This window comes from Mesorhizobium sp. P3_A2 (assembly GCF_056403115.1).
This window is the reverse complement of sequence record NZ_JBFUGC010000014.1, coordinates 57,672-170,122: the sequence shown is the minus strand read 5'-3', so window position 1 is coordinate 170,122 and position 112,451 is coordinate 57,672. Positions and strand designations below refer to the sequence as shown.

Sequence of the window (112,451 nt, the reverse complement as noted above, 5' to 3'; positions counted from 1 at the left end):
CCGTGGCTGCTCTGCGCAACTCTGTTGACTGCGGTGCGCGTTAGAACCGGTGCTGATGTGTATGTGGCGTAATCGGAAATGAAATCGGCGATCTGCCCGGCGCTCATGTAGCCGTCAGGATCGTCGCCCTGGTATGGGTAGTCGGGGAGTCGCGCCATCCAGTTGGGCGTGAGCAAGCGCAGCGAATCCCAGCGTTCCGTGCGCCAGCTATTCGCGACCTCGCCTCGCTCGAGAACCACATGCCTGAGCGAGTGCTGGCCCAGCAGATAGCTCATCGCCAGGCCTGAGTGACCGGCGCCGATGACGACGACGTCAACGGCGCCGGCGATCCCGCGCGAAGCGCTTTTGCTCATCAGGACTTGCTCGAGGTGACCGTTACATCGGTCGGGTTGGTGATCACGTCAAAGACGGCCGAGCGCTTCTGCGACTGCGCGACGAGAGCGGCGATGTCTTCCGCGCTGGCGTCCGCGTCAATATCGTAGTGCACCTTGATGCCGTCGAAGCCGTTGCGCACGTCCGGATCGATGCCGAGGATGCCCTGGATATTCATGCCGGCTTCGAGCGTTGCCTTGACCGAGTGGAGCTGGATGTTGCGGTTTTGCGCGACAGCCGCGATGCCCGCGGTGAGGCAGCCGGCCAGTCCGACCAGCACAAATTCAACGGGGGTCGCACCCTTGTCCTCGGACGCAAAGATTTCCGGGTGATCGGACTCGAACTTGTAGGTCTGGCGATGCTGCTGTTCTGCGCCCAGGCCGAAGAATCCGTCGACTGTGGCTCGGTTGTGGGTTCCCTTGACCCATTCACTCGTTGCGCGCCACTTGAAGCGGGCGGCCTCGGGGGCATCCTTCAGCGCCTCGCGGGCGCCGAGCAGGGCGGCTACGTTGACACCATTTGTGGCGGTTTCCGTGTGTTTGGTCATATGTCGTACTCCTGTTGACAGGTGAGGGTCCGACTTTTCAGCGGACGGAATGTCTTCCCACGGACGTGTTGTACGCAGCATGGGAGTGGGCGTGGAATCGCCTGGCGAAGCGCTGTGCTGGCGTAACTCCTGCAGCCGAACTCCAGCGAATCGCCGAGGTTGGGGTGGCGCCTCGTTCAGAGGATCCTGCCCCAGCTGTTTGATGAGAGCCTTTTCTGGCGCGGCGTAACCGGCCAGCCAATATCCTTTTGAATTTCCAATGGCAGGCTGTTCAGAACGCGTTCGGATTTTCGTGCTTCACGGGCGTTTTTGATGGCCGCCCCGTAGCGCGCGACCGTTTCAAACATTGACATCTTCTTCTCCTGTAGAGCTTTGGGCGCCTCGGGATATACCCAAGGAGCCGCTCAACAGTCTGTTAAATGCTCCACATTTGTATCTGCAAGGTTGCACCAAAACTGTTGTTTGGTAACAGAGGTAGCACATCTCGAAGACATTTATGCTGTCAGAGGTTCGATCGCTGGTGTCGATCGATGCGGTAGTCTCGCAGCCCGCCAACGCCAAAAGAGCGAGGGCCGGGTCGAAGATTGAACCTATTGTTCAATATCCTCGTAGGTCATCCGTGAACGCGTTCCGCATAGGTTAGGGCGAAGGTTTCCATCTCGAAGGCTCCATCTCAAATGATCGGGTTAGCTCTCGGTCGTCTTCGACCACACGGATGATCCATTCGTCGCAGGCTTCAATCACTTCCACGCGAGGGTGGACTTTGCCATTTCACGCCATCACGTCAATCAGCGTCTCCAGCTATTGGATGGTTCTAGGGCCAGGCCCGGCGGCTCTGTGCCGAGTGCAGTTCTCGCCTTTCCCGCATCCTTGATCATAGTGCCTCCCGTGAATGTCGAGGCAGATGCGGTGATGGCGGAGGATGGGGGTGTCTTACCATGAAAACAGGCAAGTAGTTGTGCACCAGCCACCGGACTGGAATTCATCTGACAAAGTGCGCAGCCGACCTTGCCACCGGTGCCGTGCCAGTTCCAATAGGCGCTAGGTTGCCACGGACGTGCCTAGCGAGATTGTTGACAGACACCGATGCCGATTTTTTCAGTCAAGCACACGACCGCCTATCGCTATCGCCAGCCCGTGAGCTTTGGCGAGCATCGGGTGATGTGTCGGCCGCGCGATAGTTTCGATCAGCGGCTGCTGGACCATGCTTTGTCCGTGGACCCCGAACCGAAGGCGGTTGGCTGGATCCATGACGTTTTTGGCAATTGCGTTGCCGTGATCGATTTCGAGGGTTCGGCCAAGGAACTCCGTTTCGCGACAGACATTCGGCTCGATCACGCGCCGCAGCATGCGCCTGATTTCCGTATTGATGATGCTGCGCTGAATTATCCATTCTCTTACGATCCCGATGAGGCAGCCGACCTCGCCCAAACCATGGAGCGACATCATGCCGATGACAGCGACGAGATCGGCAAATGGGCACGGCAGTTCGTGAGTGCCGCAGGGCAAACCGAGACCGGCAAATTGCTGATGACGCTCTGCTACGCCATCCACGAGAGCTTCGTGTATTCCCGACGGGTCGAAACCGGGACACAGCCGCCGCTGATGACCTTGCATCTGCGCAAAGGCACATCCCGGGACTTCGCGCTTTTCATGATGGAGGCGGTTCGCTCGCTGGGCCTCGCTGCCCGCTTCGTGACCGGCTACGTCTATGTGCCGAGCCGCGACAGTGCGGATTTGCGCGGCGGAGGATTGCCAGGTCTATTTGCCAGGTGCCGGTTGGGTCGAGTTCGATCCCACCAATGGCATTGTCGGCAACCGGGATTTGATCAGGGTTGCTGTGGCCAGGCATCCCCAGCAAGCCATACCTCTTTCGGGAAGCTACTCCGGCAGCGCCTCAAGTTTTCTTGGCATGAGTGTTGAGGTGAAAGTGGTGAAGGAAAATTAGATCGGTCTGATGTTCTCCGGAACTGTTTGGGCAATTTGGAGTTAGCCCCGTTCCTGAATCAAGGCATTGGGACATCGATGCGGATCCGCGCAGGTTTCAACCTCACCTACGAATGTCCGCAGCAGACACCAATGTTGCTCGTCCTCGAGATTCATCCGTCACGCCGCGTCGATCTGTTGACAGAACAGGTCATAGGCTTTGATCGACCGATCGAAGCCCGGGGTTACATTGATGCTTTTGGCAACGCGTGCACAAGAATAGAAGCGCCTGCAGGGCTGACCACGATATCTACGAGTTTCGAGATTTACGATACCGGAAAGTCCGATGTCGTCATGCCAGAAGCCATCCAGCACGACATCAAGGAGCTGCCCGATGAGGTGCTCAGGTTTCTCCTGGGCAGCCGCTATTGCGACACCGATAGGCTCGGCGACTTCGCTTGGGCAAATTTTGGCGATATTCCATCCGGCTGGGCGCGGGTGCAGGCGATCTGCAATTTCGTGCACAATCACATCGCTTTCAGCTACCAAGCCGCGGACCCGCTTCGGACTGCCCACGGCGCTCTTTCCGATCGAACCGGCGTCTGTCGCGACTTTGCGCATCTGGCCATCTCGCTATGCCGCTGCATGAACATCCCGGCGCGCTATTGCACCGGCTATCTCGGCGACATTGGCGTGCCTCCGGTGCCGGATCCCATGGATTTCAGCGCGTGGTTCGAAGCATATCTAAGCGGTCACTGGTTCACATTTGATGCTCGGCATAACCGCCCTCGAATAGGTAGGATCCTGATGGCGACGGGTTGCGACGCGACTGATGTTGCACTCTCAACCAGTTTCGGGTCATCGAGACTTGCTGGCTTCGAGGTTGTCACGGAAGAAGTCTCAGCGAGCACTTGTTGGCGACCCCTATGACCGCGCAAGGCGATGTCGGGACGTGGACGTGACCGCCGGGCAGCGCTAGCCGAACAAGGCGCGAGAATCAGCGGGCGCTTCGGAACGCCCCTTCAGGCTGTAAACCCAGAGGACATTGGGGGCCCGTATACGATAATCGCGCAGTATGCCGTCTCGCCCCTTAGCCATAATCAAGCGATGCTTTTCAAGATTGCGCCAGTGTGCCAGCGCAACTCCGTCGCGCCAGAGTGAAAAAGAAGGTCTTGTTCATGGACGTGGAAGCCATCAAGCGGAAAGAACTTGGGCCTGATGAGCGCCGCGAAAGGCGTCGGCTGCGCAGGGAGAAGCAGCGAATCGAAAACATAGGGCGTGCCGAAAAAATGCATATGGCCCGCTTGGCCGGGGCAAGTGCACAGCGCGGGCATACCGTGTCGGACTTGGAGGCATCCATCTATGTGGGCTGCTCGGGATGGTTTTACTGGAAATGGCGGGGACAGTTTTACCCGAAGGACTTGCCCACAAGCGATTGGTTCGATCACTACGCGAACCGGTTCGACACTGTCGAAATCAATGCATCGTTTTATACGTGGCCAACCGTCACAAATATCAAAAGCTGGGTTCGGCAAGCGGGGGACCGCAGGTTCGTCTATACGGTAAAGGTCTGCGAGCTGATCACTCACATCAAGAGGTTCAAGGGCACCAAAACCCTCGTGACGGATTTTGGGATGATTGCCGATATTTTGGGTGAGCGAATGGGCTGCTTTCTTTTCCAGCTCCCGCCCAGCTACCATTTTACAGAGGCGAGACTGAACAGCATTCTCGGCCAACTCGAACCCGCCCGGCGCAATGTGGTGGAGTTTCGTCACGGCAGCTGGTGGAACGAAACTGTCTACTCTGCCTTTCGAGCGACCGGCACAATCTTTTGCTCATGCAGCGGCCCTCGCCTTCCGAATGTCCTGGTACGGACCGCCGATGACGTCTACGTGCGGCTCCACGGTCCAGAGCGTTGGTACCGACATGATTACACCGCAGATGAGCTAACCAAATGGGCCGAGAACATCCGAGCCAGTGGCGCAAAGAGAGCCTGGGTTTATTTCAATAACGACTATGACGGCTTTGCGCCAAAGAATGCCGTGGCGATGCGACGCTTGCTGGAGGACCAACCCTTGGACCTTCGATCACATACCGGCGCCGATTCGGCAGATGCATAACGAGATGGCAACTTCGTTTTGAGCGCTCATTCCTTCTGAAAGGTCAATCGACTCGCCTCTATTCGAAGCCTGTGTCTTCACCTTGATCTGGTGATGTGAAGGTAAGGATCGATAATGGCCACGGTCCCTTCCTGATCCCGCGCGGGACCTCAGCTCCGACCGCTACACTTTATCCCTATGCGGTGGGCGCCCGTTACTCCAATTCGCTCTCAGAACTGTGTGCGCACCGGGCTGCACCAAAGCTTGAAAAGCCAGCCTCTGCTCCCGCAAGCGCCGGGTCTTAGCCTCTCTCCAGATGCGCTCAGCATTCAGGACTTTCCGGGACTCGCGATCGGCCCGGTGAAACTTCTCCTTGTCGATACGTCTCGCCTTCAACTTCGAGCTCGAGCGGATAAGGCAAGCGATCATTTCTGGGTCGATCTGACCCGAGCCAGTCATGGCCACGATCAAATACTCAATCTCAGCTGCCCTCGTCACCAGGGATCGAAACGTTTCCTGGATTATAGAAAACTCGAAGGCGGATATTTTTCCGACGGTTTTCTGAGCCAGCCCTTACCGCGTCGCGAGACCCCTTGTCAGTTAGCGCTGGCGACTGGGGCCACCAGCGGCGTGATGCGGCGAATTGCGACACGACGGTTCTGTCGTTCTGGCCGTGTCGTGTTCACCTTAAGATATCGCTCGCCGTAGCCTTGGGTCGTCAGGTTCTCTGGCGCGATGCCAAAGGCGTTGGTGAGGGCCTCGGCCACTGCCTCGGCTCGCTGGTCGGACAAGGCCAGGTTTGCATTCTCGCCACCGACGGCATCGGTGTGGCCTTCGATCAAGAATGTTTCCGCCGGGTTCTTCTTCAGCAGCCGCGCCATTGCGTCCGCAACTCCTTGCAGCTTTTTGACTTCGCTGTCCGAGATCGCCGCCGAACCGGACTCGAAATTCAACGTGTCGAGATCCACGCGCCGGGCGATGTCGCGCACACGCGCCGAGCGCTTGACCTCGTCGACCGAATAGAGGCGCTGAACCTTTTCCACCGGCGGCTGTTCGAGGAAAATGTAGTAGTCGCTGGGATCCTCTACCGCGTCCGACTCCAAGATGTATCGCTTCCGCGGTATATTGAGCCGCATCGGTGGCAAATCATCTCCAGGATCGCGCCAATCCTGCACGTCCTGGTAATACCTCTCGTCGACATAGCTCAGCACATATTCGCGGCCGTCCGGCGTGATGCGGGAGCGCTGGATGACGTCGCCATAGCGGTTGCGGATGGTGACGATTTGGTTGCCGTTGTCGCGAACGATCGTCTCGCGTGTGCGGCCACCCGGCAGATCCTCGGAATACACATCCTTGGCACCACGGTCTATTCGCGGCGCTTCGTTGCTCTCGACTATCGTCTGGTTGTTGAACTGGATGATTACCCGGCCGCCAATTTCCGTGAGGACATCGGCGCCTTTTGGGCGTTTCGGCGACTGGCTATCTGGCGCCTTGTCACGGCGAGTACCCTTCTCCTCCGTCACCGGAACGATCTTCTCAGGCTTGATCTCCTGCTGCGCGGCCTTGTCGTCCGCAGGCGGTGGTCCGGCGTCTACAGCGGCAGCCGCAGGCGCCGCGGCCTGACCGCCATCGCTCTGCTGAGCAGGCGCTTTGCCGTCCTTGCCCGGACGTTTTGCATCTTTTTCGCTGTCGAGGACGGGTGCGGCGTTCGGGTCTGCCGGCGCGTCGCCCTGGACTGGCTTTTCGTTTTGGGCGGGCGCCGCCAGCTCACCATTGGCTGGCTTTTCGGAGGTTGCAGGCTGCTGATCGGTTGAAGGTTGTTCTCCAGTCACGGGTTGCTTTGGTGCAGGCTGCTCGGCGGAAGGTGTCTCTTCTGACTTGCTCGTCGGTTCCGGCGGCTGTTCGCCCTGGGCAGGCGCAGGCTCAGCGGTCGCAGCAGGCGCCTGGGTAGGCGGGGTGGGAGAAGGCGCCTGATCTGCTGGTGGCTGGACTTGCTTGACTGGAGCCGATTTGTTGGAGGCCGGCTGGTCGGTGGGGGCTGGCGCAGCCTCGGACGCTGGCGCGGGCGCGGCCGGTTGAGCAGGTTGTTGCTTCGCGGACGGTTCAGCCGGTGGAGTTGAGTCCGGAACGGGAGCTGCCCCAGACGCCGGAGCTGCCTCTTTTGGCTGCTCCTGCGGTTTTGGTGAAGGCTGTGGTTCGGTCGCTGGAAGGGGAGCGGGGCTTTCGGACGGAGCCTGTTGCCTCAGCGCGCAGGCTTCGGCGGACTCGCCCTCCTTACATTTCAACTTGATGAAAATAGGTCGTGCCGATGCGACGAACGGTTCGGCACCGAAGGCTGCGATGAGCGGTGCCCCGAACGGCGCTGAGGCGATCAGCAAACCGAGTGCGGTGCTGGCCAAAATCTTTGGTCGGCGTGTCATTTGAATTCTCCGTGTGTGTCCCGTCGCTATCCAAACTGGGCACTGCCACATTCGTTCCCGCTCAATTTCCCAAGGAGACGCTCCCCAACGGAAACGACGGACGATTACTTTAGGAGGCGCGGCAAGTTGCCGGGCTTGGACGGAGATACAGTCCGTCGGAGGACGGCCGCCTGTTCCGGGGCCAATCTGCGGTCTGTTATAAGAAAAAGCCCGCTGGCCGGGAGCCAGCCGGGTGACGGGCCTTCCGGCCCGTTCGACCGATTAGAGGGACCCGCGGGCAAATGGATTCGGCGCCGCGATCCTCACCGCTTCTAGTCCGTGCCGACGCATTAACCCAGGCGATCTCAATCAGACGTGCTTTCGCCATCGGCACAGGATCTGGTATCTGCGGGATCCCGTCCGACCGCCAGCCGCAACGACGGAGCTGCCGCACTCTGAGCCCGCCATTCGCGCCAGTGAGTCGGAATATCGATCCGTTCGCATGCCAATCCCGAGCCAACTTTGCGCTATGCGAACAGACTGCTACCTGCGGTCACCAGCAGACGCATCGGACCGCAGCTTGTTTCTTGAAGCCAACGGCGCTATTTCTTCCCTATGCCCGAAAGAGCCACCTATCCCTCAGACCTGACTGCGGTACTCGCCTTCATCTTTGGCGCTATCGTGATGGTGGCCAGTATCGGCTCGCTGTTGCTGAGCCTTTTGGCGATCGCTGGCATTCACCCGGTCTGATCGGTTCGTTCGTACAACCTTCTAGCCATCAGCCAGACGCCATACTCGCAGATTCGACGCGGGACGTTGCAAGCGCTCTCATCGACGCCGCACAGCCTCGGGGGTCGATTCCCACCTTCGCCTAGACAAGGAGAGCTTCACACACAGCCTGCGAGACGTGGTTTGGCGAACCAAGCGAAAGCCCTTCTTGAAAATGCGGGCTTGAACTGCAATCCTGCCGAAAAGGCGGGTTGAATCGATTATCGCTCTGTCCGGGAGGCATTCGACTTGGTCACGCAGTTAACCTCAAGCGAACGCCAATACGCGGCAGTGATACTTCTTCTGGTCGGACTGTTGGGCTTGACGATGGCCGCGCTCGGCAAGTCCGACCCGATTGGCGTGCACGGCGTTATCGTTATGGTGTTCAGCGGCGCGCTGCTATTTCTGGTGCTGTCGGCCTACTACGCGCCCGAGCCACAGATCGACCGGCAGGCGAATTACTACGATGATCCAATCAAGGTCGGTATCGTATTGTCGATGGCCTGGGCTGTTTTCGGCATGTTCATGGGCGTGTGGGTCGCCGCCCAGCTCGCCTGGCCAAATCTTGCCTTCGATGCAGCGTGGTCGACCTTCGGGCGGATGCGGCCAACCCATACCACGGGCGTGATCTTCGGCTTCGGCGGCAACGCGCTGATCGCCACTTCCTTCCATGTCGTCCAGCGGACTTCGCGAGCTCGGCTGGCCGGCCAGATCAGTCCGTGGTTCGTCCTCTTCGGATACAACCTGTTCTGCGTGCTTGCCGTCACCGGTTACTTCATGGGCGTGACGCAATCAAAGGAATATGCCGAGCCGGAGTGGTACGCCGACCTATGGCTGGTCATCGTCTGGGTGACCTATTTTCTCCTCTTCGTCCGCACGCTCGCGCGACGCAAGGAGCCGCACATCTACGTCGCCAACTGGTATTATTTGGCCTTCATCGTGGTCGTAGCGGTCCTGCACATCGTCAACAACCTCGCCGTCCCCATCTCGCTCGGACACGCCAAAAGCTACACGATATGGTCAGGCGTGCAGGATGCGATGGTCCAGTGGTGGTACGGCCACAATGCCGTTGCCTTCTTTCTCACGGCTGGCTTCCTGGGTATGCTGTATTACTATCTGCCGAAGCGCGCAGAACGACCGATCTTCTCCTACAGGCTGTCGATTCTCAGCTTCTGGGGCATCACATTCTTCTACATGTGGGCGGGCTCCCATCACCTCCACTATACGGCCCTGCCGCATTGGGTGCAGAACCTCGGAATGACGTTTTCCGTCATGCTTCTGGTTCCCTCCTGGGCTTCGGCTGGAAACGCGCTGCTTACCCTGAACGGGGCCTGGCACAAGGTCCGCGACGACGCGACGCTGCGCTTCATGATGGTGGCCGCCGTCTTCTACGGCCTTTCGACCTTCGAGGGGTCTTTCCTGGCAATCCGTCCGGTCAATTCGTTGTCGCACTATACCGATTGGACCGTTGGGCATGTGCATGCTGGAGCGCTCGGCTGGGTGGCGCTGATTACCTTTGGTTCGCTCTACACCCTCGTGCCGGCGCTGTGGAAACGAGAACGGATGTACTCTGCCGCGCTCGTTGAAGTTCATTTCTGGCTCGCTCTGGCGGGCACGCTCATCTACGTCTTCGCGATGTGGAACTCCGGTATCATCCAGGGCCTGATGTGGCGCACATATACAGCGGATGGCTCGCTAGCCTATTCGTTCGTCGATTCGCTGGTGGCGATGTATCCGTACTACATCGCGCGGGCCTTCGGCGGTCTCCTGTTCCTGCTTGGCGCGATGGTAGGCTGTTACAACATGTGGATGACCGCTACGGCAGCACCCTTCATGACAGAACGACAAGCCGATCTCCCCGATCCTGGCGCTGCCCCCGGCATTACCCCGAGTCCGGCGGAGTGACCCGATATGCCTGAACTCTTCCACCGAAAGATTGAGCGAACGGCCGTCGGATTCCTTCTGGCCATCGTCGCCGCGGCCAGCGTCGGCGGCATAGTCGAAATCGCGCCACTGTTCACGATTCACGAAACGATTGAAGACGCACCGGACATGCGTCTCTATACGCCGCTCGAGGTCGCTGGCCGCGATATTTACGTCCGCGAAGGCTGCTATGCCTGTCACAGCCAGATGATCAGGACGCTGAGCGACGAGGTTGACCGCTACGGGCCGTATTCGCTGGCGGTGGAATCGAAATACGACCACCCCATGTTATGGGGATCCAAGCGTACAGGTCCGGACTTAGCGCGCATCGGTGGCAAATATTCCGATATCTGGCACGTGACACATCTCTCCAATCCGCGTCAGGTCGTCCCAGAATCCAATATGCCGGCTTACGCATTCCTGGCGCGCACGCCACTCGAGATGGACGAGCTGAACCTGCATCTGGCCGCTCTGAGGGAAGTCGGCGTGCCGTACACGGACGACATGATCAACAACGCCGCGAGAGATGCGTTCGGACAGGCAACTCCTGACAGCGATTTTGGGGCGGGTGTGACCAGGCGCTACGGCGAGAAAACCCAGGTAAGTGCCTTCGATGGCGTAACGACCGAGGTCACCGAGATGGACGCGCTGGTTGCCTATCTGCAAGTGCTGGGACGCCTGACGGACGCCGCCTACAAGCAAACCGCTGCGCCCGAAAAGGCACCCGATTCCTAACAGCGACTGGACCGAAGGGAGGACCGCATCATGGAGCTGGACCACGACACCCTCGTCGCCTTCTCGAAGAGCTGGGGGCTGTTTTATCTGATCGCGTTCGCCGTCGGCGTTTGCATCTACACGTTCTGGCCGTCGAACCGACAGCGGTTTCGTGAAGCCAAAAAGAACATTCTCGACCGGGATGACATGCCATGGCGGTAGAGGAACTGGATCCCGTAAGCGGTCGCGCGACGACGGGACATGAATGGAACGGCATCAAGGAACTTGACACTCCAGTCCCGAGGGGGGTTTTGATGTTCTTGATCGTCACTCACCTCTTCGCGGTGATCTGGTGGTTCGTGATGCCGACATGGCCTCTTGGGACGACCTACACCAAGGGCCTGCTGGACACCGACCAGCGCAAGATTGTCGAGGCGAAGCTCGTCTCAGAAAACGCGGCCAGAGCGCCATGGATCGACGCGATCGAAAAGTCGAGCTTCGACGAGATCCTGGCCAATCCGCACCTCATGGAGGTCGTTAAAGAAACCGGTCATCGGCTTTTCGGGGACAACTGCGCCGCCTGCCACGGCCGCGACGGCAAGGGTGGCAACAACTATCCCGACCTGACAGACCACGACTGGATCTGGGGTGGAGGGCCCGACACGATCGCCGAGACGATGCGTATCGGGGTCAATTCCAGCAACCCGGAAACCCGGGTATCGCAGATGCCCTCGTTTGGACGCGACCAAATGCTGGAGCCCGTACAGGTCAGGGACGTGGCTCTGTATGTCCATTCACTGAGCAATCCGTCCGATGCCACCCCTGACAATGTCAACACAATCGAAGCGGGGCGACAGGTCTTCCTCACAACCTGCGCCGCCTGCCACGGCCAGGATGCCAAGGGCAACAAGGACATGGGGGCTCCCAATCTGACCGATCAATACTGGATTTATGGCGGCGACCTGCAGACAATCGTCACGAGTGTCCATGGCGGCCGCCAGGGGCATATGCCGACGTGGGACAAGCGGCTGACACCAGCCGATATCAAGATCCTCGCGCTCTATGTCTACAAGCTGGGCGTCGAGAACCCGTGATGGGATCAACCTGATGGCACCAACTGAACAGAAGCGTTCGCGTGCACCGCTGCTGGTGTGGCTCCTGGTTCCGGCGGCCGTGCTGCTTTTTTGTGGGGCGAACGCTCATCTGATCTACGTGGCATTCTCGTCCCAGCCGGGATGCGTAAGCCATCTGAAGGCACCAGACCCTGGAACAGGCTTATACAGGGCGGCGGGTTCCGATTGCTGAACAGCAATCAACGCAATCGCGAGGTAGACAAATGAGCAACGCCAACAAGCCCTACGGATTGCTGAACCAACTGTCAGGCATCGAGGAAACCCGCAATACCGAGCGTGAGCGTCACTTGCCGGCGAGCGCGGCATTTGCCTGGCTCGCAGCAGGCTGGCGCGACCTGATGATCGCACCCGGACTGAGCCTCGCCTATGGCGTGGTGGTCTTCGTCGTTTCCGTAGTTTTCGTCTGGACGATGTTCGCTTTTGGCTGGGACTACATTCTATTCCCGGCTCTCGCCGGCTTCATGATCGTGGCGCCAGCTATTGCGGTTGGGCTGTACGCGAAGAGCCGCGCCATCGAAGAGGACGAAGTGCCGACGCTGGGGGGGATGCTCCGCGTCAAGTCCCGTGCAGGCGCCCAGATCTTCTTCACTGGGGTTCTCCTTTGCCTGCTCATGCTTTTGTGGATGCGCGCGGCAGTCTTGCTCTATGCGCTGTTCTTCGGTGTGCGGGCGTTTCCTGGGTTGGACCATATCGTCGGAATGCTTTTCACGACTCCGGTAGGTATCGCCATGCTTGTCGTTGGAACGCTGGTCGGTGGGTTGTTCGCCGCTTTCGGCTTCGCAATCAGCGTCTTTTCGCTTCCGATGCTGCTCGACCAGCGCACCGATGCGCTGACGGCGATGGCAACCAGCATGGCCATCGTTTGGAACAATCTCCAACCTATGATCATGTGGGGGGCCGTCGTGCTAGCCCTGTTCGCAGTGGGTGTGGCAACGGCTCTGGTCGGGCTGATTGTGATCTTCCCGCTGCTTGGCCATGCCACCTGGCATGCCTACAAGGCAATGCGGTGAGGATGACCTGAGCGATGTCTTGCTGCTCGCCCGCCGGCGCCAGGTTGGAAATCGAAGTCGCACGCTCGGTCGCGTCGGAGGAACTCCTCCTCGCCAGCCGCGATCTCGGCGACGGGATGCGTCAGACGGACCTTTCGGTTCCCGGCATGCACTGCGGGGCCTGCATTGCTGCCGTCGAGAAGATACTGTCGGCGCTCGAAGGCGTTGCGAATGCGCGCGTTAATCTGTCCACGAGGCGGGTCGCAGTCCGATGGCGCACGGTCGATGGTGTTGCTCCGGACCTGATTGGCACGCTGGAAAGGATCGGTTACCAAGCGCACCTTTATTCTTTAGAGTCAGATGCAAATGACCCGCAGCTGTCGCACCTGCTCAAGGCGCTGGCCGTAGCTGGCTTCTGCGCCATGAACATCATGCTGTTGTCGGTGTCCGTCTGGTCCGGTGCCACCGGGCAAACACGGCAGGCGTTCCATCTCCTCTCAGCCGCTCTAGCGCTCCCGGCCATCCTCTACTCCGGCCGTATCTTCTATTTCTCGGCGTGGTCGGCGCTACGAAACCTCCGGACGAACATGGACGTGCCGATCTCAGTCGGCGTAACTCTCGCTTTCGCCCTTAGCCTCTACGATACCGTTCACGGCGCCCCGCACGCCTATTTCGATGCAGCAACGACCCTCCTTTTCTTCCTGCTGGCTGGACGCACCTTGGATCATGTGATGCGCGAGAAGGCGCGATCCGCGGTGGCCGGACTGGCGCGGCTTGCGCCAGTCGGCGCCACGGTCATCGAGGCCGACGGCACGAAGCGCTATGTACCGGCGGCCACGATCGAGCCGGGTACCACTGTGTTCATTGCAGCCGGCGACCGCGTTCCGGTCGATGGGGTGGTGGAAACCGGAAACTCCGATCTCGATTGCTCTCTGGTTTCCGGCGAAAGCGCGCCTCTTGCAGCGTCGCCGAGGACAAGGGTCCAGGCGGGACTGATGAACCTCACTGGGCCACTGACGATGAAAGCCACCGCGCGCGCGGAAGATTCCTTGCTGGCTGAAATGGTCCGGATGATGGAAGCTGCGGAAGGCGGGCGGGCGCGTTACCGCCGGCTGGCTGACCGTGCCGCTGCACACTATTCGCCTGTGGTCCACACGATCGCTCTGCTATCTTTAGCCGCTTGGCTTTTCGCCACCGGCGACTGGCATCATTCCATAACTGTTGCCATCTCTGTCCTCATTATAACCTGCCCTTGTGCCCTCGGTCTTGCCGTTCCAATCGTCCAGGTCGTGGCGGCGCGGCGTCTCTTCGAACGGGGTATCATGGTGAAGGACGGTTCCGCACTCGAGCGCCTTGCCGAGGCTGACACTGTCTTGTTCGACAAGACCGGCGTGCTCACTCTTGGCGAGCCCGTCCTGGCGAACGCAGCAAAGATCGCGCCGGCTGCTCTTGGCATTGCAGCCGCCATCGGGGCCGGGTCCCGACACCCGTCTGCTTTGGCGATCGCGGCTGCGGGGGTGGGCCTGCCGCAGACGCCCTTTGCCTTCGATCACTTAAAGGAATTTTCGGGCCTTGGCCTGGAAGCCCGCGCGCAAGGCGTCGTCTACCGTCTTGGTCGCCATGATTGGGCGACTGACAGCGGCGTGCAACACGAACAAAACTCAGCGACCTCGGTTGCCGTGCTGACGAAAGATAGGGAGTGGCTTGCCACTTTCGCGATCGAGGACGGTGTTCGCCCTGGTGCAGAGCAGGCAGTCGGCGATCTCAAAAGGGCCGGACTGCAAGTCGAAATCGTTTCTGGCGACCGGCGGCAGCCGGTAAAGATGCTGGCGATGCGGCTGGGCATCGATCAGGTCGAAGCCGAGTTGCTTCCGGCCGGAAAGCTCGGCCGGATCAAGGAACTTGCCGGCTGCGGAAGCAAGGTTCTTATGGTCGGAGACGGGCTGAACGACGGACCAGCGCTGGCCGCCGCCCACGTTTCGATGGCGCCAAGCACGGCCGTGGATATTGGCCGAAATGCTGCAGACCTCGTCTTCCTTGGCGAGGATCTTTCCGCTGTACCGCAGGCTCTCGACATATCAAGGAGGGCGCAGAATTTGATCCGGCAGAACTTTGCGCTTGCCGTTGCCTATAACGCCCTGGCCGTACCCATAGCGGTGGCGGGCTACGTGACCCCGCTCTTGGCGGCTCTTGCGATGTCGCTGTCCTCGCTGCTCGTGGTCGCCAACGCCATGCGGCTGCGGCCCAATGTTCCGGTCGAGCCTGTGAGGCGCGCTCGTCCCTCGGGTTCAGAGCACGTCGTTGCTGGCATGCCTCGATGAATTACCTGGTCGTCCTCGTCCCGGTCGCGATCCTGCTGGGCCTAGCAGGGCTTGTGGCCTTCCTCTGGTCCCTGCGCGCTGGCCAGTACGATGATCTGGACGGCGCGGCTGAGCGAATCCTCCATGACGATGAGGACAGGCCATAGGTTTCTGGAGGCTCCACATCTAGACCGCCCTCGAACTCAATAGTCTTGGGCATGCCGGGCAGGCGCAAGCCCCCACCGGGCCGAAGCGGTGCTTTGAGTTCGTTGGAACTCGACGGGCCGCTTCAGGCGTTACTTACGAGAATTTCGGAGTTACCATCGAGATCGAGCCATATGACGGTAAGCGCCAATGGATGAACAACGTCTTGTTAGAAGGCAAGGATGTTGCGGAGGCCACGGTATGTGCATGGGCCCCTCGCGCCAAAGAGGCCTTGGATATCGACGCAGACGTGAACGGACGTGTTGCTGAGGGGGGCGTGAACAAGACTGCGAGCTGCCATCACCAACTCCTTGGCCCGTAATTGTCATGTCGCCTCAAAGTGGCGTGTTGTCCTTGGCCTGCCGGGCGGCTTCAGCCTTGGCAACGTCGATCGCGCAAAGCTTTGCCCCGGCCTGGCTTTCTTCTACGTCTAACAGCGACGGTCAGGTTCTCGACGAAGACGGCCAACTGTTCGAGTCGCGCGATAGCGATCGAGCATAGGCCTTGCGCATCCTGCAGGATGTTGCGCGCGATGAAATGCCTGAGCGCGAGCTGGCAAAAATCACGGTTAGGTAGGAGGGACAACGGAGCCCAGTGTCTGAAGCGTCGCTCATCTTAGCGACCGGCTGGAGCGCATCGCCGTTCATCGAGCCAAAATAGGAAAACAGTGGGGCCGGCGACAAATGCCGCATCGCACCACGGAGTGTGGGCCGGCCGTTCGCCCCTCTCCCGAACCTGCGCGATCTGCCTTCAGAATATGCGAGGCACGGTCTTCGTTTTGCCTCGGCGGGGAACCATTGAAAATGCCATCCGTTAGGCTGTTCACGAAATGTATTAGCGAGGCACCGTGGACCACGACGACGCTTCACCTATACCCTCCGGCGTTGAGGGCCTCGACTACATCTTGCGGGGTGGGTTCGCTAAATTCCGCTCCCATCTGATTGAAGGTAGGCCTGGGTCAGGTAAGACAACCCTCGGTCTCCAGTTTCTGATCAAAGGCGCTGAGAGCGGTGAGAAATGCCTCTACATAACGCTTTCCGAAAGTAAGCGAGAACTGCGGTCAGTTGCGGAACGGCACGGGTTTCCGCTTGAGGGCATTGAAATCCTCGAGCTGGTTCCGCCAGAGCTCAGCCTTGATCCGTCGCAACTTCAGACTTTGGTGCACTCGTCCGATCTGGAGCTGGGCGAAACCGTGCAGTCCGCTCTGGCGGAGATCGAGCGCATCAAACCAAATCGCGTGGTGTTCGATTCGCTCTCGGAAATTCGATTGCTGTCCCAAGGGTCGTTGCGCTACCGGCGGCAGGTGTTGGCATTGAAGAGCTTCTTCCTCCTGAGCAACGCTACCGTGCTTCTGCTGGACGACCTCACTGCTGAACATGACGATCTCAACTTGCATTCGATCAGCCACGGCGTCATCCGCATGGAGCAGCTTTCGCCGATTTATGGCGGCGAGCGCCGACGGCTTCGCGTGATCAAAATGCGCGGGGTTCAAATTCGCGGCGGTTTCCACGATTTCGTCATTCGACATGGCGGCGTTACCGTCTTTCCCCGTCTGGTTGCTGCAGAACATGAAATGGCAGAGCACGGCTCGCCGGCCATCTGCAACAGTTCTGTCGATACTCTGCTGGGCGGCGGCTTGGAACGCGGGACCAGCACACTTTTGATAGGCCCATCCGGCGTAGGCAAATCGACGATTGCCTGTACTTATTGCCATGCCGCGCTAAGGCGCGGGGAACCCGTACTGGTCCTGTTGTTCGACGAAACCAAGCGCATCTTTCTGACGCGCGCTTCAGGCCTCGGCATGGAGCTGCAGACCTTTACAAACGACGGGAGCCTGTTGCTGGAACAGGTAGATCCGGCGGAGTTATCGCCGGGCGAGCTGTCGTCACGCATCCAGTCGGCTGTCGAGCGCGCTGGCGCTAGGATCGTGGTGATCGATAGCCTGACTGGCTATCTCAACGCCATGTCGGAAGAGCAGCATCTTGTACTTCAGATGCACGAGATCCTCACCTATCTTAACCAGAAAGGTGTTGTGACGATCCTACTCCTGGCCAATCATGGACTGATCGGCCAAATGGCCTCATCTGTCGACATGACCTATCTCTGTGATTCCGTCATGCTGCTTCGCTTCTTCGAGAGCGGCGGCCGGTTGAGACGGGCTGTTTCGGTCGTCAAGAAACGCGTTGGCCCGCATGAAGACACCATCCGCGAATTCAAGATCAGCCCGGCGGGCTTGGCCGTCGGCGAGCCCTTGGAAGAGTTCCGAGGCATTTTGACTGGTGTACCGTCTTATGAGGGCAAGAAGGGCGACCTCCTCAAAGACAAGGCGTCATGATGCCGTCTCGCGGTGTGCTCGTACTCGCGCCAGTGGGGCGTGACGCAAAGATCGCGGCCTCGATTCTCGCCACGAATGACATCCGGTCGCACATCTGCGCAACCCTAGATGAAACCCTTCCCCATCTGGACCAGGCCCAATGTCTCGTCGTTGCTGCGGAAGCCCTGATCAGCTCTAATCGAACTCAGTTCGCAGCCTGGCTGGATAACCAGCCAACGTGGTCGGATTTTCCGATCGTGCTCTTGACCATGCGTGGCACAGAAATCGACAAGCGGTTGTCGTTTCTGGACGGCTATTTGGTTGTCCTGGAAAGGCCGTTCCTACCCTCCAGCCTCACAAATTCCGTTCGCTCGGCACTGCGCGCCCGTGCCCGCCAGCTTGAGGTAAAGTCCTATATCGAACAGAAGCAAGAAGTTGCTGATCGGCAGAAGCTGCTTATCCGAGAGCTACACCACCGTGTCAAAAATACGCTGGCCAATGTCCGTGCAATGATGGGTGCGACCGCGAAGTCCAGTGGCAGCGTGGAGGACTTCATGCGCGATTTCTCTGCCAGAATTGTCTCTCTGGCTGACACTCACTCGATTCTGACTGACGATTATTGGCAAATGGCTTCCTTGCATAAACTGCTCGAGTCGGAGTTGCGACATTACGATACCAACGACAAGTCCCGTGTATTGCTCGAAGGCCCGGACGTAGCGCTTGTCGCCGACATCGCAATACCGGTCGGCATGGCGTTCCATGAGCTTGCATCCAACTCGTCGAAGTATGGTGCGTTGTCTCGACCTCAAGGCCGCCTGGAAGTCCGGTGGTCAGTCGACAGCTCAGGCGGCAGTAAAATTGTCACTCTCGATTGGCAGGAACGGGGCGGGCCTGTGGTAGAGCAGCCTGCAAAGCGCGGGTTTGGTACGACACTGCTGGAGAAAGTTGTACCTGTGCAGTGCGATGCCAAGGTCGAATTGAGCTACCACCGCGACGGTCTGCGCTTCGCCATGGCGTTGCCCCTGCGCGACACCAGGCTGGTGCCAGGCTATTAGTGGCAGCGTACGGGATCGCTGCCAGTTCGGCCGTAGCGGATGAAAGCACTGGCTGATAATGATGTGATACACTCTATCACAGGTGCACAGATGACATCGGATTCAGATAAGGCCGAAGCGGTCGAGCAGTTGCTCGACACGCCTGACCTTGCCACAGCCCTGGAAAGCGAACAATTCAAGAAGTTCCTTGACCAGCTTCCGATCGCGATTGCTGTTTCCGAGCTGAACGCGAATGAGCGCGTCGTGTATGTCAACCCGGAGTTTGAGAAGCTCTCGGGCTTGAGAGCCGCCCAATTGGCACGCAGGAACTGGGCAGCGCTTTCCGGAGTAGGTCTCCATGAGCGGCAGGACAGTGCGCTGGCTGACAGCATTGTAACAGATACCGATTTCGTGGGAACTTTTCGCCTGGAGCGCGGCGACGAACCGACCGTGGTTGATGCATACTCAAATGTGATCGTAGACGACAACGGCAAGGCTTGCTTTCGACTTGTTGCCCTTGTGGACGTAACGATCCATGGTGGAGCAGCGCCCACGGTTGATGAGCTTGTCCGCGAAAAGGATACTCTGCTGCGCGAGCTCCAACACAGGGTAAAAAATAATCTCCAGATGATTACCGCACTCATCCGGCTGGAAACCCGCAACGCAGCAGAGCCTGATCAGAAACGTTTCGAGCGGCTGGCGGGGCGCGTTGATGCTCTAGCCATCCTCTATCAAACGCTCTCGGCTGACGAGCAGAAGGACGACGTCGATCTCGGCATCTATTTGAGCCAAATAGCCTCAGCAGTCATGGCCTCGCATGCCGTTGAGGGCATACGCCTTGACATGAAGGTGGATACCTATCCAGTGTCGATCAACGTTGCAATGCCGACCGGCCTGGTTGTGAACGAACTGCTGACCAACGCACTCAAACACGGCTTTAAGGGACGCGAAGGCGGAACGATAACACTTCACAGCGTTGTCGACGGTGACGGTTGCCGGATCATCGTCGCGGATGACGGGATTGGTTTACCCGATGGAGAGACCTGGCCCAAGCCGGGCAAACTCGGGGCGCTAATCGCGCGTTCACTAACTGAGAACGCCAAGGCCTCGTTTGACGTGGTCTCAAGTTCAGCTGAAGGCACGAAAGTTACCATTATGTTCAAACGATCGACAGCCACGGGCTAAAAACTTTTTGCCTAAAAGGGAAGCCCAGGTATTTCGCCAGAAAGCGAATGCTTCGGTCTCCATCAGATCCCGATAGGGTTGTTCCGGAAGCAAGGCTGAATCCAACGCCGAGACCGCGACCGGCCCGGCTCTTGAGCATGATGATGAAATTGATGGATATAGGCCGCGGTCGGGCGCTCTCAAAAGGCCTAAGGGCGCAGAGCTGGGCGGCGGGGCGAATGGCATGCACCGAGTCGGGGTTGGTCACGGAATCAGCCTTTACCGACGAGCCAAAAGGACGGCTCTCCACCCTCAGGTCCGGAATGTCCCACAGAGCCAGTTCCTCGGCTTGCGTTTTTGCAGCTCTCGCTCCCCTGCTTGACCTATTCACAATCGCTGCAAGCAACGTACTATCGGTGATGACCACCGGGCTAAGTCTCCGCGTTTTGCCTCAACTTCATTAGCTGTGCCGCGTTCCAGGCTGACGGCTTTATCGAGGCTCTCCGTAGCTGGATCACGGTAACCCATGAGACGAACCCACGGTGCAAGCTCGGATGCTCAGAATACGTCGTCGAGACGCATTTAAGTCAAATCGACTATTCCTGACTTGGTGGGACGAATTCGCCCATGCCGGCGACTTGGGAGCCAGGCCGGCTGAACAAATTGCATATATTACCAGTTGCGCGACAAAGCCCCTATCGACTTTTCCCAGCTGAGGGTCGCACCAGCACGGGGAACATATGAGCCATGCTGAATGTTTGATTGCTTATGGACAGCCGCAACCTACTCTCAGCAGAGCAAGTAAGAGCAGCACGATCCCTACTGAACTGGTCGCGAGTCCGACTTGCCGCAAAGGCCAATCTTAGCGAAATGACGATCAGCGATTTTGAGAACAGCGTTAGGAAACCGCGTCCTCATAACATCGCAGCCATGCGCAATGCGTTTGAGGACGCCGGAATTGTCTTCAGCGTCGGAGGCACTCCATCGCTCGCCCGCCCTGAAGATGATAGTGGTCTCGCCACCAACAATAGAATGTGGCGCCGCCGGCAACGAAACGCATAGAGGGGAAAGCCAACCAACCTCTTTTTCGGACGCTTTGATAAGCTTAGCCTCGGCCGTCTGTCAGAGGAAGTGGCCCGCGCGTTCGGTTAAGGTCAGCGCGATGATGCGGGGGGCACCCTGGCCGCCGACTCGGACCGCTGAAGGAACGCGCTGGGGACAGCCTAACACTCTCAATGGAAAGGAGTTCCGGCTCAATGCAAAACCCCGCCACCGTCAGGCGGCAGCGGGCAAATCTTTTTTCCGTTAGTCGGGCAATTTTATTCAGGCCTCCGCGTTAAGGGTGCGCGCGCACGGCGGGGATTGAAGTGAAGGCTTCGATAGAGTTGAAGCGTTACTGGATGCGTGCGATCCGCACGCCGCGCTGGAAGTGGCGCGAGCTTCGATCCTTCAAGTCGAGGGGCGGTCAAACGTTGTCTCGCCCGCGATCGACGATTTTTTGATCGACTTGATGACCCTTGCATTCGTCACCGAAGCCTTTGGCAATCACCTGGCAGAGGCGGCTGGCAGACTTGCGCGGCGAAGGCTCTCAAAAGTCAGGCTGCTGACTATGACACGATAAGGCGGATTCAATGGCTAGGCTCCTTGAGTCGACGGTGTCGTCACCATCAGCGGCGACTAATGTTTCCGTCAATACACCCGGCGCGGTTTTTGTCAGGCTCGGGTTGTTGGGTGGGCACTAGGAGGCAGTCGTAACGGTCTCTCAACGGCTGACAAAAGGCGCAACCAGCCGTTTCAGCTGTTCAGTACGAGAACGTTAAGCAACCGGAGGCCAGCGTGGATGAAGTCCCGAGGCCTTGGTAGCCGATCGCCCGCGACGTCGAACCTGAAGTGCAAGGATTGACGATCTCCGGCCCTTGTTTCTTATCCCTGGCCGGCGCGACGGGGTCTGAAGTGGCAGCACTCTTCACCTCAACAGCGCCCAGGACCAATACGCACCAATCACCATTTGCACGGCGAACGCAGTGAACCTGAGACTGACCGCGATCTGGGTCGTGGAGACGAGGTGAATTGTCGACTGCACTATCCGCGCGCCTAACAGTGTAGAGGCCAGTGGATCAGTGACATCTGTCTTTGAAATAATGATCGCGACTCCGAGCAGGCCTCCGAAGATTGGAAGCCCTTCAATGCAATTGGCGTGGGCACGGGCTAACCTCTGCATAAAGGGGGAAAGAGCTGCGTTGTCTGGCGTAAAGCCGTTTGCTGCGACCTGTCCAGAAATCACCAGATACGTCCGGATCACCTCCATCACGATCAGCAGCCCCAGTGCCCAGGTGATGAACCCAGTCAATGCAAAAGCAGTCGCCGACATGTCCCGTCCCCGTTGCTAGCAGTCTCGGTCGTCGTAGCCCGATCAACTAGTCTAACGCTATGCGTTGGTGGAGGCCAACGGCACACTAGAGGCGCATCTGACCGACAGATTTTGGCCGGCTTCGGCAGGTTCGGCTGATCGCGTCCGAAATAGGTAGCGGACGTTGGGCACGGTGTGACCAAAGTGGAAAGCTAACACAACGGTCACCGCAATGGCCGACAGGAGGCGCACGCGGCCATTCGAACGCCGGCAATCACCGTTTGGTTCAATCAGACTACGACCAAACAGGCCTCGCTCCGCTGGCTTTCCCACTCGACCGGAAAGCCCCGAACCCAGCTGCTGCAATTGCATCGTGACACCCGTCGAGGATTGCCTCGATTAGTTCCGGGGCCATGAGCGTTAGCTGGAAGACGTGGGATATTAACGATCGATCGAGTTTCCTGGCCCCCGGCAAGTTGGGAAATCGTAGCGAACTGCCCTGTTTCCAGTTGGAAGCGGGCGTAAGGTTCCAGCCGAGCCTCGACAGCGCGCTCCAAGCCCAAAACTTAGCAACCTTCCGCTTTCAGGGACCGCACCATCCGAACCACAACTGGGTCATAACGGACTTTTTCCGATCTGCTGTAATTTATGGTGAAGAGTGCGGCACGGTCGTTGCAGATCGCGATAGCGCGGACATATCGAATCTGGCCATTCTTAATGCCGGAGTAACTGGCCCACCTCGGGGTGACACGCCGATAGGTCAGCTTCCAACCAACCTTTTCGTCCTCAATGATGCGGTGCTCGATCTCGGCGGGGAAACGGGCGTTCTCGAGTCTGGCACCCCAGACAGCAAGGAAGGCATCATTTTCGCCTTGAAAAGCCGCGCCTTGGTCCGAACGCTTTGTCAGGACAAAACCCGGCGGAACATTAAAGGTGAAGCCGAACTGTCTGATACCGAACTGTTGCCACGCCTCAGCTTGAAGAAGCGTGCTGCAAAATAGGACCGGAACGAGGCTCAGGAGAAAACGTACCATGGCGGGAAAAGGGTAGCCCCGCGATTCCGTTCCATCAGCAACAAATGATATATCCAAGGCCGATCGGGAAGGCGCTATTAGCGCCCAGGCGCTGCATAAGGCGCGGTGACAAACCAGCGGGAACGGGCAAGGGGACGTCTAGAATGAGTTCTTCCCGTCGACAGGCGCATTGTCGATTGCGCCCTCAAGAGGCGGGCTTCCTCTCATTGCTGCGGGCTGGCATGCCTCAATCGCACTTCGGCCTGGTTGAACGTGTGGATTAGAGCATCCTGTGCTTCGTTCAATACGCTCTGGCTATATGCGTCTACAGGCCCGAATGCATGGAAGTCGCCAAGCAAAGCGGTCTTCAGCGCTAGGAGGTGGCTGACAGGATCTTTTTGGCTCATCGATACAGCCACAAGTTCGGACCGCATTGAAAAGTTCAAGGGCAATAATTCTGCCCTGCAAATGCTCGTCCATTGTTGGCACTCCTCTTAACCCGCGATCTAAATCATTCTTGGGGCAGGCGGGAAAATCACCATTGGAACATGTTGTTCCGACCAGAGTGGCTTGCCGATAGGCAGGGATACGATTGCCGGCAGGCAGATCATGGAACCGGCTGCGAACAGCTATGACCTACCAGTTCGCATGCACTGTCCATCAATGATCACCCCGCGCCAAGTCAGAACAGCTTGCCGTCCAGCGCCAGGGCACGGGCCTCGGCAGCGTCTTCCGCCGTCAGGGTAATCTGCTCTGAGACGGATTTTCCGTCCTCAACCAGAAACTCGGTTGGGGCGATTTCGGACATGAGGCTGTGGGCTCGCACGGTCGGGCTTTTCGTCTGATTGGCACCTAATCCTCCTCCTCTAGAAAATCCTGGAGCGAAGCATGGCGCAAGTCTGCCTCGCCGCGCAGATGCTTCACACGGCCGATCAGGCCCGGCTTGACCCACTGCGTCGCCGGCCGCTTCATGCCCTTCGGCGCCGGGCCAGCGTGCTCCTGGACGCGCTTCCAGAGCCGATCGCGGATTTCCCGGCTCGAGTTGATGAAGGCAGAGCCGATATAGCGTCCGGTGCCGCGCTCGGCCATCAGGGCAAAGGCCGGTTGGCCGGGCCCGCGCTCGACGCCGAGCAGGTCGTATTCGCCGATGGTGTAACACTTCGCTTTCAACCAATTGGTCGATTGCCCGCTCCGGTAAACGCTGTCCCTGCGCTTCGAAACCATTCCTTCAAGCCCGGCCTGATCGACAAGATGGAAGATTGCTGCGGCATCGCCCGGCAGAGCCTGGCTGAACTGGATGCGTCGCCCCTCTGGGATCATCGCGGCCAGTATCTCGCGCCGGTCCTCCAGCGGCATGTCCCGCAAATCGTGGCAGTTGAGGTGCAGAAGGTCGAAGGCGACGAAATACAGATCATGTTGCCGCTGTGTAATCGCCTTACGCAGCGCTGCGAAGTCGGACAGCCCCGCATCGTTTAGAACGATGATCTCTCCGTCGATGATGGCACTTTGCACCTCATCGAGTTCGCCGGCGGCGCTGGCTATGTCGCGGTATTTCGCTGTCCAGTCGAGGCCACGGCGTGTGAAGACGCGGACCCCACCGGCATCCTTGACAATCTGGGATCGATAGCCGTCGAACTTGACTTCGTGAATCCAGTCGCCGCCTTCGGGAGGCTTCTCGACAAGGGTCGGCAACAAAGGATCGATAAACTTCAAACGCATGAACCACCACCCGCAACCCGGCGATTCAATAAGCTTAAGCTAAAATGGTTCCCAAATCAGGAAACCAAAAGGCTCTCGAAACGTTTAGGCGCTCAAACAATCGGAGGTGTAATGGGCAACCTTTTGCCACTTTCCTTGAAGCTCGTGGACGGGGCAAAAATGTGGGTGTCGTCCATCTGTGAAGCCGAGGTGGCGCTGCAAGGACAGTGGCGAAATAAACAAGCGGCGCCATACAAGGATGCTTGCCGACTCATCGCTGCAGCCAGGGCGGGAACCTGCACTCCGGCCATCGCGTTTGCGGCTTTCAAGGCCGCCGCTATCGATCAGCGCCTATTGCTGCCCGCCGAAAAGAGTGCCGCGCTAAAGATGCTGGATGAAGTGAGCGAGGACATACAGAAATGACGAAGCTGTCGGATCTAGGTCCGCCGGTCATATAGGCAAACGAGCCGAGCCCACCGATGAGGGAGACTGTTTCTACAACTGCCCGCACTGCGGCCAGTTGGTCGATCAACGCGACGCCCGGCAAGTGTTTTATCACGAAGGTCCGGGGCACGACCCGCTAGAGCCGGAGGACAGTGCGACGATTTTGCAGTTTAGACGGAAAGCGAACACACGCAGCTAGGGAGCCAACGAAGATGGCAGACGACAAGACGATTTCCGAGACCGTAACCGCGTATCGGCTGATGAGGATTATGAGGTTCAGTACTTCGCGGACAAGAACGGCATTGCGCCAGCGCAGGTCCGCGAACTGATCGCCAAGCACGGCAATGACCGTGAGACACTGGAGCGAGCCGTGAAGGCTGGCCTTGCTAAACGATAGCGGTAGAGCAGTCGAATGGAATGCCCGCGCTCGCCTCGTGCGAAGGCGGCGCGGGCCTGACCATGATGTTTGGGCATCTTTTGGTCCCAGCACGGACCGCTGAAGAACGGGCTGGGTACGGCATAACAGTCTCACTGGAAGGAAGTTCCGGCCATCAGCAAAAAGCCCGCCGGCCGGGCCGCGAGCAGAAAGCTCACATGGGGCAACTAGTCCGTACGCCATGTCGCCCAGCTTGGAGCGGGCCTAAGCCTAGCGCGCGACCTTTGCGGTTTCCTTTCGCCGCTGGCGGTGCTGTTCAAAAAAGGCGAGCTTGTCCTGATACCCGATCCGAACAGTCTCGGCACATCCCGCGCATTTGTAATTGGAAATCACTTTAAACCAGGACCCTTTGTGGACGACTGGAAGAAAGCAATAAGGGCATTCGAACCTGAGATCCAAGTCACGCATTTCATCTGGGATGGGCATTTGGGTTTCCTTTGTCGCCTAACCCAGCCGACAAGGGTTTGTTGCTCCTTTGGGTCCAATGCGTGTGCGAGTCAGACCTTTGCGCTGCGTAGCGGCGCGCCACCTCTCCCAGCTCCCAGCGCGCAGGCCAATCCGCGGGCCCGCGACTAAGGCAGGACGCGGGCCCGGCCAAGTCTTGCGGACCTTGGCCAGCAGCAGTGCTGCCGCCTACACAACCCACGGCCTAATATGCCGTTCAGCTAATTTCTCTTTTTCTTCTTGAGCAAAGGGATAAGCAGCATGGTCCGCATTGCCTCATGCTCCCGGCTATCAATCTCGACAGTCCAGTCGTCGCCGCGCTTGTGCCACGAAAAATCCGACCCGCGCAAAGCCTCGCGAAACGTCTCCGGGTGAATGCCCGCAGCGTTCGCCATTTTTGCGGCGTTAGTCAGTTCGGCCATGCCAATCCCAGTGCTCGGAAGGGCACAACGCAACTTGCCGCCACGAGTTCCTGGGGCGGAATGACTCACTGTCGGAGGCGGAATGACCGGTGCGGACCGGTGCTTGGGGGTGGAGGCCGCACCGGTCACTGCTGGATTGTTCGGATCTCCTCTCCGCGCCGCCCAAGCACCACGTCAGGTCGTGACATGACCCGTTGCCGAAGCATGCAATCGGGCGACGCGATCAAGTGTAGCCTTGTGGTTTCCACGGTCGGACCAGAAGGGGATTCTAGTCTGAAATTTGGGTAAATCGCCCGCAGTCAAGCTCCACTGGCTGTCCGTGAGGAGTCTGCAAATATGCTCGCCGCCACTCGTTCCGACGTCGTGCCAGCTCCGCGCACGACACGTTCCCTCTAGCATCCAGAATATGCTCGAGCGCTGACAGCACGGCTCTGTAATACGTGCCTGCGTCGTCGGCGCTCCCAGCAAGACTTGCCAAGCGGACTTCCTCGCCCAGGGTTTCCGTCCATGTTGATTGCGGGATCGTCCCCGATCCAATCAATAGATCGGCGATTGCCACTGCTTGGGCGTGCCATGGTTCAGCGAAGATTGGCTCGTCGTCTCGTCTCCTCAACGGCCCGTAGCCGGGATCAGGCACGCTCAAGGTAGCTCTCCCAAAGATCAACAAAAACGCGATCCGGCCGGTCCTTCGCCTCTGGCCATAGTTCCGATGCGGCGAAGCTGACCGTATAAAGGTGCTCCGCCTTATGTTCGCCCCGTGCAGACGCATCCGGGAAGACATGCGCACCATGACGAGCGAAGATGCTTCCTTTTCTGCCGCGCACATAACCGGGAAGACGAGTGTGTCCCGAGTGCCCCGACATCTTTCCGCGCACGGTCGCGCCTAGGGCAAACGATGGCCGAGCATCGATTTCACCCGCGTAGCTGCGTGGATTTTTCGCGTAAGCCCTCGCCTCCTCCGCAGTCTCAGGCGGATATCCTGGCTGCGGCGTGAATGTCGATGCCCCTGATTTGAGCTCCGCCAAAGTGATATAGCCCACGTCGATCATTTCAGCTGCAAGGGTGAGCAGCCAATGATCGAAATAGGATCGAGTCAGGTAGTCCGCCGGAACGATCAACTCGCGGCAGTGCCGGAACCAGTCTATCGACCAGTCGCCAGCGGCGGCCTGCGCCAATCCGAAAGCGCGTATTTCCCACTGTTCATGGAAAGGTCGACCATCGCCCGGGCCTTGAATCGAGCCAAAGCCTTCTCGTCCACCGAGATCATGAACGCCATCCATCAGCGGCCACTCAGCGACGGCGAGAGATCCCTTTCCGTTCCGATCATCGAGTTGCGCGTCACCAGTCGCGAAAGAGAGGCCTCGTCCAGGCTCTCAGTGCCCGCCGGCTGTTGCGGCAGCACGAGGTATCGTCTTTCTGACGTCGAGTCCCAGACGCGCACTTCAATGGTGTCTTCGAGTTCGACGCCAAATTCTTTCAGGACTCCCCGAGGATCGCGTACGGCGCGCGCTCTGTACTCGTTGGACTTGTACCATGCGGGCGACATGCCCAGAATGGAAAACGGATAGCAGGAACAAAGCGTGCAGACGACGAGGTTATGAACGTCCGGGGTATTCGCGACAGCGTCTAAATGACCCGTCGCGTGGCCCGCAAAGCCCAACTCGTCGATCGCCGACGTAGCGTTTGCGAGCAGGCGCGCTTTGAAGGCGGGATCTTTCCACGCTCGCGCCACAACTCTCGCGCCGCGCTTGGGTCCGATCTCCTCCCTATACATCTCGATCCACGCGTCCATCGCTTCCGGATCGACCAATCGCTTTTCGACCAGGAGACTCTCGAGAGCCTTCGCTCTCAGAGCCGGCTCGGACGGTAAGTCGTGGTGCAAGTCGTGATGAATCTTCGAAATCTTTTGAGAATTGAAACTCGTCATCGACGTCCCTCGATTTGAGGCCCAATCGGCGGAATTTATCACGAGCACAAGAAGGTTGCAAAAAGGACCGGGCCGATACCGCCCGGTAAGATCAGACCTTTGCAATGTTGAGAAGTACTACTTGAGAATGTTACATCCTGCGCCCCCTGCTCGCCGCCACCGGCGCGCCCTAGCAGGGCAAGATGGTGATCGACACCGTCAAGGGCGACATTCTCGACATAGGCAAGAACCTCGTCGGCATAAGCAGCATCTGCCCGACACCATCGGCATTTCGGCCCTTTTGACCACGACCATGCCTACATGAAGGTCATCACCGACACGATGAAGGAAAAGGGCATTCGCGATGACTACGTCGTGCTGGTCGGCGAAGCGCCGCTCGACGAGGCAAGGCCGTCGACGCCGATGCCTATTGCCGCGAGGCGCCGGTGGCGCACGGCTTGACCCACCACTTACCATCCGCTCGGCATTATGGGACTATTGTCCTCGTTGCGGGGAACCCTTCAACGGAGATCGCCAATGGCCAGAACCAAACCTTCCAAGCAGTAGCAGGACGAAATCGAGCGCTTTCTGATTGCGGCAGAGGCACCGCACAAGAGCATCTTTGGTCCCATCTGGCGTACCACCGCGAGCACCACCAAGCGCTTCGTGACGTCCACGCACCGCTGGCCATCATCGGCAAGGGGGCTTTCATGCAGTGGAATTTGACCGGCCCCGGCGCAGTCTGTCGCTGTCCTTTGCGGTTCTCAAGGGGGTGAGAGAGCCGCAAAGGACAGCGACAGCACCAGAGCAACGATGACGAGCGTCGCCAGAACCCCTGTAGCGATCCAGAACCTTTTCGACTTCGGCACGGTCATCCGCCCTCGCCGCCGGCACGATTCTGCATCGCATCGAAGATGACGTCGAACACGCTGCCGACTTCTTCGGTGATCTCTTCCAGGCTGATGCCCTCTTGTTCGGCCGCCTTAATAGCCTGATCGGCAAGGTCGGTAATTGCCGCCGGATCGTCGGTGAAGGCGTTCGGCAGATGCTCCGCCATCCATTTTTCTAGGAAATCGATTCCGCGCTTGCTCATTGAAGGACCCAAAAAGCGACCAGAACGAAGGAGACAAGAAACAGTGCGGCGGCCGCTACCAATCCCCCCTTGCTCACCTCCCGCCTTGGCTGAGGATCGGGTATAAGTTTCGTACGGTTCGGCTGTTCGCTCATGTGGAATTAAGTTGCGGCAGCAAATTAGGTTCCGCTAACCCTTTTGCCGGCTCGGCCCCTCCGGAGCCAATCTCCTCAGGCTTCCGCGATCACACCATAGGCTAACGCGATCCCGCCAGGTCACAATACATCTACAAGCGGTCGATTCCTTAGGGATGTAGCCGCTCCCATCAGAGGTCCGTCGCGTGGGGGCACGCGGCGGACTGCTGGTGGCTCGTCCGGCCGACCAGCGCGGGGCCTCGAGCATCGCCAGCCGATGGTGGGTATGTTTAACTGACGTAAGGAACGTCGTCCTGCACGGTTCAGGAACGGAAGGAGCCCATTCTACAACACGTTGTATCGGCGTATGATGCCTCGCCAGCCGGCACCCTCACGCCGGTTAGGCCCGGTGGTCAAAACCCAAGCCCCCCGCCCTTGACCGCTGGGCCGCCAGTAGCCTCGCCAGCGCGCATTTATGCCAAGCGCTGTCTGTTATCCGTGCTCCTAGCGCAACCCCTACATGATGGCTTCGAAGAATCGGACCAATTTCTTCATCCATCTCCTGACCCGGAATGCCTTGGGTTTACGCTCCGTTTCGCGTCTACTGCCATATCGGTGACCTATCGCGCGGATTGCCAACCCATCCCCTGCTGCATCCATCACCTCCAGCGGAATCTGTCGCGCGCCCTTCGACATTTTACAGGGGGTTGCGCCACCAGATGGACAAGTTAAGTCCCGCAGCGAAACTCACCCACGCTAGGTAGGGAAGAAGCAGCACGGCAGCAGCGGCATTCACGGGGTCAAACATTATAATCGTCGTCACGATCGCAGCCCAAAGCACTATGATCTCCACCAACGCAAGCCCGGGTCGGTGAAGTCCAAAAAAGATCGGCGTCCACGCAGCATTCAGCAGAAGTTGGACCGCATAGACGCTGAGAGGTAGTGCTGCGCCCGCAATGCCTGCCTCTCGCCATACGAGCCAGCCCGACAGTCCGATCGATGCATAGAGAACCGTCCAGACCGGGGCGAACAGCCAATCGGGCGGGCGCCATCTTGGCTTGTCGAGCTGCTTGTACCAGTCGCCTGGCCTAAAGATTACGCCGGTAGCCGCCGCAGCGAAGCTCGCGACCTCGAAGGCGACCAGCACGAGAAGGGAGTGCATGTCCATCAGCCAAAGACCTTTGTCATCGCCGTCACGGACCCCGAGCGGACAGTCGTGTATACGGTATAGCTGGCGCAAAGGCGAAGCTCAGCGCCGCAATGGGCTTTCCACTTGAGCCCTGATTTCCGTGCTCGATGGGATTTGCTCCGATTTCTCCCGCCTCTCCACGGCGACATGAGTGACCGGCTGGTGCGGCGGATGCGGGCGCTCGTGCGGGCGCATCCCTTTTGCCCAGAGAAGCAAGGCCTCCCAGTGAATGCCGACTATGACCTTCAGCGTCAGAAGAGGGTAAGCCAAGAAGGTAGCCGCCAGCCTCGCGTCGCTGAGCGGTTGCCGCTTGCCCGAGAAACTGGCGACGATCAGCGGTCCCTGACCGTCGCTGCCGGTTATGTGAAGCGAGACGGCCTCATCGGGCAGACCGATCCGGAAGCGATATTGCATGCCCATGCCAATGAAAGGCGAGACATAGAGGCGCTTGACACAATGCTGCTCGACCACGCCTTGGCGTTCGCAATCCTCGACAGGGATGAGATAGGTGTGTCGCTGCCCAAACGTATTGTTCACCTCATAGAGGATGGCGGCGAGATCGCCCTGCCGGCGGTAGCAGAAATAGACGCTGAGCGGATTAAAGGCATAGCCCAGCATCCGCGGCATCGACAGAAGCCGCACAGCACCGCCGTCGATCTCGATTCCGGCCATGTTCAGTTGGCGCTCGACATAGGCCTTGAGCGCGCCGCCGGAACCGTCGCCGTGGTCCCGGTCGGCAAAGCTCAAAAAATTGAACCGGTTGCGCGAGAAGAGCCATAGCCTTGCAGCTAGACTGTCGATCTCATCAAGGTCAAGCAGCAGAAAGAACATACGGTAGGACAGCCTGTGCCGGCGCGGTTTCAGGCGCTGGTGCATGACCCTGCCGGTATAAAGGGCTGATTGAACATCTGGCATCAGGCGGCTGCCAGATCAGGCCGCTCAACGGCTGCCGAAAGGTGGATCCTGCCCGATTCGTCGACCACATCCCAAGGGCGCCGCATGCCACCCAGCGCCTCGGCCACGGCAAGGCCGGACTGCAGTCCGTCCTCGTGAAAACCGGCACCGAAATAGGCGCCGCAGAACCAGGTGTTGCGGACCCCTTGGAGCGACCAAAGTTTCTTCTGGGCGCGCATCGCGGAGGTGTCGAATGCCGGGTGCTCGTAGATCACGCTATGTTTTACCGCGCGAGCCTCGGGTTCCATAGCGGGGTTGAGGGTGACAAACAGCGGCAGTTGGTCAGGCAGGGACTGCAGCCTGTTCATCCAATATGTGACCGAGAGCTGGCGGGTTTCACCGCGTGTTTCGGCAAGGTAATTCCAGCTCGACCAGGCCCGCTTCCTGCGCGGCATGAGGCGGGGATCCGAGTGCAGCACGGCCTCGTTTCGACTGTAGCCAAAGCTACCCAGCAACTGCTTCTCCTCATGGCTCGCGTCGGGAAGCATGGCCAGCGCCTGATTGGCATGGGTCGCTACCACCACCTGGTCGAAGCGTTGCTCGACGCCGTCAATATCGGTGAGCCATACCGCTCCCGAGTTCCGCGCAATGCAACGCACGCGACGCCCCAGGAATATCCGGCCGGTAAATCGACCAGCCAAATTCTCGACGTAATTGCGACTGCCGCCATCAACCGTCCGCCACATCGGCCGGCCGGCAAACTTCAGCAAGCCGTGATTGTCGCAGAACCGGATAAAGGCGGCGGCCGGGTAGTTCCCGACTTCAGCCGCCGGCGTCGACCAGATCGCGGCTGCCATCGGGTACAGGTGGTCCTCGCGAAATGCTGCACCATAGCCTTTGGCATCCAGATACTCGGCAAGGCTGCTCTCGCCGATCCGTGAAATGTCGTAGGGCGCTTCGCGATAGAATCGAAGCAACTCCCTGAGCATCTGCCAGAACCGTAGGCGTGTGACGTTGCCGGGATGTGCAAGAAGACCGCCCAACCCGGTCCCGGAATATTCCAGGCGGCCGCCGTCCAGCGAAACCGCAAAGGACATCTCGGATGGCTTGGTGCGCACACCCATATGGGCAAAAAGAGCCGTCAGATTGGGATAGGTTACCTCATTGTAGACGATGAATCCGGTGTCCACCTGGGTTCCGCCGGCATTGACAGTGTTGCTGTGGCCGCCAAGCCGAGTATCTGCCTCGAACAACGATACGTTGTGGTTCTGCGAGAGCAGCCACGCCGCCGACAGACCGGAAATGCCACTGCCGATGACCGCTATGTCCATCGGCCCATCCGTGACCCGGCGTTTGCCTGCTAACGTCATACGCACGCTCCAGTTTCCAGTGGAAGGCGTTGCCCTCCTGTCCTAACTTCAACTTCAACTTCTACGCGGCTGCAGGCGGCATGGATCACAGTTGCGCGGAAAGCCGCGGAGGTTTGTGATCCGAACGCGGCCAGCGCGCGTATCAGGGCGCATGGATGCATCGAGATACGAGTTCATTGCCGGCACGGTTTCGCGTAGTTTCGATCTCACGAGGATTGAAATGGCGATGACCATGCGCGCTGAGACGGGGGCGCTATCGGCTGAGGAAGCCAGGCGTCTGCTCGCCGCCGTAGCGGAAGGACGCGATCGCGCAGCCTTTGCCATACTCTTTGGTTTCTACGCGCCCCGAGTGAAAGCCTTTATGATGCGCTCCGGCATGGCGGTTTCCACCGCCGAGGACATCGCTCAGGAAACCATGCTGCTGGTCTGGAAGAAGGCCTCGTACTTCGATCCAGCGCGTGCCGGGGTCTCGACGTGGATATTCACGATCGGCCGCAACGTTCGGATCGATCGGCTGCGCCGGGAAAGCCGGCCTGCGGCCGTTGTCAGCGCCTTCGATCCCTCGGACGAGCCCGATAGCCCGGTTTCGGGTGAGGCGGCGGTGATGGCGGCAGAGCGCGACGAACGCGTGCGCTCTGCTGTTGCCCTGTTGTCTCCTGAACAGGCCGATATTCTGCGGCTGTCCTTCTTCGGCGACAAACCTCAATCGGAAATAGCGACCCAGCTTCGCATCCCGCTGGGTACCGTTAAATCGCGCGTGCGGCTGGCTCTCAGCCGCCTTCGCCTGATCCTGGACGACCTCAAATGATCAATCATCATCCGAGCGACGAGACGTTGCTGCGCCAAGCCAGTGGCTCCTTGGAGGCCGGGCCGCGAATTGTCGTGGCGGTTCATATCGGCGGTTGCCCGGCCTGTGCCGAACGAATTGCGCAGTTCGAAGCCACAGGCGGCTTGTTCCTTGATGAGATAGAACCGCAAGCAATGAGCTTGGATGCCTTGGACCGGCAGCTGGCGAGGATCGAGGTGGACGGCGAAAGGCGCGAGGAGCATTCAAGGCCGCGCGCCGATATCGGCATCCCCCTGCCCGATGCTCTGGATGGGTGTGGCATTGGCCCATGGCGCTGGATCGGTCCTGGAGTGCGCTGGAGCCGGGTAACGGTTCCGCAAGATGCTGGCGCAAATGTCATGCTGCTGAAGGTGGCGGCCGGGCGCAGGATGCCGGAGCATACCCATTCCGGCTACGAATATACTCAAGTGCTGAAGGGCTCGCTTTACGACGCGCGCGGCCGCTACGGTCCAGGCGACCTGGATGAGGCTGACGATGAGGTTCAGCATCAGCCGGTCGTCGACGAGAGCGGGGAGTGTATATGCATCGCCGCTCTCGAGGGGCAGATGAGGCTGCGAGGCTTCTTTGGACGATTGATCCAGCCTCTGCTTGGCGGTTGAGACGATTAATGACCGTCGCTACCCCCCTCGTCCTTGCTGCTATCGGTCTTGCGGTGACCATGGTAGTGGCGTGGTACGTTGCTCTGAGAACGGATCGATCTGGGTGGATCGACGCGATATGGTCATTCGCCGTCGGCATCTTCGGCGCTTGGGCGGCACTTCTCGTTTCGGCTGGTGACAGCTCGGTGTACCGTCAGTGGCTGGTTGCCATTCTCGCGCTGGCCTGGTCGCTGAGGCTAGCCTTCCACATTGCCAACCGGACCGCACGCAGCAGCCAGGACGATCCGCGCTACCGCCAGCTCAAGGAACAATGGGGCTCCAGCTTCCGAGCCAGGCTGTTTTGGTTTCTGCAGGTCCAGGCCGCGGCTGCTTTCCTGCTTGTGCTGTCGATCGTGGGTGCTGCCCACAATCCCGCCTTCGCCTTCGGTTCAAATGATTGGGCCGGTATCATGCTCATGTTGCTGGCGGTAGGAGGCGAGGCGACGGCCGACCGCCAGTTGACGGCTTTCCGGGCGGATCCCGCCAACAAAAGCCGGGTCTGCGATGTGGGTCTTTGGCGCCTGTCGCGCCACCCCAACTATTTCTTCGAATGGCTGGCATGGCTCGCCTATGTGGTGATCGGCATCGACCCTTCAGGTCACTATGCATGGGGATGGATCACGCTGGCCGGCCCTGCCCTGATGTACTTACTGCTTGTCCATGTATCGGGCATCCCGCCGCTTGAGGCTCATATGCTGCGCTCGCGTGGCGAGCAATTTCGCCGCTACCAGGCGCGCGTCAATGCGTTCTGGCCAGGCCCACCAAAGGCGGCTGCCGCCAATTGAAGGAGTTGAAGGTGAGCCTGATCGCATCCGCAATCCGCGTTGTCGAGCGCGCCCCGTTGCCAGACTCCGCTACCCGCTACGGCATCGAGGTTCTCGTCAGTCGCACACGGCGGCGGCTGGCGGCGATGCCCTCGGACGACGACGGGAGCTTTGCCAAAGACATGGCCGGCCGTTCAATCGCCGAGCACACGGCAGCCGCGAACGACCAGCACTACGAGTTGCCACCGGAGTTTTTCGCGCTGTCACTTGGTCCCCGCCGCAAATATTCCTGCTGCCTATATCCGAGGGGGAGCGAGACATTGGCCGAGGCGGAAATCGCCGCGCTGGAGCAGACCGTTGACTACGCAGGGCTTCGCGACGGTCAGTCGATCCTCGAGCTCGGCTGCGGCTGGGGTTCGCTGACGATGTTCATGGGGCAGCGTTTTCCGTCGGCCAGAATCGTGGCGGTGTCGAATTCGACTCCGCAGCGACTTTACATTCAGGCGGAGGCAGCAGCACTTGGCCTGCGCAATATCGAGGTCATCACTGCCGACTTGAACGAATTCCAGCCGACAGCGCGGTTCGACCGCGTGGTGTCGGTTGAAATGTTTGAGCACATGTCCAACTGGCTCGACCTGCTCGGCCGTATCCGAACCTGGCTCCAGCCCGACGGCCGGCTGTTCGTCCACATCTTCAACCATCGCCATAGCCCTTACCGCTTCGACCATCGCGATGAGGCCGACTGGATCGCTCAACACTTCTTCACCGGTGGCATCATGCCGAGCCACAACCTTTCAGCCAATTCTCCGATTGCTTTTCGATCGAGCGCGACTGGCGTTGGAGCGGCCTGCAATACGCACGCACGGCCCGCGACTGGCTGGCGCGCTTCGACAAGAACCGCGGCCAGATCGACGCCATCCTTTCGGCTGTCTATGGCGCTGATGCGCCGCTCTGGCGTCGGCGATGGCGGCTGTTCTACCTCGCCACCGAAGGCCTGTTCGGCCATGCCGGGGGTAAAGAGTGGGGCGTTAGCCACTACCTGCTCCGGCCGGCGGGCTGACATGCCGGGCTTTGCGCGCCTTTGGCGGCGGATCACCGCCTATGCCGCGCATGACGATCCGCTGGCGGCCGCCGCTAACTGGATTGCGCTTGTTGTCGCCTGGAATCAGCCCTTCTACCCACTTTATCTATGGGCGGTGGTCGGCGCCGATAAGGTCGCGCCGTCATTTCTCACTTTTCTGTCGACGCCCTTCTTTCTCGCCGTTCCGGCAGTTGCGAGGCGGCATCCGCTCGCCGGACGCCTCATGCTGCCGCTGACGGGTATCGCCAATGGCGTCCTCAGCACCAAGGCGTTCGGTATCGGGTCGGGGGTCGAGATATTCCTCGTTCCTTGCGCGTTGATCGGCGCTGCCTTGTTCAGGCCTTCCGAACGGCCAATCGGGCTCGCTGTCATAGCACTCTGCGCCGCAGCCTACTTCGTACCTGAGCGCGTCTTCGGTCAACCACTGGCAGACTATAGCGCTGGTGAGAACAAGGGCATGGTCGGGCTCAACGCCCTGAGCGCCGCGACATTGATTGTATTTATCGGCTTGCTTTTGTCGGGGGCCGTCGCAACGTCTGAGCGGCGCGACGTCAGGCGCCGGGCAGAAAGTAGCGGGTCAGCAGAAAGCCAACAACCGCCGCCACCGCGCTGAGCAGGGAACCCCAGCTGATATCGGCCACCGTGATGATCGTCGGCCAGCCGCGTACGGTCGCCTGGTTGGTAAGATCGTAGGTCGCGTAGGTGAAAAGCCCATAGAGCGCGCCATAGACTGCCGCCGTCGTCAACTTGCCGGTCGAGAAGGCGGGGGCGGTAGCAAAGACGATGATGCCCCCGATGTAGATCAGATAGAACAGGGCAGCCGGCGCGAGGTTGACGTCGTCCACCAATATGTCCGCGAGATACGGGCGGTAGAGGCGCTGCGACATAGTAGTCAGCCAGACCGCGTCAATGGCAAGGAAGATGATCAGGGTGGTTGCATAGGCGACCGTATATCGAATCATGAAGCTGTTTCCTTTGCACTCGATACCTTGGCCTTGTCTTTTATAGACTGATAAAGGATCAATGCCCGGTCTCGTGCGGCGCCATGATCGACAATCGGATTTGGGTATGTCTTGCCGAGCTCGATCTTCGCGTGTGCCATCAAGGTAGCTGGCGCCTCCCACGGCCGGTGGATGTAGCGGTCGGGCAAGCCAGCGATCTCCGGAACATAGTGGCGTACATAGCCGCCATGCGGGTCGAACTTTTCGCCCTGAAGAACAGGGTTGAAGATTCGAAAGAAGGGTGCGGCATCCGCGCCTGAGCCGGCTACCCACTGCCAACTTGCGGGATTGTTCGCCGGGTCCGCGTCGACAAGAGTGTCCCAGAACCATCTCTCGCCTTCCCGCCAGTCGATCATCAGATCCTTGATGAGAAAGGAGGCGGTGATCATGCGCACGCGGTTGTGCATCCACCCAGTTCGCCAAAGTTCGCGCATGCCTGCATCCACGATTGGGTAGCCCGTCATCCCGGTTTGCCAGGCTTTTGTGGCCTGGCTGTCGCGGCGCCAGCTAAAACCCTCGAATTCCGGGCGGAAACTCTGCTCGTGCAGGTCAGGATTGTGAAAGAGGAGATGATAGGAGAACTCTCGCCAGCCGATTTCCTTTCGAAATTTCACTGCCCCAGCTCTGTCCGAATGCCGCCGCAGGGCGGCAAATATCTGTACTGGCGTGACCTCGCCGAACGCTAAATGGGGTGAGAGGCGCGAGGTGCCCTGAATGGAAGGTATATCGCGCCGGTTTTCGTATTCAGCCAAATCCTCATTCTCAAAGGCCTGCAATCGTCGCATAGCGCCAGCTTCGCCAGGGGTCCATTGATGTGCAAGCCCTTCCGCCCAACCGGGCGTTTTGGGAGGGAGGTCGAGATCGTCCAGGGACAGGCCGTCGAACTTGCCCTCCCAGCCATTGATTGATTCCGGGGAATCGACCGGATCGCGCAGATCGCCCCCGCTATTCAGCGCCTTCCAAAACGGTGTGTAGACCTTGTAGGAGCCGCCTGAGCCAGTCCTAAGCAGCGAGGGCTCGTGGAGTAAGGCGCCATCGAAGCTTTGCGCAATCAGCCCGGCTTCGCAAAGCTTCGTCTTAAGCGCCGCGTCTACTGCCGCCTCGGCCGGTTGGTAACGGCGGTTCCAGTGCACACAATCCGCTCCGCTCGCCGCAATGGCCATGGCCACGACATCTCGTGTTCTGCCCCGAGCAAAAATAAGCTTCGTGCCGCAACCGTGCAGCTTCTGGCTAAGCGCGGCTAGCGAATTGTGTAGCCACCAGCGGCTTGCCGCCCCCATCGGCCTAGTGCTCTCGCTTTCTTCGTCAAAAATGAAGAGCGGTAGAACAGGTCCCTTGCCGTCGGCCGCTGCCGCGAGGGCAGCGTTGTCGCTAACGCGCAGGTCACGCCGAAAGAGCACGATCGTTGGCGCCGCACCTAATCTGCCGCTCATCTTTGAGACCCGGTCATTTGGTTGGCGTCCAATTGGTATTTTTGCAGATTACTCCGCCGATGACGCAACCGCGCGTCGTCAACCCCTTTCCGGCGACACGCAGGGTCATCGAAAAGGTGAGCTTTCGCTTAGGGTCATAGGCGGTCCCCTCCAACGTGCTGCTGGAATTCGGCTTGAGCGTCATGATCAGCTTGTCGCCAATTTCTTCGCCTTTGCTGGTATCCCTGATCCACAGATTGGTTGCGCACAGTTTCTCTCCGCAAGGAGCAATCTTGACGCGGGCATTGCCGTCGTCTCTCAACCAAACGCCGCGGGCGTCGGATAGAACGTCGGCATGCGCCATTGCTGAAACAAGCGTAGCCACTGCGAATGCAGTTATCCCTTTCATCGGCGAGGTCTCCGTGCGCCCTATCGCATTGTACGTCGCGACGGTCCGCGCGGATCACCTGATCTGCTGAGCGGCCAAGCGCCCGCCATAACAGTGGGCAGGTCCGTGTCACCTGGACATCCGCAATGACCGCTTCGGGCCGCACGGCGACCTCCAGCTCAGTCACTAACTGAGGATGCTCCAAAACACAGCCCTAGCGATCATCGGCGATCATTTCTGCGATTTGATCCAACGCAATGCGATGCGCGCCGTCCGATTGTTTGGTGTCACCAGGATGGAGTACTCGTTATGATGTCATGGGGGTGGAGCAATTGCTGCGGCGGAGCTTGGGGCATGCCATTCTTCGGCTTTGGCCCGTTGCTGCTGATCCTGATCGCGGCTGGTGTTGTCTACTATTTCTGGCATCAACCGCGGCGCGGGCGATCACGTGATACGGGCTCACTAGATATTCTGGATCGCCGCTACGCTTCGGGCGAAATCACGAGAGAGCAGTATGAGCAGATGAAAGGTGACCTGAAAAGGCACTGAATTTTCGCCATTCAGACGCTGTCGCTCGCCCAGGTACGAATGCGATGTACACGCACTTCCTTATTGCAACGGATGGTTCTGACTTCGCTTGGAATGGCGTTACGCATGGACTGTCCCTCGCCAATCGCCTCAAGGCCAAGGTTACCTTTTTGCATGTCACCGAGCCATTCCCAATGTTTGATTGGGGAAGTCCCATGTCGGGCTATTCAGCCGGCGCAAAATTCGTCTCATACGAGGAAGAGGGACGCCGCTTCGCGGGGCGGATACTAGATCAATGCAATGCAGCGGCTGACCGGCTCGGTGTGCAAGCCGAGGTCGTGCATCTTGAAAATAGGAAGCCGGCCGAGGCAATCCTTGAGCTGTCCAAGACCCAGGGCTGCGATCTGGTAGTTATGGCCGCGCACGGACGCCGGGGCCTCGCCAGACTGCTGCTGGGCAGTCAGGCGACAGAGGTGCTTTCCTTCAGCACGGTCCCTGTGTTGATCGTCCGATAGGAACGGTGACAAAAGCAATCGACATTCCAAGTTGTCGGCGATTTCTGACCTGGATCAACCCCCAACTCCCCAACACCGGCTAGAAGCGCCAGTAGCATGCCTGCCAGGCGGGCGTCGAAGCAGGTGCACCATGTTCGAATACAGCGTTGAAGCCAGACGGATCGATGCAAGAGGCAGCCTCGCCACGACCAAGAATGCCGCACTCGTTCTTGACACCTGTCTCGAGGGCCGGGCCGACGCCTTCAATCCCGCCGAACTGCTTCTGGCGGCGATCGCCGCCTGCATGATCAAGGGCATCGAGCGCGTCACCCCGATGCTTGGTTTCAAACTGCGCGGCGTCAGGGTCGCATTGCATGCCGTTCGCCGCGACAGCCCGCCGGGATTGCCTCCATCGACTACGAGCTTGTCGTCGACACCAATGAAACAGACCAGCGGCTGGAGTTGCTGCACAAGAATGTCCGTAAATACGGCACGATTTCCAATACAGTCGCCGCCGCCACGAAACTCGGAGGCAAGATCAGGAGAAAAGAATGAGCCGCCTGCATGTCGAAAACCACCAGGTGTCGCGCATCGGGTGGCTGCGCGCCGCCGTCCTGGGGGCCAATGACGGCATCGTCTCGACCGCGAGCCTGATCGTCGGCGTGGCCTCGGCCGCCGCGCCGGCTTCGCAGGTTCTGGTCGCCGGCATAGCCGGCCTGGTGGCGGGCGCCATGTCGATGGCCGCCGGCGAATATGTCTCGGTCAGCTCGCAGTCGGACACCGAGAATGCTGACCTCGCCCGCGAACGCCAGGAACTCAAGACCCAGCCCGCATTCGAGCGCGAGGAGTTGGCGCAGATCTACGTCAAGCGAGGGCTGGAGACAGCCCTGGCCCGCCAGGTCGCCGACCAGCTCATGGCCAGGGATGCGCTGGCCGCGCATGCCCATGACGAACTCGGCATTTCGGAAATGACCACGGCGCGGCCGATCCAGGCGGCGCTGACCTCGGCGGCGACCTTCAGCGTGGGCGCGGCAATGCCGCTGCTCATGGTGCTGGTGTCGCCGGCCTCCATGCTGGTGCTGGCGGTCTCGCTTGCGTCCCTGCTCTTCCTTGCCCTGCTGGGCGCCATCGGTGCCAAGGCGGGCGGCGCCAACATCCTTCGTGCAACGTTGCGGGTGACCTTCTGGGGCGCCTTCGCCATGGCGCTCACCGCCGGCATCGGCGCGCTGGTCGGGACCGCGGCATAAGCGGCCGAGCCGCCAGACGGGTCGGGAGCCACACGCGGGTTTGTCTCAAGCTGTCCCCCGCAGGAATTTAGCAAGAGGTCATTCCTGTTGCTGGCGGTTGCTGATTTTGTCGCGCGCAGCCCATACCTGGATGAGCAGCATGGTCACCGTGACTGCCAGGGGGCCCAGTATGAATCCTGGAGCCCCGAACAGGGCGAACCCACCTATCATCGATATGAAGGCGGGGATCGTGTGGAGCCTCAGCTGGTTGCCGACCAACATAGGGCGAAGGACGTTGTCGATCCCGCCTACAACAATACCGCCCCAGCCCGAAAGGATCAGGGCCTTGCCCCAATCACCATCAAGCATGAGGAGGATTGCTGCCGGTATCCACACGACGAACGAACCCAACACAGGCACGACAGAAAGCAGACTCATCACCACGCCCCAAAGAAGGGGCGTCGGCAACCCGAGGATCCAGAACATCAATCCGCCCAACGAACCCTGAACTGCTGCCACCGCGAGCGTCCCGTACACCGTGGCATGGACGGTATCGAACACCCGCTGAAACAGCCGCTCGGTGTCTGCGCGCTCTAGTGGCATCCAATCGCGCAACAGGCGGGCAACGGCGTTCCGATCACGCAGGAAATAGAACAGCATGTAGAATGTCAGCAGAACTTCCGCCACCTGCAACACAGAGCCCTTGACGAACGTCGCACCGGCGTTGCTCAGCCATGTTGCGAGGCTCGCCATCATCGACGGCAGATCGATCTGTTGCTCTATCCACTTTCCAATAGGTGCGATACCGGGATGGGCGTCCAGGAGACGTTGGAGTTCTCCATCAGCGACCCGGGCTCGGACGGAGGTTGCCCCAGAAGCAGCTTCCTCGACCAAGCGCTCTACCAGGAAAGCTGCGGGGACAAGGACGAGCAGTACGATCGTCAGGACCGAAACCACCGCCGCAGGGTTGGGGTGTTTCAACTTCGTCTCGATCCAGGAATGGAAAGGGACAAAGAGGATTGCCAGTGCCAACGCCCATGTGATCGCGCCCAAAAAAGGCTCGGCCAGAAGCACGCAGACGACAATCCCAACGATCGTGGCGGCCGCTAGTACAAGTGTGCCCACCTGGCTTTGACGAACTCGTGGATTGTCGGCGTTCATTTTGCCAACACCGAAACGGTTCGTCAGGGAGGTCTTCACGTCCAACTCTTTCCCAACAGTAGACTGGTCCTTGATCGGCTCATTGAGAAGGCTAGGCCTTTAGTCGCTCCCGCCAGAATGGCTTCAGCAGCTCCAAGCATGCCAGCACGGCAGATCCCGCGGCAAGCGTCACTGCCAGATCGTCGAGGTGTAGCGGTCCGAAGCGGAAGAGACTGGTGGCAAACGGCCACAGAAGGGTCCCGCCCAGCATCGAAGCGACGGCCACGACAACAATCATCAGCGACCGGTTCGGCCTGATCAGCGCGGTCAGAAGCGATGCGCTGAAGGAGCGGTTGACGAAGATCAGTCCTACGATTGTCAGCACCAGAGAGAAAAAAACCAGGGCGCGGATTTCGTTCTCGGCCATGCCCTGCCTCAGGGCGACAAGGTAAATGCCCGCGAGGAGCGCGAAGGCGAGCGTCCCCTGGAGCAGCCCCCACCCAATCAACGCCCCGGAGAACAATGGCGAGTTCGGATTGCGAGGCGGACGGCGCATCACATCGTCTTCCTCTCTTTCGGCCTCGAAGACCAGTGAGCACACGGGATCGATCACCATCTCGAGAAAGGCGATATGGATCGGTCCGAACAGGATCGGCAGGCCAAACAGCAACGGCAGCAGCGAGAGGCCCGCGATCGGCACGTGGACCGCGAAGATGAAGCCCATGGCCTTGCGCAGATTGTCGAAGATGCGGCGGCCAAGCCGAACGGCTTTGACGATAGAACCGAAATCGTCGTCGAGCAGCACGATCGACGATGCCTCACGCGCGACGTCGGTGCCACGGCCACCCATGGCAATCCCGATATTGGCGGCCTTGAGCGACGGCGCGTCGTTGACCCCGTCCCCAGTCATGGCGACGATTTCACCACTCGCCTTCAGCGCGTTGACGATGCGAAGCTTTTGCTCGGGCATTATGCGCGCGAACACGGTTGCGGTTTTCACCCGCAGCGCGAGCTCGTCGTCACCGAGCGCTTGCATCTCACTGCCTGTCACCACGCCTTCGGCATCGAGGCCGGCCTGGCGCGCGATCATTTTGGCGGTTGCCGGGTAGTCGCCGGTGATCATCATCACCCTGATGCCAGCGGAACGGCAGTCGCTCACGGCTTCGGGAACACTCACGCGCAGCGGATCCGTCAGGCCGACCAACCCGAGAAATTCGAATTTAAAATCGTGTTGCGTCAACGGAAAGTCAGTGCCGCGATGAGACCCGCAGGCCACGCCGAGCACGCGCAATCCCTCGGCCGCCATCGCTTCGACCGAACCCTTCAAGGCCTTGAAGTCCTTTGCGTCCATATGGCATAGCGCCCCGATCGTCTCTGGGGCGCCTTTTGCCGCAACCAGCGAATTGCCATCGCCATGTGTCGATTGCCAGACATTTGACATTGCCAGCAGTCCGGGCCGAAGCGGATATGCGTGGACCAGTCCCCAATCCGGTTTGTCCAGAACCTTGTGCTCGGACAGCCGTTCCTTGCCGAGTTTGTGAAATGCGATCTCCATGGGGTCGGAAGGAATCTGGGCGCTGGCAAGCACACCCGTCTCGACCAGATCGGCGAAGGCCGCCGGCAGGTCGGTGCCCGGCTTGTCCGCCATCCGAAACGACTTTCCATCCGCCGTTCGAAGGTCGGCAATAGTCATCCGGTTCTCGGTGAGCGTGCCTGTCTTGTCGGTGCAAAGGATAGTCGCCGATCCGAGCGTTTCGATCGCGGCGGCCCTGCGGGTCAGGACGCGCGCCTGTGATATGCGCCACGCACCCATGGCCATAAAGATCGTGAGCACGACGGGAAACTCTTCCGGCAACATGGACATGCCGAGCGCGATGCCTGCGAGCACGGCGTCAAGCCATCCGCCGCGCAGAAGCCCGTAAAGCAGAACCGCGACAATGCTGACCGCGCCGCCGGCCATTGCGAAAATGCGTACGACGCGCCGCATTTGCGTCTGCAATCGCGCCGGTTCTGTCTCTATTGCACTCAGCGAGTGCCCTATCTTGCCGATTTCACTTCGTGGCCCCGTCGCCAGGACTTCGCCCATGCCTGAACCGCGAACGATCAGCGAACCAGAGAATATGAAAGGCAGGTCGTCGCCCCCTGGCCGGCGTTCGGTCAGTCGCAGGGTGCCGTCGGCGGCAATCTTTCGGACTGGCACGGATTCGCCTGTCAGCAGGGATTCGTCGCTCTGAAGGTCCTGGCTCTGGAGAAGCCTGGCATCGGCCGGCACGCGGTCACCCTCGCCCAGCATGACGAGATCCCCCCGAACAACCTCGCGACCGGCAATGCGCTTGCGTTCACCACCGCGTATGACCAAGGCGCGAGGGCTGGTGAGATCACGCAGCGCCTCCAGAACACGCTCGGTGCGTGTCTCCTGTATGATCGTTATGCCGATCGACATCGTGGCGAAGGCCAGCAGGATCAGCGCTTCCTCCAGATTGCCCAGGATGAGATAGACAACGCCGCCGCCAAGCAGGAGTGCCAGCATCGGCTCGCGAACGACCTCGAAGGCAATTCGCAGCGGCGTACGTTGGTTTGACCTCGGCAGTTCGTTGTACCCTTCGGCGACAAGCCTGACTTGGGCCTCAGCCTCTGAAAGGCCGGAATACCTATCCGCCGTCGAGATTGATCGGGGCATCTCAACTGTCTCTGTCGGACTATCAGCGAATGTCATGGCGGCCTTTTACGAGACGCTATCTCAGTGCGACACGAGGACGGGGAGCCGCAGATCCGCGAGAACACCCTCGGTTGCGCCGCCGAGTACAAAGTCCCTGACCCGCGAATGACCGTATCCACCCATGACCAGCAGCTTGCCGCCAATCTTGACGGCATGCTCCTGGAGAGCGGCACCGATCGAACGTTCGCCAGCTTGGATCGAACTGCTCTCGACGGTCAGGCCACGCACCCGCAGCCCCTCGGCAAGGCGTTCGCAGATGTCTTTTCCCGGAAGCGGCTTTTCGTCGGTCACGCTGATGACCGTGATCCTGGCGGCGCGCTCCAGGAACGGCCGCGCGTCAGCGACCGCCCGTGCCGCCACACGGCTTCCGTCCCAGGCGATGACGACATGGTCGAGCACACCAACATCCGTAGCCTCTGGAAAAAGGAGCGTCGGCCGGCCCGCGCCGAACAGTATAGCCTCGGCAGTCATACGCGCTGTCGGATTGCCCGCCGCCAGGCCGACCAGTGACAGATCGAAATAGCGGCACTGTTCTGCGGCGGCATCGCCCATCAGAGCCGGAGGCGCCGTTATCACATGGGTCGTGAGCGGCACCTTGTCTTGTGCCGCCTCCTTGGCAACCACCTCCAGCAAGATTTTGCCTCGCTTGCGGCTGGTCGCCTCGGCTTCTCGAATCTTGCTTGGAAGATCGAGCAGATAGCTCGAAAGCGCGTTCGAGACGTCGGGAATGTCGACATTGACAACGACCGCATGAAGCGCGGCCCCCACCTGCCTGGCGAGTGCCACTGCATTCGAAGCGATCTTCAGCGTATTCGCCTCGGGATATGTAGCCAGTGGGAGACATGCTATCAGTTTCATCGAATTTCGCCTCTGTTCAGCAGCGAGATGACCGCAAGCGTTTTTAGCCCAATGGATGGTCCAGGCTTTGATTCACCGCAAATTGCCGGATTGGAGGCCGTAAGCAGACCAGCAGCTGAACTCATTCCTCCCGAAAATCCTGCAGGGAAGCGTGTGGACGATCCTGCTCGCCACGCAGATGCCTCACGCGGCCGATGATGCCGGGCTTGACCCATCGCGTCGCGGGTTAAACATAATCGTAGCCGTACAAATGCAGCCATCGAAACGTAGCGGTTCCAGGCCGTGTAACTGCTCGAGGGCAGAGGGTGGGTCGGCGAGCCGAGGCCTAAGACGTACAGCAGAAGCGCCTCATCGTAACCTTCCCACCGATGCATCAGGAAGCCAGTCTCGGGAGTCCAGCCGTGGGTGACGGTCTTTCCTTTGTTTAGCGCCCAGCGCCAGTCCGCGCGACGGTAGAGTGCATCCGCCAAGGTCCGAATCTCTCTCTCGGCCTCTTGTTCCGGTCGAAGAAGGCGGCGGCGGCCAGCCCGCCCGCCAGCAGCAAGGTGCTATCGATGGTCGACAGCTCGCAGCGCCAACCGCGCCGACCGGTTTGCATATGGCTCGTCGCACCGCACCAGCGCCGGTGCAGAAGCGCGTTGAATTTCTGCCATTGCCTCGCGTCGACGTCCCGCAATTGGGCACACGCCCGACCGGCAAGGCGGCTGCGCGATTAGCACCGGCACGAACTGAAACAGGGCGCCGCACATCAACATGCTGAGCCAGCCGATCGTAACCATGTGCACGAGGACCAGCGTCTCGGGCGCCTCCGCCGCCACCGCAGGGAAACCGTAGCCGGCGACCATCAACATCTGGGCACCGATAAGAAAGGCCAGCGCTACGGCGAAATATGACATTGTCCAGCGCGATAGCGCAGTGCCAACCATAGCCTCTTCCTCGCAGCGCCTTCATCACGGATAGCGCATCAAAACCGTCGAGACTTCGCCGTGGCTTTCCGGCAACGGACCCTTGCTGGACTCCTCTTGCCGGAGGCCACTCAGGCCCAAAATCTAACTGGTCTGTCTCAATACACTTTGTCCAAACGCAAACTTGTTTGCGAGCGAAGCATTGTCTCTTCGACAGAAAGGGCGATCCCATCGGGTTAGCGCGACGCGCTGGTCCGGCCAGAAAGCTGACATACTAGCGGCAGCGCTTTTGATGCCGCGACCATCGGCAAGCGTGGTCAGGCGCAGCGCCGTCCTATGCCGACTGAGTGATGAAGCTTCCTGAAGGTGAGCCGGTATCGCTTTATCTCCACATCCCCTTCTGCCGATTGATGTCGATACGATCCGGTCCTGATACGCCCTTCAGGAAGGCGCTTTGTTCGGCTGGCGCCCACGTAATTTGGGTTGAACTAGCATACCGCCAAACAGAGCCGCGTATCCGAGGAAGGCTACCACCCACAACATCGCCGATATGTGGAGGAGTATTGCGTCAATAGGGACGAACGCCGCTCCGATGCGTAGGAGAGCCGCGAGCACGATCGCGACAAAGACCGCGCATGTGCTAATGCTCGCCCGTAACTCGCGGCCTGTATGCCCAAGGGTGGCTCGGGTCATGACGGCGAGCGTCATGCATGCCACCGCACCTACGCTGAACGCGTGAATGCCCGCCGCGGAAGGAACGGTCTCCGGTCGGACGACGGCAAGTCCGGCCAGCAGAAAACCGATCGGCACAAGACGAGCGCTACGTGCAAGATCAGCACCAACGGCTCGCGGAGCGTGCGATCACCAGCCCAGCGCGCAATCCGCATGGCGTTGAGGACCGCTCCGGCGATCAGCATTGCGCCCGTTGCGTTGCTTTCCGGAAAGAAGGCCCATGCCGCCAATGCGGTCGCGGACAGTGCGATCGTTGTTGCGTCGAAATGGCTGAACGGGGACGGCAGACGTCCCTGATTTTCGCGAGCCAACCAATTTCGGGTGAAACTGGGAACGATGCGTCCCCCTATGACCATGATGAGCACGACGGCGGCCCCAAGGCCGAGCCGACGGCTAATATCGGAGACGCCTTGGTAGTGCGCTTCGACATGAAACAACGCATTGGCAGCAAAAAGCACCGCCACCGGCACGAGCACTTTGAGGTTTCGCCAATTTCGGCCTGCGATGATTTCGATCGCTGCGGCGAGCGCTACCGCCAGAAGGAAGCCGCAGTCGACTGCGGCTCCGACCAGCCAGCCGGTCTCCATCGAAAAGAAAACCGCGAGTCGGCCAGCAAGCCACAAGAGGACGAGCGCCAGGAGAGGCAGGCCTTGCACTGGCAGGCGTCCGGTCCAGTTCGGGATTGCCGTCAGAAGGAACCCTGTGATGATCGCAGCAAGATAGCCAAACAGCATCTCATGTACATGCCAGTCTACTGGCAGAAAGGTGCTGAAGGTTTTGAGCTCGCCGTAAAACAATGGCAGCCAGAATAGGATGGCCCCGCCGGCATATAGCGAGCCGAGCAAAAAGAACGGCCGAAAACCGTAGGACAGAACCGCCGGATAAGCGCTTGGTCGGGTGCGAGGAATTGCCATAAACTGCATTTCAGAAAAGAGAAACCCATGGTGGACTGATGTCCGTCTTTAGGTTTCTGTTGATTTTTCGGAGCAATGTTTGCTCCGCTTCAATTTTCGGCTTGAACTTGAGCCAACAGGCTCTCGAATACTTTCTTGGCTTTCCCCGACTGTTTGACAGTCGCTGCATGCGCCAGATTAACCGGCTTGCCGACCACGATCAGCGCTACCATGCCCATCCCATAATGAGGCGCCCACTTCACACCGTACACACCTTCCTTGTCCAGTGTAACGGTGATTTGTTCGCTCGACTTACCCCTGAAAGTCTTTGCTCCTTCCGGGATCATTCCCCAGATGCTTTCGGCATCATGCCCCTTGTCGGTTGGCACAAACGTGACCGTGTCGCCGGGCGCTGCCTGGACAAAGTCGGGCTGAAAGACCATCACGCCTTTCTCGCCCTTGTCGAGCATCTGGATTTGGTGATCGGCGGCCTGGGCCGCTCCTGCCAACATCGATACGGCGAGTGGGACGGCGACTGCAATTGCGTATCTCATGATCTTGCCTTCTGTTCAGATTCTCGACGACGTCCACACCATTTCTAGACTGTCCTCGGCCTGAGAACTTTGCGAAAGCGCAAACAAGGTTGGGAAATGAGGAAAAGAGCTGCAGTGTCCGCCACTTGCCAGCCGTTGGTCGCCTAAACATGTCTGAAGCGATGCTCGGGTCCCCGGCAGCGGTAATCCTAGAGCCTGTTCGGATCAGGGTGTGCTCCTCTACCGACTTGATCGAGCGCATCCACATCGAGGGCTGGGCAATATCGACGAATTCCACGCCAGGCAACGGTTCTTCGAGCTGCCTGCGGAAGTCGAGGTTGACATGGTCGAACTCGATGCCGACGCGCTTAGCACTCGCCGTCAACTGGCGCACGGCGCGGTAGTAATTGTCCCCGCGCCAGTCCGTATAGGTGATGTTGTCGCCGAAGCTGCGGCGATAGGGCTGGCCACCATCGATGCCGGCCGAAATGGTGTGGCGTTATCCTGGTCGATGACCATGCCATACTTGCGGCCGAAGTGCAGTAGAGCCAACCAGAACAGTAATTGATGCAATGATCACCGACGAGGTAGATCTATTTGAAGCGGCCTCCGCCGCGTCCCGTTTCGCTCCGTTGGTGCACAAGTCCGTCACGCCGATGACGAATACGCTTAGCGGAATAATTCGGGGCTGCCAGTCGTTGTCTTCTTTAGGCGAGGGAGAGTGGCAGAGGGAATAGCCGCCAGACAGGCTGCGGCCCGGTCTGGCCCCATCAAGAGGAGTCCAGACATGAAAACGACTGTTTCGACCTCCTTCACAAGACGAAGCGTCGTCGCAGGACTTGCGGTAACCGGCGCATTGACATCGGCTTTGGCGAACAACGCGCAGGCGACGCAAACGGCACCGGAGAAAAGTCTCTACGAGCGTTTGGGGGGCGTCTTCGCCATCGCTGCGGTAGTAGATCACTTCAGCGAAGCCATCGTGAAGAACCCCATCGTCGGGCAGAAGTCCAAGAACCCGCAGCTGCGGAAATGGCACACCAAGAACCTCGGAAGGCTGGCCGGTCTCAAGTTCATGCGCACGCTGTGGGTCTGCGACGTTTCTGGTGGGCCTTTGAAGTTCGTGGCGACCAAGCCTGGCACGACACCGCTCGGCCTTGAGGAGGCCCACCGTGACCTGCGGATCTCTCCGGCAGAATTCGATGAGGTGGCAGCGGAGCTTGGGCGCACCCTGGACCACTTCAAGGTTCCGAAGCCCGAGAAGGCCGAGGTCCTGGCAGCCTTCGCCGCTCACAAAGATGAGGTTACCGCCGGCTACGTCAAACAGGGTTGAAGGCTAGCCCAGAGTTCTCTCGCGCAGTTAAGGCAAATCGGCAAGAGCCCTCAGAGGCCGGGGCGTTCCGAGAGAGCCGAGATCGATGGCAGGGGCGCTGGGGATCTCCCGGCCCCAACTCTTGACCCCGTACCTGCCCTCGAAGCGCGCCATCAATCCTGCCGCCTCGTAGCGCGCACTGCACGTCCGCGTCGCCGGTCTTGGAGATGCGCCGTGTCGGGACTGACAGTGTTCGACGTCAGCTCGAAGCAGGCCGCGATATCGCGCGAGCGGCCTCTACGGCACTTGGTGACCAGCTCAGTTCCAGCAACGCCAAAAAATCGACTCTACGAGCGCGTCAGCGGTAGCACCGGGTGCGGTGCCCATTGTAGCGCAATTGGCTCTGCAAACTTTCCATATGGTGTCGTCGCTCGATTACCAGTGTCTTGAAACGCACCGAAGACAACATTCCCGATCTGTGTCTCATGATGGAGACTCGCGACCTTCGCGCCATCCCCGAGGGCACCACGGCGGCTGACGCAATTTAGAGATGTTGCCTTGACCCCGCACTAGCGTCTACTGCATCTGCCAGCGGGAGCGTCACAAATGGCGAGAAAGTCTGTCCGACGCAAGTCAACGATTTATGATATCGCGGTGGCGGCCAATTCGTCCCCGACAGCGGTCAGTCTCGTCCTCAATGGCTCGTGGCAACAGCACCGGATCAAGGCGGAAACCGCGGCGACGATCCTCGACTGGGCTGAGCGCCTCGGCTATGCCGTCAACCTCAAGGCACGAGGATTGCGGCTTTCCCGATCCGGGCTCGCCGGAATGATCTTGCCGCACTACCGCAATCGCTTCTTCGCCGGTTTGGCCGAAGCCTTTGAAGCGGAGTCGCGCGTCCGCCATTTGTGCCCGATCGTCGTCAGCACGCACCGCAATCCTGATAACGAGTTGAGCGTAACGGAAACCCTATTGGCTCAGCAGGTCGAGTTTCTCTTCCTTGCCGGAGTTCGTGACCCCGATCCGCTGAATGATCTGTGCCGCGCAGCGGGCGTCCGGTGCATCAACATCGACCTGCCTGGCCGCCGGGCTCCCTCAGTTGTTTCTGACAACTACGGAGGCGCCAGGGCGCTCACCGAGATCATTGTTCAGAAACTGAAAGAACGAGGGGGCTCGACCGAAGATCTCTTCTTCTTTGGCGGAGTTGCCGATGATGACGCAACACGAAGCCGTTTGCTCGGTTTTCACGATGTCCTGGCAGCCCACGGGATTGTAGCAAGCCCCGGTACGATTGACTGCTGCGGATATGCACCGACCAATGCTGCTCGGTCTCTCGCTGCACGATACGCGCAGCTTGGGCATCTGCCCTCAGGCATGTTCGTTAACGGCGTGACCGCTCTTGAAGGGACATTACGGTTCACTTCGACACTGGCCTCAAGTGAACTTGGACGGGTTGTTGTCGGAAGCTTCGACTGGGATCCATTCGCGGCGCATTTGCCCTTCGATGTGACCATGGTCCGACAGAATGTCGAGGTGATGATTGCTGAAGGATTTTCGCTGCTGGAGAGTTATTCGGTAGACCACTTTCCTCTGGTGACCGTACCGACCAGCTTTGGGCGAACCGGAGAGCATGACGGCGCCCAAGAAGATTGGGATTCGGCAACCAAATAGAGCATCGACCACTAGCAATTCTTTGTCACAAGACATCGTTGCAGAAGTTCAACTCCGGTCATCGGCACTTCGGATCTGGGTAGCACCGCTTCCATCCAAGGCTAGCGGGGGATCGCAGGTCGTTTCTGCGGGTGCAGCCTGAGTGCGAAAGGGCGGATCGTTTACATCAATCGAGAATTGTTTTCAGACGCCGGTGGCCTGACGGCCCTTGCTAAATCTATTTAGCACCTTGACCGGCCGACATTCAGGGTCTTTTATGGTGCGTTCTGGGAGGAATGCGGCGCCGAGTGCGTCAATGCCGTCGGGCACAAAGGGGTGGGCCAAACAAAGCCGACATCGGCAATAGGCAGCCCAAAAACTCGTCAATCAGGGAGGAACTAAATGTTAGCAAAAACCATACTCGTGGCAGCGTTCGGCGCGGCCCTTTCGGTCGCCACAATGGATGCTGCGCTGGCAAAGGACGTCAAGGTCGGAGTCGTCGTGAAGATCGGCGGTATTCCTTGGTTCAATGCTATGGAAACGGGAATAAAGGAAAAGTCGAAAGAGCTTGGCGACGACGGCTTCATGGTCGGGCCGACCAGCGCCGACCCGGCACTTCAGGTCCGCGCGATCGAAGACCTGATCGCTCAGGGCGTCAACGTAATTGGCGTCGTGCCGAATGATGCAAACGTTCTCGAGCCAGTTCTGAAGAAGGCGCGCGACGCGGGCATCAAGGTCATAACTCATGAATCGCCGGACCAGGTGAACGCTGATTGGGACTTCGAGATGGTCTCGTCCGTTGGCTTCGGTGAAGCCCATGCCAAGCTGTTTGCCGAGAAAATGGGCGGCAAAGGCAAGTACGTGGTATACGTGGGTTCTCTTACTGTGCCTGCACACAATGCCTGGGCCGATGCTGCAATCGCCTATCTGAAGAAGAACTTTCCCGACATGCAGATGGTTGGCGACAGATACGGCGTCGCGGAAAGCGCCGATGACAGCCGCAAGACGGCTCTGGATGTGCTTGCCGCCAATCCTGATCTCGGCGGCTTCCTGACGTTCGGCAGTCAGGGACCGATCGGCGCCGGACGCGCGATCGAGGAGCAGAAGCTTGGTGACAAGGTGGTTCTTGTCGGGTCGTTCTCCCCCAGCCAAGGCAGCGCCATGCTCAAGTCCGGCATTATCGACGGCGGCTATATGTGGAATCCTCTGGAAGCGGGAAAAGTATTCGTCACGATGGCTGATTTTCTGGCGGGCGGCGGTAAAATCACCGACGGCATGACGATCGAGGGTCTGGGTGTCGTTCACCCTGACTTCAAAACCGGCACCATCATCGTGGACGCTGTGCAGCCTATCACGGTCGAAACGGTCGATGGTCTTGCGGCCCTAGGGCTTTAGATGGCGGACCATGGCTGGCGTGCCGGGGTGGCAGATCAATCCCGGCACGCCCCATCCTTGTCATTTCAGAAGGGCCTGCCGTGAGCCTTGTCGCATCTACGACGCAGGACCTCCTATCGGTTCTGTCGTTTAGCAACATAAGCGTTACATTTGGTGGCGTTAGAGCCCTCCAGAATGTCGCCTTCGAGGTTCTCCCGGGCGAAGTGCAATGCATCGCCGGTGAGAACGGCAGCGGCAAGAGCACCCTGATCAAGGTAATCACCGGCGTTTGTCAGCCGCTAGCCGGCGCACAAATGTCGATCGCCGGAAAGTCCGTCGACATCATGTCGCCGGCTGCGGCGCGCAGCGCTGGAGTGGAGGTCATCTGGCAAGACCTCGCCTTGTTTCCCGAAATGACAGTCGCTGAAAATATCGGGATCAGAACTGTGCTCGGCAACATGCCTCGGCTCGTCGATCATTCGCGCATTCGCGAGGCGGCGCGAGGGCTGTTGGCGCGGCTTGGGGCCGACCTCAATGTCGACGCGCCCCTGCGCAGCTTCGCAATTGCCCAACGTCAGATCGTCGCCATCGCCCGGGCGCTGGCTGGCGATGCGAAGGTTATTTTCATGGACGAGCCGACATCGTCGCTTACTCAATCGGAAACAGACCGGTTGCTCGCCATCGTTCGAACACTCTGCGACGAAGGCATGGCCATCGTCTTTGTCAGCCACCGCCTTGCGGAAGTTCTGGAGATTTCGAGTCGCGTCACCGTTCTGCGCGACGGAAAGGTCGTCGGGGTATTTCCGACCGCCGGAATGACCCAGTCACGCCTCACTGAACTCATGACCGGCAAGACGTTTGACCAAACCGTGAGCACAAGAAACCTGAGCGGTTCACCGGTTGTATTGAAGATCGATCGATTGACCCGCGCAGGCGACTATGACGACGTTTCGCTGACAATACGGCGCGGTGAAACGCTTGGCCTGACCGGACTGCTCGGCGCCGGTCGCACAGAACTCGCGCTTTCGATTTTCGGCATGCTGCGCCCGGATCGCGGCAGCATCTCGCTCAACGGGACGGTTCTTCATCTGAAGTCCAACCGCGACGCAATCCGCGCAGGTATTGGCTACCTCTCCGAAGACCGCCTGTCCCTTGGTCTCATACAACCGCAGTCGATCGCCGACAACGCCGTTATCCCGGTGCTCGGCAAGATCCTTCATCGCGGGCTGATCTCCTCAGAGAAGAAGGATGCGCTCGTCAGTCATTGGATCGAGGAATTGGCGATAAAAATCGGGGCGCAGACGGATGCGATTTCAACGCTCTCGGGCGGCAATCAGCAACGGGTGGCCATCGCCAAATGGCTGGCGGTCGGCCTGAAGCTAATCATTCTTGATTCGCCAACCGTGGGGGTGGACGTTGGCGCGCGTGCCGGCATCTTCGAGATTGTCGCCAGGCTCGCTGCCGAAGGCTTGGCGATTCTGCTGATATCCGATGAAGTACCGGAAGTCTATTTCAACGCCGATCGTATCCTTCATATGGCCGCGGGCAAGATAGTCGCCGAATACGATCCGCACGCCATCTCGCTCGGCGACCTGGAAGCTGCCGTCTATGCATAACCGCGGCAAGCTCTTCCGGGCTCATCCCACCGAGACATGGCTCGTTGTGGTTCTTCTCATCATGAGCGCAGGTCTCTCGCTTGCGAGCGACAAATTCTTCACCATTGCCAATCTCTTCAATCTGCTCAACACAAGCTCGACAAATCTGATCTTCGCGGTTGGGCTGCTGGTGGTGTTGATCGCGGGGGGCATCGACATTTCGTTCGCTGTGGCCGCGTCAGTGGTTCAATACGTTGTGGCGCTGGCTCTAGCCCAAATAGGAGGTGGCGATTGGTTCATCGGCCTCACCTTGGCGGCAATTGTCGGGATCGCCCTGGGTGCGGTGAACGCCGGCCTCATCTACTATTTCCAGATCATTTCTATCGTTGTCACCATCGCTACCTTCAATATCTTTTTCGGCCTGTTGATGTTCTTCACGCATGGTGTATCGATCTACAATCTGCCTGCCTGGTGGACGCATCGCACTGTGCTTTTCGAGTTCCAACAGGCGAATGGCAATTGGGCCGAGCTAACTCTGCCGGTTGCGATCATGGCGGTCTGCGTCGCCGCCACCTGGGGGCTTATCCGGTATACGACCACCGGACGGCAGCTATACGCCTTTGGCGATAACCCGGAGGGCGCCCGTCGCCTCGGTATCAACATCGCGGCAATGCACTTCATTGCCTTCGGCTGGCTTGGTTTCATGGCGGGGATCGCGGGACTTGTGCAGGTGCACTATTCTCAGGAAGTCGTGCCCAACGCATTGGTGGGGCGCGAACTGGACGTGCTCGCAGCTGTAGTCCTTGGCGGTGCCAGACTGGGTGGCGGGCGCGGCACCGTGCTCGGTTGCATCCTCGGCGTGTTTCTTGTGTCGGTGACGCAAAACGGGCTGAACCTCCTCGGTATCTCGCCCTATGCTTTCAAGATGATCGTCGGGGCGATCATTCTGATCGCCATCACGCTGTCCAATGCGCCGCTTGGGTACATTCTGGCCAGCTGGCGGCAGAGAATGCGCACATGACCCAGCGCGTGCTCGAAACTGGAGCGCTGCGGCATGGATTCTTGCGCCGTCTTGCCGGCAAGCTGGGCGCCGAGAATATTGGACTTTTGCTGGCATTGATTTTGGTGATTGGATTCTTCGGGTCTCTCTCACCGCGATTCCTGTCCAAAGCTACTTTTGAATCGGTAGCCTTCCAGTTGCCCGAACTTGGACTGCTTACGCTCGCTATGTTAATGCCAATCATCTCGGGCGGCATCAATCTCGCTGTGACGTTCACGGCCAATCTCTGCGGCCTCACGCTCGCCTGGGTTCTTCAGGCCAACGGAGGACCTGACGCAAGCATCTATGCCTTTCTGCTCGGTTCAATGCTTGCAGTCGGTGTTGGCACAGCAAGCGGTTTGGTCATGGGTCCGGTGATCGCCTATACGGGCGCGCACCCCATCCTCGTTTCGCTCTCGGTGATGATTTTCCTGCGCGGCCTTGGCGAGTTCCTGACCCGCGGCGCAGATATTTCGGGCTTTCCCGAATTCATCCAGCCCCTCGGCCACGGCAGTGTCGCCGGCATTCCAATCCCGCTGCTAATACTGCTCGGCGCAGTCGTCGTCTGGCATATCTTGATGACCCGAAGCAAGCTTGGTTTTTCAAACTACATGGTCGGCTCCAACATCGAAGCGACGCGCTATTCCGGCATCTCGACGCGACGGGTCATCATTCTAATCTACGCGCTGTCTGGCGCCATGTGTGCGCTGGCCGGAATTATCATGATGGCACGATTCAATTCGGTCCGGGTCGGCCATGGCGAGTCCTATGTGCTGATTACTGTGCTTGCCTGCTTCCTGGGCGGGGTGAACCCGTTCGGCGGCTTCGGCAAGGTCGTTTCGGTCTTCCTCGCCCTCATCGTTTTGCAATTGCTTTCTTCGGGACTGAATCTCTTGGGCGCCAGCCAGCACCTGGCCACGGCCATTTGGGGCATCATGCTGATCGGCGTCATGATCTTGCGGTGGGCTGCCGGGCAGCTAAATTTCATGAGGATAACACGATGAAGGGTTTTGGCGTTCATACGAGCATGTGGACGAGTGGTTGGTCCGTAGAGGGCGCCGAGCACACTGTAGCGGCGGTGAAAAAATACGATCTCGATTTCATCGAAATTTCACTGGCCGATCCATTTTCTTGCGATGCCGCTCACACCCGCAAGCTGCTGGCGGCAAATGGCATGCAGGCGGTGTGCTCGCTTGGGCTGCCCGAATATGCGTGGGCGTCTCGCCATCCGCAGGAAGCGATTGACTTTCTTAAGGTGGCTATCGACAAGACGGCCGATATCGGGGCCCAGGCGCTATGCGGCGTAATCTATGGCGGCATCGGCGAGCGCACCGGCGTGCCACCTACGCAGGACGAACTGGATAACATCGCGAAAGTGATGACGGTCGCGGCCGCGCAAGCCAAGTCGCGAGGGATCGAACTCGGTGTCGAAGCCGTGAACCGCTATGAGAACCACATCATCAATACTGCGGCGCAGGCGGTGGCTCTAATCGAACGAGTGGGCGCCGACAATATGTTCGTGCACCTTGATACCTACCATATGAACATCGAGGAAAAGGGTATGGGCAACGGAATTATCGTCGCCCGCGACTATCTCAAATATATCCATCTCTCCGAGTCCGATCGCGGTACCCCGGGCGAGGGCAATTGCAATTGGGATGTAACGTTCGCGACGCTGGCGGCGATCGGTTTCAAGGGGGGGCTCGCGATGGAGAGCTTCATCAACATGGATCCGCTTCTGGCGTTTGGCCTCAGCGTGTGGCGTCCAGTGGCCGAGAGTGAAGCGGTCGTGATGGGAAATGGTCTGCCGTTCTTGCGGAACAAAGCACGGCAGTACGGACTAATCGCATAAGCTACTTATTCGCGAATGTTCGCCGTGGGGCGATCCGGTGGCGGCGAGACGAACCGTAAGGCTGCACGGAATGCGCGTCCAAGGTTGTTGGGCCAGCTCATCGACGGCGCTCGCGTGATCATGGCAGCGCGACATCGCAACAGGAATGCCCGCGCGCTCGTCAACCTCGACGCATTGATCGAGAGAGCGCGCGGCTACTCGATCGCTGGCCTGCGCGCTTTCATTCCCGATCTGCAGGAAGATTGGGAGCGCAAGGCCCGGGTGCAGGAAGGGGTCGGAACAAGAACTGTTCCCAGCGACACGCTAAGGTCGAACCGAGCATGAACGTCATGCGGCGTGGCGTAACCGAGCTGGAAGTCTGAGCGACCGGAAGCCTTCAGGCATCTGATGTTCTGCATCCCAGGTGTAGATGCCGGTCAGATTGATGTGTTCCCAGCTCAGCGGCGATACGTGCTTGAGCAGGTGATCCGGAATCTCGCGATGCATTTTGCGCAAGTGGGTGACGGCCCGTTCGATATAGACCGTGTTCCAGTGTACGATCGCGCTGACGACGAGGTTGAGGCCGGATGCGCGGAACGCCTGGCTTTCGAACGATCGGTCACGGATCTCACCACGCTCGTGGAAGAAGACAGCCCGCTTCAGCTTATGCGCGGCCTCGCCCTTGTTGAGGCCGGCTTGGCACCTTCGCCGTAGTACTGGGCTTGAGTACCATTCGATCATGAAGAGCGAGCGCTCGATTCGACCGAGTTCCCGTAGCGCCCTTGCGAGCTGGCTTTCCTTCGGAGATGCGGACAGCTTCTTCAGGATCGTAGACGGCACCACGGATCGCGTCGTGATCGACGCCGCCAGATGGAGCAGATCATCCCAGTGCTCAAGGACTAAGGTGGTGTTGATGGGCGCCCCGATGTGGTTCGACAGCGCCGGATATGCATCACTTTTCTGGAACGTGTGGAATTTCCGGTCTTTAAGATTGCGCAGTCGCGGTGCGAAGCGTTTGCCGATCAGAGCGAATAGCCCAAAGACGTGATCGCTCGCGCCGCCGGTGTCCGTGAAGTGCTCTTGGATGTCGAGGATTGTGTCCTGGTCGAATAGCCCATCGAGCACATAGGCGGCCTCGCTTTCGGTCGGACTGATGGGCAGAATGCTGAAGTAGCCATACTGATCGGAAAGATGGCTGTAAAATTTCGATCCGGGTTCGCTGCCATAGTGCAGATTGACGTCACCGCGCTTTGCGGCACGGTCGCTCGCGCGGAAGAATTGGCCATCGGACGATGATGTTGTTCCGTTGCCCCACAGTCGAGAATGCGGATGTCTGGTGTGTGCATCGGTGATACATGCTTGCGCCGCCCGATAGGTCTCGGACCGCGCGTGGAAGGTGCGCATCCAGCCGATCTGGTGCGCGCTGATGCCCTTGGACGCGCTCGCCATTCGCTTCGGACCGAGGTTGGTCGCATCGGCCAGCACGCCGGCCAGCATGGCCGAGACATTTCTTGGGACGTCGCCGGTGCGAACATGCGTGAAGAAATCCGCAAAGCCGGTCCATTCATGCACTTCCCTCAGCAGGTCGGGAACCTCGACCAACGGATACATGTCGCTGATCTCGGCGTTCAGTTCCTCGGCCGCCGCCGGAACCTCGCCAGCCGTTGGCGTCACGATCAACGTCCCGGCCTCAAGACGAACACCTTCGAGCTTTCCGGACCGGGCTCTGTGCGCAAGGCGCTTCAGGTTGAAGTCAAGCATGTGACGGGCATCGGCAAGCCACTGCGCGCCGTCACCTTGAACGCCCAGTCCAAGGCGATCCTCCTCCTTCATGGTAGTGAATGTTGACCGCGGCATCAGGTGCTCGTCGATCGGCCGGAAGGATCGGCTGCCATCGACCCAAATGTCCGCAGATCTAAGCCGGTCGCGCAAAGCCGCCAGCGTGGCGATCTCGTAAAGTCGGCGATCTGGTCTTCCCTGGTCGAAGACGAGCCTCCGATCAGTTTTGCTGAGGTGAGTGACCGGGACGCGATCCGGAAGTGTCCGCCGCTTCTCGGTGTAGAGCCGTTTCAGCAGCGAAATTGCCGCAAGAAGCGGATCGTGGCGGCGCGCTGAGCGGAACGTGAACGCCTTCAGGAACGCACCGGCATATTTGTTGACGGTCGCATATTGCTCTGCCGCCAAGGTCAAGGGCGACGCCTCGTTGTCTTCGACCATCGACTCAAGCTCAGGCTTGATCCGGAGCAGCCGGTGCCACCCAACCTCTTGGTCGAGAACCTCCAATGCGTTCCGGTCATGGTCGTTCGCGGATTGCAGAGCAGTGATGGTCTGGAGGAACATGCGCAGCGCCTTGGCGGTATCCGGCCTGCAGTCCATGTGCCGTTGCTTCTTTCGGTTGTTGGCTTGCGAGAACAGCCGACCCATAAGCTTGATGAACATCGACACTGCATCGTCCGTGAGCTTCTGGCCGAGCTTGATGACCTGAGCGACGATCAGAGCGTGCCGACGACTGGCATTGAAGTCGCAGGCCAGCCAGGCCGGCGTGGCGGTGCCCTCGCGGATCATCTGGTCCCATCGTCCCGACGAAATGCGCACCTGCAAATTCGGATCGATCTCCAATCTACGCAGGAAGGCAATACGTTCGGTCAGTGCGACCAGGTTCGAAGCACCAGGCGCATCCGGCGCCGATCGCAGCCAATGAAAGCGCGTCTGGCCGATGGCCGGGTCAACCTCCAACAGCCTGTCCAATGATGTAAGCCGATCGGGCGGGATACCTTCGACAAGTTCCTTCTCAGCCCGTCGGCGAGCTATCGCGCGACCACCGAGACCTATCTTCTCGATGGAATGCAACGACGGAAGGAGCGCATTTCGTTTCCGGAATTCGGCAATGACTGCTGTCGCGATCGGCAGTCCGTGATCGCCATTGGCCGCCGCGTCGATTGCAGCCACAAGGGCGGCGCGACGATCGTCTCTGGAGGCAGTCCGCAGACAGAGGTACGCCATCAACGATCGGCTATGATCGAAACGCGTCTGTACTCGATGTGCATATAAGGCGTAGAGGCGCGCGTCGATACCAAGCTGATCCGCAAGATAGTTGATCACAGCCGCGGGTGGCTGCTCGTTGTCCCACAAGATCCGCCCCGTTTGGCGCATTGTGCAGAGTTGAACGGCGAAGCCCAGTTTGTTCTGCGGTCGCCGGCGAAGTTCGCATTCCAACCGATCTGCCGGGTCCAGTGTAAAGTGACGGATCAGGCTGTCCTCGTCCGTCTTCGCTATGCCCAGGAGTATCGCCGCTTCCGTTGAACTGACAAGCTTTCTTCTACCCACTCGCGTTCTCCCTCGGAACACCAAATTCCAAGGGGAAGTGGTTCGCCATCGGCCGGAGGCTTTCAACCGGCCCGGTGGCTTCATCTACAGATCAATGCGCATGTTCGCGCTTCGTTCGGTCTTAGCGTGTCTGCGGGAACAGTTCTTGTTCCGACCCCGAATAGGCAGCTGGCATCGCGGCCAGAGGCCCCTCCCCTAAGGACGCCGGCACTTCGCCAGGAGATGCACGGCGCTGCGTACTTGATGGCGCCCTGTCTTTTCTCAAATCGGGCGTTGAGCGAAGGCGGCTTCGATATGCTCGACCATGGCTTCAGCGGCCTTCTCGAGTTCGGCCAGGTCATCCTTGCTTATCGAACGCTCCTGGCCTTCATGGTCGTAGCCGTAGCGATGGACGCAGTCATGACGAACCGGCAAAAAGGCCATCAGCGTCGCCTTGGCTAGTTTGTTGGGGAAGATAGTGAAGCCCAAAGCGCCCCGGTAGTAATTATCTATTTTCACAAAGTTATGGTAGGGCAGCTCACGCAGGCGTGTGAGCACCCAGTCGCGGTATGCGGCAGGATTGGCCGCCAGTTCGGTGACCGGGATCTTTTCGCCGCTCCATTCCTTGTTGTTCTTCACCAATGCCGACATTGCCGCCGTTTCATCCATGACGACTTTGATCAACCGATCGCTGAGATAAGCCTCCATTGCGGAGAAATATTGAACAAAGAGCATTCTGTTCAACGCCCGGATCGGGCTTTCCAGCCCGCTCGCGATGTAGTCGATGTCATAGGTCGCAAACTTGAAAATCGTCGCGGGATCACGGATCAACTCCTGCTTGTGATCGGCGGTGGCCTTCGCGAAATCTTGCAGCAGCTCATCGGCAGGTTTTTCAATAGCGCCCATGAGGATGACATATGCTCCAAATACCTGTGGACGCAAGTCATCTAAGCCTTAGTACTCAATCCGCATTGTTAACAAGCGTACGCAGTAATCAAGAAATATTTGACGCGATCGTAGGAAGGCGAGTGGCAAACAGGGCGGCGGCTAAGTAATTTCCCTTATGACCGGTTTGCCGTCAAGGCATGCTATATGCTTCACAGCTGACTTCGGCCGAAATGCCTGGCGGTCTATGATCGTGCGGTGTTGTCCCGGCTCATTCATGCTCCGCAATCGCTCAGTGTCTCGGCTCGCAAAGCATAGCGCTAAAACAGAAGTCGCCACACAGTTTGAACCGCTCTTGATGGAATACATTCTGCCAGTGGTCTGACTGGCGATCGTTTCACGATTAATCACCTGGTGATGGCTTGGGAACTGTCGCTATGGTCGAGATCCAGGGACAACGGCTCAAGATATTTCGTCTTCCATGACCTCGGTCACCGACCCTTCTTCTTCTTCGTCGCGATTTTCTCTGCCCGCCAATCCTGTCAGAATATCTCCCGCCAGCAGTTTCTCCTTTGAAAGCAAGCCGGCGTCCTCGAGCGCCTCGAAATCCGGCAGCTGGCGCAGCGTGTCGAGCCCGAACTGCGACAGGAACGTTTTCGTCGTCACATAGGTGTAGGGCGCCCCCGGCTGCGGGCTGCGCGGCCCCGAGGCGATGAGGTCCTGCCCGCGCAGCACGCCGATCAGGTCGCGTGACACCTCCTTGCCGAAGAAGGACGACAACTCGCCACGGGTGATCGGCTGGAAATAGGCGATACACATGAGGACAAGAGCCTCCGACTGCGACAGCTCGTTTTCGCCCTGGCCGCCTTGCTGGCCGAAGGCGGCGCGGATGGCGTCGCCAAAAATTTTCTTGGTCCGGTGCTGCCAGCCGCCGGCGACCGCAACCAGCTCGTAGGGGCGACCGGTGAGTTCGGCGCGGATGTCGTCGATGACCAGCTCGAGATTGCAGCTTCTGCCAACGACCCGCGCCAGCGTCTCGCGCGGCACCGGTTCGCTGGCCGCAAAGATCACCGCTTCGACCCGGCCCATCCATTCGCGCCAGCGCAGTTCCGCCGGCAGATGTTCGAGCTCGGTGTCGAGCAATGCCGGCTGATCGCTTGGCTCGCGGCGGGCGGAGGCTTCGCTCATCGCTAGAGCCCGAACAGTCGGAACGAGGCGCGGCCGGTGAGCTCGCGCACGGCCTCGAGCCTTTGCAGCCGCTCGAACAGGCGCCGCGATGCAAAGCGCGAAAGATTCTTCGTCGTCAGCGATCCGGAGACGGCGTCTTCACTGAGCAGCAGAAAGATTACGTCGCCGGCGCCTTTGGCGCGCAGTTTTGGCGCCACCGACAGGAGTTTTTCGGCGCGCCGCGACAGCTCGGCGGCCAACCGACAGGCATCCGCGGCGGCCACGACGAGCGCGACGCAAACCGCCCGCTCAAAATTCTTGTCCCCGGGCCGGATGCGCCGGCCACCGCCGGCCTCGGTGCGGAAGGATGGTCCAAAAACTTGCGCCATTAGGAGCGGCAGGGGCTGCGGCCAGCCCAGGCGTTGCGCCAGTACTAGGTCGGCAAGCCACCAGCCAAAGAGCTCGGCATCGGGACGCATGGCGACGACCTCAGCGGCGATCACCGCGGCGTCGAACGGCGCCGACCGCTGGGATACCGCGAGATTTTCGATCTGCATGCAAAGGTCGGCAAGCGCGTCACCGTCCCAATGGAGGCCAAGCTGGTCGAGTACCTTCTCGAGCCGGTAGGGCGTAACGGCGGGTGGCTGCCCGGCCAACTGCCGCCAGGCGCCAAAGATAGCGCCGGCGGGACCGGGATCAGCACCTGGGGGACGCAAATGCCAGGCATCGCGCAAGGCGGCCGCGTCCTCGGCGCGGCCGGCGAGCCGCATGCTGGCGGCGGCGCAGCGAAGCGCCAGCCGCTGCCGCCAGGCGCCGGCCCAGCCGGGCTGCCCGCGGACGAGCGTGTCGAGCGAAGCCAACGCGGCGCCCGCCTGGAAGGCGGCGTCGGCAACGTCAGACGTGCTGCCGGCGACGACGGCCCAGGCCGGCACGGTCGGCGGCGCGGGGCTGGCGGTCGCAAGATCGAGGCGAATCATGATTTGGAGGGTAAAGCTGCTGTGCGCTTTGTGCCATCCCTTTCGCAGCAAAACGCACAGCTTGTCGGAACACTACAACGAACGATAATGTTGCATTATCGTTCGTTTTGCTCTCTATATCAGAAATGGCCATTTTCAGCGCGCAGAAGCCCAAAAATCGCGTTGCGCGACCCTCCGGACCGTCTCACAGCATAGGACTGGCCGACAATGTTTCGACCGCGCGAACGTGGGCCGATCTGGAGGCACAGGCGGAGGACGACCTGCCCGACATTATCGACGTCGTGCTGGCGATGGGGAAGGTGCCGGAAGAGCCGCCGGCGGAACCCCTGGCGCCCTCCCCTCCCCTTCCGGTCGTCTTGAACCCGCGCTTGACGCCCCATCTCCACGCGCTGGCCGATCGCGCCCGCGACTATGTCGAAGCCGCGAGCTCCGCCAACACCCGCCGCGCCTACGCCTCGGACTGGAAGCAATTTGCGAGCTGGTGCCGTCGGCAAGGCGTCGAGATGTCTCCGCCCGATCCACAGGTGGTCGGGCTCTACATCACCGCCTGCGCCTCGGGAAAGGCGACCGGCGACAAGAAGCCTAATTCCGTGTCGACGATCGAGCGCCGGCTGTCCTCGCTGACGTGGAATTATGCGCAACGCGGCCAGCCGCTCGACAGGAAGGACCGCCATATTGCGACCGTCATGGCCGGCATTCGCAACACCCACGCCTCCCCACCCCGGCAGAAGGAAGCGGTGTTGCCCGAGGAGCTGATCGCCATGTTGGAAACGCTCGACCGCGGAACCCTGCGCGGCTTGCGGGACCGCGCCATGCTGCTGCTAGGCTTTGCCGGCGGGCTGCGCCGCTCCGAGGTCGTCGGCCTGGATTGCGGCCGCGACCAGACCGAAGATGGCCGCGGCTGGGTCGAGGTTCTCGACAAGGGTTTGCTGGTCCGCCTGCGTGGCAAGACCGGCTGGCGCGAGGTCGAAGTCGGCCGCGGCTCGTCCGACGCCACCTGCCCGGTCGTGACGCTGGAGACCTGGCTCAAGCTCGCGCGCATCGCGCACGGACCGCTGTTCCGAAGGGTGACAGGCCAAGGCAAAAAAGTCGGCGCCGAGCGGCTCAACGATCAGGAGGTCGCCCGCCTCGTCAAGCGGACCGCACTGGCGGCCGGCGTGCGTGGCGATCTGCCGGAAGGCGAACGTGGGAAGATCTTTGCCGGACATTCGCTGCGCGCTGGCCTCGCCTCCTCGGCCGAAGTCGATGAGCGCTATGTGCAAAAGCAGCTCGGCCATGTCTCGGCCGAAATGACTCGCCGCTATCAGCGCAGACGCGATCGCTTCCGTGTCAATCTCACCAAGGCGAGCGGACTATAGGCCGCGCGCCCCTCCCCGCCCTTCGGATGCCGAGAAGTGCGTTATTGCCAGGATAGTTGGTCCTTCGGCAACCGGCCGCTTGGGTCGAATACGGTTACCTTGTGCGGGAGATCCGGACCCCAGTCCCAAAGCACCAGGTTACGATCCTCCATCTCGGCGCTCGGCGCGAAACTTGGGACCACGATGCCGGCAATATTTCGAGGCCGCAACCGGTCGTAGACGGACCAGGACACCGGGCGCGCTCCGTCGCTAAGAGCCGTCGCCCAGGCGCAGGCCATGTCCTCGAGCGCGATAGAAAATTCTCCCCTCGCCTCTTCAGTTGTCAGATCCGCGATGTCGTCGCAGTCGATCTCATAGGAACACAGCACGCAAGGATCGATCCGATGCGCGAACCCCTGGTTGGCTTCCTTGACCGCTGTCATGATGGTCAGCGCCAAATAGAGCGCCGGCACGCCTTTGGGATTAAATCGCGCACCTCTGATCGCCGCCCCCTCGCCGGAAGTCGGCTTGAATGCCCAACGTGGATCGTGTGCTCGGTAGCAGGTTCCAACGAACCTCAAGCGAAACCACCAACGGCCATGTGATCGAGATAATCACGGACCGCAGCGGCCTTGCCTTCCTTCACCAGCGCTTCAGCAGTGCGTCCGCCAAATGCTGGAAGCGGCTGAGCTCGATACCAAGCCATCGCCTGCTCCTTGCCGCCCGCCCAATCCGTCACGCGACTGATGATCTCAAGCATTTCCCTCAGACGCCCCTGTGTCTTAACCGTAGCGCTGCGCTCTGAGCGATAAAGGGTCTCGCGAGCAAGACCGGCGGTCTGGGCCAACTGGCCCTTGGACATGCCAAAACCGTCCGCGACCTGCTCGATCGCAATCTTCCCGTTCTGATCCATATAGGACAAGATGAGAGGTCCATTCTGCTTGGGGATTTTAAGTGCGTGGGCCACAGAATTCATCCTACCATACTGAGAGTCATATTTCTCGTGCAAAAGATATGGCAGTTCTCGACAGCTTTCAAGCTCAGGGACCGAACCAATTTAAGCTGTTGCCACCGCGCGAGCACGCACGCGGATCAAGCCGACCGTGCGCGCGATCATGTCGAGGCAGCGAGTTCGGCAAACACCCGTCGCGCCTATGCCGCCGACTGGAAGCTCATTTTGAGCCCGGTGCCGGCGGCAGTCGTTTGATCCGCAGCCGCCAAACCCACAAATCGTCGGCCCTATATCACGGCCCAGGCCTCGGGATCGGCAAGGGACACAAGTCGGTGTCGACCATCGAGCGCTGCCTGTCGCCGCTGACCTGGAACTATACGCAACGCGGTCGACCACTCGACCGGAAGGACCGGCATATCGCGAACGTGCTCGCCGGCATCCGTAACAAACACGCCCCCTTCCAGTCAAAGGGAAGCCATCCTGCGCGACGATCTTCTCGCCATGCTGGAGACGCTCGAACGCGGCACACTGCGCAGTCTGCGCGACCGCGTCATGCTGCTTTTGGGCTTCGCCGCTGGCTTGCGCCGATCCGAAATCGTCGGCCTCGATGTTGCGCGCGATCAAACCGACGACGGTCGCCGCTGGATTGAATTCTTTCCAGACAAAGGCGTGCTTGCGAGGCCAGACCGGCTGGCGCGAGGTCGAAATTGGTCGCGGCTTTTCCGACGCCACCTGCCGGTCGTCGCCCTGCAGACTGGCTGAGGCTGGCCCGAATTGCGCATGGCCCATTGTTCCGCCGTGTTACTGGTCAGGGTAAAATGGTCGGCGCCGAACGGCTCAACGATCAGGAGGTGGCCCGGTTGGTCAATCGCACTGCCTTGGCCGCCGGCGTGCGCGGCGATCTCTCTGAAGGCGAGCGGGCACAGAAGTTTTCCGGGCACTGGCTGCGCGCAGGTCTCGCGTCCTCCGCCGAGGTTGGTGAACGCTATGAGCAGAAGCAGCTTGGCCACGCCTCTGCCGAGATGACACGCAAGTATCAGCGCGTGACCGTTTTCGCCTCAATCTAACTAAGGATTGTAGGGTCCGGTTCGCCTCCAGCCGCAGGTGACTCTGGAAGCGCCAACCCACCCGAGAGCCACATGCCCAACCATAGAGTTGATAGGTGTCTAGGTTTTTGGTGCCGTGCAAGCCTCTAACTTCAAGAGCTGTTCCCAGCTGGGAACTCAAGGTACGGGCGGACGAGTTGTACGAGAAGTTTGGTTCTCGATACGTCCTCAGGATCCTTCGCCAACACTTGGACTGGACCCAGAGGGAAGTTGCCTAGCGACTGCAGCGGCCTCTTGCTTGCCTCATCGTCGACGCACCGGAGGAGGGTGCAGGACGCCCACGTGCCAAACGGTGTCGATTGCTGGCAAATCGCATGTGACGGCTGGCGACAAATCCTAGCCATTGAATTGCCATTCGCGGGAACCGCTCGGCCCGGAAAGGATGCCTCGTTGCAGGAAGGGGGCCGTGGGGCGTCCTACTGGCCAGCCTGTCGGGCGATTCCGAAGCGACATCGGAAGCGGCGTGGCATGACCGCATCACAACATAACCGATCGCTTGCCGCCGCGAACAACTGCACGAGCTCCGCCCCTGCCGTCACAACGGGAATTTCGCGGCCGCGCAAATGTGGGGGTCTTTCCTGGCGCCGAAAGCTGCCTGCACTGTTGTAGGACGCTCGCCGCCGTACGCGGGAAGCTAGGGGCCAACCGGAACACCGACGTCGGCTGCAACTTTGAGGTACAGGAAGCCAGCGATCACGAAAAGTTCCCAGCTGGGAACTGCCTTGTGTCCATTTGCCCGAAAACTCCGAATCGGGCATAAGCCCAGTAACGGAAAAACCGCGTAATTCGAAAAGTTGGCGTAGTTGGCGTGGCGTTAACGGCTTGTTAACCACAGTCGCTATCATTGTGGCTGGGTGCAAGAGGAGAATCTGGGTGACGCGGCATCTAAGTAGCCTTCAATTCATGAATACCTTTTCGACGAAACTCGAGAAGGCACTCAACAATCTTTCGCTGGCTCAGTATCCTCCTGACGCGGTTCGTACGATGCGCAAATTCACTTCGACCGAAGTGGCGGCATTGCTGGGGGTGACCGAAGCTTACATACGACAGGTTTCCTTAAAAGGGCAGGGACCCGAGCCAGAAACAACAACCACCGGAAAGCGCCTATATTCCGTGGGGCAGGTGCTTGAGCTTCGGATGCATCTGGCGGAAAAGGCGCGAAAGAAGTGGATCAATCCTCGTCGCGTTGATGGCGAAGAGTGCCAGATCATTGCGATCACCAACTTCAAAGGCGGATCGTCCAAGACAGCGACCACTATTCACTTGGGTCACTGGCTGGCACTTCGCGGGTATCGCGTTCTCGCAGTCGACATGGATCCCCAGGCCTCGTTAACCAGTCTGCAAGGAGCATTACCCGGATTTGACTACCGAGAAGGTGACACCCTTTACTCGGCGATCCGGTTTGACGATCCGGTGCCAACAGAAAAAATTGTGCATCAGACACATATCATCGGATTCGACGTCATCTGCGCCGGTCTTGAGCTGACAGAATTCGAAACCGCCGTTACCCTTGAGATGCGCAAGAGCGGTGGAACGAGTTTCCTTCTTCGAGTGTCACAGGCTCTAGAACAGATCGTTGATCGCTACGACATCGTTCTTCTCGACTGCGCGCCGTCGCTCAATTTCCTGACGCTTTCCTCGCTCACGGCCGCTACCGGGGTCCTCATCCCAGTTCCGGCTCACATGCTCGATGTCGATTCCACAGGCAAGTTTTTGGAGCTGGCCGCGTCTTATATGCAAATCCTGGATGAGGCTGGTGCAGGTGCGCGTTGGGATTTCGCCAAATTCCTCATCACCAAATTTGAGGCGAACGACCACCCTCAAGCCAACATGCAGGCCCTAATGCGTCAAGTTTTTGGCGAGGATCTACTTCTGAATTCAGTCTCCAAATCAACTGCGGTTGCCGACGCTCTCACTTGGAAGCAGAGCCTCTACGAAGTGCAACGATCGAGGTTCTCGGCACCTAAAACTTATGATCGTGCAATCGAATCGATCAATGCCGCGAACGCGGAAATAGAAAGCCTCATCACAATGGCATGGAGGCGTGAACAGTGAGCCGCAAAGATTCTAAGGGCATGTTTGCTGCTGTTTTGGGGCAACTTGGGGAGGAGAATTCGGAGGAGGGCCTCAGCCGTCGCACGTCATCCCCACACCTGATGAAGGTAGCGGCTGGTGTTCGCCAAATGCAAGAGCGTAGCGATATCGCCGACAAGTTATTGAAGTCAGGCGAACAGATCATTGAACTCGATCCCGACAAAATACGGCCGTCATCTATCACCGATCGATATGATGACGCATATGAGATTTCCGCCATTGCTGAAATCACAGAATCCATGCGGGAGCGCGGTCAAATTGTGCCTGGATTGGTTCGGCCAGTACAAGGCAAGGATGGCGAGTTTCAAATCGTCTATGGTCGCAGAAGACTAGCGGCAGCTAAGCAGCTTGGGATCGGATTCAAAGCGGCCGTCCGCGAGTTAACTGATGAACAAGCAGTCATTTTCCAAGGGGAAGAAAACACCGCTCGAGAGGATCTTTCATACATCGAAAAATGCGCTTTTGCGCTTGCGCAACAGGAAGCAGGATACAAACGGGATACCATCTGCGCTTCGTTGTCGACCGGAAAATCGCACGTCTCCGAGATGATCAAAATTGCGTCCTCGGTCAACAAGGAGATACTGCAATCGATTGGCAAAGCCCCCGGAATTGGTCGAGGAAGATGGCAGGAATTCTCAAACCGCTATTCCGTCAACGGCTCACTCGCGAAAGCCTTCGATCTTACTCACAAAAACAAATTCCGCGAGGCAACGTCCGATGACAGATTCATCATGCTTCTTGAGACGCTGCCGTCGGGTACCAATGCGATTAAAGAACCTGCGGCTCCGGCCAAGCCACCAAAGCCCATGATTGCTATGAAATCCTGGGCTGCTCCAGACAAAACGGTCAGCGTCAGCCTCAAAGACAACGGAAAAACTACCATGATTGCCGTGGGAGAGGCCGAAGGATCGCGTTTCGCAGCGTTTATCGCCGGACAACTGGACGACCTGTTTGAGGCCTTTCGGAAGTCCACCACGAAACAAGGAGTCTGAAACCGCAAAAGAAAAAGGCCCCCGAACGGCAAGCCGTGGAAGCCTCTCTCTGAACTAAGCACTCCGAGAATCGCATCTCCACGAATCACTGTCAAGAGTCATTGGCGTCGTTTTGGCGAGCAGATTTCTTTTGCCTAATCGAGGGTGAAAGAAAATGGAGACGGGTATTGCAACGACGCCCTTTGGGCGGCGGCCGATGTCGCTTGCCATGTTGGCAGCGCAAAGCGAGTCACGTGAGATTCCCAAGGGCAGGGTCGTCGACAAGTGGCAGATCTACCGCAACCTCTGCGAAGGCAAGAGCATCGTCGGCATCGGCGATCGTGCCCTGGCCGTCCTGAATGCGTTGCTGTCGTTCTATCCTGAGAGTGAGTTGAATGAGGAAAACGACCTCATCGTCTTTCCCTCGAACGCTCAGCTGTCCCTCCGGGCACACGGGATGCCTGATGCCACGCTCAGGCGGCACCTTGCGGCTCTTGTGGACTGCGGGCTGATCATCCGTCGGGACAGCCCGAACGGCAAGCGTTACGCCCGCAAGGGCAGAGGAGGGGAGATCGAGGAAGCATTCGGCTTCTCCTTGGCGCCGCTGCTGGCCCGGGTTTACGAGTTCGAGGCAGCAGCCGAGCGTGTTCGCGCCGACAACAGGGCGCTCAGGCTTATGCGGGAGCGGATCACCTTGCACCGCCGCGACATCCACAAGCTGATAGAGGCGGCCCTTGACGAAGACGTCCCTGGCGACTGGGGAGGCCTGTGGAAGCGCTTCCGCGGCGTTGTGGAGGCGATTCCGCGCCGAGCCTGCATTGCCGAGCTCAAGCTGATCGTCGCGGATCTTGCGGCACTACACGAGGACGTGACCAAGCTGCTGGACAATCATATGAAATCCACGAATCCGGGCGGCAATGACTCTCAAAACGAGCGGCAGCAATCTGATTCAAATACCGACTCTACTTTTGAATTTGAACCTGCTTTAGAGAAAAGCGGGGCGACGGCCGAGCCAAGGACGAAGATCGCAGAGCCCCCGAAAGCCTATCCGCTGGGGCTGGTGCTAAAAGCCTGCCCGGAAATTGCGGACTATGCCGTCGACGGAATTAGCAACTGGCGCGATCTCATGATTACCGCCGCCCAGGTGCGGGGTTACCTTGGCGTCTCGCCATCTGCGTATGAGGAGGCCTGCCATGCGATGGGCCAGGAAACCGCTGCGATCGTGATTGCCTGTATCCTGCAACGTGCTCAGCACATCAATTCCGCCGGCGGCTATCTGCGCGTGCTAACTGACAAGGCCAGGGCGGGGGCGTTTTCGGTCGGGCCTATGCTGATGGCGGCGCTCAAGGCGAACGGCGCCACAGCAAGGATGACGGGATGACGATCGCCAATCCCACTGCCGGTTCCAACCTAATATGGCTTCCGCGGGATCGAGAAGCTCGCGGCGCCTTTGTTGGTTGGACAGTGTGCAGGCGATCAAATTTCACGGAACGGGAGAGGAATTCATTTGCGCCGAACCGACGTCGCACCATGCGGCAAGAAACGGCGCCAGTGCCTTCGTCACGCCGACACGAGCGACAGTGGCGCATGCGCAACCACCCGCCGGCCGATCGAAGCAGGCCTTGCAATTATTCGATTTGCTGCGAATAGCTCGAAGGTCTTGGATTTCAAAAACGGAATGGCCTAACCGCCTGCCCAATTTGCAATGGTACAAAGGAAACGCGTATGGCGACTGGAACGGTGAAGTGGTTCAACAGCACCAAGGGATTTGGATTTATTCAGCCCGACAACGGCGGTCAGGATGTTTTCGTCCACATTTCCGCTGTCGAACGCGCGGGCCTCTCGACTCTGAATGAAGGTCAGAAGATCAACTATGAGATCGAACAGGACCGTCGCACTGGCAAGTCCTCTGCCGGCAGCCTCAGTAAAGCCGGCTAAATTTTCTCCTGCGTCCCGGCAAGAGGGGAATGAACGCGAGATAGGCGGAGTTTGGTCTTCCGCCTTTCCTTTCACATTCTGAGCAGATCCTGCCGATAGCAGCCGCGCGCTCCCGCACGGCCCTCGAGAGATAAAGTCAGGCTGCGACCTTCTTGCGGGTCCGCTTCGCCGGCGCCGGCTTTTCCGGCTCTTTCGGTTTGCGGCCGAGCCCCATGGTCTTGGCCAACGCCGAGCGCGTAGCGGCGTAATCCGGCGCGACCATTGGATAATTCGCCGGCAGGCCCCATTTGGCGCGGTACTCGTCCGGCGTCAGCCCGTAGTGGGTCGACAGATGGCGTTTTAGCGATTTGAATTTCTTCCCATCCTCAAGGCAGATGATGTAGTCCGCCATCACCGACTTCTTGATCGGGACCGCAGGCTTGAGATCCTCCGGCTCCGCTGCGGAGACGGTTCCGGCTGTGCCTTTCAAAGCCGAGTGTACTTGGCCGATCAGGGCGGGGAGATCGCCCACCGGGACTGGATTGTTCGAGACATAGGCTGAGATGACCTCGGCGGTAAGCTCAATGAGGGTGTCGAGATTGTGATCGGCTTCTTCTGTCATGAAACTCTCCGGGTGGCTTGAAAGACAGCAGGCGAAGTTCTGCTACATAGGGGCGGCTGCCGCTGAAAGCAATAAATGTCTCGGCAGCTTAGTATCACTATAAGCCAATTCTAATACCCGGTGGCACAGTAATCGTCGGCTGCTAGGCGCCGGGCCGATGTCTAGCCGTGCCGTCTTGAGCGTTTGTAGTTCGGAAAACAACATGACGAAATTCCGCGCTACACGAAAATACGGCCAGGTGAATGAAACCTGGTGTTCCTCGTTCGTCAATGACGTAGGCCCAACGGGCCCGGTCTATTCCTGGTGTCTTCTTCGGATGACCGTTTTTTGCGAGCCGACTGGCCTGTCGCCGGAGCTTGGTCCGAGAATGAAGTCAAAAACGGGTTGGGGCTGACCGAGCACTGTCGCCTGCAAGGCTGCCGGGGTCCTTGCCGCGTCTTCAGCGCGGTCGGCGAGCGCTGCGGGTGACATGCCGAGCGCACGCTCGAAGCTATGATCGGCCGTGTTCATCAGCCGACGAAGGACCGCCCCGGCGCGTCCGGCATGACGTATCGCTGCCGCCTGCTTCCCCTCGCGGATCTTCACGCCGGCTGCCGATAACAGGATCAATCCCTTGAAGAGCGTCCGAAGCGGAGCGCCTCGGCCTGCAACTTGCCACAGCCCTTCCCATGCCTCATGGGCTTCCCAGTAATAGCCGTGGTTGAAGAGGTCGAGACCCCAGAGGAATATGCCTGAATCCAGCGACGCCTTTGCCGCCAACGGCATGGCTTCGCTGTTGTAGCTATGTCCCGCGGGATCGCGCACCGGATGCGGTTGCCTGCCCGGCAGATACGCATAGGACGGGAAGCTCTTTTCCGGCAGCCAGCGCCGGCGCAACATCGAACCAATAGCCATGAAAGCCGTATAGCACACCCGTGGGAGGTCCCAACCTCCACTGCGTGTAAGGTAGGCAGCGGAAAAGTGCAGTGATAGGCTTAGACACATTGTACGAGACTTGCCCCAAGGCGACATTCTCGAAATTGAGCTAGCCAAATCCCACGCCACCAGACATTAACCAAACAGCGTTCATGATCACCGCATGGATGCTAGCGATCAAGTTTAGCAGTCGGGATGCAGCCGAATCGTTCGGCTGAGGAAATATGTCCGAGCGAGGCTGTCGCTGCGGGGTTTGGGGGAGTGATGACCGGCTCGAGCAGATTTGAACGGCCAGTCGTTGTTCAGGTCAGCCGCCACAGCCCGGAGCGTCTCGTGATCGATATCAATGACGCGTCCAATATTTTGCTGCGACATCTCGATCGTCAGACTGAGAAGCGCAAAACAGCGATGGACGCCTGTCTGCGCGTATTGCGTGGAGAGGCTCATCCAACAGCCGCTCGGCGTGCTTTCGTCTCTGCCGCGCTCGAAGCAAAGATTCTGCGTGGCGATTGAGGCTATGACGGCGCTGATGAATCTCGTCCATCTCGGCATCGCCGTCGGAGAACCATGCTTTATCTGCGGGGTACCCGGTCCTGACCAACTGGTAATGTCGGCATCTCACTGTCGGCCGTCCGCCAGATCCAGCAGTCGAACTCCGGTCGGGACGTGACCAATTCCCTCAGCGTTTCCTCATATACGCCATCGGCCGAAGGGGGAACTACGTAAAGTCCGACCGGCCGTGGCTGTATCTGCAGTATCGCAGCCGCAGTCGGCTTGTCCGTCGGCAGATTGTAGCGCAGCCCTTTCACGCTTCGCTCCCTCATTCTGGCGAGGGCGTCGACCAGCTTCTTTTCATAGGCGGACTCGTAAGGGACCCAGTTCTCCGCCACCACCATGAGTGCTATTTCCTCGATCACCGCCAGCCCAGCCGGCGTCAGTCCGAACGTCGCAATCGCTATTAAGTGGGATGCATCATCCGCACCCCAGAGTGCCATCTCGTTTTCAAAACGGATTTCAAGTCGACGATGAAGGCTCTCGTCCAGCAGGAACACGAAGCCCGGCATGTGCTTGACGATCAACTTGTGGCCGCTCCGAGCCGGGCCGAACTCCTTGACCTCACCGACAAGGATCATCAGCTTTCTGGGACCGCTCTTCGGGGGCCGCGCGGAAGCAAGCGCTTCCGCGCGCCGCTGCTCGATCGCGGCCTTGTCGGCGGACCGGAACGGCTCGGGCACGAACAGGATTTCGCTAAGCACTCCGCCCTTGACCGTCATCTGACGCGCGGCCTCGACGAGGTGCCAACGAATATTCCACCAATGACGCTTGCCAGCCCATCGCGAGGTCCAGACTGTCAGTTCCGCTTCGTGCCAGAGATAATGAAGCAGGCCGCGAAGGGATAGTTTCTTGGTGTCCCCGACCACGCTGGCCGAACTTATGGCGCCAGCTGCCGGCGCAAATCGCGCGCCGACCTTCGACAGGCGAAAGTCTAGCTTCAGTGCGGCCGTGCCGCTCTCGGGGTCGACCTGGATTGCGCTGCCCGTCAGCACGCCGAGGCCGGACAGTTCGTCAGGCGGCTCGTAAGAGGAACAGGAAGGATCATGGCCGCCCCCCGACAACGGCATCCGCTTGACGATGTATTGATCGCCAACCTGCGCAATATACATCGTGGGGCAGGGCTCCTGGCACAGGCAAATCGGTCGCAGCTTTCTGCGATATGCATCGGCCAACACATCCTGAAGACCCGGCGCCGCCTCCTCGATCACCTGGTCAGCAAGTCTGAAACGTCGCATGCCTCCATTGCTCCGGGCGCCGCCGCATCCCCACGCCCATTGAGTCATGGTTTTGCCATCGAAGCAAGCGGGCATGTTTTACTACAAAGCAGGCCGCATCTCTCGCCGAAACCGGGCCGCGAGGTTCGCTGAACACCTGCCCTGGGCCTGGAGCTGGTCTTCACCTTTGGGCGTGCGCGTGGCCACTGCCGCATCGGCAGGCGCTTCGATAGGCGACGGTGCGGCCAGTAGAGGAAAAGGGCGGGCGCGGGCTGAGGTTGGCGGATGAAGTTCCGGGAGAGAGGCTCCCGGCGTCCGCCGCGGAGCAAACCCATGACACAGATGGAAATTCAGGCACCGGCGCGGAACGCGCGCGCAGGCTACAAGGTGGACGTCAGCCGCGGCCAGCGCGTCGGCCGCGTGTCGTCGGAGTGGTTCAACCGGCCGGCCGACGAACGGTACCTGTCGCTCACCGACCTCCGGAACTCGGTGAGAGCACGATCGCAGCGCAGCCGTACGCGCATTGTCGAAAGCGAACGGATCCGCGTCGAAGCCAGCCGCGACGATGCGGAACGCCTCCTGCTTATGCTGCCCGATGCCGAGGCACCGGTTGCGCCCACGCATTGGAGTTTTGGCCAGCTAGCCAGCCTGGTCGGCGCACCAGCTGCTTACCTGCGCCAGCTCCCGGCCCCGCTCGCCGCCATCAATCTCCAGTACGGGCTGACCTCGCAGCGAGCAGAGCAGGTAAAGACGCTCGAAATCCAGAACGGTCGCCTCGAGTTGCGAGCGGTGACCGGTCCCGACTACGGCAGGATTTTCGACCATGAGCTGGTCGAGGCCGTGCAGAAGATTGCCGGCAATGGCACCGGCGACACGCGCTGGAAAGTGCCGGGCGTACTCGACTGGTCGACGGGAATCTACAACCCCAATGTAGACATCTCGAAGTACACGACGACACTTTATGCATCAGACCGCGACGTCTTCGTCTTTCTGGTTGACGACCTCAACCCGATCGAGGCCGGAAAGCTGCCGAACGGCGATCCGGATCTTTTCTTCCGCGGCTTCTACTGCTGGAACTCTGAAGTCGGCGCCAGGACACTGGGAATCGCCAGCTTCTATCTTCGTGCGGTATGCCAGAACCGCAATCTTTGGGGCGTGGAAAATTTTGAGGAGATCACCATCCGGCATTCAAAATATGCGGCGTCCCGCTTCGCCGCCGAGGCGGAACCGGCGCTGATCCAGTTCGCCGAATCCTCGCCCATGCCTTTCGTCAACGGCATCAAGGCCGCGCGGGAGCGGATCGTCGCCCGCGACGATGAAGACCGCGAGAGCTTCCTGCGCAAGCGCGCCTTCTCGAAGGCGGAGACTACCAAAATCATCGATGCCGTGTTGGCAGAGGAAGGCCGGCCGCCGGAGTCGATCTTCGATTTTGTGCAGGGCATCACAAGGGTCGCGCGTGACAAGCCGCACCAGGATGTCCGCTTGGAGATGGAAGGCAAGGCCAAGAAACTTCTCGATTTCGCCGGTTGAGTATCCAATTCCGGCCTCCTCCGCTTATCTCGGGCGTCGTCCTCGAGCACAAGGACGGCGCCTTCGCTATTCGATTTCGGGTTGAGACACTCCAATTGCCGGCACATCCAGCCCCTCAATCTCCTGCATTACTTTTCCGGCGATGCCCTGCAAGTCGCCGTACATGCCGACGGTCGACTCGATCACCCCTTGGATCTGCGCCTCGCGCTTGGCCCACAGGCGTGTTGTGGCTTTGCGTTCTTTGGCGAGGTCCTCCTGCATATCCGAGAACTTTTCCACGATCGCCTCCACCCGGTGGCGGAACCGGGGACCTGTCAGGTAGCCATAGACTTGCTCCATCTTCGTAGCCTGGCCGTCCTGGGCCAGGCGGGAGTTGGCCAGCTCGATCAGGGATTGCCGGAGCAAGATGGCGATCGGAATCGCACATTTGGGCTGGGCGACATAGACTCCTTCCACAAGATCGAAACTTTCCACGCCGGGAGGCAACGCTTCCGAGACCATCAGCGCGATATCCGCTCTCGCGGCTCGTTGATCTCCTCTGAGCTTACCTAGCCAACCCTGGCTCCAGTTCTTGGTGCGTTTCGATTCCCACAAGATGGCGCCGCAGGGCTGGCCGGCCGGTCCGACCACGCGGTGCAAGACATCTCCGCCGAACTCGCCCTTGGCAACCGGTTCGATGATGTCCATCGGGAAGCGGCTGGCAATGAGGGACTCCAACTCGAGTTCAAGGACCTCGCCCTGTAGCTGCTGAGAGCCCTGTTCCGCGCGGCGCTTCAGCTCCTCGATCTGACGCTGCATACCGGCGATCTGTTCCTCTTTTTCTGCCACCTTCATTTTGAGGCCATCTTCGGCTTCGGACCTCGCTTTGATGCGAACGGCGTCCAGTCCTTCCTGGATCTTTCTTTCGATGGTCAGCGCCATCTCGCGCTTCTCATCATCGAGCGCACGTTGCTGTTTCAGGAATTCCGCTTGTTGCAGCTGAGCCTCGGCGAGTTTCTCGTCCCGCGCCTTGAGCGTCGCCTCTATCTCGGCAAGCTTCCTGTCCCGGTCTTCAAGATCGACCGAGAGCAGCAGCTTGGCCTTGCGGGCCTCCTCAGCCGCGATAGCCACGCGCTCAAGCTTGATTTTTGCTGCGACCTGGTTGTCGATATCCGACTGGGCGGCTTCAATTGCGACTTGCTTGCGTTGAAGCTCTTCCTCTCGGGACGCGATGGAAGCGTTGCTCTGCGCCAAACGCCGCTCATAGTCCTCACGGGTGGCGGCAATCAGCGGAGCCGCGAGCGATTCGTTTAGCTTGATGTCCGCCTTGCAGCTTGGGCAGCTGATTGTCGGTTCATTGAGAATCCTGGGCTGGACTGTCATTCGCGGTGACTCGCAGAGGAAGCTGGATGAAAGGGGAGCCAGATTATATCTTAGTGACTGCTTTTGGAAAGAACAAAGAGCGAACGTAGGGAGTTATCCCCCGCGCAAAGGCCGGCGAAAGTTCGCTTCACTTTTGCAGATTGCTGGAAAGAAGCACGCGGCGACCGAGGCCAGGAATTTAGCTGTATTGGGAGCCAGCCGGCACACCTGAAGGGTGCCAGGCCGGATTACGCCGATAAGTTGGGGGCACTAGGCAAGCTCGAAAGTACCGAAATCTGCAAAATTGAAGTCATAGATCCGCTGCGCTGTCCATAGCGCGCATGACCCGATTGCCGCAGTTGCCTGCGCTGGCGCCGGCGCCAGAGGCAAAGGGGGGAGGGGAGGTTTCCTGACGGGCTTGGAGGTCCAGGGAGAGGCCCCGGGCCGCCCGTCACGGAGAACCTGACCATGGCAAAGGCCATTCAGAAGATCGCTATGAACCCATCGGAAAACATTCCCTACGACAAGCTGGTGCTGTCGCAGAAGAATGTCCGGCGGGTGAAGGACGGCGTGTCCATCGAACAACTCGCCGAAGATATTGGGCGGCGCATGCTGCTTCAAAGCCTGAACGTCCGTCCCGTCCTTGGCGAAGACGGGGAGGAGACCGGGACGTTCGAGGTGCCCGCCGGCGGTCGTCGCTATCTAGCGCTCGGCATGCTCATCAAACAGAAGCGGCTGGCAAAGAACGAGCCGATACCGTGCATCGTCAATCGAAGCACGGCGACATCGGCTGAAGAGGACTCTCTGGCCGAGAATTTCCACCGCGCGGATCTCCATCCTCTCGACCAGTTCCGGGCGTTCAAGACACTGAGCGACCAGGGACTCGATCACGAAGAAATCGCCGCCCGCTTCTTCGTGTCGGCGGCGACCGTCAAGCAGCGACTGAAGCTCGCCTCGGTCTCGCCAAAACTGCTCGATCTCTATGAGAAGGATGAAATCCGGCTCGAGCAGATCATGGCGTTCTCGATTTCCGACGACCATGCCCGCCAGGAGCAGGTCTGGGAGCGCATCAATAACGACCAGCATATGCAGGAGCCCTACTACATCAGGCGCCTCCTGACCGAGACCACCGTGCGGGCCGACGATCGCCGCGCGGTCTATGTCGGTGCCGAAGCCTATGAGAATGCCGGCGGCGTCATCCTCCGCGACCTGTTCGAGCAGGATTCCGGCGGCTGGTTTCAAGATGCCGCTCTTCTTGAGCAACTGGTCTTCGAAAAGCTGAAAGTGGATGCCGAAGCCGTTCGCGGTGACGGCTGGAGATGGGTCGATGCGGCGATCAGCTTCCCATACGGCCACACCTCCGGCATGCGGCGCGTTTATGCCGAGCCGGCGGAGCTGAGCGCCGAGGAAATCGCTCGCTACGACGCGGTGAAGGCCGAGTATGATGCGCTGGATGCGAAGTATGCCGAAATGGAGGACGCCGACCAGGAGATCGAGGACAAGCTCGATCAGCTCGGCGCCGAACTCGACGCGTTCAGCGATCGCCCCCAGGTCTATGACCCGGCGCAAAAGGCCATCGCCGGGGCGTTTGTCGCGCTCGGCGCCAACGGCCAGCTGCAGATCGAAGCCGGCTTTGTCCGCCCCGAGGACGAACCACGGGTCGAGACGGGCGATGATGAAGCCGAGGGCGGGGATCGCGACCCGTCGCAGTCCGAAGATGACGGCGCCAATCACGTCGTCGTCAACGGCCGCTCCGTGAACGACGCATCCGACACGGCCGAAGAGCCCGAGGACGAAGGGATCAAGCCGCTGCCCGATCGCCTCGTCTTCGATCTCACCGCGCAGAAGACGCTTGCGCTGCGCAACGCGCTCGCAACTGACGTCGACATTGCCTTCGTCACGGTTCTCCACTCGTTCGTGCTGCAGGTGTTCTACCGGTTCGCCAAGGACAGCTGCCTCGAGATCAACATGGTGAGCAACAGTTTTGGCCAGGTCCAGGGTCTCGCCGAGACCCCCTGGGCAAAGGAGATCGCCGAGCGTCACGAGGCCTGGGACAGGGATATGCCGGACAGCAGCAATCTCTGGGAGTTCCTGCTCGGTCTCGACGAAGCAAGTCGCAAGGCGCTGTTCGCACACTGCGCGTCGCTCTCGCTCAACGCCGTCGTCGAGCCGTGGAACAGGCGGCCAGGCGCGCTTGCCCATGCCGATGCACTCGCTGCCACGCTTCAGTTCGACATGGTGGAGGCTGGCTGGTCGCCCACGGTGGACAACTATCTCGGCCGCGTCACCAAGGCCCGGATCGTTCAAGCCGTGCGCGAGGGACGCGGCGAGGATTCCGCACAGCTGATCGACCACATGAAGAAGGACTTGATGGCACGCGAGGCTGCTCGCCTTCTCGAAGGATCGAGCTGGCTGCCTGAGCCGCTGCGCCTCGATGTCGACGACGCGGTTGCTGAAGCCGCCGACGCCGTCAACGACGAACTGACGGATGAGACGTCACTCGACGGCAATGCCGCCGAGCTTCCGGCCTTCCTCGCCGACGATACCGGTACGCCCTCCGATGAACCGGTGACCGTGGCCGGCGAGGAGTCCGATCACCTCCAGGCCGCCGAGTAATCGGCCTCCCACTCACCACTGGGCCCGGCATCTCCGCCGGGCCCTTTTTGTTTCCGCCATGGAAAAAAACGCATGTCCGCACATATCGTCTACGATTCCGCCCCGTTGGGGAGCGTCATCCGCTATTCGGACGGTGCCCCGAAACCGCCGACCCGCTTCAGAAAGAAGCTGTCTGCCTGGGAGAGCCGCAACGGCACAGGCCGACTCGTCAAGAAGGAGCCGCCACGGTCGCGGGCGACGTATAGCTCTCCAGCCTGCTCCACCTTGCATGACGGCGATTTCGGCGAGGGCGGCATCATCGTTATCTCGGTCCGGCGCACCTGGTCGGTCGAGAGCAGCCTGCGTTTCGAGATCGTCGAGCGTCCGTCGATCGGAATGGTGCGTGTCCTGCAGGACCTGGGCGACAGCCCGGAACTCCTGCATCTCGCCAGGGATCACGAGGCCGCCGAACGCTGGCTCGCCAGCAATTCGTACAGCCGGGCCTATCTCGAGGAGGTCTCGGCCGACGAAGTCGGCGCCGACGTCATCGAGGGTCGGGCGGCCGCCTGACTTCCTCACCGCATAAACCAACCGATGACAGGCCCGGGCACGCGCAGCGATCGCCGGGCCTGTTCCGTTCTATGGAGATCAACATGTTCGACTGGAACCGAAGCTGCTCCTACGACGAGCAGCAGAAAAGACGTTTTCATACGAGGGCGCGCTCACGGCTGAAACAGCTTGTCGCCGAACTTGCCTTGCCGCCGGGTAGCTTTGACCTGCGCTCGAATAGGGCGGGCATCGCCGTATCCGGTGAAATCACCCTGCATCATGACCGCGCCTATATCCAGGTCTGCCAGTTCGGGCTGTCGTCGGGGCACGGTATTCTGATCCGCACCTGCAAGGGCCGCAAGGACTATACCGGCGGGGCCAACCACTTCGTCGCGCTCGGCATGCTCGACGACATCCCGGCGCTCGCCGCAGCGGTCCGCGCCATTACGGGCGTCGGACACGATGCCGCGCCTCCCGCGGATCGCCGCGCCGCCTGAACTGCCCACCGATCCCGTCACCCGCCAACAGTCACCCGCTGCAGCGCTGCTGTGGCGGGCGACCGGCTATTTCCGGAGAGCAGCCATGTCCACCCATCCCCTGTTCCGAAAGGTGTTCGACGGCGTCGCAACGCGCGAGCAGATGTTCCGGCTCTTCAGCCGGCACAAAGACATCCCGGGTATAGATCCAGTTTCCGGCACGCCCTACGCCGGCGAGTATTTCGAGATTGCCGCCGAGCAATACCACTTCATGCTCGCGCTCCTGCCGCCGCTGTTCCAGCGAACCGGCATGTTCGGCATCTCCGAATACAAGGCTGGCTACGTGACCAGCGTCTTTTTCGCCATCAGGATCCGTGGCCGCGAACGATGGTTCCACGGCTTCTGCGACCTCTCCGACAAACGCAGTCCGGACGCCATGCGCGCGGCGATCATCGCCCACGAGACGGGCGCCGTCGACATCATGACGTGCGAGGAAAAGCTCGACGCGATCTGGTCTGCCACCCATGCCGACTTCAAGGGCATCGCCGGCGAGACACGTGCGGACGCCTGGCCGCCGGAGCATCACGGCAAGCGAACCATCTTGGTCAATGCCGGCAGGCAGGGGGCAGTCCTCAAGCTGCTTGAGGAACTTACCGATGAAGAGATCGGCAAGCTTCTGCCCGTGCCCCATGTCGCCGGGTAAATCATAAGAGGGAAAGCACGAGGAAGGACCCACGGCGGGACTAAGTGTAGCATATGAGGCCCTGCGAGACTCCGGCACTGAGCACCCCGACAGGGTGATCTCGCGTCAGTCGCGCAAGAAAATCCGTCTTGGTAAAATCTAGCCGCGTAGCAGGTAACCCGCGTTTCGCAGGGCGCCGATAAAGAGGCTGACGTGGCCTGTGATGTCGATTGTGGCCTGCGTTGACAATGGCAATTTGGTCCAATTTTCCAGCGGAGCGATGAAGCTTGAGAACCCGTCATTGATGATGCAATGGCGGGTTCCAGAACCCTGCTTGTCCAATGCCAGTATACCCATTTGATCGCTTGAATATTGAATGGCCGCGACGCGCTGGACCGCCGCGTCACCCTCGATCCTGACGTCGAAAAGCAGGATGCCGCGGCTCCTGGCGGCTATTTCGGCCGCTTTCTCACCGAAGCTTAGGGGAAGGGCGGGGACGCTTTCGAGCGCCATCCTGAAAACCAGCGCATCCAACTCATCCGTCGCCATGGGAGAAACTGCTTGCAACGCAGCGGTAAATGCAATTGACGCCCCAGCTTGTGCACAGCTGTCTGCTCACAGCGACCTGATTGTCGTGGCTTTGGGTTAGTTCGACAGCCCCGGATTGCCGTCTGGGCTAGCGCGCAGAGACCGCGGAGTTCGTCAGATGGGATCATCCAGCGTCATGCGCTTGATGAGAAACTGGTTACCCCATGCGGGCGATGTGCATCGGCCGCTTGGTTCCTTGCACAGGCAGAGCGGCCGCTCCCCGCGTTTCATACGCTGCGCTCAGCACTGTCTGTAGGTTAGGTGCATCATCCTCGCAAACTTCACCTACGATCCTGAACTTCAGCATCACTTCGATCGCTCCGGATCGCCGCACCCCCCGCCGGTCATTGAGTCATGGCTCCTAACAGCGCAACCCGCTTTGTCGCAGGGAGGGAGAGCGGGGCCGGGAGGAGTACGGCCCGGCCGGAGCACAGAGAGTGCCGGCGGGGCGGACACTCTCTCGCTCGAAGGACATCTCCATGAACATCGTCACGACCACGTCGACCGTCAACCAGACGGTCGCTCCCCTTACCGCGGCAGCATCCCACGCCATCGACACCGCCCAGACGATTCACCAGGCGGCAGTGTCGCTCCTGCCCTTTCTCGAACAGGGCAAGCCCATCACCACCGCGGCATTACGCACGGCCATGACCGACAGCTTCGGCGGCACCGACGCACTAGGTTTTTGGGTCTGGAAGGATGCCTATGAGGCGCTCGAAGCCGCCCAGATGCTGTTTCTGCGCCGCTTCGGGCCGGCGATACTGTACCGGTCGGCTTCGCCCGAGGCGACACTGGCGATGATGAGGCGCATCGCCGAACTTGTTCCCACCCACACGCGGCGCTCCGACGAGAGCCAAGCCTTGCAGCAACTGTCGACCCCGCTGCCACTCGCTTTCCTCACCGCTCACGCAGCAGCGATTTCCTCTTCGGACCTCGTCCTCGAGCCCTCGGCTGGCACCGGCCTTCTCGCCGTTCATGCCGAGATCGCCCGGGCTTCACTCGTCCTCAACGAGCTTGCGACCTTGCGCGCCGGTCTGCTCGGCCTGCTGTTCCCGCACGCTCCTGTTTCCCGGCACGACGCTGCCCACATCGACGATCATCTCGACGCTGCCGTCGCACCGTCCGTCGTGCTGATGAATCCGCCCTTTACGGTCGGCGCTTACGTCGACGGCCATGTCACCGACGCGGCATGGCGGCATCTGTCTTCCGCCTTTGCCCGCCTGCGTCCCGGCGGGCGCCTTGTGGCCATCACCGGCACCGGGCTTTCCCCCGAAAACCCCAAATGGCGGCCCGCCTTCGAGCGGCTCCAGCAGCAGGGCAGGGTCGTTTTCACCGCCGCGATCGATGGCCGTGTCTATGCCCGCCACGGCACGACGGCCGAAACCCGCCTGACCATCATCGACAAGATTCCTTCCAGCGACCCGACCGGATTCGTTACGTCGCCGGGCAAGGCTTCGGACGTCGAGACGCTGCTGTCGTGGATCTCCGACCTGCCGCCCCGTACACCGGGCGGCTTTCCGGACTCGATCAGCGCCCTGTCGAGGGGTATCCTGCGAAATGCCGCCATGCAGATGGCTACGCGATCCACGCCGGGAGCGGCACCTACGGCAACTGCGGCGTCTGCTGCCAAAACAATCCGGCCGGTCCGTCAAGTTGCCCGAGCAAAGCCCAGCCGACCAGTCGTACCAGACGCCACGCCTGCCGTTCCGCTTGCCTATGGACTGCGCGACTGGATGCCCGAGGAGGGCGGCCGGCTCACCGACGCGATCTACGAGCCCTACGCACTCCAGTCGATCCAAATCGCGCGCGCCAAGCCGCATCCGACGCCGCTGGTGCAGTCGGCCGCCATGGCCGCGGTCGCGCCGCCGAAACCATCGTACCGGCCCCTCCTTCCAGACGCGATCATCGACGAGGGTCTGCTGTCAGACGCCCAGATCGAAAGCGTGATCTATGCCGGGGATGCGCATTCCGGCCATCTCGCCGGCGCCTGGACGGTCGACGAAACCTGCGATGTCGTCACGGCCGCCCCCGAAGGCGCCGAGAATGCGGTCCGCTTCCGCCGTGGATGGTTTTTGGGCGATGGAACCGGCTGCGGCAAGGGGCGACAGGTCGCCGGCATCATTCTGGACAACTGGCAGCAGGGCCGTCGGCGCGCGATCTGGATCTCCAAATCGGACAAGCTGCTCGAGGATGCCCAGCGGGACTGGGCAGCACTCGGCCAGGAACGTCTCCTTGTCCAGCCGCTCTCGCGCTATCGGCAGGGCACGCCGATCCGCCTTGCCGAAGGCATCCTCTTCACGACGTACGCCACACTCCGTTCCCAGGAGCGCGAGGGCAAGAAGTCGCGCATAGCGCAGATCATCGACTGGGTTGGGCAAGAGGCGGGGAAGGCCGAAGGCCTGACTGGGACAAAGGAAGACCCGGCAGGGAGGACCGAAGGTCCGACCGGGACCAAAAGCTCTTTCGACGGCGTCATTGTCTTTGATGAAGCCCACGCAATGGCGAATGCCGCGGGCGGCAAGGGCGAGCGCGGTGACGTCGCGCCATCACAGCAAGGCAGGGCGGGCCTGCGATTGCAGCATGCGCTGCCTGATGCTCGGATCGTCTATGTCTCGGCCACCGGCGCCACCGCCGTCGAGAACCTGGCCTATGCGCAGCGCCTCGGCATCTGGGGCAGCGAGGATTTTCCGTTCGCCAACCGTGCCGAGTTCGTCGCGGCGATCGAGGACGGCGGTGTCGCGGCGATGGAGGTGCTTGCCCGCGATCTCAAGTCGCTTGGCCTCTACATGTCACGTTCGCTCTCTTATGACGGCGTCGAATACAATCTGCTCGAACACGAACTGACCGAGGAGCAGATCCGCATCTACAATGCCTATGCGGACGCCTTCCAGGTCATTCACAACAACCTGAACGCCGCGCTCGAGGCGGCCAATATCACCAGCGATTCCGGCACGCTGAACCGCAACGCCAAGGCGGCGGCACGCTCGGCCTTCGAAAGCACCAAACAACGCTTCTTCTCCCACCTCATCACCTCGATGATGACGCCGACATTGATCGCAGCGATCGAGCAGGACCGGACTGAGGGTCATTCGGCGGTCGTGCAGATCGTCTCGACCGGCGAAGCGCTGATGGAACGGCGACTTGCCGAAATCCCGACCGAGGAATGGTCCGACCTGCATGTCGACGTCACGCCGCGCGAGTATGTCGGCGGGTACCTGATGCATTCCTTCCCCACCCAGTTGTTCGAGGAATACTCGGACGCGGAAGGGAACCTCTATTCGCGGCCTGTTCACGACGAAGATGGCAACCCGGTCCAGTGCCGCGAGGCGGTTCGCCGGCGCGACGAGATGGTCGAGCGGCTTGCGTCGTTGCCGCCGGTCGGCAGTGCCCTTGACCAGATCATCCATCACTTTGGCACCGACACGGTTGCCGAGGTGACTGGTCGCTCGCGCCGCATCGTCAGGAAGACCGGCCGCTACGGCATCGACCGGCTCGCCGTCGAAAACCGTCCAGCTTCGGCCAATCTCGCCGAGACCCAGAGTTTTATGGATGACGACAAGAGCGTGCTGATCTTCTCGGACGCCGGCGGCACCGGACGCTCCTATCACGCCGATCTCGGGGCAAAGAATCAGAGGCTGCGCAAGCACTATCTGCTCGAAGCCGGCTGGCGTGCCGACAACGCCATCCAGGGGCTGGGACGAACCCACCGCACCAATCAGGCGCAGCCGCCTTTGTTTCGGCCGATGGCCGCCAATGTGAAAGCCGGCAAACGCTTCCTGTCGACCATCGCTCGGCGGCTCGACACGCTGGGTGCGATTACGCGCGGCCAGCGCCAGACCGGTGGGGCAGGGCTGTTCCGGTCCGAGGACAACCTGGAAAGCCCCTATGCCCGTGCGGCGCTCCGCCAATTCTACTATCTGCTGCACCAGGGCAAGATCGACGGCTGCTCGCTCACCACCTTCGAGACGGTCACCGGCCTGTCGCTGACGACGGACGAAGGCGGGCTGCGCGATGAGCTGCCGCCGATCACGACCTGGCTCAACCGGCTGCTCGCGCTGCGCATCGAGACGCAGAACCTGCTCTTCGAGGTGTTCGAGCAGCTGATGACGGCGAAGGTAGAGGGCGCCATTGCCGCCGGCACCTACGACAAGGGTCTGGAGACGATCACGGCGGAAAGCATCGTCGTCACCGATCGGCGCACCGTCTACACGCATCCGGTCTCGGGGGCGCAGTCGCATGTGCTGACGGTCGCGCGCAAGGACCGGATCCGGCCGCTTGGTCTGGCCGACGCGCTGGCGATCGCGCGCGCCGAGCTGCAATCAGTCCTGCTAGTCAACACACGGTCGAGTCGCGCAGCGATCCAGCTGCCGACCGCAAGCCTCATGCTCGACGACGGCACAGTCGAGCACCGTGTGCGGTTGCTGCGGCCGACCGACGAGTTACGCTTCGGCCTTGACGCCCTTGCCGAAACCCATTGGCAGCCGGCCGACCGAAAGCTGTTCTGTGAACTCTGGCGGGCAGAGGTCGCCGCCGTCCCGGAGTTCACCACCAGCACCTTCCACATCGTCACCGGCCTGCTCCTGCCGATCTGGCGGCGTCTGCCCGACCATGATTGCCAGGTCTACCGGATTCAGACCGATGGCGGCGAACGCATCATCGGCCGTCACATCGCCCCGACGCTGGTCGCAAGTATGTTAAGCAATCTCGGCATCGACAATGTGCCGACGCTTGCACCGGACGAGGCATGGACGGGCCTGATCGATGGTAGGATCGGCTTGCAGCTTGCCGACGGCCTGATCCTGCGCCGCAGTCGCGTCATGAACGATTACCGCGTCGAACTGATCGGCTTCACCGACGCGATGGTCCCCCGGCTGAAGGCCCTCGGTATGATCTCGGAAATCATCTCCTGGAAGCTCAGGCTGTTCATCCCGATGGGCGGGCATGGCTCCGCCATTCTCGCCTCGCTTCTCGATCGCCATACGCTGGTCGGCGTCACCGACCGCGCATCCGCAGCGTGAATGGAGGCGATCATGACCGGCTCGGCCTCCGAGCTGGCGCGCCGCCTTGGCGACCATGCCGAGGCGGTGTGCCGCGAATATCTCTCCAACGGTCATCGCTCCGGCAACCACTGGATCGTCGGTGATGTCCGCAACACGCGCGGCCGCTCCATGCATGTGCGGCTGAAATCCAATGCCAAGGGCCTAGCTGGCAAGTGGGTGGACGAGGCGACCACCGAATTTGGCGACCTGCTCGATGTCATCCGCGAAAGCTGCGGCCTCAACGAGTTCCGCGATGTCGCGAACGAAGCGCGGCGTTTCCTCGCCATGCCACAGCCAGAGCCCCAGTTCCGACCATCCGGTGCCCAGCGCCAGCCTGCGGTGGCGCGCGGCTCCCCCGAATCGGCACGCCGCCTGTTCGCCATGTCGCAGCCGGTCACCGGTACGCTGGCCGAACGCTATCTCGCCGGCCGCGGCATTCTCCTGACGGCTCATGAGCGCGCCCTGCACTTCCATCCCGGCTGCTATTACCGCGATCTCGTGACCGGCGAAACGCAGACACTGCCGGCACTGATCGCCGCCGTCACCGGCCTCGACGGGCGCATCACCGGCCTGCAGAGGACCTGGCTCGACCCGGCCGGAGACGGCAAAGCGAAACTCGCCGATCCCCGTCGCTCGCTAGGCCACCTGCTTGGCAATGGCATCTGGCTTGGCCTCGATCCCGGTTTGCCTGTTCCGGTCATGGCCGCCGGCGAGGGCTTCGAGACGATGGCCTCGCTACGCACGGTGATGCCGGCGCTGCCGGTCGCCGCCGCCACCTCGGCCAATCACCTCGCCGGCCTGACCCTCCCGCCCGACTGCCGTCGCCTCTACATTGCCGCCGATGCGGACGCCGCCGGCCGACACGGCATCGAGAGGCTCAGCCAGCGCGCAGGTGAGGCCGGTATTCTCTCGATGGTGCTTCGCCCGCAGCTCGGCGACTTCAACGACGATCTGCGCCATCTCGGCCCGTCCCATCTCGCGGCATGGCTCGCCGATCAGCTCGTCCCGGAAGATTCGCGTCGCTGGCTGCCTCCCGGATGACCGGTTCGGGCCGGCAGGCTGGCAGGGGCGGCGTCACCGGAAATCCCGCAGGCATGGCGGCGGTCTATCGGAGAGGTCGCGCCCGCGGCCTGCCTGAGAGGCGATCCCTGCCACCCCCCGGTCACGGCCGCAACGGCTGCGCCGTCCTCCGCTCGCGCTCCGGCCTTCGGTGCGGCCGCGCCCGGGGCGCGGCCGGGTTTCGCTGTCAGGCCGCGATGGGCGCGGCCACAACCGACGGAGACCCGCCGTGACCTACGATCTTCCCTTCGACGACACCTACGAGCCCTACCACGCCTCCTCGCCGACCGACCGCGTTATCCTGGAACTGCAGCTGTACGGCCACCGTCCGCACCAGGACGAGCCCGATCCCCGCCCGCTGCCCGATGACGAGGTGATCCGCGCCGGCCTTGCCGGGATCGTCGAGACCTTCGCCGGCATGCTTGGCGACACCAGGCTCGAACCCGACCTCGACGACCTGCTCTGGTCTTTCACCAACGTCTTCCACCGCGCGGCCGAGCGCGTCGCCCGCAGCCTCGACCGCAACGAGGACGCGCAGCGTTCCAGCCAAAGCGAGCAGGACGGCTCCGAGGTGAAGTCCGTCGAGCTGGAACGGCTCACGGCCGAGGGCATCACCTATATCGAGCGCCGCAACGTGCTGGAAATCATGCGTGACGAGGCCGCCGACCTCTACGAGGCGGAAACCGGATCGGCATGGCGGCCGCGGACCGGGTCCAAGGTCTCCCATCAGGCGATGACGGCAGCGGTGATCGACAGTCGCGACTTCCTCGCCGCGCGCCGCCACGCCGAGACCGAGGTGCTCGTGCCCGCCGGCACCAAGATCGCATTCGCGGGCGGCCTTGATTGCAACGAACACGACCGGATCTGGGTTGCGCTCGACAAGGCCCGCGAGAAGCATCCTGACATGGTGCTGCTGCACGGTGGCAGCCCGCGCGGCGCCGAGCGCATCGCCGCCTGCTGGGCGGAAAACCGTAAGGTCACGCAGATCGCCTTCAAGCCGGACTGGAACCGGCACGCCAAGGCCGCCCCATTCCGGCGCAACGACCAGCTGTTGTCGGTAATGCCCTACGGTTTGATCGTTTTCCCCGGTTCCGGCATCACCGAGAACCTCGCCGACAAGGCCCGTCGGCTCGGCATCCCCGTCTGGCGGTTCGCGGAGGGCGGCGCGTGAAGCGCGCTTTCCTCGCAAACCGCACCATCGAACCCGACCGGGCGCGGTCGGGTTCAGCCCGCGCGAAGCGCACCAAAGCCGCGCGCGAAGCACGTCACCGGCGGCCGCGCGGTGGTGGTGCGGGCGATCGACGCCGTGGCCGAGCGCTACTGGCAGAGCTGGGGTTTTGTCCCGTCGCGGGACAACCCGCCTATCCTGATACGCTCGATCCAGGACGTGAGCCTCTGGCTGGCCGACAAGGGCCACTAGCTCCACGCGCGTAGCGCCTCCGGCAGCGGCAGGATCCGGGCGCGCCGGCCTGCGGCCGGCCGGGCTCTAGTCGCGGCGTCCCGCCGCTCCCCGCGCCGGCTTCGCCGTCTCGGCCTTCGGGTGACGATCCCTCGCGCAGGGCCAGAGGGAGAGGGCGGCCGGCGCGGGGCGGGGGAAGCTGGAGAGAAGGGAAAGTCACGATGTCGATGATATTCATAGGTGGATCACGCGAGATATTCGAGCTGCCGGAACCTGCCATCGCTCGCATCGGCGCAATCGTTGCTGCCGAGCACGGCGTGCTGATTGGCGACGCGTCGGGAGCCGATGCCGAGGCGCAGGGCCTGCTCGCGGGCTACAAGTACGAGCATGTCGGCGTCTTCCATGCCGGCAAGGAACCCCGCAGCAATCTGGGCGACTGGGCCGCCTACCATGTTCCTTCTCCTGAGGATGCCAGGGGATACTGGGTCCACACCGCCAAAGACCGGGAGATGGCGCGGCGCGCCGACTTTGGGATGATGGTCTGGGACGGCGCATCACCCGGCACGGCCGTCAACGTGCTTCGGCTCGCCATCGCGAACAAGCCGTGCGTCATTTACGATCTGGCCAGGGGCAGCGTGGCGACCACATACAATGTGGAAGACTGGTGCGCCATGCTCCGCCATGCCGGTCCCGACATTCGCCGCCAAGCCGAAGCCCGCATGACGCCCGACGAGCGTATGGTGCTGCCAGGATGATGTAGGCGCGGTCCCGCCGACAGCCCGGCGGGTTCCGATCCGATATGCTTAATCCGGCCCCGAGCCCCAACTCCACTTGTATCAGCGGCTGGAGCCGGCCCCTTTCGAAACCGGCCCACGCGCCGCAGGGCGTTGTGCAGGGCGATCATCTTGACCCGTCCCGCATCTGAAGTCTGTGCAAGCGTGCCGAACATCCTGGCTTGCGTGGTGATCCAACCTGGCTGCGAGGCATCGCCACCGAGGGGCATGAAGTTCGCTGCCAGCCGGCTCCGATCTCGAAACCCGTTGTGTCGCCATCCCGAACACGCAAGGCGGTTCACGCGCCAGGCTGCTGTTCGAAGTATTGACGACGCAGGTGACATGACCCGAGAGGTGCGCGACAAGCATGTTCCGGCGATCCGGCAGCGTTGCCTCGGCGGTCAAGCGATGGCGGCCTGAGTTCTTGTCCATCTGCTGCATCCGGGGCCATTCCCGTTTCATGTCGCCTTTGTAGACGACCGCCTGCTTTGTGCGGTCAACCCCCGTTGGGGGTACACTCGGCGAAAATTCAGGAAAATTCGATTTCTGTTTTTGTCTGCGGACAGGCGAAGGGCCTGCCCGCTATTTTTTCGGCAAATAGAATTTTTCAGAATTTTCGCCGAGATGACCGCAGCAGGACGGCCCTCTCCTTTGGCGCCATCGGGAATGGTCCCGATGCAACCGAAGGAGAACTACCATGGCCACCACGATCGCAAACCTCACGACCAAGGCCGACGGCTCGATGGAAGGCGTCTTTGCCACCCTCCGGGTCAACGCCCCGATCACCCTCATCCCGAACACCAACAAGTCGCGCGAGGACGCGCCCGACTACCGGATCGTCAACAAGCGCACGGGCTTCGAGATCGGAGCCGGCTGGCACCGCATCTCCCAGCGTTCGGGAGAGGAATACCTTTCGGTCAAGCTGGAAGCCCCCGAGATCGGCGTGATCTTCGGCAATCTCGCTCCCGCCCCGGGTGGCGAGGAAAACAAGAAGGTCATCCTCTGGAACAACCCCCAGTGAGGCATCGGTGGCCGGCCCCTCGAGGGGCCGGCTTCCCCACCGGCAAAAAAGGAGGTTGCAATGAGCCGCTACATCATCACTGTCACGGGCACCGTCCCCGGACAGGTCCGCTCGGATCCAGACGCTGTCATCGGCTACGATCCACCGCTTCGGACCTACTTCCTGCAAGCGTTCCCGCACGAAGAAACCGACGAGCCCGCGCTCTGGCTTGGCACCCGCGATCACGCGTTCGAAGCGCTTGAGGATCTTCGCCGCGCAGCCATCTCACACGGCTACGACTTCATGCCGCTGGCGCCCGAATTGGCTGCAAAGCTGGTCGACGACAAAGCGGCAGCCAGCGGGCGTTCGGACCGGGACGGCATCCTCGGGGACCTGCTGACACACCTCAACCAACCCAAGTAGGCAAACACGTCTAAGGGCCCGCGCCGGAGTGCTCCGTCGCGGGCCCTTTTTTTGCGCGTCGCAAAGAGCCAAGCACATCGCTCGTCGCAGCATGCGACAGCGACTCCGACCGCCGATTATTCCTTCGGCAGTTTGTGCTTATGAATGCGGATATAATCCTGCACAGCCTTTCGCAGCAGCTCGGTCATGCTGTGCCCGTTGCTGATCGCCAGCAACTTGAACCGGCGCTGCTCCACGGCCGTCAGATAGTACCCGCAGCGGACCATCTCCTCCTCGCGAATTTTCTTGCCGGCGATGGGATCCTTTTTCTGACCCTGCCGCAGCAGCTTACGAAAATCGGGCCCAACTGCCGGGGACGGCTTTGCCGGTTCATGCATCTTTGGCGCAGCTTGCTCCTTGGTTCCTGACGTCTCAACCTTGGGTGTGATGAACATGCTCGGCAGCGCCGGCGGCTGCGTGGAAATCGCCTTCATCATGCGGGCTTTCTTGTCGTCACCGGGTTTCGGTGCGGTTTCTTCACTCATGCCGCATTCCTTGTGGCTTCGATGAAGGTTTGCAGGAGGTCGTCGAAGACCCCTTCGCTCTCGGCAATCGCCTTCGCATCGGGCTCCGCAGGGCTGTAGAGGGTCTGCCCGGTCTGTAGGTCGCGGTACGCAACTCGATTGTGCAGGACGTGTTCTCCAATCGGGGTGCCGTTTGCCTGGATGATGGAGCGCAGTTCGGTCAGGGCTCGTGCCCTGCCATCGATGATCGTCTGCTTGGTCAGCACGAATATCGCAGGCAGCGGTCTACCCCGGCTCTCGACCGCCAGCGGAATGTAGTGGTCGGTGATCTGGATGGCGGCGGTCACATCGTCGAGGGCAAAATAAACCGGCACGACGACAATATCGGCCGCGAAGAGCCCGGCCATGAGATTGTCATTTGTGGTGCCTTCCGTATCGATCAAAACGACGGAACGCTCGCCGTTGTGAATGGCTGCAGCGTCGAGGATTTCCTGCGGGGTCATCGCGCTTACCAGCTGTAGCTTGTCAGGACGATTGCCCGCGTCCCCCAGCATCTGGAACCAGCGGTTCATGTTCTGCCGCCGGTCGCCATCGATGAGAGTGACCGAGTAGCCGCGATGCAGCGCGACGGATGCGAGGGTGCGCAGCATCGTCGATTTGCCGGTGCCGCCCTTGGGGATCGCAGCGGAGATGATCATGGGGGCCTCCTTCCGGCGTGGTCTCCATGTGCCCATGTTATCATGGAAACAAGTCATCATGGACACATTGGAACAATGTCACGGTCGAAACTCGGCGACATAGTCAACAGGGCAGACCGGTTTGGCAACCCAGGCGCGCACCGAAAAGTGCTCGCTCAGGGTGCAATCATGACGCATCTGCTATCTCTGAGGAACGGACCCTGCGGGCTGTTCGGAACTGCGAACCGCTCTCTTGTTTCCATGTTAACATGGAAACAAGTCCTCAACACATCATAGACACATCGCATCAAATCACGATGGAAACATTGCGACCGGCCCGTCGTTGCCAACTGGGCTGGTGAGGAGAGGAACGTCGGCTTGGTTCTTTTTTCCAACTTGTTTATTATTGGCAGGATAGCCTATTTTGTGATACACACAAAATAGGTGGCGCGGCCCTAGCGGGCCTTAGCGCCCGCAAGCGGGCTTGAGAGATGGATGCAGACGCCCAGAAAGCAGCGGCGAAGAGCGCGTCCCGACGCTATGGCGAGGTGACGCACATCCGGTTTTCGGCTGACGAGCTGGCCAGCCTCAAAGCCATTGCGGAGCGGGACGGCGTAACGGTCAGCGAGGTCGTCCGGCGTCTGGTGCGGGCAGAGGCGGGGCATCTGCCTATCGCGTCAGAGGCGTTGCGGCCGGCGATCGTGGACATGACCGATCAGCTGCGGCGCGTCGGCATCAATTTCAATCAGGCCGTGCGCGCCATGAACGACGGCCGAGTTGCCCATGGCGAGGATCTAGAGCAGGCGCTGATAGCCGTGGGCGACCTCGTGCGGCAGTTCCGCGAGGAACTGAAGGCGATGACTGGCGGGTCCCGCAAGGCGAGGGAGGCCAGGCCATGAGCGGTCGTCTTGCTGGCTACGCGGCCGAAATCGATCGCTATCTGCGCGGCGCTGCCGGCATGAAGCGCGAGGACCTGGACGGCGACAAGTCTTTGACGGGCGCCCGACGGGGGGCGAGCGAATTCCAGGCGATGAAGAGTTATGAGCGGACCGGTGGCGGCGGACGCCTCGGGCAAGGACAAGCCGGCTCGACGGTAGGTGGCGTCAGGACCGCTCCTCGTTCGTCGCCGGGAGGGACAGGAGTGGCGGAGAACTCCATGTCAGGCAGGGCACCGAAGTCCACTGCTGCTGCGAGCTCGCCCAAGGCCGCTAGCTCGCCGATCATGGTCTATGGCGCCACGCTTGCCGGTTTCCGGCCGGAAGAGGAGGAGGAAGACTGGAAGCGGCGCGGCGGCGGCGGCCGTGGCGCTGGTCGCCCAAGCGGTACAGGACGAGCGGCGCGGGCGGGCTATCAGGCGCGGGCCGTGGCGGCGCGGGCAGGCTATGCTGCGGGTGCACAGCCTGCTGTGTTCAAGGTCATGCCCAATCCGCCATCGACCAAGGAAGCCGCCGCTCGGCTGCTTAATTACATCGGGAGGCGCGAGGACGAAAAAGGCGAGAAGCACGACATCGAGATTTTTGACGAGGACGGGCAGATCCTTGCAACGGGCGGCGCACGAAAGGCGTTCCTGGAAACGTTTTGCGAGACGTTCGAACCACCCTTGCAAAATACCAATTTTATCGAGGTTCGTTTCGAGCTCGCCAGTGAAGCCACCGATGCCGCCTTAAACGAGGCGTTGAACAAGGCCTTCGGCGCAAAACCGTTCATCTATGCCCAGGACGGTCAGGTGGTGGAGGTATACGCGCACACCGATGAGCGGGCCGGACCGCTTGCGAAAGTCCTGGCCGGCGGTCGGGAGAATTCGCGCAGCAAGGCTCTCGACAAGATCGAGGCGCGCTTGTCTGAAGCCATGGGCGCGACGGGGGTGGTGGCCAAGGCAGAGGTAACGGCGGCCGTGAGCCGTGAACCCAAAGCGAAATATTTCCTGCAGAAGTTCATCCGCAGCCACAGCCAGGTCCGCCACGCAAATGGCGAGCCTGTGCCCGGGGCGAAGAATTCCACCAAGGCGGCGGCTTCGGTCTATGAACAATGGCGCCCGCAGTTTTCGGGGCGTGAGCGCCGCAATGCATATCACCTGCTTTTCTCGGCAAGAGCCGGTACCGATGCCACCGCCGTCATGGCCGCGGCGCGCGCCGTACTTGAGGAACGAGCGCCAGGATACAAGTTCGTCTTGGCGCATCACAAGGACACCAAGCACGTCCATATCCATGCAATGGTGCAAGCACGGTCAGCCGACGGTGAGCGCCTGAAATTCTACAAGCCAGATCTGGTCGCCTGGCGCGAGACTTTTGCGGAAAAAGCACGCGAGAACGGCATTGCGATGGTGGCGACGCGGCGGATGGATCATGCGATGACGCGGCCCTTCACGAAGGAGCATGCCGGAGCCTACAGCCGCGCGCAAAGCGATCCGCGCTATCAAGTCAGCGCCAGGACGATCGAGCGAGTGGAGGCCAAGCGGCAACGCCGTTTGGATGGACAATCCATTGTCGTGAACGGCGATGCAATCGCCGCCGCATGGCAAAAGACTGTGACGACGATGCGGACCGTGGGCGTAGTCGGTCAAGCTGTCACGGCAGCGGAGTCGATCGGCAACAATTTTCTGCAGTTCCGTCACGATCGGACAGGGGAGGGGCAACCAGGTCCTGCCGCGGGTCGCGGAGCTGATCAATCGGGGCAGAAGTCTTTCCTGTCCCATCCCGGTATGAGAGAATTGAATGCACTGATAGGAGATTTGAACATGGCGCAAACCCCCTTGGAAATGCGGCGTCAGATGGCCCGCGTCAATCAGGCTCTGGACAACATGCGCGAGACGTTGCCGCCGGCGCATCAAGGACAGTTCGAGCAGTATCGTGACGAGGTGAACGACAAGATGCACGACCGTCTCGCGCGGCTGCAATTCGAGCGGCAGCAACAGCGTCGTGGTGGTGGCAGTGGCGAGCCGACACCCGAGCGCGCGGCGCGAGGGCGAGACCTTCCAACTCGCGACGATCCCCGCCAGCCGGAGCAGCCGCGCATCGAGCAGGAGAAGGTGAGAGCCAAACAGAAGGACGCCAACAAACAGAAGGCACGGCAGTCGGAAGAGCAAGACCGTAAGACCCAGCGCTCAAACGATAACGATTATGAGCGTTGAGCAAGGGCCAACCTAGCGTCCTCGCGTGGTGGTCTAGCAAAGCGACGCATTCGTCACAGAACGATCAGGCTGTATGGCAGTAATGTGCCTCATCTGGGTCGTTCCACGACCCGTGCCACCTTCTTAAAGCTGACATCACTGGTGCCAACGCCACGGGGTTGTCCGCGAACCAGAAGCGATCAGCGACAACGACCGTGATCGGCGCGCAAGAAATCCCATGCGGCCCGTCTAGGTCGAGAGTTTCTTTGCGAAATCAGGCAATCGTCTTTGGGCTTTCGCGCTAGTAAACTGTGGAAGTCTGTGACAAATCAATGCATCATGATTCTTGCAAACTACCGGGGGGAATGTGGGCAAGACTGAGGTCAGACTGGCCGACTCAACACTTTCGGCTCTGACGGTGCCAACACCATGGCCGAACGCAAATGCTCGCCTTCTGGGAGTCGGCGCGGGCCTGCCGGTTAAGCCACTTGATCGCCTTGCCCAGTTCAGCGCAGCAGAGTTTGAGCGCCTAACCCTCGAATGGGCCTCCGATTATCTCGCGACCAAGATTCCCGGGGTCGTTGAAGTGCAGCAACGGGGCGGTGCCGGGGACAAGGGTCGCGACGTCATCGTCTGGTTCGACCCGTCGGCCGCAGTCCCGCGCCGCTGGCGGCTATACCAATGTAAGCACTATGGAGCCGCGCTTGGGGCGGGGACTGCAGCCGAAGAGATCGGCAAGGTGCTCTACTACACCTCGATCGGCGACTACTTCGCTCCCGAAGAGTACTGGTTCGTGACTCACAAGGGTGTCACCTCACCGTTCCAGGACCTTCTCGACGATCCTAAAAAGCTGAAGGCCTTCGTCCTCGACCACTGGAATCAGTACTGTGCGGAGAAAATCACAAGCACGAAGAAGATCGAACTGACCGACGAGCTCAAAGCGCACATCGCTGCATTCGACTTAAGCATCTTCCGCGCCAAGCAGCCGCTCGACCTCATCGCCGAACATGCCAAGACACGCTATCACTTGGCGGTGTTCGGCCTGCCGCTGATCGATCGTCCAATCCCCCCTGAACCGCCGTCATCCGTCGCGGCCGTCGAAACCGGATATGTCACCAAACTCTACAAGGCAATCGGACAGAATCTCGGTACGTCCGTGGCGCATGTCTCCGACTTTGCACACATGGATGCGTTACAAAGATTGTTTGATCGTTCTAGGATTACATTCTACTGCGCGGAAGGATTGAAAGAACTTGCACGGGATCAGATGGCGGATGCGGCCTTCTTTGACACCCTGCTCGACGAGTTCTGCGACGGCCTCTACCACAACTACAATGAGCCCTCGCTCACGGGCCTGCAGCGTCTCGCAGGTACGGTTAAGGCTGCCCAGCAGCTTCAGCTAGGCGGCCACATACTCGAACCCCACGTCCGGGCGAATGACCGCGAAGGCATGTGTCATCAGATGGCGAACGAGAATCGCGTCGATTGGTGTAATCCATGACGGCGCACACTGGCGAGCCGGAACGCCACCCGCGTCCGTTCAACACGCCCCTCGAATGTGGCCTGAGAATGCTGTTTGTGCTCGACGCTGCCAACGGGAGGTCTTCTGACCTTCAGCGTCTCGTGTCCTATGATTATCTGCTTGTGCATTCCGGCGACGTACCCGGCGGCCCTGACAGCCTGCATCCTGCCGTTCCGTTTCGCGGCAGTGAGCTGCTTGTGAAGCGGGACATCGTTCATGCAGGACTCAACCAGATGTTCTCGCGCGAGCTGTTGGAAAAGACCTTTGATGTTGCCGGTATCATGTACCACGCAACCGACCTGACCAGCGCCTTCATTGCGCTGATGAAGTCGAGCTATGCAGTCTCCCTTCGTCGGCGCTCCGTATGGATTGTCGAACGCTTCGGCATGTTCAACGATGCCGATCTAACGGCTTTCATGACTGATAACATCGGACGTTGGGGCGCTGAGTTTGACCGCCTGACCGCCCTCAACGACCTAGAGCTCTAGGCATGCTCCAGATCCGCAAGATTGTGTTGAGGGGAAAGGGCGTCGAGGACGCCGTCGTTACGTTCGCCCCTGGCGGGAACATCGTGGCTGGCGAGTCCGACACGGGAAAGAGTTATCTGCGGCACTGCCTAGACTATATTTTCGGTGCCGACGAGATGAGAAAGCGCATTCCCGAGAGCGAGCCGTACGCAAACCTCTTCGTCGAGTTCGAGAATACGGCAGGTGCAGTGCTTACACTTGAGCGCCACCTTTCGGGCGGAGACATGACTTCCCACGAATGCCGAGTCGACGACATTACTGCGCCGGGGACAAAACTTGCTGCCAAGCGGGCGAACAGCAAGAGCGGCGCGCGCGACGTCACATCCGTGTTGTTTGCCTTTGCTGGTATAGGCGAAGCGGAGCTTCGCAAGAATGATCGTGGCGAAACACAGCGACTGACCTTTCGGCTATTCATCCCGATTTTCCTGATCGATGAGATCTCCGTGATCGACGAGTTGTCGCCGGTTCTGGGAAGAGGCGGATTCGACATCACCCCGCGCAAGCGCATGCTGGCGTATATGCTGACGGGCAAGGATGATCAGGGGATCATTGCCGCCGAGAAAAGCGAGATCGTCAGAGCGAAGACAGCCGCGCGGCTCGGCGTCATCACGGATCTGCTCGAGCCCCTCGAACGGCGTATTGGGCAGCGCGTCAAGAGTGATGAAACATCGATCGAGAAGATCGAGGAGTCGATCGCTGCTCTGTCGGGCACGCTGTCTGAAACGACAGGAGAAAGGGCCGCCCTGCATGTCGAGTGGCAGGAAGCCACGGCCACGCTGCAGCGGGCCGAATCCCAGCTCCTGGCCATAGACGAACTGCTGGATCGCTACCGTCTGCTCGACGGACGTTATGGCTCCGACCTCGAGCGCCTCGACTTCATAGCGGAGGGCGCGCATTTCTTTGATGGCCTGCAGGTCGTGACCTGTCCGCTATGCGATCAGCCCATGACCCATGAGCACGCGCATGCGGCGCAGGAAGCTGCCACTACTGTCTATAGCTCTGCAAAGGCCGAGGCGGCCAAGATTCTTGGCCACAAGAAAGACCTTTCAGCGGCCATCTTGACCCTGAAAGAACTCCGGGGGCAGCGGGACCGAGAGAAGGCAGACTCTTCCCGTTCGTTGACACGGATCGATCAGAGGATCGCCACGGTTATTTCACCCACGCTCCAAGATGCCGCCGGGCGTCTGGAAAAACTCATCGCCAGACGCGTCGAGCTTGAATCGTTCCGAAATGACGCCGATCAGGCCGGAAGCTTGCGTGCGATGAAGGAGGAAATGGAACGGGCTTCTAGTGGCAAAGCCGCGAAGAGCGACTGGGAGCAGCTTCCATCCTCAGCCCTCCGAAAGCTCTGCGCCGAGATAGAGGCGGTGCTCAAGGAATGGAGCTGGCAGGGTGAGGGACGCGTCGAGTTTGATCAGAAAGAATACGACATCATCGTTGATGGCCAGGCCCGTCAGTCGCACGGCAAGGGTGTACGCGCCGTGCTCCATTCCGCCTTCACTATTGGACTCCTGCGGTATTGTCACCGCAATGACCGCCCGCATCCCGGTGTCGTCATCATCGACTCGCCGCTGACCAGCTACAAAAAAGGAAGGGCGAACGCTGCGGGCGATGGCCCCGTGAGTCCCGGTATCGAACAGGCATTTTGGAAATCGCTAACCACGCTGGAGGCTGGTCTCCAGGTGATCATCATCGAGAACAAGGAGCCTCCCGGCGACGTTGCAGACCTCACCCACTACCAGTGGTTTGCCGGCGATACGGCCCAGCCGGAGGAGCGTGTAGGATTCATACCGCCGAATCGGCCGCAATCTTCACGGCCGGCTTCCTAATGCTAGCCTACCCATCGACTAGATCAGGCAAAGTATCTTCGACGACGCTCAAATTCCTATCGAAAGCTTCGATATCGGATGCGTGGGCCCGGAGAGACCGCACCTTGTTTAGCATCGCCGCAACCGCCGCTTCTTTGTCGGGCGCTATGCGTGTTGTCACTGCTTTGGCCGCTAAAGCGGTAAAATCTATGGCGGCATAAGCTGGTACGGCTGTAGCGTCTGTTGCTTTCAGCCGGTCTTTCACGATTGCGCGCCGGCCCGGAGGCGGAGCTATACGGCCTGCCTTTGCGGCAAATGTCGCGCCGCGCCGCAGCCGGGTCTGCACAAGGCCTGAGCGGTACGTGGGTGCTTTCGGCACAATCGTCGGGAGCGCAGGAGATGGAACCGCCGCGGAAGCGTCCAACGCAGGGCTTTTCGTGTGCGAAGCGTCGGTAGAGGCGGGCAGGGGCATGAACGCGCGTTTGGCTAGCCGGCCGTCGGCGAAATAGAAATTGCGGGTGCCGAGGATTGGCAGTTCGCCGCGCGGCAATATGATGACCTTGTTCTTGTCGAGGGTGCGGATTTCATCTGGCCGCATCAGGGGCCGCCGCACTTCCTTGCGGTGCTCCGAGCGCGTGTAATAAGTGTCAAACAACGTTGCCTTGGTGCGTGTCACGTCCTTTTGCACGTCCGATGTTTCGCCGAGCTGCTCGGAAACGTAGCGTAGATCGTCCGCGTCCTGCGCACCGAAAAAGATCTGCACGCGAGCGGCGTTGATGAGCGTCTTGCGCCCTTCCTGGCGATAGATCTCGTCTACAGCCTTCAGCGACTGCACGAAAAACCACATGGAAACGCCGTTGCCGCCAAGCACGCTCGCCATTTCGGTCACGTTCTCGAGCTTGCCAAGGTTCTGAAACTCGTCGAGCAGCACAAGCACCGGATGCTCGTCCGGACGCGGCATGGTTTCCGACATGAAGTTCATCATCTGCGTAATCAGGACGTTGAACAACGGTCCAAGCGACGTGATCTGCTCGCGCCGTACGTCGAGATAAAGAGAGATCCGGTCGCGTTTGAGTTTGCGAATATCGAACGTGCTGCGCGAGGTAGCGCGCATCAGGCGCTCGTTGAGAAAGGGGGCCATGCCGGTCCGCACGCCGGCGTAGATTCCGGAAAACTGCCGCTCAGACATTTCGAAATACGGCAACAGGGTTTGCAGCGTGAAATGCGAACATTCGCGGCGGCGTTCTTCGCGCAGCGAGCCGATGAATTCGAGGAGCGGCTGCTCGGCGCCGTTCATGATCTCGAGGATTGTGGCAAAGGTCTTCTTCTCATTTGGGATCGCGGCCGATTCCATGACGAAGGACGCTATTCCGGTAAAAAGGAGGCGGGCATCGTTGACCCAATAGGGGTCTGCGTTGGACGGGGGGCGCGGAAACAGCGCCGCAGCGATGTTGCGGAGGTCGATGTCGCGCTGAGCTGTGTCCAGCGAGATGAAGTCCATCGGATTGTAGCATGCGGTATTGCCGCCCGGATCAGCCGGCGCGAAGCGCACCACGCGGCTCATGGTCGAACGGTAACCAGCAGTCGCCGCATAGGTCTCGCCACGCAGGTCGAGAACCACGAGCGAGTGAGGCCAGGTCAAGGCGTTCGGGATGATGAGAGACGTGCCTTTACCGGAGCGCGGTGGCCCTATGACGAAGCCGCCGACATCATCGCCATCAACCCACAATTTCTTGTCACCAATCAGCTTGCGCTGCGTCAAGTGGATTTTGCCAGAGCGCTGATCGCGGCTAGGCGACAGAATTTCGGCGAGCTTGCCGCCGGCTCGACCGACGAAGACGCCGCCCACTTCCGTCAGGCCGCTTTTCGATATGTCGCTCATAGTCATGAAGCGAGAGTCATTGCGCTTTCTCGGACGCATGAGAAACAAGCTGACCAGTGGCAAGACAAACCCAAAAAATCCCGCCGCAAGGGCGTATTGCACCCGATGAAAATTCCTCGCCATCACGTCCGACCAGGCCTGACGAACAACCGGCAAGGGATTGGCGTTCAGCTGGTCGAACAGGACGTGGGAGCCAGTCCGGTACCAATCTGTCGCGACATAGGCGACCGTGGAGAGCAGGGCGCCCATGGCCATCGCCATGAGCATCATGAAAATTGCTGTTGCGATTTTCTGCATGGATGGGCCTCGTCAGATCGTCTCCGCCTTGGTGAACTTGATCTCGCTGATACCGCGCCGTCCGCCTTCACTGCGGACCATCTGGACGACCACCGGAATGACCTCGCGCAAGTAATCGAGGATTTCACTCCGTGAGAGCCCCGTACGGCCCTGCATGACCATGAGCGCCAGCCGCTCGTAGGCGGACCGGGCGGAATTGGCATGAACGGTCGTGAGCGAGCCCGGATGGCCGGTGTTGATCGCCTGGAGAAACGCGAAGGTTTCAGCGCCGCGTAACTCGCCCAACAACAGACGATCGGGTCGCATGCGAAGCGAGGCTTCGAGAAGCTGTTGCGCGGAGACTTTGGCAAGGCCCTGGTCGCCCTTCGAGGCTATCAGGGTGACGTTGTTGGGAGCCGGCAGCCTCAGTTCGCGGGTGTCTTCGATCGTGATGATCCGTTCATGAGCCGGGATCTCCTTCAGGAGTGCATTCAAGAACGTCGTCTTGCCGGTCGACGTGCCGCCTGAAACGACTATCGAGACGCGGTTGCGCACCGCATACTGGAGGAACTCCATCGGCGAGGTGTCCTGCAGCATTTCGACAAGTCGCTTTTCTTCGATTGAAAGCGCCAGGCCGCTGCCCATCGCCGTATTTTCGAACGCGCCGAGATCGTTATAGGCAGCAAGGCTCATATCCATGATGACCTGCTTGCGGATCGAGATCGCCCCGCCCTCGGGAGCCGCCGGCGGCAAGATGCATTGGACGCGCTCGCCTGAGGGTAGGGCTGCCGACAGGACCGGCTTTTCTTCGTTGATGACCTGATTTGTCGCCGAGGCGACACCCGTAGAGATATGCCTAATCCAGCCGGGCGTGACCTCGCGCTTGACGACGTGCTCCATTTCCTTGGCGCCGAGGCGTTCGATGAACAATTCACCTGGCCTGTTGATCGCAATCTCGGAAACCGAATCTTCGTTCAAATAGGACCATATCGGTTCGAGATGCGCGCGCAGAACCGGGGCTCTTGCCCAGGGGTCGGGGAGGGGATGCACAGCGTTCATTTCACCGGGCTCCCATAGCCGCGATAGAAATTATCCTTTGGCGTCGTGTAGAGAGGCGTCGGATCGATCGCCGACTTCGGCCGCCCACCTGCCCTCAGGCGCGCCACTTCTTCTTGAACGGGATCAGCGTATAAGTCCGAAAAATCGAGATCTCGCCGCACCAGCACAACAACCGATGTGCCCTGGTCGATGTAGACTGTCGGGCCAATGTTCTGCGTGTCGCGAAACGCCTCTTGCGCGAGTTGCTGCAGGGCGGTCGATGACTTGTCAAACGCGATGCCGCGGGCGTCGCGCTGCGAGCCATTGCCACCATACGTTACGGTTGTGGTCTCGCCGGTCACGGGATCGGTCGTCGACACCTGACGCTGTTGTCCATCCTGGCCCCTATCGCCAAGCGAGGACAGATATTCGGAGACACCGCCAACGACGGAAAGCATGATTGCATTGCCGTACCGTTCAACCCAGTGCGTGTCGACACGGCCGCCCATGCCACCGCGGCCGAGTGCATCTGCACCGGGCGACTTGATATCGACGGAAATGCCGTCTGAGCGAATGACCCTGTTCCAGACGATGAAAACGCGCTTCTGCCCGCGCGCGAGCCCCGAGCGATATTCCCCGGTCAGGCGCGAGCCCTTCGGAATGAGGATCCGCCTGCCGTCGAGCGAAAAAACATCCTCACGCACGACAGCGCGCACTGCGCCGGGAAGGTCGGTATTAACAGCGGTTTCCAAATAGCCGCGAAGGATCGTTCCTTCAGGGATCAACGCATCGGTGCGTCGGAAGACCCTGGCTTTGACACTGCCGGAAGAACTTGCCTCAGACTGCGCCAGGAACGCCTTGTTGGGATCACTGTCGGCGCCGGGGACCGGGACGATCTGACCGTCGGGCGCGATTTCGACCTGCGCCGCCTGGGCGCCGGCATTCGTCGATCCGGTTTCGTCGTTCGTCACCATCTGGTTCGAGCGCAGGCGTTCCCATACCGCCTTTTCATGCTCAGCGGCCTCAGCCTTGCGGCGAGCCTCGTCCTCAGCCGCAGCCTTGCGGCGGGCTTCTTCCGCCTCGGCCTTGCGGCGAGCTTCCTCGGCCGCCATTTGTGCCTCCAGCGCGCGCCGCTGCGCATCGAGATCCGCACCCTCCTGCACGGTCTGATCGACATCATCGGCTTGCTGCGTGCCGCTCTGGTCGGCGGCCGGTGGCGGCACCACGATCTGGTCGATCGTGCCGTCGGCAGGCTGCGGCGGCTCGTTCAACGCCGGTGGGCGGAACTCCGGCGGGTTGAAGTTTTCCTCGCCATCGCTGCGGAGATCGCGCGATACCGGCTCCCGAGGCCAGTTCAGCCATATCAGCGCGCCCACGAGCACCACACCGAGGCCTACCAGGGCGATCCTGGTTCCCACGCCCGCACCGCGGCGCGCGACAGACGGGCTGCCGTCCAGCTGGTTATAGTCGATCTGCGTCATCACCGTCCTCCGCTGGATCCGAACAAGGTGGAACCGCGTGTCAGTTTTTTTGGACCGTAGACCTGCTCGACTGGGTCGATGGCGTTGGGTTGCGCCCGGTTGTAGAGGCACAGCGTCTTGCCATCGGCTCGCAGTGTGAATTGCCGTGCCACCTTATCGATGACGGTGTATTTGCCCTGAGTGCGAACGTTGACCAGAGACTCATGGCGCTTGTCGTCGACAACGAAAATCGCCGGAATGTCACCCTTGAACTCCAAAAACACCTTGGTGCCGTCGTCGAACACGGTGCGCGGCTTCAGGCTGTCGTCGCCCTTATAGGCATAGTCGTAGTTGAGATCGGCATAGTTCAGGTCCTTCAAATCCGGATCGGCGGCGCTCTCCTTGGCCTGCGAGAGCAGCCGCGCGTTGATATCCTCGTCCGGGTATTTGAACCGGACCTGGAAGGATGCCCGGTCACGGCTATCGTCAGTCGCCTGCAGCAGCAGGGAATAGACGCGCCGGTTGGTAACCACGTTGACGTTGGTCCACGCATCGCGCTCCAGCGGCTTGACGAAGAGGAATCGCGATCCGCGCTTGGGGATGATCGACCAGCCTTTCGTGTCCCCAGCGGAGACGGTTTCGATGACTTCGGTCGGACTGAGCTCGACCATCGTGGAAATGCCAAGAGCTGCACGCACCGACGTCACATCGTCGTTGTTGAAGGTGACATATCGGATGCGGCCGTCGCGTGCGGCCGCACTGTGGATCGTGCCGAGCAGAAGGGCAGCCGACAGGGCGAGGCCCACGCGCCATCTCATTGCAGGCTTCCCGCGGCTGGCGCCGATTCCTGGTCGCGGCGGTAATCCGTAACCTGAAATCCCAACGGGTTGTCGAAACGCCATTCGTTCTTGAGCGGCGTTGAGGTGTAGCGGAATTTTATCACCGCCACCCAATTGTCGGCGGCGGACGAATTGTCCCGCCGCGTTGTCGTGGCAAAGCGCACCGAGGCTGTGTTGCGATTGAGCAGCGAAACCGACTTGATCTCGACCGAGACAGTGACATTGCGGCCAAAAATCTTGTCCAGCGATTGTGGGTTTGCTGGCGTATAAAGCCATGTCAAATCCTTGGACGCCGCGTCGGTCGAATAGAGCTGTGCCAGGTCGTAATTCTGTTTCAGTTCACGCGAATCGTAGGTTTCGCGGGCCCTGATGTAACGCACCAGATTGGCCGCCGTGACGGCCTCGTTTTGCGATAAATCGCCAGGCTTGAGCGCGCGCATGATCTCGAGGTAGCCCGTCGATTTGTCGACCTCGACAACATACGGTTCGAACTGCCGGAGCGGCAGGATCAGCACGAGCGCCAACAGCGACAGCACCGCCACCAGTCCGGAAACTCCGCTGACGATCCAGGCCAATGTGCGCGATCGGCGCATTGACCTATGCGTGTCGTCTTCCCAGGTCGCGCCTGCCCTGTAATAGCGCTTGTCGACGAGTTCGCGGCTGCTGCTAGCAGGTGTTTCCATTGAGATTGACACTTTAGTATTGCCTCGTTGGCGCGACGATCCTGATCCACGCCGAGATCGGTCATCGTTGTTGAGTCCTAGGCCAGGGGCTTGGAGTTATCGCGCGCACCTTGCTGGATGGCGGACCGAGCTGCGTCGTCCGCCCTTGCTGCTCGCGGAGACCGGAAGCTGTTTGCTGCGAGCTGCCGGGCGCCCCGAGCGGCGCGGCCTGCGGCCAATCGCGCGCCCGAATAGCGCACGGCATTCCTACCGAACGTCCCATATGAGTAACGAGCGCCCGTGGTGCTGAGATACCCGCCGCCATTCAGGATCGAAGAAATCGAGGGTATCTGCATGAGAACGTAGATGCCGATGATCGTCACCAGCACCAGGGGCAGCACCAGCGACATTTTGCTGTCCATGGTCGCTCCGCCTGATGTGGCGGTGTTCAGCGCCGCATTGACGAGCGAGAAGTAGAAACCGAGAAAGCCGTAGATCAGGATTTGCTGGATCATGAGAAAGGTGGTGAGCGAAAGGAAGCCTTCGCTCATGCGCGAGGACCAGCGGTAAAGCCAAAGAATGATCCATATCGGAGCCAGGGCGAGCGTGATGAACAACATCACTTTGGCGGCAATGATCGCGGCAATGGCAAGCGCTGCGAAGATGATGGCCGACAGCAGGACGAGCAGCGACAAGAGCGCGCCAAAAATGTCGTAGAAGGATCCGCTATAGACCTGATTGGCGACGTCCTGCGCCCCTTGGTAGAGGTTGTCGATAAGCGCTGGAATTGCGGCCTGGTCGTTGAGCTGATTCCCGGTGGCTCGCGACACGGCGCCAACGATGACCTTGCCGACCTCATCTGGAATGCTTTGGACAAGCTGATAGATCGTCGCGGAAAATGTGCCCCATCCGGTCAGCAGCAGATAGATGATGACGGCGCGACCGAGGCGATAGGCCGCCTCGAGCGGCGAGATCGATTCGCGCCCGCTCAGGATCGAATAACCCCACCACACGATATAGAGGGTCAGCATGAGGGTGAAGACGTTGCCCATCGCATTGCCCAACTGCATATAGACGGTGCGGACGAAGTCCTCACCGATGTTGTCAATGCCACCCAGAATGCTTGCGGCGAGACCGTTCATGGATCCTCGTCAATGATGCTGGCGAACGGCGTTGAATTGACCGGTTTTAGCGCGCCGCACTCGTCCGTGCGGGCATACGCCAAAGGCCCGCACGGCGCTTTCCGTTCGCGATTTGCGCATCCAAACAGCACTGCGCCGAGCCCAATTACAGCGCATATGCGCAGCACTCGCCGCGACAAGCGCTCAGCCCCCGCTCTTGCCGAATTCCGCGAACGGATTGACGGTGCGCGGTGTCATCATCTTCTGCACCTGGCTCTGGCGAAGAAGGTCCCCCTTCAGCTTCTCATTCAGGGCCGCGACCGCGCCGTTCTGGACACCGATCAGTTCGTTGACGGCGCGCGCGTTTTCCAGCTGCATTCGGGTGTTCTGGTCCACCGATCCCTTGACGTCCTGTGACTGCCCGATCTGCCCACTCGCGGACTGGAGGGACTGTTGGCGCTGGGTGACGCCCTGCGAAGCCTGCGAGGTCAATGCGCTTAGCAGCGAGGCCACATTGACGCTGCCGCCATAGGCCGTGTTGACGGCGCTGGTCTCCTTCCCGGCAATCTGCTGGAGCTGCTTCACCAGCTGGAGCCCATTGATGACGGCGCCTGCGATTTTCTGGATTTCGGGCGAAAGGCCACCAAACGAAAGAGCCCCGCCGTTCAGGATCGATCCGAACGAGGGAGCCTGGGCAATCGACATGTTGCCGCCAAGACCCATTTGTCCGATCCCGAGCGAACCGTCACGACTGCCGCTGAGAGCCTGCAGGATCTCCTCGCTCTTTTTCAGGATATCCTTGTTCGAATCCATGATGGAGTTGGTGTTGTCCGCATTCTTGCGGGCGACATCGAGATTGGCGCCATCAATGACGGCAATCTGTGCGTGGGCCGTGCTTGCCCAAAGCGCCAGACTGGCCGCAATTGCGAATATCTTCATGTCAGCCTCCTATTGCTGTAGAGAATTGATCACGCTGGCAGCGCCGGCAGGATCACTGGTGATGATCATCGAGCGACTGTCGGCCGAGCTTGCCGCCGCGTTCTCAAGTGCGCATGGTAGCCACCGGCCGCGATCGATCCTCAACCGCTCCAATTCCGCGGGATCACAAGAGAACGGGTTTGGAGAGCCGCTGTTCGGCTGTTGCACCAGCTTGGACGACTGCGATGCCTGAACATTCTGCAACGATAGAAGTTGGGCCAGCAACGTCGTAAAATCCCCCGCCTGGGCGAGGTACTGGTTGGTGACATCGGCGTTGATCCCACGAGCCGACGAGTTCAGCTCCCACGCATCCTTGTATTCGGTCACCTGGCCAACGTTGCCCGCCAGCGCGTCGATTGCAGCATCGTTAGCGCCAATCTGCGATGAACTTGCATCAAGGCCGCCAGCCGCCTTGCTCACCGTGCCCATGGCCGCTTCCTGAGCCGTGCCGCCGGCGCCGTCGGCCGTTACGATCGAGAATGGTGGCGGCGCGGCGGCGGGAGCCTTGCCGCTCGATACATAGTCGTTGAAGTAGCCGTTCCAGCGGCCGACGCCGCCGGCCCATTGGTTCTGCTCGCCTGCGTTCGATCCGTTGTAGAAGGAGGCGAGACAGCTGTAATTTGTCGCCCCGCATTGCTTGACACCCATTCCGAGATACTTGACACCGCCTTCGACGTTCTGCTCGTTCACGTCGCGGTCAAGTCCCATGGACTTGCCTGTGCCCTTGGTCAGTTGCATCACGCCTTTGACGCCGGTGTGGCTCCCGGCGCATGTGTCGAAGCGCGATTCCTGATAGGCAACGGACAGCGCCAGGCCTTCCGGCACGCCATATTTTTGCGCATAGTAGCGGATCATCTTCACGTTGCCCGCGTCGCGCTGCAACGCTTCGGCAGGCGACCGGCGAAACATCTGTGAGCGGTATTTGTTTGAATAGGTGCAGACGACGCTTTTCTTCCTGTCGGTTTCATCCTTCTTGGCCTCATCCGACTTCGTGCTGTGCTGCTCGTCCTCTTGCCGCTTGTCGAGGTTCTGCCCGTCGATCACCGCAATCTGAGCGACAGCCACGGACATGCTGCCCGCCGTCGCGAGAGCCACGGCCAGACAAAAGCCGCTAAGCCGCTTCGTCATGCTCGTCCTCCCATCCGCAGAAGTACGGCAGCCACATTTCCGGCTCGTCGCCGAAGGTTTCCCGGAGCCGTGCGCATTCCTTGCTGTTGGCTTCGTTCGAGGACAAGACCTTGATGAGATCGGGCATTGCCGACAAATCGAGCTTCGCTACGATCGAGTCGCTGTCGTGCTTGACGAGGAAGGTGCGTGTTTCCTTCGCGGTTCGGCGCACGAACTCGAATTCCTTCGCTGTCAGCGAGAAGCGCTCCATGTAGGACTCTTTGCTCGCCTTGGGATTGGGGAAGAAAATGTTGGTCTTCGTTTGCTCGATCAGTGAGGACGAGATGGAGGAACTGACGACATCTTCCGCTGTCTGCGTGCCGAAGCCGACCACGCCGTTGCGGCGACGAATGGTCTTCAGCGTCTCATTGATGAAAGCAGCGAAAACCTCATCGTCCAGCAGCTTCCAGCCTTCATCGAGGAAGAGCATGATCGGCGAGCCGTCGATGATATCCTCAAGACGATGGAAGATGTAGAGCAACGCCGCCGAGCGCAGCTTTCGGTCGCCCAGGATCTTCGTCATGTCGAACCCGACAACGGGTTTCGAGAAATCGACCAGATCGACGGGATTGTTGAAAAGCCAGCCCTTGTCCTTCGGGTCGAGCCAGGGTTGTATCCGCGCCGCCAGATCATTCATGCCAGGCATGAGCGAGCCCCGCAGCACTTCCGGCAGCAGGTCGAAGGTCCGCTGTTCGCGCGGTATCTTGTAGATCATGTCGACGGCCGCGTTGATGACGCGCATCTCGGCCACATCAAGCGCGCCGCCTTCCGGCGTCAGAATGTAGAGGAGTAAATCTTCCAGGAAAGAACGGTTTTCCGCCGTGTCATCAAGCTGCAATGGCGCGAACCCGGTCGGCTGAGAGGGTTCCATCACCTCGTAACGACCGCCGAGCGCCCGAACGAAGATCTCGGCGCCGCGCATGTAGTCGAAATAGACACATCGCGGCCTCGGCATAATGCGCATGGCCTGCGCCATCAAGAAGGACAGCACCACGGTCTTGCCCGAACCGGTCGGGCCGAATACCGTGAAGTGCCCGACATCGTGTACGTGGAAATTGAAATAGTAGGCTGTCTGGCTGGTCGTCTCGAGCAAGGCGATGGGCCGTTTCCAATGCAGCCGCTCACGTTGGCCGGACGGGAAATTGTGTCCTGAAAAAAGGCCGGCGAAATTCAGCGACGAAATCAACGCACGTCG

General features: G+C 60.2%; 101 protein-coding genes and 7 pseudogenes (1 of these 108 only partly in view). 58 read left to right on the top strand and 50 right to left on the bottom strand.

Annotated elements, in window-relative coordinates:
• The 3 genes from AC1DXM_RS27250 to AC1DXM_RS27240 all read right to left on the bottom strand — a co-directional run.
• The coding region (locus AC1DXM_RS27250; RefSeq protein WP_477237958.1) for an NAD(P)-binding protein at positions 1 to 353 on the bottom strand (353 nt) is incomplete at its 3' end.
• Entirely contained in the window at positions 353 to 919 is a 567-nt protein-coding gene (locus tag AC1DXM_RS27245; protein WP_477237956.1) for an OsmC family protein, read from the bottom strand. The genes AC1DXM_RS27250 and AC1DXM_RS27245, both read right to left, overlap by 1 nt.
• A gap of 176 nt (positions 920 to 1,095) precedes the next feature.
• Entirely contained in the window at positions 1,096 to 1,272 is a 177-nt protein-coding gene (locus tag AC1DXM_RS27240) for a hypothetical protein (RefSeq protein ID WP_192255001.1), read from the bottom strand.
• Between the two features lie 733 nt (positions 1,273 to 2,005).
• Here AC1DXM_RS27240 and AC1DXM_RS27235 point away from each other — a divergent pair.
• The 3 genes and pseudogenes from AC1DXM_RS27235 to AC1DXM_RS27225 all read left to right on the top strand — a co-directional run bounded on the left by AC1DXM_RS27235 (position 2,006) and on the right by AC1DXM_RS27225 (position 4,965).
• A pseudogene (locus AC1DXM_RS27235) lies at positions 2,006 to 2,867 on the top strand (transglutaminase family protein).
• Between the two features lie 77 nt (positions 2,868 to 2,944).
• Complete coding sequence (locus tag AC1DXM_RS27230) at positions 2,945 to 3,775, top strand: transglutaminase-like domain-containing protein (protein ID WP_477237954.1); 831 nt, start codon at positions 2,945 to 2,947, stop codon at positions 3,773 to 3,775.
• A gap of 248 nt (positions 3,776 to 4,023) precedes the next feature.
• Complete coding sequence (locus tag AC1DXM_RS27225; RefSeq protein WP_477237952.1) at positions 4,024 to 4,965, top strand: DUF72 domain-containing protein; 942 nt, start codon at positions 4,024 to 4,026, stop codon at positions 4,963 to 4,965.
• Positions 4,966 to 5,540: 575 nt separating this feature from the next.
• Here AC1DXM_RS27225 and AC1DXM_RS27220 read toward each other — a convergent pair.
• Positions 5,541 to 7,364 carry an OmpA family protein gene (locus tag AC1DXM_RS27220; RefSeq protein WP_477237950.1) on the bottom strand — a complete coding sequence of 608 codons (1,824 nt, stop codon included), beginning with the start codon at positions 7,362 to 7,364 and terminating at the stop codon, positions 5,541 to 5,543.
• A gap of 996 nt (positions 7,365 to 8,360) precedes the next feature.
• On the opposite strand from AC1DXM_RS27220, the gene ccoN reads away from it, so the two are divergent.
• The 10 genes from ccoN to AC1DXM_RS27170 all read left to right on the top strand — a co-directional run bounded on the left by ccoN (position 8,361) and on the right by AC1DXM_RS27170 (position 19,907).
• Positions 8,361 to 10,016, top strand: a complete 1,656-nt coding sequence (gene ccoN, locus AC1DXM_RS27215) for a cytochrome-c oxidase, cbb3-type subunit I (protein ID WP_477237948.1) — start codon at positions 8,361 to 8,363, stop codon at positions 10,014 to 10,016.
• A gap of 6 nt (positions 10,017 to 10,022) precedes the next feature.
• Positions 10,023 to 10,769: a cytochrome-c oxidase, cbb3-type subunit II gene (ccoO, locus tag AC1DXM_RS27210; protein ID WP_477237946.1), complete on the top strand. Its 747-nt coding sequence runs from the start codon at positions 10,023 to 10,025 to the stop codon at positions 10,767 to 10,769.
• A gap of 30 nt (positions 10,770 to 10,799) precedes the next feature.
• Positions 10,800 to 10,970: a cbb3-type cytochrome c oxidase subunit 3 gene (locus tag AC1DXM_RS27205; RefSeq protein WP_477237944.1), complete on the top strand. Its 171-nt coding sequence runs from the start codon at positions 10,800 to 10,802 to the stop codon at positions 10,968 to 10,970.
• The gene (gene ccoP / locus AC1DXM_RS27200; RefSeq protein WP_477237942.1) at positions 10,961 to 11,842 is read left to right on the top strand and encodes a cytochrome-c oxidase, cbb3-type subunit III; all 882 of its coding nucleotides are present in this window, start codon (positions 10,961 to 10,963) and stop codon (positions 11,840 to 11,842) included. Before AC1DXM_RS27205 ends, ccoP begins: the two co-directional genes overlap by 10 nt.
• Before the next feature lie 242 nt (positions 11,843 to 12,084).
• Entirely contained in the window at positions 12,085 to 12,891 is an 807-nt protein-coding gene (locus tag AC1DXM_RS27195; protein ID WP_477237940.1) for a DUF2189 domain-containing protein, read from the top strand.
• A gap of 14 nt (positions 12,892 to 12,905) precedes the next feature.
• Positions 12,906 to 15,191, top strand: coding sequence for a heavy metal translocating P-type ATPase (locus tag AC1DXM_RS27190; protein ID WP_477237938.1), 2,286 nt, complete (start codon positions 12,906 to 12,908; stop codon positions 15,189 to 15,191).
• Positions 15,188 to 15,337, top strand: a complete 150-nt coding sequence (gene ccoS / locus AC1DXM_RS27185; RefSeq protein ID WP_477237936.1) for a cbb3-type cytochrome oxidase assembly protein CcoS — start codon at positions 15,188 to 15,190, stop codon at positions 15,335 to 15,337. The genes AC1DXM_RS27190 and ccoS overlap by 4 nt, the downstream gene beginning before the upstream one ends.
• Before the next feature lie 884 nt (positions 15,338 to 16,221).
• Positions 16,222 to 17,709: an ATPase domain-containing protein gene (locus AC1DXM_RS27180; protein ID WP_477237934.1), complete on the top strand. Its 1,488-nt coding sequence runs from the start codon at positions 16,222 to 16,224 to the stop codon at positions 17,707 to 17,709.
• Positions 17,706 to 18,743 (top strand): sensor histidine kinase, encoded by a 1,038-nt coding sequence (locus AC1DXM_RS27175; protein ID WP_477237932.1) that lies wholly within the window; start codon positions 17,706 to 17,708, stop codon positions 18,741 to 18,743. Before AC1DXM_RS27180 ends, AC1DXM_RS27175 begins: the two co-directional genes overlap by 4 nt.
• A 90-nt stretch (positions 18,744 to 18,833) precedes the next feature.
• The gene (locus AC1DXM_RS27170) at positions 18,834 to 19,907 is read left to right on the top strand and encodes a histidine kinase dimerization/phosphoacceptor domain -containing protein (RefSeq protein ID WP_477237980.1); all 1,074 of its coding nucleotides are present in this window, start codon (positions 18,834 to 18,836) and stop codon (positions 19,905 to 19,907) included.
• Here AC1DXM_RS27170 and AC1DXM_RS27165 read toward each other — a convergent pair.
• The gene (locus AC1DXM_RS27165) at positions 19,882 to 20,313 is read right to left on the bottom strand and encodes a hypothetical protein (protein ID WP_477237930.1); all 432 of its coding nucleotides are present in this window, start codon (positions 20,311 to 20,313) and stop codon (positions 19,882 to 19,884) included. The two genes, AC1DXM_RS27170 and AC1DXM_RS27165, sit on opposite strands and share 26 nt — an antisense overlap.
• A 341-nt stretch (positions 20,314 to 20,654) precedes the next feature.
• Here AC1DXM_RS27165 and AC1DXM_RS27160 point away from each other — a divergent pair, with 341 nt between their 5' ends.
• Complete coding sequence (locus AC1DXM_RS27160; protein WP_477237928.1) at positions 20,655 to 20,948, top strand: helix-turn-helix domain-containing protein; 294 nt, start codon at positions 20,655 to 20,657, stop codon at positions 20,946 to 20,948.
• A 904-nt stretch (positions 20,949 to 21,852) separates the two neighbouring features.
• Here the strand turns inward: AC1DXM_RS27160 and AC1DXM_RS27155 are convergent.
• Positions 21,853 to 22,257: an MAPEG family protein gene (locus tag AC1DXM_RS27155; protein WP_477237926.1), complete on the bottom strand. Its 405-nt coding sequence runs from the start codon at positions 22,255 to 22,257 to the stop codon at positions 21,853 to 21,855.
• A gap of 392 nt (positions 22,258 to 22,649) precedes the next feature.
• Here AC1DXM_RS27155 and AC1DXM_RS27150 point away from each other — a divergent pair, with 392 nt between their 5' ends.
• The gene (locus AC1DXM_RS27150; protein WP_477237924.1) at positions 22,650 to 23,237 is read left to right on the top strand and encodes a hypothetical protein; all 588 of its coding nucleotides are present in this window, start codon (positions 22,650 to 22,652) and stop codon (positions 23,235 to 23,237) included.
• Positions 23,238 to 23,931: 694 nt separating this feature from the next.
• On the opposite strand, the gene AC1DXM_RS27145 is transcribed toward AC1DXM_RS27150, so the two are convergent.
• A complete protein-coding gene (locus tag AC1DXM_RS27145) occupies positions 23,932 to 24,057 on the bottom strand; it encodes a hypothetical protein (RefSeq protein WP_477237922.1) in 126 nt (41 codons plus the stop codon).
• 44 nt (positions 24,058 to 24,101) lie between these two features.
• Positions 24,102 to 24,968 carry an ATP-dependent DNA ligase gene (locus AC1DXM_RS27140; protein WP_477237920.1) on the bottom strand — a complete coding sequence of 289 codons (867 nt, stop codon included), beginning with the start codon at positions 24,966 to 24,968 and terminating at the stop codon, positions 24,102 to 24,104.
• A 111-nt stretch (positions 24,969 to 25,079) separates the two neighbouring features.
• Here AC1DXM_RS27140 and AC1DXM_RS27135 point away from each other — a divergent pair, with 111 nt between their 5' ends.
• Positions 25,080 to 25,370: a DUF982 domain-containing protein gene (locus AC1DXM_RS27135; protein WP_477237918.1), complete on the top strand. Its 291-nt coding sequence runs from the start codon at positions 25,080 to 25,082 to the stop codon at positions 25,368 to 25,370.
• Positions 25,371 to 25,635: 265 nt separating this feature from the next.
• Positions 25,636 to 25,788, top strand: a pseudogene (locus AC1DXM_RS27130) (DUF3606 domain-containing protein); the annotation flags it as partial.
• Positions 25,789 to 26,492: 704 nt separating this feature from the next.
• On the opposite strand, the gene AC1DXM_RS27125 reads toward AC1DXM_RS27130, so the two are convergent.
• From AC1DXM_RS27125 to nthA, 4 genes are all read right to left on the bottom strand, one after another.
• Complete coding sequence (locus AC1DXM_RS27125) at positions 26,493 to 26,693, bottom strand: hypothetical protein (protein ID WP_477237916.1); 201 nt, start codon at positions 26,691 to 26,693, stop codon at positions 26,493 to 26,495.
• 268 nt (positions 26,694 to 26,961) lie between these two features.
• Positions 26,962 to 27,330: a hypothetical protein gene (locus AC1DXM_RS27120; protein ID WP_477237978.1), complete on the bottom strand. Its 369-nt coding sequence runs from the start codon at positions 27,328 to 27,330 to the stop codon at positions 26,962 to 26,964.
• Positions 27,323 to 27,973, bottom strand: coding sequence for a nitrile hydratase subunit beta (gene nthB, locus AC1DXM_RS27115; RefSeq protein WP_477237914.1), 651 nt, complete (start codon positions 27,971 to 27,973; stop codon positions 27,323 to 27,325). Before nthB ends, AC1DXM_RS27120 begins: the two co-directional genes overlap by 8 nt.
• Positions 27,973 to 28,620 carry a nitrile hydratase subunit alpha gene (gene nthA, locus AC1DXM_RS27110; protein ID WP_477237912.1) on the bottom strand — a complete coding sequence of 216 codons (648 nt, stop codon included), beginning with the start codon at positions 28,618 to 28,620 and terminating at the stop codon, positions 27,973 to 27,975. Before nthA ends, nthB begins: the two co-directional genes overlap by 1 nt.
• Positions 28,621 to 28,751: 131 nt before the next feature.
• Here nthA and AC1DXM_RS27105 point away from each other — a divergent pair.
• Positions 28,752 to 29,051, top strand: a pseudogene (locus tag AC1DXM_RS27105) (cobalamin-binding protein); the annotation flags it as partial.
• Between the two features lie 419 nt (positions 29,052 to 29,470).
• On the opposite strand, the gene AC1DXM_RS27100 reads toward AC1DXM_RS27105, so the two are convergent.
• The 4 genes from AC1DXM_RS27100 to AC1DXM_RS27085 form a co-directional block, all read right to left on the bottom strand.
• Positions 29,471 to 29,656 (bottom strand): hypothetical protein, encoded by a 186-nt coding sequence (locus AC1DXM_RS27100; protein WP_477237910.1) that lies wholly within the window; start codon positions 29,654 to 29,656, stop codon positions 29,471 to 29,473.
• 846 nt (positions 29,657 to 30,502) lie between these two features.
• Complete coding sequence (locus AC1DXM_RS27095) at positions 30,503 to 30,967, bottom strand: TspO/MBR family protein (RefSeq protein WP_477237976.1); 465 nt, start codon at positions 30,965 to 30,967, stop codon at positions 30,503 to 30,505.
• 87 nt (positions 30,968 to 31,054) lie between these two features.
• Positions 31,055 to 31,912, bottom strand: a complete 858-nt coding sequence (locus tag AC1DXM_RS27090) for a DUF1365 domain-containing protein (protein ID WP_477237974.1) — start codon at positions 31,910 to 31,912, stop codon at positions 31,055 to 31,057.
• Complete coding sequence (locus AC1DXM_RS27085) at positions 31,909 to 33,219, bottom strand: NAD(P)/FAD-dependent oxidoreductase (protein ID WP_477237908.1); 1,311 nt, start codon at positions 33,217 to 33,219, stop codon at positions 31,909 to 31,911. Before AC1DXM_RS27085 ends, AC1DXM_RS27090 begins: the two co-directional genes overlap by 4 nt.
• A 190-nt stretch (positions 33,220 to 33,409) precedes the next feature.
• On the opposite strand from AC1DXM_RS27085, the gene AC1DXM_RS27080 reads away from it, so the two are divergent.
• The 5 genes and pseudogenes from AC1DXM_RS27080 (at position 33,410) to AC1DXM_RS27060 (ending at position 37,201) form a co-directional block, all read left to right on the top strand.
• Positions 33,410 to 34,066 carry a sigma-70 family RNA polymerase sigma factor gene (locus AC1DXM_RS27080; protein WP_477237906.1) on the top strand — a complete coding sequence of 219 codons (657 nt, stop codon included), beginning with the start codon at positions 33,410 to 33,412 and terminating at the stop codon, positions 34,064 to 34,066.
• Positions 34,063 to 34,704 carry a ChrR family anti-sigma-E factor gene (locus AC1DXM_RS27075; RefSeq protein WP_477237904.1) on the top strand — a complete coding sequence of 214 codons (642 nt, stop codon included), beginning with the start codon at positions 34,063 to 34,065 and terminating at the stop codon, positions 34,702 to 34,704. Before AC1DXM_RS27080 ends, AC1DXM_RS27075 begins: the two co-directional genes overlap by 4 nt.
• Positions 34,705 to 34,712: 8 nt before the next feature.
• Positions 34,713 to 35,528, top strand: coding sequence for a DUF1295 domain-containing protein (locus AC1DXM_RS27070; protein WP_477237902.1), 816 nt, complete (start codon positions 34,713 to 34,715; stop codon positions 35,526 to 35,528).
• Between the two features lie 11 nt (positions 35,529 to 35,539).
• Positions 35,540 to 36,567 (top strand): annotated as a pseudogene (locus tag AC1DXM_RS27065) (SAM-dependent methyltransferase).
• A gap of 1 nt (position 36,568) precedes the next feature.
• Positions 36,569 to 37,201 carry a hypothetical protein gene (locus tag AC1DXM_RS27060; protein WP_477237900.1) on the top strand — a complete coding sequence of 211 codons (633 nt, stop codon included), beginning with the start codon at positions 36,569 to 36,571 and terminating at the stop codon, positions 37,199 to 37,201.
• Here the strand turns inward: AC1DXM_RS27060 and AC1DXM_RS27055 are convergent.
• Genes AC1DXM_RS27055 through AC1DXM_RS27045 form a run of 3 tightly spaced genes read right to left on the bottom strand, consistent with a single transcriptional unit; the run spans position 37,140 to position 39,410 of the window.
• Positions 37,140 to 37,550 (bottom strand): DUF2177 family protein, encoded by a 411-nt coding sequence (locus tag AC1DXM_RS27055; RefSeq protein WP_477237898.1) that lies wholly within the window; start codon positions 37,548 to 37,550, stop codon positions 37,140 to 37,142. The genes AC1DXM_RS27060 and AC1DXM_RS27055 overlap by 62 nt on opposite strands.
• Positions 37,547 to 39,022, bottom strand: coding sequence for a cryptochrome/photolyase family protein (locus AC1DXM_RS27050; RefSeq protein WP_477237896.1), 1,476 nt, complete (start codon positions 39,020 to 39,022; stop codon positions 37,547 to 37,549). The genes AC1DXM_RS27055 and AC1DXM_RS27050 overlap by 4 nt, the downstream gene beginning before the upstream one ends.
• Positions 39,023 to 39,035: 13 nt before the next feature.
• Positions 39,036 to 39,410 carry a DUF2147 domain-containing protein gene (locus AC1DXM_RS27045; RefSeq protein ID WP_477237894.1) on the bottom strand — a complete coding sequence of 125 codons (375 nt, stop codon included), beginning with the start codon at positions 39,408 to 39,410 and terminating at the stop codon, positions 39,036 to 39,038.
• Positions 39,411 to 39,743: 333 nt separating this feature from the next.
• Between AC1DXM_RS27045 and AC1DXM_RS27040 the strand changes: the two genes are divergently transcribed.
• Entirely contained in the window at positions 39,744 to 39,938 is a 195-nt protein-coding gene (locus tag AC1DXM_RS27040) for an SHOCT domain-containing protein (RefSeq protein ID WP_240564857.1), read from the top strand.
• Between the two features lie 44 nt (positions 39,939 to 39,982).
• Positions 39,983 to 40,432, top strand: coding sequence for a universal stress protein (locus AC1DXM_RS27035; RefSeq protein WP_477237892.1), 450 nt, complete (start codon positions 39,983 to 39,985; stop codon positions 40,430 to 40,432).
• A gap of 79 nt (positions 40,433 to 40,511) precedes the next feature.
• On the opposite strand, the gene AC1DXM_RS27030 is transcribed toward AC1DXM_RS27035, so the two are convergent.
• The gene (locus AC1DXM_RS27030; protein ID WP_477237982.1) at positions 40,512 to 40,787 is read right to left on the bottom strand and encodes a hypothetical protein; all 276 of its coding nucleotides are present in this window, start codon (positions 40,785 to 40,787) and stop codon (positions 40,512 to 40,514) included.
• On the opposite strand from AC1DXM_RS27030, the gene AC1DXM_RS27025 reads away from it, so the two are divergent.
• Both AC1DXM_RS27025 and AC1DXM_RS27020 read left to right on the top strand, forming a co-directional pair.
• Positions 40,716 to 41,039 carry a hypothetical protein gene (locus AC1DXM_RS27025; protein WP_477237972.1) on the top strand — a complete coding sequence of 108 codons (324 nt, stop codon included), beginning with the start codon at positions 40,716 to 40,718 and terminating at the stop codon, positions 41,037 to 41,039. The two genes, AC1DXM_RS27030 and AC1DXM_RS27025, sit on opposite strands and share 72 nt — an antisense overlap.
• Positions 40,963 to 41,658: a VIT1/CCC1 transporter family protein gene (locus tag AC1DXM_RS27020; RefSeq protein WP_477237890.1), complete on the top strand. Its 696-nt coding sequence runs from the start codon at positions 40,963 to 40,965 to the stop codon at positions 41,656 to 41,658. The genes AC1DXM_RS27025 and AC1DXM_RS27020 overlap by 77 nt, the downstream gene beginning before the upstream one ends.
• 78 nt (positions 41,659 to 41,736) lie before the next feature.
• Here the strand turns inward: AC1DXM_RS27020 and AC1DXM_RS27015 are convergent, their stop codons facing one another.
• The 8 genes and pseudogenes from AC1DXM_RS27015 to AC1DXM_RS26980 form a co-directional block, all read right to left on the bottom strand.
• Positions 41,737 to 42,837 (bottom strand): AI-2E family transporter, encoded by a 1,101-nt coding sequence (locus AC1DXM_RS27015; protein ID WP_477237888.1) that lies wholly within the window; start codon positions 42,835 to 42,837, stop codon positions 41,737 to 41,739.
• Between the two features lie 52 nt (positions 42,838 to 42,889).
• On the bottom strand, positions 42,890 to 45,457 hold the full coding sequence (locus AC1DXM_RS27010) for a cation-translocating P-type ATPase (protein ID WP_477237970.1): 2,568 nt from the start codon (positions 45,455 to 45,457) through the stop codon (positions 42,890 to 42,892).
• Positions 45,458 to 45,517: 60 nt separating this feature from the next.
• Positions 45,518 to 46,282 carry a universal stress protein gene (locus AC1DXM_RS27005; protein ID WP_477237886.1) on the bottom strand — a complete coding sequence of 255 codons (765 nt, stop codon included), beginning with the start codon at positions 46,280 to 46,282 and terminating at the stop codon, positions 45,518 to 45,520.
• 68 nt (positions 46,283 to 46,350) lie between these two features.
• A complete protein-coding gene (locus AC1DXM_RS27000) occupies positions 46,351 to 46,728 on the bottom strand; it encodes a glucoamylase family protein (protein WP_477237968.1) in 378 nt (125 codons plus the stop codon).
• Positions 46,729 to 47,040: 312 nt separating this feature from the next.
• Positions 47,041 to 47,280: pseudogene (locus tag AC1DXM_RS26995) on the bottom strand (hypothetical protein); the annotation flags it as partial.
• Between the two features lie 420 nt (positions 47,281 to 47,700).
• A pseudogene (locus tag AC1DXM_RS26990) lies at positions 47,701 to 48,905 on the bottom strand (NnrS family protein).
• An 89-nt stretch (positions 48,906 to 48,994) separates the two neighbouring features.
• Positions 48,995 to 49,354 carry a pseudoazurin gene (locus AC1DXM_RS26985; protein ID WP_477237884.1) on the bottom strand — a complete coding sequence of 120 codons (360 nt, stop codon included), beginning with the start codon at positions 49,352 to 49,354 and terminating at the stop codon, positions 48,995 to 48,997.
• The gene (locus AC1DXM_RS26980) at positions 49,251 to 49,811 is read right to left on the bottom strand and encodes an aminopeptidase P family N-terminal domain-containing protein (RefSeq protein ID WP_477237882.1); all 561 of its coding nucleotides are present in this window, start codon (positions 49,809 to 49,811) and stop codon (positions 49,251 to 49,253) included. The genes AC1DXM_RS26985 and AC1DXM_RS26980 overlap by 104 nt, the downstream gene beginning before the upstream one ends.
• Positions 49,812 to 50,204: 393 nt before the next feature.
• Here AC1DXM_RS26980 and AC1DXM_RS26975 point away from each other — a divergent pair, with 393 nt between their 5' ends.
• From AC1DXM_RS26975 to AC1DXM_RS26940, 8 genes are all read left to right on the top strand, one after another.
• A complete protein-coding gene (locus AC1DXM_RS26975) occupies positions 50,205 to 50,747 on the top strand; it encodes a group I truncated hemoglobin (RefSeq protein WP_477237880.1) in 543 nt (180 codons plus the stop codon).
• 585 nt (positions 50,748 to 51,332) lie between these two features.
• Entirely contained in the window at positions 51,333 to 52,397 is a 1,065-nt protein-coding gene (locus tag AC1DXM_RS26970; protein WP_477237878.1) for a substrate-binding domain-containing protein, read from the top strand.
• A gap of 381 nt (positions 52,398 to 52,778) precedes the next feature.
• Positions 52,779 to 53,771 carry a substrate-binding domain-containing protein gene (locus AC1DXM_RS26965; protein ID WP_477237876.1) on the top strand — a complete coding sequence of 331 codons (993 nt, stop codon included), beginning with the start codon at positions 52,779 to 52,781 and terminating at the stop codon, positions 53,769 to 53,771.
• A gap of 80 nt (positions 53,772 to 53,851) precedes the next feature.
• Entirely contained in the window at positions 53,852 to 55,366 is a 1,515-nt protein-coding gene (locus tag AC1DXM_RS26960; protein ID WP_477237874.1) for a sugar ABC transporter ATP-binding protein, read from the top strand.
• Positions 55,359 to 56,366: an ABC transporter permease gene (locus tag AC1DXM_RS26955; protein ID WP_477237872.1), complete on the top strand. Its 1,008-nt coding sequence runs from the start codon at positions 55,359 to 55,361 to the stop codon at positions 56,364 to 56,366. Before AC1DXM_RS26960 ends, AC1DXM_RS26955 begins: the two co-directional genes overlap by 8 nt.
• The gene (locus AC1DXM_RS26950; protein ID WP_477237870.1) at positions 56,363 to 57,388 is read left to right on the top strand and encodes an ABC transporter permease; all 1,026 of its coding nucleotides are present in this window, start codon (positions 56,363 to 56,365) and stop codon (positions 57,386 to 57,388) included. Before AC1DXM_RS26955 ends, AC1DXM_RS26950 begins: the two co-directional genes overlap by 4 nt.
• Positions 57,385 to 58,236 (top strand): sugar phosphate isomerase/epimerase family protein, encoded by an 852-nt coding sequence (locus AC1DXM_RS26945; RefSeq protein WP_477237868.1) that lies wholly within the window; start codon positions 57,385 to 57,387, stop codon positions 58,234 to 58,236. Before AC1DXM_RS26950 ends, AC1DXM_RS26945 begins: the two co-directional genes overlap by 4 nt.
• Positions 58,237 to 58,323: 87 nt before the next feature.
• Complete coding sequence (locus AC1DXM_RS26940) at positions 58,324 to 58,560, top strand: hypothetical protein (protein WP_477237866.1); 237 nt, start codon at positions 58,324 to 58,326, stop codon at positions 58,558 to 58,560.
• Positions 58,561 to 58,563: 3 nt separating this feature from the next.
• Here AC1DXM_RS26940 and AC1DXM_RS26935 read toward each other — a convergent pair whose 3' ends face one another.
• The 4 genes from AC1DXM_RS26935 to AC1DXM_RS26920 all read right to left on the bottom strand — a co-directional run bounded on the left by AC1DXM_RS26935 (position 58,564) and on the right by AC1DXM_RS26920 (position 64,550).
• Positions 58,564 to 61,542: a Tn3 family transposase gene (locus tag AC1DXM_RS26935; RefSeq protein WP_477237864.1), complete on the bottom strand. Its 2,979-nt coding sequence runs from the start codon at positions 61,540 to 61,542 to the stop codon at positions 58,564 to 58,566.
• Between the two features lie 261 nt (positions 61,543 to 61,803).
• Complete coding sequence (locus AC1DXM_RS26930) at positions 61,804 to 62,427, bottom strand: hypothetical protein (protein WP_477237862.1); 624 nt, start codon at positions 62,425 to 62,427, stop codon at positions 61,804 to 61,806.
• A gap of 441 nt (positions 62,428 to 62,868) precedes the next feature.
• Complete coding sequence (gene scpB, locus AC1DXM_RS26925) at positions 62,869 to 63,594, bottom strand: SMC-Scp complex subunit ScpB (protein ID WP_477237860.1); 726 nt, start codon at positions 63,592 to 63,594, stop codon at positions 62,869 to 62,871.
• 2 nt (positions 63,595 to 63,596) lie between these two features.
• Positions 63,597 to 64,550 carry a DUF1403 family protein gene (locus AC1DXM_RS26920; protein WP_477237858.1) on the bottom strand — a complete coding sequence of 318 codons (954 nt, stop codon included), beginning with the start codon at positions 64,548 to 64,550 and terminating at the stop codon, positions 63,597 to 63,599.
• Between the two features lie 125 nt (positions 64,551 to 64,675).
• Here AC1DXM_RS26920 and AC1DXM_RS26915 point away from each other — a divergent pair, with 125 nt between their 5' ends.
• On the top strand, positions 64,676 to 65,908 hold the full coding sequence (locus AC1DXM_RS26915; RefSeq protein ID WP_477237856.1) for a site-specific integrase: 1,233 nt from the start codon (positions 64,676 to 64,678) through the stop codon (positions 65,906 to 65,908).
• Positions 65,909 to 65,949: 41 nt separating this feature from the next.
• On the opposite strand, the gene AC1DXM_RS26910 is transcribed toward AC1DXM_RS26915, so the two are convergent.
• Positions 65,950 to 66,468 carry an RES family NAD+ phosphorylase gene (locus tag AC1DXM_RS26910; protein ID WP_477237854.1) on the bottom strand — a complete coding sequence of 173 codons (519 nt, stop codon included), beginning with the start codon at positions 66,466 to 66,468 and terminating at the stop codon, positions 65,950 to 65,952.
• Positions 66,465 to 66,854, bottom strand: a complete 390-nt coding sequence (locus tag AC1DXM_RS26905) for an MbcA/ParS/Xre antitoxin family protein (protein WP_477237852.1) — start codon at positions 66,852 to 66,854, stop codon at positions 66,465 to 66,467. The genes AC1DXM_RS26910 and AC1DXM_RS26905 overlap by 4 nt, the downstream gene beginning before the upstream one ends.
• Before the next feature lie 129 nt (positions 66,855 to 66,983).
• On the opposite strand from AC1DXM_RS26905, the pseudogene AC1DXM_RS26900 reads away from it, so the two are divergent.
• The 5 genes and pseudogenes from AC1DXM_RS26900 to AC1DXM_RS26880 form a co-directional block, all read left to right on the top strand.
• Positions 66,984 to 67,947 (top strand): annotated as a pseudogene (locus AC1DXM_RS26900) (tyrosine-type recombinase/integrase); the annotation flags it as partial.
• 871 nt (positions 67,948 to 68,818) lie between these two features.
• Positions 68,819 to 70,000 (top strand): plasmid partitioning protein RepA, encoded by a 1,182-nt coding sequence (gene repA / locus AC1DXM_RS26895; RefSeq protein ID WP_477237850.1) that lies wholly within the window; start codon positions 68,819 to 68,821, stop codon positions 69,998 to 70,000.
• On the top strand, positions 69,997 to 71,031 hold the full coding sequence (gene repB / locus AC1DXM_RS26890; protein WP_477237848.1) for a plasmid partitioning protein RepB: 1,035 nt from the start codon (positions 69,997 to 69,999) through the stop codon (positions 71,029 to 71,031). The genes repA and repB overlap by 4 nt, the downstream gene beginning before the upstream one ends.
• A gap of 154 nt (positions 71,032 to 71,185) precedes the next feature.
• Positions 71,186 to 72,391 (top strand): plasmid replication protein RepC, encoded by a 1,206-nt coding sequence (gene repC, locus AC1DXM_RS26885; RefSeq protein ID WP_477237846.1) that lies wholly within the window; start codon positions 71,186 to 71,188, stop codon positions 72,389 to 72,391.
• Between the two features lie 344 nt (positions 72,392 to 72,735).
• On the top strand, positions 72,736 to 72,948 hold the full coding sequence (locus tag AC1DXM_RS26880) for a cold-shock protein (protein ID WP_095777381.1): 213 nt from the start codon (positions 72,736 to 72,738) through the stop codon (positions 72,946 to 72,948).
• A 136-nt stretch (positions 72,949 to 73,084) separates the two neighbouring features.
• On the opposite strand, the gene AC1DXM_RS26875 is transcribed toward AC1DXM_RS26880, so the two are convergent.
• Together AC1DXM_RS26875 and AC1DXM_RS26870 are read right to left on the bottom strand one after the other, a co-directional pair.
• Positions 73,085 to 73,549, bottom strand: coding sequence for a Ros/MucR family transcriptional regulator (locus AC1DXM_RS26875; protein ID WP_477237843.1), 465 nt, complete (start codon positions 73,547 to 73,549; stop codon positions 73,085 to 73,087).
• Positions 73,550 to 73,843: 294 nt separating this feature from the next.
• Positions 73,844 to 74,428, bottom strand: coding sequence for a DUF309 domain-containing protein (locus AC1DXM_RS26870; protein WP_477237841.1), 585 nt, complete (start codon positions 74,426 to 74,428; stop codon positions 73,844 to 73,846).
• A 231-nt stretch (positions 74,429 to 74,659) separates the two neighbouring features.
• Here AC1DXM_RS26870 and AC1DXM_RS26865 point away from each other — a divergent pair, with 231 nt between their 5' ends.
• The gene (locus AC1DXM_RS26865; protein ID WP_477237839.1) at positions 74,660 to 74,977 is read left to right on the top strand and encodes a DUF982 domain-containing protein; all 318 of its coding nucleotides are present in this window, start codon (positions 74,660 to 74,662) and stop codon (positions 74,975 to 74,977) included.
• A gap of 59 nt (positions 74,978 to 75,036) precedes the next feature.
• On the opposite strand, the gene AC1DXM_RS26860 is transcribed toward AC1DXM_RS26865, so the two are convergent.
• Entirely contained in the window at positions 75,037 to 76,254 is a 1,218-nt protein-coding gene (locus AC1DXM_RS26860) for a DUF1173 domain-containing protein (RefSeq protein ID WP_477237838.1), read from the bottom strand.
• Positions 76,255 to 76,566: 312 nt separating this feature from the next.
• On the opposite strand from AC1DXM_RS26860, the gene AC1DXM_RS26855 reads away from it, so the two are divergent.
• Positions 76,567 to 77,763 carry a DUF932 domain-containing protein gene (locus AC1DXM_RS26855; RefSeq protein WP_477237966.1) on the top strand — a complete coding sequence of 399 codons (1,197 nt, stop codon included), beginning with the start codon at positions 76,567 to 76,569 and terminating at the stop codon, positions 77,761 to 77,763.
• A gap of 66 nt (positions 77,764 to 77,829) precedes the next feature.
• On the opposite strand, the gene AC1DXM_RS26850 is transcribed toward AC1DXM_RS26855, so the two are convergent.
• Positions 77,830 to 79,125, bottom strand: a complete 1,296-nt coding sequence (locus tag AC1DXM_RS26850) for a DUF2130 domain-containing protein (protein ID WP_477237836.1) — start codon at positions 79,123 to 79,125, stop codon at positions 77,830 to 77,832.
• A 447-nt stretch (positions 79,126 to 79,572) separates the two neighbouring features.
• Between AC1DXM_RS26850 and AC1DXM_RS26845 the strand changes: the two genes are divergently transcribed.
• The 4 genes from AC1DXM_RS26845 (at position 79,573) to AC1DXM_RS26830 (ending at position 83,427) form a co-directional block, all read left to right on the top strand.
• Positions 79,573 to 81,720, top strand: coding sequence for a ParB/RepB/Spo0J family partition protein (locus AC1DXM_RS26845; protein WP_477237834.1), 2,148 nt, complete (start codon positions 79,573 to 79,575; stop codon positions 81,718 to 81,720).
• Between the two features lie 72 nt (positions 81,721 to 81,792).
• Positions 81,793 to 82,269: a hypothetical protein gene (locus AC1DXM_RS26840; protein ID WP_477237832.1), complete on the top strand. Its 477-nt coding sequence runs from the start codon at positions 81,793 to 81,795 to the stop codon at positions 82,267 to 82,269.
• Between the two features lie 83 nt (positions 82,270 to 82,352).
• Complete coding sequence (locus tag AC1DXM_RS26835) at positions 82,353 to 82,745, top strand: hypothetical protein (RefSeq protein ID WP_477237830.1); 393 nt, start codon at positions 82,353 to 82,355, stop codon at positions 82,743 to 82,745.
• An 85-nt stretch (positions 82,746 to 82,830) separates the two neighbouring features.
• Positions 82,831 to 83,427: a DUF1419 domain-containing protein gene (locus AC1DXM_RS26830; protein WP_477237828.1), complete on the top strand. Its 597-nt coding sequence runs from the start codon at positions 82,831 to 82,833 to the stop codon at positions 83,425 to 83,427.
• Between the two features lie 138 nt (positions 83,428 to 83,565).
• Here AC1DXM_RS26830 and AC1DXM_RS26825 read toward each other — a convergent pair whose 3' ends face one another.
• Positions 83,566 to 83,955 carry a hypothetical protein gene (locus AC1DXM_RS26825; RefSeq protein ID WP_477237826.1) on the bottom strand — a complete coding sequence of 130 codons (390 nt, stop codon included), beginning with the start codon at positions 83,953 to 83,955 and terminating at the stop codon, positions 83,566 to 83,568.
• 518 nt (positions 83,956 to 84,473) lie between these two features.
• On the opposite strand from AC1DXM_RS26825, the gene AC1DXM_RS26820 reads away from it, so the two are divergent.
• The 6 genes from AC1DXM_RS26820 to AC1DXM_RS26795 all read left to right on the top strand — a co-directional run bounded on the left by AC1DXM_RS26820 (position 84,474) and on the right by AC1DXM_RS26795 (position 93,687).
• Positions 84,474 to 89,012 carry a strawberry notch-like NTP hydrolase domain-containing protein gene (locus AC1DXM_RS26820; protein ID WP_477237824.1) on the top strand — a complete coding sequence of 1,513 codons (4,539 nt, stop codon included), beginning with the start codon at positions 84,474 to 84,476 and terminating at the stop codon, positions 89,010 to 89,012.
• A gap of 12 nt (positions 89,013 to 89,024) precedes the next feature.
• Complete coding sequence (locus AC1DXM_RS26815; RefSeq protein WP_477237822.1) at positions 89,025 to 90,074, top strand: DUF7146 domain-containing protein; 1,050 nt, start codon at positions 89,025 to 89,027, stop codon at positions 90,072 to 90,074.
• Between the two features lie 247 nt (positions 90,075 to 90,321).
• Positions 90,322 to 91,263 (top strand): DUF2493 domain-containing protein, encoded by a 942-nt coding sequence (locus tag AC1DXM_RS26810; protein ID WP_477237820.1) that lies wholly within the window; start codon positions 90,322 to 90,324, stop codon positions 91,261 to 91,263.
• A 449-nt stretch (positions 91,264 to 91,712) separates the two neighbouring features.
• Complete coding sequence (locus AC1DXM_RS26805; protein WP_477237818.1) at positions 91,713 to 92,246, top strand: hypothetical protein; 534 nt, start codon at positions 91,713 to 91,715, stop codon at positions 92,244 to 92,246.
• A 715-nt stretch (positions 92,247 to 92,961) separates the two neighbouring features.
• Positions 92,962 to 93,285, top strand: coding sequence for a DUF736 domain-containing protein (locus AC1DXM_RS26800; RefSeq protein ID WP_006205585.1), 324 nt, complete (start codon positions 92,962 to 92,964; stop codon positions 93,283 to 93,285).
• A 60-nt stretch (positions 93,286 to 93,345) separates the two neighbouring features.
• Positions 93,346 to 93,687: a hypothetical protein gene (locus AC1DXM_RS26795; RefSeq protein WP_477237814.1), complete on the top strand. Its 342-nt coding sequence runs from the start codon at positions 93,346 to 93,348 to the stop codon at positions 93,685 to 93,687.
• Positions 93,688 to 93,803: 116 nt separating this feature from the next.
• On the opposite strand, the gene AC1DXM_RS26790 is transcribed toward AC1DXM_RS26795, so the two are convergent.
• Both AC1DXM_RS26790 and AC1DXM_RS26785 read right to left on the bottom strand, forming a co-directional pair.
• Positions 93,804 to 94,211 (bottom strand): hypothetical protein, encoded by a 408-nt coding sequence (locus AC1DXM_RS26790; RefSeq protein ID WP_477237812.1) that lies wholly within the window; start codon positions 94,209 to 94,211, stop codon positions 93,804 to 93,806.
• A complete protein-coding gene (locus tag AC1DXM_RS26785; protein ID WP_477237810.1) occupies positions 94,208 to 94,888 on the bottom strand; it encodes a nucleotide-binding protein in 681 nt (226 codons plus the stop codon). Before AC1DXM_RS26785 ends, AC1DXM_RS26790 begins: the two co-directional genes overlap by 4 nt.
• Before the next feature lie 470 nt (positions 94,889 to 95,358).
• On the opposite strand from AC1DXM_RS26785, the gene AC1DXM_RS26780 reads away from it, so the two are divergent.
• The 5 genes from AC1DXM_RS26780 to AC1DXM_RS26760 all read left to right on the top strand — a co-directional run bounded on the left by AC1DXM_RS26780 (position 95,359) and on the right by AC1DXM_RS26760 (position 101,854).
• Complete coding sequence (locus tag AC1DXM_RS26780) at positions 95,359 to 95,766, top strand: hypothetical protein (RefSeq protein ID WP_477237808.1); 408 nt, start codon at positions 95,359 to 95,361, stop codon at positions 95,764 to 95,766.
• A complete protein-coding gene (locus tag AC1DXM_RS26775) occupies positions 95,763 to 97,997 on the top strand; it encodes a relaxase/mobilization nuclease domain-containing protein (protein WP_477237806.1) in 2,235 nt (744 codons plus the stop codon). Before AC1DXM_RS26780 ends, AC1DXM_RS26775 begins: the two co-directional genes overlap by 4 nt.
• Before the next feature lie 346 nt (positions 97,998 to 98,343).
• Entirely contained in the window at positions 98,344 to 99,477 is a 1,134-nt protein-coding gene (locus AC1DXM_RS26770) for an ABC-three component system protein (protein ID WP_477237804.1), read from the top strand.
• Positions 99,474 to 99,986 carry an ABC-three component system middle component 2 gene (locus tag AC1DXM_RS26765; protein WP_477237802.1) on the top strand — a complete coding sequence of 171 codons (513 nt, stop codon included), beginning with the start codon at positions 99,474 to 99,476 and terminating at the stop codon, positions 99,984 to 99,986. The genes AC1DXM_RS26770 and AC1DXM_RS26765 overlap by 4 nt, the downstream gene beginning before the upstream one ends.
• A gap of 2 nt (positions 99,987 to 99,988) precedes the next feature.
• Positions 99,989 to 101,854, top strand: a complete 1,866-nt coding sequence (locus AC1DXM_RS26760; RefSeq protein WP_477237800.1) for a hypothetical protein — start codon at positions 99,989 to 99,991, stop codon at positions 101,852 to 101,854.
• Positions 101,855 to 101,861: 7 nt separating this feature from the next.
• Here AC1DXM_RS26760 and AC1DXM_RS26755 read toward each other — a convergent pair whose 3' ends face one another.
• From AC1DXM_RS26755 to AC1DXM_RS26715, 9 genes are all read right to left on the bottom strand, one after another.
• Positions 101,862 to 104,012: a type IV secretory system conjugative DNA transfer family protein gene (locus AC1DXM_RS26755; protein WP_477237798.1), complete on the bottom strand. Its 2,151-nt coding sequence runs from the start codon at positions 104,010 to 104,012 to the stop codon at positions 101,862 to 101,864.
• A 12-nt stretch (positions 104,013 to 104,024) separates the two neighbouring features.
• Positions 104,025 to 105,050, bottom strand: coding sequence for a P-type DNA transfer ATPase VirB11 (gene virB11, locus AC1DXM_RS26750; protein ID WP_477237796.1), 1,026 nt, complete (start codon positions 105,048 to 105,050; stop codon positions 104,025 to 104,027).
• Complete coding sequence (gene virB10 / locus AC1DXM_RS26745) at positions 105,047 to 106,510, bottom strand: type IV secretion system protein VirB10 (RefSeq protein WP_477237794.1); 1,464 nt, start codon at positions 106,508 to 106,510, stop codon at positions 105,047 to 105,049. The genes virB11 and virB10 overlap by 4 nt, the downstream gene beginning before the upstream one ends.
• Positions 106,510 to 107,307 carry a TrbG/VirB9 family P-type conjugative transfer protein gene (locus AC1DXM_RS26740; protein WP_477237792.1) on the bottom strand — a complete coding sequence of 266 codons (798 nt, stop codon included), beginning with the start codon at positions 107,305 to 107,307 and terminating at the stop codon, positions 106,510 to 106,512. Before AC1DXM_RS26740 ends, virB10 begins: the two co-directional genes overlap by 1 nt.
• Entirely contained in the window at positions 107,304 to 108,011 is a 708-nt protein-coding gene (locus AC1DXM_RS26735) for a VirB8 family type IV secretion system protein (protein WP_477237790.1), read from the bottom strand. Before AC1DXM_RS26735 ends, AC1DXM_RS26740 begins: the two co-directional genes overlap by 4 nt.
• Positions 108,012 to 108,088: 77 nt before the next feature.
• On the bottom strand, positions 108,089 to 109,132 hold the full coding sequence (locus AC1DXM_RS26730; protein ID WP_477237788.1) for a TrbL/VirB6 family protein: 1,044 nt from the start codon (positions 109,130 to 109,132) through the stop codon (positions 108,089 to 108,091).
• A 183-nt stretch (positions 109,133 to 109,315) separates the two neighbouring features.
• On the bottom strand, positions 109,316 to 110,050 hold the full coding sequence (locus tag AC1DXM_RS26725) for a type IV secretion system protein (RefSeq protein ID WP_477237786.1): 735 nt from the start codon (positions 110,048 to 110,050) through the stop codon (positions 109,316 to 109,318).
• Positions 110,051 to 110,059: 9 nt separating this feature from the next.
• The gene (locus AC1DXM_RS26720) at positions 110,060 to 111,217 is read right to left on the bottom strand and encodes a transglycosylase SLT domain-containing protein (RefSeq protein WP_477237784.1); all 1,158 of its coding nucleotides are present in this window, start codon (positions 111,215 to 111,217) and stop codon (positions 110,060 to 110,062) included.
• Positions 111,201 to 112,451, bottom strand: the 3' portion of a protein-coding gene (locus AC1DXM_RS26715; protein ID WP_477237782.1) for a VirB4 family type IV secretion/conjugal transfer ATPase. 1,152 nt of this gene lie beyond the right edge of the window; the window shows 1,251 of its 2,403 coding nt (coding positions 1,153–2,403); its start codon lies off the right edge, out of view; the stop codon is at positions 111,201 to 111,203. The genes AC1DXM_RS26720 and AC1DXM_RS26715 overlap by 17 nt, the downstream gene beginning before the upstream one ends.

What these genes read in the sequence shown, in the direction of transcription:
- AC1DXM_RS27245 (WP_477237956.1), bottom strand. Translation starts at nt 919, where the DNA reads ATGACCAAACACACGGAAACCGCCACAAATGGTGTCAACGTAGCCGCC.
- AC1DXM_RS27240 (WP_192255001.1), bottom strand. Translation starts at nt 1,272, where the DNA reads ATGTCAATGTTTGAAACGGTCGCGCGCTACGGGGCGGCCATCAAAAAC.
- AC1DXM_RS27230 (WP_477237954.1), top strand. Translation starts at nt 2,945, where the DNA reads ATGCGGATCCGCGCAGGTTTCAACCTCACCTACGAATGTCCGCAGCAG.
- AC1DXM_RS27225 (WP_477237952.1), top strand. Translation starts at nt 4,024, where the DNA reads ATGGACGTGGAAGCCATCAAGCGGAAAGAACTTGGGCCTGATGAGCGC.
- AC1DXM_RS27220 (WP_477237950.1), bottom strand. Translation starts at nt 7,364, where the DNA reads ATGACACGCCGACCAAAGATTTTGGCCAGCACCGCACTCGGTTTGCTG.
- ccoO (WP_477237946.1), top strand. Translation starts at nt 10,023, where the DNA reads ATGCCTGAACTCTTCCACCGAAAGATTGAGCGAACGGCCGTCGGATTC.
- AC1DXM_RS27205 (WP_477237944.1), top strand. Translation starts at nt 10,800, where the DNA reads ATGGAGCTGGACCACGACACCCTCGTCGCCTTCTCGAAGAGCTGGGGG.
- ccoP (WP_477237942.1), top strand. Translation starts at nt 10,961, where the DNA reads ATGGCGGTAGAGGAACTGGATCCCGTAAGCGGTCGCGCGACGACGGGA.
- AC1DXM_RS27195 (WP_477237940.1), top strand. Translation starts at nt 12,085, where the DNA reads ATGAGCAACGCCAACAAGCCCTACGGATTGCTGAACCAACTGTCAGGC.
- AC1DXM_RS27190 (WP_477237938.1), top strand. Translation starts at nt 12,906, where the DNA reads ATGTCTTGCTGCTCGCCCGCCGGCGCCAGGTTGGAAATCGAAGTCGCA.
- ccoS (WP_477237936.1), top strand. Translation starts at nt 15,188, where the DNA reads ATGAATTACCTGGTCGTCCTCGTCCCGGTCGCGATCCTGCTGGGCCTA.
- AC1DXM_RS27175 (WP_477237932.1), top strand. Translation starts at nt 17,706, where the DNA reads ATGATGCCGTCTCGCGGTGTGCTCGTACTCGCGCCAGTGGGGCGTGAC.
- AC1DXM_RS27170 (WP_477237980.1), top strand. Translation starts at nt 18,834, where the DNA reads ATGACATCGGATTCAGATAAGGCCGAAGCGGTCGAGCAGTTGCTCGAC.
- AC1DXM_RS27160 (WP_477237928.1), top strand. Translation starts at nt 20,655, where the DNA reads ATGGACAGCCGCAACCTACTCTCAGCAGAGCAAGTAAGAGCAGCACGA.
- AC1DXM_RS27155 (WP_477237926.1), bottom strand. Translation starts at nt 22,257, where the DNA reads ATGTCGGCGACTGCTTTTGCATTGACTGGGTTCATCACCTGGGCACTG.
- AC1DXM_RS27150 (WP_477237924.1), top strand. Translation starts at nt 22,650, where the DNA reads ATGAGCGTTAGCTGGAAGACGTGGGATATTAACGATCGATCGAGTTTC.
- AC1DXM_RS27145 (WP_477237922.1), bottom strand. Translation starts at nt 24,057, where the DNA reads ATGTCCGAAATCGCCCCAACCGAGTTTCTGGTTGAGGACGGAAAATCC.
- AC1DXM_RS27140 (WP_477237920.1), bottom strand. Translation starts at nt 24,968, where the DNA reads ATGCGTTTGAAGTTTATCGATCCTTTGTTGCCGACCCTTGTCGAGAAG.
- AC1DXM_RS27135 (WP_477237918.1), top strand. Translation starts at nt 25,080, where the DNA reads ATGGGCAACCTTTTGCCACTTTCCTTGAAGCTCGTGGACGGGGCAAAA.
- AC1DXM_RS27125 (WP_477237916.1), bottom strand. Translation starts at nt 26,693, where the DNA reads ATGGCCGAACTGACTAACGCCGCAAAAATGGCGAACGCTGCGGGCATT.
- nthB (WP_477237914.1), bottom strand. Translation starts at nt 27,973, where the DNA reads ATGGATGGCGTTCATGATCTCGGTGGACGAGAAGGCTTTGGCTCGATT.
- nthA (WP_477237912.1), bottom strand. Translation starts at nt 28,620, where the DNA reads ATGACGAGTTTCAATTCTCAAAAGATTTCGAAGATTCATCACGACTTG.
- AC1DXM_RS27100 (WP_477237910.1), bottom strand. Translation starts at nt 29,656, where the DNA reads ATGGCGGAGCATCTGCCGAACGCCTTCACCGACGATCCGGCGGCAATT.
- AC1DXM_RS27095 (WP_477237976.1), bottom strand. Translation starts at nt 30,967, where the DNA reads ATGCACTCCCTTCTCGTGCTGGTCGCCTTCGAGGTCGCGAGCTTCGCT.
- AC1DXM_RS27085 (WP_477237908.1), bottom strand. Translation starts at nt 33,219, where the DNA reads ATGGACATAGCGGTCATCGGCAGTGGCATTTCCGGTCTGTCGGCGGCG.
- AC1DXM_RS27080 (WP_477237906.1), top strand. Translation starts at nt 33,410, where the DNA reads ATGGATGCATCGAGATACGAGTTCATTGCCGGCACGGTTTCGCGTAGT.
- AC1DXM_RS27075 (WP_477237904.1), top strand. Translation starts at nt 34,063, where the DNA reads ATGATCAATCATCATCCGAGCGACGAGACGTTGCTGCGCCAAGCCAGT.
- AC1DXM_RS27070 (WP_477237902.1), top strand. Translation starts at nt 34,713, where the DNA reads ATGACCGTCGCTACCCCCCTCGTCCTTGCTGCTATCGGTCTTGCGGTG.
- AC1DXM_RS27060 (WP_477237900.1), top strand. Translation starts at nt 36,569, where the DNA reads ATGCCGGGCTTTGCGCGCCTTTGGCGGCGGATCACCGCCTATGCCGCG.
- AC1DXM_RS27055 (WP_477237898.1), bottom strand. Translation starts at nt 37,550, where the DNA reads ATGATTCGATATACGGTCGCCTATGCAACCACCCTGATCATCTTCCTT.
- AC1DXM_RS27050 (WP_477237896.1), bottom strand. Translation starts at nt 39,022, where the DNA reads ATGAGCGGCAGATTAGGTGCGGCGCCAACGATCGTGCTCTTTCGGCGT.
- AC1DXM_RS27045 (WP_477237894.1), bottom strand. Translation starts at nt 39,410, where the DNA reads ATGAAAGGGATAACTGCATTCGCAGTGGCTACGCTTGTTTCAGCAATG.
- AC1DXM_RS27040 (WP_240564857.1), top strand. Translation starts at nt 39,744, where the DNA reads ATGCCATTCTTCGGCTTTGGCCCGTTGCTGCTGATCCTGATCGCGGCT.
- AC1DXM_RS27035 (WP_477237892.1), top strand. Translation starts at nt 39,983, where the DNA reads ATGTACACGCACTTCCTTATTGCAACGGATGGTTCTGACTTCGCTTGG.
- AC1DXM_RS27025 (WP_477237972.1), top strand. Translation starts at nt 40,716, where the DNA reads ATGATCAAGGGCATCGAGCGCGTCACCCCGATGCTTGGTTTCAAACTG.
- AC1DXM_RS27030 (WP_477237982.1), bottom strand. Translation starts at nt 40,787, where the DNA reads ATGCAATGCGACCCTGACGCCGCGCAGTTTGAAACCAAGCATCGGGGT.
- AC1DXM_RS27020 (WP_477237890.1), top strand. Translation starts at nt 40,963, where the DNA reads ATGAGCCGCCTGCATGTCGAAAACCACCAGGTGTCGCGCATCGGGTGG.
- AC1DXM_RS27010 (WP_477237970.1), bottom strand. Translation starts at nt 45,457, where the DNA reads ATGCCCCGATCAATCTCGACGGCGGATAGGTATTCCGGCCTTTCAGAG.
- AC1DXM_RS27000 (WP_477237968.1), bottom strand. Translation starts at nt 46,728, where the DNA reads ATGCATCGGTGGGAAGGTTACGATGAGGCGCTTCTGCTGTACGTCTTA.
- AC1DXM_RS26985 (WP_477237884.1), bottom strand. Translation starts at nt 49,354, where the DNA reads ATGCTCGACAAGGGCGAGAAAGGCGTGATGGTCTTTCAGCCCGACTTT.
- AC1DXM_RS26975 (WP_477237880.1), top strand. Translation starts at nt 50,205, where the DNA reads ATGAAAACGACTGTTTCGACCTCCTTCACAAGACGAAGCGTCGTCGCA.
- AC1DXM_RS26970 (WP_477237878.1), top strand. Translation starts at nt 51,333, where the DNA reads ATGGCGAGAAAGTCTGTCCGACGCAAGTCAACGATTTATGATATCGCG.
- AC1DXM_RS26965 (WP_477237876.1), top strand. Translation starts at nt 52,779, where the DNA reads ATGTTAGCAAAAACCATACTCGTGGCAGCGTTCGGCGCGGCCCTTTCG.
- AC1DXM_RS26955 (WP_477237872.1), top strand. Translation starts at nt 55,359, where the DNA reads ATGCATAACCGCGGCAAGCTCTTCCGGGCTCATCCCACCGAGACATGG.
- AC1DXM_RS26950 (WP_477237870.1), top strand. Translation starts at nt 56,363, where the DNA reads ATGACCCAGCGCGTGCTCGAAACTGGAGCGCTGCGGCATGGATTCTTG.
- AC1DXM_RS26945 (WP_477237868.1), top strand. Translation starts at nt 57,385, where the DNA reads ATGAAGGGTTTTGGCGTTCATACGAGCATGTGGACGAGTGGTTGGTCC.
- AC1DXM_RS26930 (WP_477237862.1), bottom strand. Translation starts at nt 62,427, where the DNA reads ATGGGCGCTATTGAAAAACCTGCCGATGAGCTGCTGCAAGATTTCGCG.
- scpB (WP_477237860.1), bottom strand. Translation starts at nt 63,594, where the DNA reads ATGAGCGAAGCCTCCGCCCGCCGCGAGCCAAGCGATCAGCCGGCATTG.
- AC1DXM_RS26920 (WP_477237858.1), bottom strand. Translation starts at nt 64,550, where the DNA reads ATGATTCGCCTCGATCTTGCGACCGCCAGCCCCGCGCCGCCGACCGTG.
- AC1DXM_RS26915 (WP_477237856.1), top strand. Translation starts at nt 64,676, where the DNA reads ATGGCCATTTTCAGCGCGCAGAAGCCCAAAAATCGCGTTGCGCGACCC.
- repC (WP_477237846.1), top strand. Translation starts at nt 71,186, where the DNA reads ATGGAGACGGGTATTGCAACGACGCCCTTTGGGCGGCGGCCGATGTCG.
- AC1DXM_RS26880 (WP_095777381.1), top strand. Translation starts at nt 72,736, where the DNA reads ATGGCGACTGGAACGGTGAAGTGGTTCAACAGCACCAAGGGATTTGGA.
- AC1DXM_RS26875 (WP_477237843.1), bottom strand. Translation starts at nt 73,549, where the DNA reads ATGACAGAAGAAGCCGATCACAATCTCGACACCCTCATTGAGCTTACC.
- AC1DXM_RS26870 (WP_477237841.1), bottom strand. Translation starts at nt 74,428, where the DNA reads ATGTTGCGCCGGCGCTGGCTGCCGGAAAAGAGCTTCCCGTCCTATGCG.
- AC1DXM_RS26865 (WP_477237839.1), top strand. Translation starts at nt 74,660, where the DNA reads ATGCAGCCGAATCGTTCGGCTGAGGAAATATGTCCGAGCGAGGCTGTC.
- AC1DXM_RS26860 (WP_477237838.1), bottom strand. Translation starts at nt 76,254, where the DNA reads ATGCGACGTTTCAGACTTGCTGACCAGGTGATCGAGGAGGCGGCGCCG.
- AC1DXM_RS26855 (WP_477237966.1), top strand. Translation starts at nt 76,567, where the DNA reads ATGACACAGATGGAAATTCAGGCACCGGCGCGGAACGCGCGCGCAGGC.
- AC1DXM_RS26850 (WP_477237836.1), bottom strand. Translation starts at nt 79,125, where the DNA reads ATGACAGTCCAGCCCAGGATTCTCAATGAACCGACAATCAGCTGCCCA.
- AC1DXM_RS26845 (WP_477237834.1), top strand. Translation starts at nt 79,573, where the DNA reads ATGGCAAAGGCCATTCAGAAGATCGCTATGAACCCATCGGAAAACATT.
- AC1DXM_RS26840 (WP_477237832.1), top strand. Translation starts at nt 81,793, where the DNA reads ATGTCCGCACATATCGTCTACGATTCCGCCCCGTTGGGGAGCGTCATC.
- AC1DXM_RS26835 (WP_477237830.1), top strand. Translation starts at nt 82,353, where the DNA reads ATGTTCGACTGGAACCGAAGCTGCTCCTACGACGAGCAGCAGAAAAGA.
- AC1DXM_RS26830 (WP_477237828.1), top strand. Translation starts at nt 82,831, where the DNA reads ATGTCCACCCATCCCCTGTTCCGAAAGGTGTTCGACGGCGTCGCAACG.
- AC1DXM_RS26825 (WP_477237826.1), bottom strand. Translation starts at nt 83,955, where the DNA reads ATGGCGACGGATGAGTTGGATGCGCTGGTTTTCAGGATGGCGCTCGAA.
- AC1DXM_RS26820 (WP_477237824.1), top strand. Translation starts at nt 84,474, where the DNA reads ATGAACATCGTCACGACCACGTCGACCGTCAACCAGACGGTCGCTCCC.
- AC1DXM_RS26815 (WP_477237822.1), top strand. Translation starts at nt 89,025, where the DNA reads ATGACCGGCTCGGCCTCCGAGCTGGCGCGCCGCCTTGGCGACCATGCC.
- AC1DXM_RS26805 (WP_477237818.1), top strand. Translation starts at nt 91,713, where the DNA reads ATGTCGATGATATTCATAGGTGGATCACGCGAGATATTCGAGCTGCCG.
- AC1DXM_RS26800 (WP_006205585.1), top strand. Translation starts at nt 92,962, where the DNA reads ATGGCCACCACGATCGCAAACCTCACGACCAAGGCCGACGGCTCGATG.
- AC1DXM_RS26795 (WP_477237814.1), top strand. Translation starts at nt 93,346, where the DNA reads ATGAGCCGCTACATCATCACTGTCACGGGCACCGTCCCCGGACAGGTC.
- AC1DXM_RS26790 (WP_477237812.1), bottom strand. Translation starts at nt 94,211, where the DNA reads ATGAGTGAAGAAACCGCACCGAAACCCGGTGACGACAAGAAAGCCCGC.
- AC1DXM_RS26785 (WP_477237810.1), bottom strand. Translation starts at nt 94,888, where the DNA reads ATGATCATCTCCGCTGCGATCCCCAAGGGCGGCACCGGCAAATCGACG.
- AC1DXM_RS26780 (WP_477237808.1), top strand. Translation starts at nt 95,359, where the DNA reads ATGGATGCAGACGCCCAGAAAGCAGCGGCGAAGAGCGCGTCCCGACGC.
- AC1DXM_RS26775 (WP_477237806.1), top strand. Translation starts at nt 95,763, where the DNA reads ATGAGCGGTCGTCTTGCTGGCTACGCGGCCGAAATCGATCGCTATCTG.
- AC1DXM_RS26765 (WP_477237802.1), top strand. Translation starts at nt 99,474, where the DNA reads ATGACGGCGCACACTGGCGAGCCGGAACGCCACCCGCGTCCGTTCAAC.
- AC1DXM_RS26760 (WP_477237800.1), top strand. Translation starts at nt 99,989, where the DNA reads ATGCTCCAGATCCGCAAGATTGTGTTGAGGGGAAAGGGCGTCGAGGAC.
- AC1DXM_RS26755 (WP_477237798.1), bottom strand. Translation starts at nt 104,012, where the DNA reads ATGCAGAAAATCGCAACAGCAATTTTCATGATGCTCATGGCGATGGCC.
- virB11 (WP_477237796.1), bottom strand. Translation starts at nt 105,050, where the DNA reads ATGAACGCTGTGCATCCCCTCCCCGACCCCTGGGCAAGAGCCCCGGTT.
- virB10 (WP_477237794.1), bottom strand. Translation starts at nt 106,510, where the DNA reads ATGACGCAGATCGACTATAACCAGCTGGACGGCAGCCCGTCTGTCGCG.
- AC1DXM_RS26740 (WP_477237792.1), bottom strand. Translation starts at nt 107,307, where the DNA reads ATGAGATGGCGCGTGGGCCTCGCCCTGTCGGCTGCCCTTCTGCTCGGC.
- AC1DXM_RS26735 (WP_477237790.1), bottom strand. Translation starts at nt 108,011, where the DNA reads ATGGAAACACCTGCTAGCAGCAGCCGCGAACTCGTCGACAAGCGCTAT.
- AC1DXM_RS26730 (WP_477237788.1), bottom strand. Translation starts at nt 109,132, where the DNA reads ATGAACGGTCTCGCCGCAAGCATTCTGGGTGGCATTGACAACATCGGT.
- AC1DXM_RS26725 (WP_477237786.1), bottom strand. Translation starts at nt 110,050, where the DNA reads ATGAAGATATTCGCAATTGCGGCCAGTCTGGCGCTTTGGGCAAGCACG.
- AC1DXM_RS26720 (WP_477237784.1), bottom strand. Translation starts at nt 111,217, where the DNA reads ATGACGAAGCGGCTTAGCGGCTTTTGTCTGGCCGTGGCTCTCGCGACG.